The sequence below is a fragment of the Streptosporangium sp. NPDC023963 genome (assembly GCF_040639135.1).
Taxonomy (GTDB): domain Bacteria; phylum Actinomycetota; class Actinomycetes; order Streptosporangiales; family Streptosporangiaceae; genus Streptosporangium.
On record NZ_JBEZZK010000003.1, the window covers coordinates 488,237 to 603,579 of the forward strand.

At 72.3% G+C, this 115,343-nt stretch carries 100 protein-coding genes and 1 tRNA gene (1 of these 101 cut by a window edge); 56 read left to right on the forward strand and 45 right to left on the reverse strand.

Annotation, left to right across the window (positions count from 1 at the left end; genetic code table 11):
- On the forward strand, positions 1-186 hold a 186-nt coding region (locus AB0F88_RS13420; RefSeq protein ID WP_362681873.1), incomplete at its 5' end, for a tetratricopeptide repeat protein.
- Between the two features lie 132 nt (positions 187-318).
- Here the strand turns inward: AB0F88_RS13420 and AB0F88_RS13425 are convergent.
- Entirely contained in the window at positions 319-1,161 is an 843-nt protein-coding gene (locus tag AB0F88_RS13425) for a GntR family transcriptional regulator (protein ID WP_362681876.1), read from the reverse strand.
- A 125-nt stretch (positions 1,162-1,286) separates the two neighbouring features.
- Between AB0F88_RS13425 and AB0F88_RS13430 the strand changes: the two genes are divergently transcribed.
- From AB0F88_RS13430 to AB0F88_RS13440, 3 genes are read left to right on the forward strand one after another with little or no spacing between them, the layout of a single operon-like run.
- Entirely contained in the window at positions 1,287-2,786 is a 1,500-nt protein-coding gene (locus AB0F88_RS13430) for a replication initiator (RefSeq protein WP_362681878.1), read from the forward strand.
- The gene (locus tag AB0F88_RS13435) at positions 2,783-2,989 is read left to right on the forward strand and encodes a helix-turn-helix domain-containing protein (protein WP_362681881.1); all 207 of its coding nucleotides are present in this window, start codon (positions 2,783-2,785) and stop codon (positions 2,987-2,989) included. Before AB0F88_RS13430 ends, AB0F88_RS13435 begins: the two co-directional genes overlap by 4 nt.
- Positions 2,986-4,149 carry a site-specific integrase gene (locus AB0F88_RS13440; RefSeq protein WP_362681884.1) on the forward strand — a complete coding sequence of 388 codons (1,164 nt, stop codon included), beginning with the start codon at positions 2,986-2,988 and terminating at the stop codon, positions 4,147-4,149. The genes AB0F88_RS13435 and AB0F88_RS13440 overlap by 4 nt, the downstream gene beginning before the upstream one ends.
- Positions 4,150-4,205: 56 nt before the next feature.
- Here the strand turns inward: AB0F88_RS13440 and AB0F88_RS13445 are convergent.
- From AB0F88_RS13445 to AB0F88_RS13470, 6 genes are all read right to left on the reverse strand, one after another.
- Positions 4,206-4,280: transfer RNA gene (locus tag AB0F88_RS13445), tRNA-Val, on the reverse strand.
- 32 nt (positions 4,281-4,312) lie between these two features.
- A complete protein-coding gene (locus AB0F88_RS13450; RefSeq protein ID WP_362681887.1) occupies positions 4,313-5,323 on the reverse strand; it encodes an ROK family protein in 1,011 nt (336 codons plus the stop codon).
- A gap of 212 nt (positions 5,324-5,535) precedes the next feature.
- Positions 5,536-5,778, reverse strand: coding sequence for a hypothetical protein (locus tag AB0F88_RS13455; RefSeq protein ID WP_362681890.1), 243 nt, complete (start codon positions 5,776-5,778; stop codon positions 5,536-5,538).
- A gap of 131 nt (positions 5,779-5,909) precedes the next feature.
- Entirely contained in the window at positions 5,910-6,368 is a 459-nt protein-coding gene (locus tag AB0F88_RS13460; RefSeq protein ID WP_362681893.1) for a peroxiredoxin, read from the reverse strand.
- An 83-nt stretch (positions 6,369-6,451) separates the two neighbouring features.
- A complete protein-coding gene (locus tag AB0F88_RS13465) occupies positions 6,452-6,880 on the reverse strand; it encodes a DUF3052 domain-containing protein (RefSeq protein WP_329084203.1) in 429 nt (142 codons plus the stop codon).
- Positions 6,881-7,003: 123 nt separating this feature from the next.
- Positions 7,004-7,411: a secondary thiamine-phosphate synthase enzyme YjbQ gene (locus tag AB0F88_RS13470; protein ID WP_329084204.1), complete on the reverse strand. Its 408-nt coding sequence runs from the start codon at positions 7,409-7,411 to the stop codon at positions 7,004-7,006.
- Positions 7,412-8,796: 1,385 nt separating this feature from the next.
- Between AB0F88_RS13470 and aceE the strand changes: the two genes are divergently transcribed.
- Both aceE and AB0F88_RS13480 read left to right on the forward strand, forming a co-directional pair.
- Positions 8,797-11,544, forward strand: coding sequence for a pyruvate dehydrogenase (acetyl-transferring), homodimeric type (gene aceE / locus AB0F88_RS13475; RefSeq protein WP_362681896.1), 2,748 nt, complete (start codon positions 8,797-8,799; stop codon positions 11,542-11,544).
- Positions 11,545-11,638: 94 nt separating this feature from the next.
- The gene (locus AB0F88_RS13480) at positions 11,639-13,222 is read left to right on the forward strand and encodes an alpha/beta hydrolase (protein WP_362681899.1); all 1,584 of its coding nucleotides are present in this window, start codon (positions 11,639-11,641) and stop codon (positions 13,220-13,222) included.
- 132 nt (positions 13,223-13,354) lie between these two features.
- Here AB0F88_RS13480 and AB0F88_RS13485 read toward each other — a convergent pair whose 3' ends face one another.
- Positions 13,355-15,202 (reverse strand): transporter substrate-binding domain-containing protein, encoded by a 1,848-nt coding sequence (locus AB0F88_RS13485; RefSeq protein ID WP_362681902.1) that lies wholly within the window; start codon positions 15,200-15,202, stop codon positions 13,355-13,357.
- 165 nt (positions 15,203-15,367) lie between these two features.
- Between AB0F88_RS13485 and AB0F88_RS13490 the strand changes: the two genes are divergently transcribed.
- The 15 genes from AB0F88_RS13490 to AB0F88_RS13560 all read left to right on the forward strand — a co-directional run bounded on the left by AB0F88_RS13490 (position 15,368) and on the right by AB0F88_RS13560 (position 30,021).
- The gene (locus AB0F88_RS13490; RefSeq protein WP_362681905.1) at positions 15,368-15,889 is read left to right on the forward strand and encodes a hypothetical protein; all 522 of its coding nucleotides are present in this window, start codon (positions 15,368-15,370) and stop codon (positions 15,887-15,889) included.
- Complete coding sequence (locus AB0F88_RS13495) at positions 15,886-16,932, forward strand: peptidoglycan-binding protein (RefSeq protein ID WP_362681908.1); 1,047 nt, start codon at positions 15,886-15,888, stop codon at positions 16,930-16,932. Before AB0F88_RS13490 ends, AB0F88_RS13495 begins: the two co-directional genes overlap by 4 nt.
- Positions 16,929-17,789, forward strand: a complete 861-nt coding sequence (locus AB0F88_RS13500; protein ID WP_362681911.1) for an ABC transporter ATP-binding protein — start codon at positions 16,929-16,931, stop codon at positions 17,787-17,789. The genes AB0F88_RS13495 and AB0F88_RS13500 overlap by 4 nt, the downstream gene beginning before the upstream one ends.
- The gene (locus AB0F88_RS13505; RefSeq protein ID WP_362681914.1) at positions 17,786-18,991 is read left to right on the forward strand and encodes an ABC transporter permease; all 1,206 of its coding nucleotides are present in this window, start codon (positions 17,786-17,788) and stop codon (positions 18,989-18,991) included. The genes AB0F88_RS13500 and AB0F88_RS13505 overlap by 4 nt, the downstream gene beginning before the upstream one ends.
- Positions 18,992-19,115: 124 nt before the next feature.
- Positions 19,116-19,769 (forward strand): response regulator transcription factor, encoded by a 654-nt coding sequence (locus AB0F88_RS13510; RefSeq protein WP_362681917.1) that lies wholly within the window; start codon positions 19,116-19,118, stop codon positions 19,767-19,769.
- Positions 19,766-20,905, forward strand: a complete 1,140-nt coding sequence (locus AB0F88_RS13515; protein ID WP_362681920.1) for an ATP-binding protein — start codon at positions 19,766-19,768, stop codon at positions 20,903-20,905. The genes AB0F88_RS13510 and AB0F88_RS13515 overlap by 4 nt, the downstream gene beginning before the upstream one ends.
- 97 nt (positions 20,906-21,002) lie before the next feature.
- The gene (locus AB0F88_RS13520) at positions 21,003-21,434 is read left to right on the forward strand and encodes a hypothetical protein (RefSeq protein ID WP_362681923.1); all 432 of its coding nucleotides are present in this window, start codon (positions 21,003-21,005) and stop codon (positions 21,432-21,434) included.
- A 31-nt stretch (positions 21,435-21,465) separates the two neighbouring features.
- Positions 21,466-22,626 (forward strand): glutathionylspermidine synthase family protein, encoded by a 1,161-nt coding sequence (locus AB0F88_RS13525; RefSeq protein ID WP_362681926.1) that lies wholly within the window; start codon positions 21,466-21,468, stop codon positions 22,624-22,626.
- Positions 22,627-22,648: 22 nt separating this feature from the next.
- Positions 22,649-23,131, forward strand: coding sequence for a DUF350 domain-containing protein (locus AB0F88_RS13530; RefSeq protein WP_362681929.1), 483 nt, complete (start codon positions 22,649-22,651; stop codon positions 23,129-23,131).
- Positions 23,132-23,518: 387 nt separating this feature from the next.
- On the forward strand, positions 23,519-24,628 hold the full coding sequence (locus AB0F88_RS13535; RefSeq protein WP_362682499.1) for a helix-turn-helix domain-containing protein: 1,110 nt from the start codon (positions 23,519-23,521) through the stop codon (positions 24,626-24,628).
- Between the two features lie 117 nt (positions 24,629-24,745).
- Positions 24,746-25,657 (forward strand): ACP S-malonyltransferase, encoded by a 912-nt coding sequence (locus AB0F88_RS13540; protein WP_362681932.1) that lies wholly within the window; start codon positions 24,746-24,748, stop codon positions 25,655-25,657.
- 7 nt (positions 25,658-25,664) lie between these two features.
- Positions 25,665-26,621 carry a beta-ketoacyl-ACP synthase III gene (locus AB0F88_RS13545; RefSeq protein ID WP_362681935.1) on the forward strand — a complete coding sequence of 319 codons (957 nt, stop codon included), beginning with the start codon at positions 25,665-25,667 and terminating at the stop codon, positions 26,619-26,621.
- An 80-nt stretch (positions 26,622-26,701) separates the two neighbouring features.
- Positions 26,702-26,941 carry an acyl carrier protein gene (locus tag AB0F88_RS13550; RefSeq protein ID WP_350945978.1) on the forward strand — a complete coding sequence of 80 codons (240 nt, stop codon included), beginning with the start codon at positions 26,702-26,704 and terminating at the stop codon, positions 26,939-26,941.
- A gap of 57 nt (positions 26,942-26,998) precedes the next feature.
- Positions 26,999-28,231 carry a beta-ketoacyl-ACP synthase II gene (gene fabF / locus AB0F88_RS13555; protein ID WP_362681939.1) on the forward strand — a complete coding sequence of 411 codons (1,233 nt, stop codon included), beginning with the start codon at positions 26,999-27,001 and terminating at the stop codon, positions 28,229-28,231.
- A 368-nt stretch (positions 28,232-28,599) separates the two neighbouring features.
- A complete protein-coding gene (locus tag AB0F88_RS13560) occupies positions 28,600-30,021 on the forward strand; it encodes a carboxyl transferase domain-containing protein (protein ID WP_362681942.1) in 1,422 nt (473 codons plus the stop codon).
- 371 nt (positions 30,022-30,392) lie between these two features.
- On the opposite strand, the gene AB0F88_RS13565 is transcribed toward AB0F88_RS13560, so the two are convergent.
- Positions 30,393-30,887, reverse strand: coding sequence for a DUF3145 domain-containing protein (locus AB0F88_RS13565; RefSeq protein WP_344747901.1), 495 nt, complete (start codon positions 30,885-30,887; stop codon positions 30,393-30,395).
- A gap of 206 nt (positions 30,888-31,093) precedes the next feature.
- Between AB0F88_RS13565 and AB0F88_RS13570 the strand changes: the two genes are divergently transcribed.
- The 4 genes from AB0F88_RS13570 (at position 31,094) to AB0F88_RS13585 (ending at position 35,938) form a co-directional block, all read left to right on the forward strand.
- Positions 31,094-32,161 carry a S8/S53 family peptidase gene (locus AB0F88_RS13570; protein ID WP_362681946.1) on the forward strand — a complete coding sequence of 356 codons (1,068 nt, stop codon included), beginning with the start codon at positions 31,094-31,096 and terminating at the stop codon, positions 32,159-32,161.
- A gap of 61 nt (positions 32,162-32,222) precedes the next feature.
- Entirely contained in the window at positions 32,223-32,804 is a 582-nt protein-coding gene (locus tag AB0F88_RS13575; protein ID WP_362681949.1) for a sigma-70 family RNA polymerase sigma factor, read from the forward strand.
- A complete protein-coding gene (locus AB0F88_RS13580; RefSeq protein WP_362681952.1) occupies positions 32,801-33,265 on the forward strand; it encodes a hypothetical protein in 465 nt (154 codons plus the stop codon). The genes AB0F88_RS13575 and AB0F88_RS13580 overlap by 4 nt, the downstream gene beginning before the upstream one ends.
- Entirely contained in the window at positions 33,266-35,938 is a 2,673-nt protein-coding gene (locus AB0F88_RS13585) for a CHAT domain-containing tetratricopeptide repeat protein (RefSeq protein ID WP_362681955.1), read from the forward strand. It abuts the gene before it with no gap.
- Here AB0F88_RS13585 and AB0F88_RS13590 read toward each other — a convergent pair.
- The 3 genes from AB0F88_RS13590 to AB0F88_RS13600 are packed head-to-tail and all read right to left on the reverse strand — an operon-like array spanning position 35,878 to position 38,437.
- On the reverse strand, positions 35,878-36,714 hold the full coding sequence (locus AB0F88_RS13590; protein ID WP_362681958.1) for a sulfurtransferase: 837 nt from the start codon (positions 36,712-36,714) through the stop codon (positions 35,878-35,880). The two genes, AB0F88_RS13585 and AB0F88_RS13590, sit on opposite strands and share 61 nt — an antisense overlap.
- Positions 36,711-37,838, reverse strand: a complete 1,128-nt coding sequence (locus tag AB0F88_RS13595; RefSeq protein WP_362681961.1) for a nucleotide pyrophosphatase/phosphodiesterase family protein — start codon at positions 37,836-37,838, stop codon at positions 36,711-36,713. Before AB0F88_RS13595 ends, AB0F88_RS13590 begins: the two co-directional genes overlap by 4 nt.
- Positions 37,839-37,846: 8 nt before the next feature.
- Positions 37,847-38,437 carry a DUF5998 family protein gene (locus AB0F88_RS13600; RefSeq protein ID WP_344918415.1) on the reverse strand — a complete coding sequence of 197 codons (591 nt, stop codon included), beginning with the start codon at positions 38,435-38,437 and terminating at the stop codon, positions 37,847-37,849.
- 487 nt (positions 38,438-38,924) lie between these two features.
- Here AB0F88_RS13600 and AB0F88_RS13605 point away from each other — a divergent pair, with 487 nt between their 5' ends.
- A complete protein-coding gene (locus AB0F88_RS13605) occupies positions 38,925-39,470 on the forward strand; it encodes a hypothetical protein (RefSeq protein WP_362681964.1) in 546 nt (181 codons plus the stop codon).
- 77 nt (positions 39,471-39,547) lie between these two features.
- Here AB0F88_RS13605 and AB0F88_RS13610 read toward each other — a convergent pair whose 3' ends face one another.
- On the reverse strand, positions 39,548-42,193 hold the full coding sequence (locus AB0F88_RS13610; RefSeq protein ID WP_362681967.1) for a bifunctional GNAT family N-acetyltransferase/acetate--CoA ligase family protein: 2,646 nt from the start codon (positions 42,191-42,193) through the stop codon (positions 39,548-39,550).
- Between the two features lie 184 nt (positions 42,194-42,377).
- Between AB0F88_RS13610 and AB0F88_RS13615 the strand changes: the two genes are divergently transcribed.
- The gene (locus AB0F88_RS13615; protein ID WP_362681970.1) at positions 42,378-43,271 is read left to right on the forward strand and encodes a sugar kinase; all 894 of its coding nucleotides are present in this window, start codon (positions 42,378-42,380) and stop codon (positions 43,269-43,271) included.
- 96 nt (positions 43,272-43,367) lie between these two features.
- Complete coding sequence (locus AB0F88_RS13620; protein WP_362681973.1) at positions 43,368-46,202, forward strand: ABC transporter substrate-binding protein; 2,835 nt, start codon at positions 43,368-43,370, stop codon at positions 46,200-46,202.
- Between the two features lie 174 nt (positions 46,203-46,376).
- Here AB0F88_RS13620 and AB0F88_RS13625 read toward each other — a convergent pair whose 3' ends face one another.
- A complete protein-coding gene (locus AB0F88_RS13625; RefSeq protein ID WP_362682502.1) occupies positions 46,377-48,446 on the reverse strand; it encodes a RecQ family ATP-dependent DNA helicase in 2,070 nt (689 codons plus the stop codon).
- A gap of 378 nt (positions 48,447-48,824) precedes the next feature.
- Here AB0F88_RS13625 and AB0F88_RS13630 point away from each other — a divergent pair, with 378 nt between their 5' ends.
- Together AB0F88_RS13630 and AB0F88_RS13635 are read left to right on the forward strand one after the other, a co-directional pair.
- On the forward strand, positions 48,825-49,439 hold the full coding sequence (locus tag AB0F88_RS13630; protein WP_362681976.1) for a GNAT family N-acetyltransferase: 615 nt from the start codon (positions 48,825-48,827) through the stop codon (positions 49,437-49,439).
- Between the two features lie 227 nt (positions 49,440-49,666).
- Entirely contained in the window at positions 49,667-52,162 is a 2,496-nt protein-coding gene (locus tag AB0F88_RS13635; RefSeq protein WP_362681979.1) for a DNA topoisomerase IV subunit A, read from the forward strand.
- Between the two features lie 301 nt (positions 52,163-52,463).
- Here AB0F88_RS13635 and AB0F88_RS13640 read toward each other — a convergent pair whose 3' ends face one another.
- Together AB0F88_RS13640 and AB0F88_RS13645 are read right to left on the reverse strand one after the other, a co-directional pair.
- Positions 52,464-52,829, reverse strand: coding sequence for a VOC family protein (locus AB0F88_RS13640; RefSeq protein ID WP_362681982.1), 366 nt, complete (start codon positions 52,827-52,829; stop codon positions 52,464-52,466).
- A gap of 166 nt (positions 52,830-52,995) precedes the next feature.
- Positions 52,996-53,313: a hypothetical protein gene (locus tag AB0F88_RS13645; protein ID WP_362681985.1), complete on the reverse strand. Its 318-nt coding sequence runs from the start codon at positions 53,311-53,313 to the stop codon at positions 52,996-52,998.
- Positions 53,314-53,479: 166 nt separating this feature from the next.
- Between AB0F88_RS13645 and AB0F88_RS13650 the strand changes: the two genes are divergently transcribed.
- Positions 53,480-53,974, forward strand: coding sequence for a carbonic anhydrase (locus tag AB0F88_RS13650; RefSeq protein ID WP_362681989.1), 495 nt, complete (start codon positions 53,480-53,482; stop codon positions 53,972-53,974).
- A gap of 152 nt (positions 53,975-54,126) precedes the next feature.
- On the opposite strand, the gene AB0F88_RS13655 is transcribed toward AB0F88_RS13650, so the two are convergent.
- Positions 54,127-56,199, reverse strand: coding sequence for a DNA topoisomerase IV subunit B (locus AB0F88_RS13655; protein WP_362681992.1), 2,073 nt, complete (start codon positions 56,197-56,199; stop codon positions 54,127-54,129).
- Positions 56,200-56,439: 240 nt separating this feature from the next.
- Here AB0F88_RS13655 and AB0F88_RS13660 point away from each other — a divergent pair, with 240 nt between their 5' ends.
- Complete coding sequence (locus AB0F88_RS13660) at positions 56,440-56,670, forward strand: hypothetical protein (RefSeq protein WP_030920243.1); 231 nt, start codon at positions 56,440-56,442, stop codon at positions 56,668-56,670.
- A gap of 17 nt (positions 56,671-56,687) precedes the next feature.
- On the opposite strand, the gene AB0F88_RS13665 is transcribed toward AB0F88_RS13660, so the two are convergent.
- Positions 56,688-57,446: a GNAT family N-acetyltransferase gene (locus AB0F88_RS13665; protein WP_362681995.1), complete on the reverse strand. Its 759-nt coding sequence runs from the start codon at positions 57,444-57,446 to the stop codon at positions 56,688-56,690.
- 46 nt (positions 57,447-57,492) lie between these two features.
- On the opposite strand from AB0F88_RS13665, the gene AB0F88_RS13670 reads away from it, so the two are divergent.
- Positions 57,493-58,233, forward strand: coding sequence for a peroxide stress protein YaaA (locus AB0F88_RS13670; RefSeq protein ID WP_362681998.1), 741 nt, complete (start codon positions 57,493-57,495; stop codon positions 58,231-58,233).
- Between the two features lie 121 nt (positions 58,234-58,354).
- On the opposite strand, the gene AB0F88_RS13675 is transcribed toward AB0F88_RS13670, so the two are convergent.
- From AB0F88_RS13675 to AB0F88_RS13685, 3 genes are all read right to left on the reverse strand, one after another.
- Positions 58,355-59,320, reverse strand: coding sequence for a hypothetical protein (locus AB0F88_RS13675; protein ID WP_362682001.1), 966 nt, complete (start codon positions 59,318-59,320; stop codon positions 58,355-58,357).
- 109 nt (positions 59,321-59,429) lie between these two features.
- Positions 59,430-61,079 (reverse strand): RNA polymerase sigma factor, encoded by a 1,650-nt coding sequence (locus AB0F88_RS13680; RefSeq protein ID WP_362682004.1) that lies wholly within the window; start codon positions 61,077-61,079, stop codon positions 59,430-59,432.
- Between the two features lie 244 nt (positions 61,080-61,323).
- Entirely contained in the window at positions 61,324-63,417 is a 2,094-nt protein-coding gene (locus AB0F88_RS13685) for a SpoIIE family protein phosphatase (RefSeq protein ID WP_362682007.1), read from the reverse strand.
- Between the two features lie 683 nt (positions 63,418-64,100).
- Between AB0F88_RS13685 and AB0F88_RS13690 the strand changes: the two genes are divergently transcribed.
- The 5 genes from AB0F88_RS13690 (at position 64,101) to AB0F88_RS13710 (ending at position 68,409) form a co-directional block, all read left to right on the forward strand.
- Positions 64,101-64,289 (forward strand): hypothetical protein, encoded by a 189-nt coding sequence (locus AB0F88_RS13690; protein WP_362682505.1) that lies wholly within the window; start codon positions 64,101-64,103, stop codon positions 64,287-64,289.
- Between the two features lie 206 nt (positions 64,290-64,495).
- Positions 64,496-66,007, forward strand: a complete 1,512-nt coding sequence (locus tag AB0F88_RS13695; protein WP_362682508.1) for a hypothetical protein — start codon at positions 64,496-64,498, stop codon at positions 66,005-66,007.
- Between the two features lie 7 nt (positions 66,008-66,014).
- Complete coding sequence (locus tag AB0F88_RS13700) at positions 66,015-66,770, forward strand: 5-oxoprolinase subunit PxpA (RefSeq protein WP_362682010.1); 756 nt, start codon at positions 66,015-66,017, stop codon at positions 66,768-66,770.
- Complete coding sequence (locus tag AB0F88_RS13705) at positions 66,767-67,393, forward strand: allophanate hydrolase subunit 1 (protein ID WP_362682013.1); 627 nt, start codon at positions 66,767-66,769, stop codon at positions 67,391-67,393. The genes AB0F88_RS13700 and AB0F88_RS13705 overlap by 4 nt, the downstream gene beginning before the upstream one ends.
- On the forward strand, positions 67,390-68,409 hold the full coding sequence (locus AB0F88_RS13710; protein WP_362682016.1) for a biotin-dependent carboxyltransferase family protein: 1,020 nt from the start codon (positions 67,390-67,392) through the stop codon (positions 68,407-68,409). The genes AB0F88_RS13705 and AB0F88_RS13710 overlap by 4 nt, the downstream gene beginning before the upstream one ends.
- Positions 68,410-68,510: 101 nt before the next feature.
- On the opposite strand, the gene AB0F88_RS13715 is transcribed toward AB0F88_RS13710, so the two are convergent.
- The 7 genes from AB0F88_RS13715 to AB0F88_RS13745 form a co-directional block, all read right to left on the reverse strand.
- On the reverse strand, positions 68,511-69,599 hold the full coding sequence (locus AB0F88_RS13715; protein ID WP_362682019.1) for a crosslink repair DNA glycosylase YcaQ family protein: 1,089 nt from the start codon (positions 69,597-69,599) through the stop codon (positions 68,511-68,513).
- Positions 69,600-69,654: 55 nt separating this feature from the next.
- Entirely contained in the window at positions 69,655-71,370 is a 1,716-nt protein-coding gene (locus AB0F88_RS13720) for an ABC transporter family substrate-binding protein (RefSeq protein WP_362682022.1), read from the reverse strand.
- A 166-nt stretch (positions 71,371-71,536) separates the two neighbouring features.
- Positions 71,537-73,660, reverse strand: coding sequence for a dipeptide ABC transporter ATP-binding protein (locus AB0F88_RS13725; RefSeq protein WP_362682511.1), 2,124 nt, complete (start codon positions 73,658-73,660; stop codon positions 71,537-71,539).
- Positions 73,661-73,816: 156 nt separating this feature from the next.
- The gene (locus AB0F88_RS13730; protein WP_362682025.1) at positions 73,817-74,725 is read right to left on the reverse strand and encodes an ABC transporter permease; all 909 of its coding nucleotides are present in this window, start codon (positions 74,723-74,725) and stop codon (positions 73,817-73,819) included.
- A gap of 7 nt (positions 74,726-74,732) precedes the next feature.
- On the reverse strand, positions 74,733-75,716 hold the full coding sequence (locus tag AB0F88_RS13735) for an ABC transporter permease (RefSeq protein ID WP_362682028.1): 984 nt from the start codon (positions 75,714-75,716) through the stop codon (positions 74,733-74,735).
- Between the two features lie 309 nt (positions 75,717-76,025).
- Positions 76,026-78,392 (reverse strand): AAA family ATPase, encoded by a 2,367-nt coding sequence (locus tag AB0F88_RS13740; protein WP_362682031.1) that lies wholly within the window; start codon positions 78,390-78,392, stop codon positions 76,026-76,028.
- Positions 78,393-78,807: 415 nt separating this feature from the next.
- Positions 78,808-80,700: a tetratricopeptide repeat protein gene (locus AB0F88_RS13745; RefSeq protein WP_362682034.1), complete on the reverse strand. Its 1,893-nt coding sequence runs from the start codon at positions 80,698-80,700 to the stop codon at positions 78,808-78,810.
- A 413-nt stretch (positions 80,701-81,113) separates the two neighbouring features.
- Between AB0F88_RS13745 and AB0F88_RS13750 the strand changes: the two genes are divergently transcribed.
- From AB0F88_RS13750 to AB0F88_RS13760, 3 genes are all read left to right on the forward strand, one after another.
- Positions 81,114-82,658: an MFS transporter gene (locus AB0F88_RS13750; protein ID WP_362682037.1), complete on the forward strand. Its 1,545-nt coding sequence runs from the start codon at positions 81,114-81,116 to the stop codon at positions 82,656-82,658.
- Between the two features lie 79 nt (positions 82,659-82,737).
- On the forward strand, positions 82,738-83,538 hold the full coding sequence (locus AB0F88_RS13755; protein WP_362682040.1) for a DoxX family membrane protein: 801 nt from the start codon (positions 82,738-82,740) through the stop codon (positions 83,536-83,538).
- Positions 83,539-83,635: 97 nt separating this feature from the next.
- The gene (locus tag AB0F88_RS13760; protein WP_362682043.1) at positions 83,636-84,787 is read left to right on the forward strand and encodes a low temperature requirement protein A; all 1,152 of its coding nucleotides are present in this window, start codon (positions 83,636-83,638) and stop codon (positions 84,785-84,787) included.
- Between the two features lie 122 nt (positions 84,788-84,909).
- Here the strand turns inward: AB0F88_RS13760 and AB0F88_RS13765 are convergent, their stop codons facing one another.
- Positions 84,910-85,293: a helix-turn-helix domain-containing protein gene (locus AB0F88_RS13765; RefSeq protein ID WP_362682046.1), complete on the reverse strand. Its 384-nt coding sequence runs from the start codon at positions 85,291-85,293 to the stop codon at positions 84,910-84,912.
- A gap of 6 nt (positions 85,294-85,299) precedes the next feature.
- Here AB0F88_RS13765 and AB0F88_RS13770 point away from each other — a divergent pair, with 6 nt between their 5' ends.
- Entirely contained in the window at positions 85,300-86,013 is a 714-nt protein-coding gene (locus AB0F88_RS13770) for an NAD(P)-binding domain-containing protein (RefSeq protein WP_362682049.1), read from the forward strand.
- 250 nt (positions 86,014-86,263) lie between these two features.
- On the opposite strand, the gene AB0F88_RS13775 is transcribed toward AB0F88_RS13770, so the two are convergent.
- From AB0F88_RS13775 to AB0F88_RS13785, 3 genes are all read right to left on the reverse strand, one after another.
- Complete coding sequence (locus AB0F88_RS13775) at positions 86,264-86,812, reverse strand: hypothetical protein (protein WP_362682052.1); 549 nt, start codon at positions 86,810-86,812, stop codon at positions 86,264-86,266.
- Positions 86,813-87,018: 206 nt separating this feature from the next.
- Positions 87,019-87,483, reverse strand: coding sequence for a DUF6463 family protein (locus AB0F88_RS13780; protein ID WP_362682055.1), 465 nt, complete (start codon positions 87,481-87,483; stop codon positions 87,019-87,021).
- A complete protein-coding gene (locus AB0F88_RS13785) occupies positions 87,480-88,106 on the reverse strand; it encodes a DUF2867 domain-containing protein (RefSeq protein ID WP_362682057.1) in 627 nt (208 codons plus the stop codon). The genes AB0F88_RS13780 and AB0F88_RS13785 overlap by 4 nt, the downstream gene beginning before the upstream one ends.
- Positions 88,107-88,198: 92 nt before the next feature.
- Here AB0F88_RS13785 and AB0F88_RS13790 point away from each other — a divergent pair, with 92 nt between their 5' ends.
- The gene (locus tag AB0F88_RS13790; protein ID WP_362682059.1) at positions 88,199-88,741 is read left to right on the forward strand and encodes a TetR/AcrR family transcriptional regulator; all 543 of its coding nucleotides are present in this window, start codon (positions 88,199-88,201) and stop codon (positions 88,739-88,741) included.
- 27 nt (positions 88,742-88,768) lie between these two features.
- On the opposite strand, the gene sthA is transcribed toward AB0F88_RS13790, so the two are convergent.
- The 7 genes from sthA to AB0F88_RS13825 form a co-directional block, all read right to left on the reverse strand.
- Positions 88,769-90,172: a Si-specific NAD(P)(+) transhydrogenase gene (sthA, locus tag AB0F88_RS13795; protein WP_362682061.1), complete on the reverse strand. Its 1,404-nt coding sequence runs from the start codon at positions 90,170-90,172 to the stop codon at positions 88,769-88,771.
- A 194-nt stretch (positions 90,173-90,366) separates the two neighbouring features.
- Complete coding sequence (locus AB0F88_RS13800; RefSeq protein ID WP_362682063.1) at positions 90,367-90,612, reverse strand: hypothetical protein; 246 nt, start codon at positions 90,610-90,612, stop codon at positions 90,367-90,369.
- 58 nt (positions 90,613-90,670) lie between these two features.
- The gene (locus tag AB0F88_RS13805) at positions 90,671-91,990 is read right to left on the reverse strand and encodes a protein kinase (protein ID WP_362682065.1); all 1,320 of its coding nucleotides are present in this window, start codon (positions 91,988-91,990) and stop codon (positions 90,671-90,673) included.
- 122 nt (positions 91,991-92,112) lie between these two features.
- On the reverse strand, positions 92,113-92,355 hold the full coding sequence (locus tag AB0F88_RS13810) for a hypothetical protein (protein ID WP_362682069.1): 243 nt from the start codon (positions 92,353-92,355) through the stop codon (positions 92,113-92,115).
- A gap of 104 nt (positions 92,356-92,459) precedes the next feature.
- Positions 92,460-92,897: a cupin domain-containing protein gene (locus tag AB0F88_RS13815; protein ID WP_362682072.1), complete on the reverse strand. Its 438-nt coding sequence runs from the start codon at positions 92,895-92,897 to the stop codon at positions 92,460-92,462.
- 59 nt (positions 92,898-92,956) lie between these two features.
- Entirely contained in the window at positions 92,957-93,715 is a 759-nt protein-coding gene (locus tag AB0F88_RS13820) for an SDR family oxidoreductase (protein ID WP_362682075.1), read from the reverse strand.
- A 302-nt stretch (positions 93,716-94,017) separates the two neighbouring features.
- A complete protein-coding gene (locus tag AB0F88_RS13825) occupies positions 94,018-97,566 on the reverse strand; it encodes a serine/threonine-protein kinase (RefSeq protein ID WP_362682078.1) in 3,549 nt (1,182 codons plus the stop codon).
- 74 nt (positions 97,567-97,640) lie between these two features.
- On the opposite strand from AB0F88_RS13825, the gene sigJ reads away from it, so the two are divergent.
- The 4 genes from sigJ to AB0F88_RS13845 all read left to right on the forward strand — a co-directional run bounded on the left by sigJ (position 97,641) and on the right by AB0F88_RS13845 (position 100,474).
- Positions 97,641-98,528: an RNA polymerase sigma factor SigJ gene (sigJ, locus tag AB0F88_RS13830; protein ID WP_362682080.1), complete on the forward strand. Its 888-nt coding sequence runs from the start codon at positions 97,641-97,643 to the stop codon at positions 98,526-98,528.
- Complete coding sequence (locus AB0F88_RS13835; protein WP_362682083.1) at positions 98,525-98,989, forward strand: carboxymuconolactone decarboxylase family protein; 465 nt, start codon at positions 98,525-98,527, stop codon at positions 98,987-98,989. The genes sigJ and AB0F88_RS13835 overlap by 4 nt, the downstream gene beginning before the upstream one ends.
- A gap of 338 nt (positions 98,990-99,327) precedes the next feature.
- On the forward strand, positions 99,328-99,483 hold the full coding sequence (locus tag AB0F88_RS13840) for a hypothetical protein (RefSeq protein WP_362682086.1): 156 nt from the start codon (positions 99,328-99,330) through the stop codon (positions 99,481-99,483).
- 271 nt (positions 99,484-99,754) lie between these two features.
- Complete coding sequence (locus tag AB0F88_RS13845; RefSeq protein ID WP_362682089.1) at positions 99,755-100,474, forward strand: pyridoxamine 5'-phosphate oxidase family protein; 720 nt, start codon at positions 99,755-99,757, stop codon at positions 100,472-100,474.
- Between the two features lie 153 nt (positions 100,475-100,627).
- Here AB0F88_RS13845 and AB0F88_RS13850 read toward each other — a convergent pair whose 3' ends face one another.
- Both AB0F88_RS13850 and AB0F88_RS13855 read right to left on the reverse strand, forming a co-directional pair.
- Positions 100,628-101,398 carry an SDR family oxidoreductase gene (locus AB0F88_RS13850; RefSeq protein WP_362682092.1) on the reverse strand — a complete coding sequence of 257 codons (771 nt, stop codon included), beginning with the start codon at positions 101,396-101,398 and terminating at the stop codon, positions 100,628-100,630.
- A gap of 4 nt (positions 101,399-101,402) precedes the next feature.
- Complete coding sequence (locus tag AB0F88_RS13855; protein ID WP_362682095.1) at positions 101,403-102,266, reverse strand: RNA polymerase sigma-70 factor; 864 nt, start codon at positions 102,264-102,266, stop codon at positions 101,403-101,405.
- 187 nt (positions 102,267-102,453) lie between these two features.
- Between AB0F88_RS13855 and AB0F88_RS13860 the strand changes: the two genes are divergently transcribed.
- Positions 102,454-103,269 (forward strand): SDR family oxidoreductase, encoded by an 816-nt coding sequence (locus AB0F88_RS13860; protein WP_362682097.1) that lies wholly within the window; start codon positions 102,454-102,456, stop codon positions 103,267-103,269.
- 184 nt (positions 103,270-103,453) lie between these two features.
- On the opposite strand, the gene AB0F88_RS13865 is transcribed toward AB0F88_RS13860, so the two are convergent.
- A complete protein-coding gene (locus AB0F88_RS13865; protein ID WP_362682099.1) occupies positions 103,454-103,714 on the reverse strand; it encodes a hypothetical protein in 261 nt (86 codons plus the stop codon).
- Positions 103,715-103,962: 248 nt separating this feature from the next.
- Positions 103,963-104,652: a GntR family transcriptional regulator gene (locus AB0F88_RS13870; RefSeq protein ID WP_362682102.1), complete on the reverse strand. Its 690-nt coding sequence runs from the start codon at positions 104,650-104,652 to the stop codon at positions 103,963-103,965.
- A 139-nt stretch (positions 104,653-104,791) separates the two neighbouring features.
- Here AB0F88_RS13870 and AB0F88_RS13875 point away from each other — a divergent pair, with 139 nt between their 5' ends.
- The 8 genes from AB0F88_RS13875 (at position 104,792) to AB0F88_RS13910 (ending at position 112,587) form a co-directional block, all read left to right on the forward strand.
- Positions 104,792-105,595, forward strand: a complete 804-nt coding sequence (locus tag AB0F88_RS13875; protein ID WP_362682105.1) for an FAD binding domain-containing protein — start codon at positions 104,792-104,794, stop codon at positions 105,593-105,595.
- Between the two features lie 216 nt (positions 105,596-105,811).
- Entirely contained in the window at positions 105,812-106,342 is a 531-nt protein-coding gene (locus AB0F88_RS13880) for a (2Fe-2S)-binding protein (protein ID WP_362682108.1), read from the forward strand.
- Positions 106,339-107,724 (forward strand): molybdopterin cofactor-binding domain-containing protein, encoded by a 1,386-nt coding sequence (locus AB0F88_RS13885; protein ID WP_362682111.1) that lies wholly within the window; start codon positions 106,339-106,341, stop codon positions 107,722-107,724. Before AB0F88_RS13880 ends, AB0F88_RS13885 begins: the two co-directional genes overlap by 4 nt.
- 3 nt (positions 107,725-107,727) lie before the next feature.
- Positions 107,728-108,765 (forward strand): molybdopterin cofactor-binding domain-containing protein, encoded by a 1,038-nt coding sequence (locus AB0F88_RS13890; RefSeq protein WP_362682114.1) that lies wholly within the window; start codon positions 107,728-107,730, stop codon positions 108,763-108,765.
- Between the two features lie 32 nt (positions 108,766-108,797).
- Entirely contained in the window at positions 108,798-109,100 is a 303-nt protein-coding gene (locus tag AB0F88_RS13895; protein ID WP_362682117.1) for an EthD family reductase, read from the forward strand.
- 248 nt (positions 109,101-109,348) lie between these two features.
- Positions 109,349-110,215 carry a MoxR family ATPase gene (locus AB0F88_RS13900; protein ID WP_362682120.1) on the forward strand — a complete coding sequence of 289 codons (867 nt, stop codon included), beginning with the start codon at positions 109,349-109,351 and terminating at the stop codon, positions 110,213-110,215.
- On the forward strand, positions 110,208-111,608 hold the full coding sequence (locus tag AB0F88_RS13905; RefSeq protein ID WP_362682123.1) for a VWA domain-containing protein: 1,401 nt from the start codon (positions 110,208-110,210) through the stop codon (positions 111,606-111,608). The genes AB0F88_RS13900 and AB0F88_RS13905 overlap by 8 nt, the downstream gene beginning before the upstream one ends.
- Before the next feature lie 64 nt (positions 111,609-111,672).
- Entirely contained in the window at positions 111,673-112,587 is a 915-nt protein-coding gene (locus AB0F88_RS13910; protein WP_362682126.1) for an amidohydrolase family protein, read from the forward strand.
- 163 nt (positions 112,588-112,750) lie between these two features.
- Here the strand turns inward: AB0F88_RS13910 and AB0F88_RS13915 are convergent, their stop codons facing one another.
- On the reverse strand, positions 112,751-113,431 hold the full coding sequence (locus AB0F88_RS13915) for a hypothetical protein (protein WP_362682129.1): 681 nt from the start codon (positions 113,429-113,431) through the stop codon (positions 112,751-112,753).
- Positions 113,432-113,620: 189 nt separating this feature from the next.
- Positions 113,621-115,343 carry the 3' portion of a vitamin B12-dependent ribonucleotide reductase gene (locus tag AB0F88_RS13920; RefSeq protein WP_362682132.1) on the reverse strand. The gene runs 1,121 nt beyond the window's last position, so the window shows 1,723 of its 2,844 coding nt (coding positions 1,122-2,844); the start codon falls outside the window, past its right edge — the gene reads right to left on this strand; its stop codon occupies positions 113,621-113,623.

The following is a 115,343-nucleotide window of genomic DNA, read 5'->3' on the forward strand; positions in this document are numbered from 1 at the left end:
CCAGACCACCCGGACACTCTAATTTCTCTAAACAATCTAGCTAGAGCATACGAGCAAGGCGGTTTATATGATTCCGCCATTTCTATGTATGCCCGCCTAATCGATGGCCAAGAAAGAGTTTATGGTGCCGATGACCGTCGTACTGTAATCAGTCGTAATAGCCTGGAATCTCTTCGAGGATCCTAGGCATGCTCGTAGAGTGCGTGGGCGGCGCTGGCCGCGACCGGCCGAAGAGCCGCAGCGCGGCCAGCGACCGCCCGACGCGCGCAGGCCGCCGCAGGCGGGCTGCCTTGAACCAGTAAAGAAAGTCTGAGCCCACTACACCCTGAGTGAGACCTGTCCGTCTGATCCGGCCTGGTCATGCTCGCTGGCCGCTGCGGCTTCGAAGCGGTCGCCGGGGGCCTCGATCTCGGTGAACTCCAGCGGGCGGCCGTCCTTGCTGAGCATCAGCCGGCGGACCAGCAACAAGGGCGTACCGATGGGCTCCATGTTGAGATCCTCGTAAGTCTCCCCGTAGGGCATCTGGCTGTGGACCGAGGTGATCCAACGCAACGGCCCATGGGTGCGCTCCAGGTGGGCGTAGTAGTCCTGGGGCTCGATCTCAGAGCTGATCTCTACGTCTCCGCCGTCGCCGGTGATGGTGGCGACCTGGTCGGCCAGGAGGTATGAGCACAGGTGGATTCGCGCGCGGGTCTTGGTGTGCTGCCAATAGGCATAGCGGTAGACGCCCATACGGCCTCGGCGCACGCCCAGAACGTCGGCCTTGCTGCCCTCGATGGTCATGAACAACGCCGAGTTGGGAGTGACCCCGCCTGCGGTGCGTTCGGCCTCGCTGGCGACAGTGACGTGTTCCCATCCCTGCTTGGCGGGGTCGTACACGGGGCTGAGCAGGTCTTCGCGCTCTGAGCCGCCCATGAGGATGAGCCGGCGGTCAGGAGTGGGGCGGACGAAGGTGCCCCGGCCGTGGGCGACGGTGAGCAGCCCTTCCCCGACGAGCTGGGCGATGGCCTTGCGGATCGTTGGGCGCGAGGTGGCGTACTCGGAAGCGAGGAACGCTTCACCAGGGAGTGCCTGTCCTGGCTGGTAGTGGTCCTGCACCACGTCGGAACGCAAGAGGTCGGCGATGATTCGCCACCGGGCGGCGCCCTTGTCATCGGTCATGCCGGGTTCTCCTTCTTCCACGTTTGCTCTTTACAAGAGGTAGCACGTGTTGTTTACCATGTCCACATGGGCCAAGACGTAGCACGTGTTGGAGTACCTGTCGGGAGCGAGCGAAGGAGGATGTCATGAACAGCAAGGAGGAAGCGCAACACCGCACCACCGGCCAGCAGCCCGAATGGCTGGTCGATCTCGCACGGGTGATCAACGATCCGGGCTACGGCCGGTGGCGCTCGATGGTCGCCGCGACCGGAGGGTGTGCCTACCCAGTGCATCTGGCGGGCGAGTCGTTGATCGTCAATGCGACCAGCGGTGAGGTGCTGCACAGTTACCGAACAAAGGACGAGCCGTCCGGGCATCTGCTGGTGGCCTGCGGCAACCGGCGGGCCTCGGTGTGTCCGGCCTGCTCGGAGGTCTATCGGACCGACACCTTCCAACTCATCCGGGCGGGCCTGTCCGGCGGCAAGGGTGTCCCACAGGAGGTGAGCGCGCATCCTCGGGCGTTCGTCACGCTCACCGCTCCTTCGTTCGGGCCGGTGCACACACGGCGAAAGAAGAGCGGGACGGTGCGGGCCTGCCGTCCCCGTAAGCGCGACAAGGTCTGTGAGCACGGGCATCCGGTCGGCTGCCATGCTCGCCACGAGCCGGGAGACGCACGACTCGGACAACCCATCTGCGGCCAGTGTTACGACTACGTGGGCGCGGTGCTCTGGCAGGCTCACGCGGGCGCACTCTGGCATCGCTTCACCTTGGAAGTACGGCGTACCCTCGCCAGCGAGGCGGGGCTGAGCCGTCGTGAGTTCGCCAGGCGGGTCCGGGTGTCGTTCGCCAAGGTTGCTGAGTACCAGCGGCGCGGCCTGGTGCATTTCCACGCCATCGTCAGGCTCGACGGTCCGGGCGGCGGGAGTGAGGTCCCTCCGGACTGGGCTGATCACGGTTTGCTCACGCGCGCGATCCCTCCGGCGGTCCAGCGGGTCACGGTCACCTCTCCCCCGAGCGATCTCGGCCGGTGGGATCTGGTCTGGGGTGATCAGCTCGACATCCGGCCCATCCTGTTCGACCAGGCGGCGGACGGGTTGAGCGAGCGGGCGGTGGCCGGCTACATCGCCAAGTACGCCACCAAGGGCGCCGAAGCATCCGGCACCGTCGACCACCGGCTGTCGTGCCCGGCCTGCGGCGGTCGCGGGCGGTTGAGCCTGATGGCGTCCTGCGGTCGCTGCCACGGAACGGGCTTGAAGCCGGGCCTGCACCTGGACGCGCTCCCCGTCAGCGAGCATGCCCGGCGGATGATCCGCACCTGCTGGGAGCTGGGTGCGCGTCCGGAGTACAAGGCGCTCCGGCTGCGGCCTTGGGCACACATGCTGGGGTTCCGGGGTCACTTCTCCACCAAGTCGCGCTGCTACTCCACCACCCTCGGCGATCTCCGGCAGGTACGCACCGCGCACAGGGCCGCCGAAGCGCGCGAACGGCACGGGCTTCCTGCCCTCGGCGATGAGACGATCCTCGTACTCGGTCACTGGCGGTTCGCCGGATCGGGCTACTCCCCCGGTGAGGCGATCATGGCCGAGCACATCCGCCAGAAGGTCGCCACCGCTCGGAAGATCGCCACCGAGCGGGAGGGCGGGTGACAGCACCCGGACCCCCCGGCGAACGGCGGCTCTACCGCGTATGCGACGCCATGCACCTGCTCAGCATGAGTCGCAGCGTGATCTACGAGCAGATCAGGGCGGGCCGCCTGCGCTCCGTCACCCAGGGTCGTACCCGGCTCATCCCGGCCTCGGCCATCTCCGACTACATCGCTCTACTCGAACGGGAAGCGAGGGCATCATGACCGCACGACGCAGCCGGGGAGACGGCGGCCTGCACTGGGACGAGCAGCGAGAGCGCTGGATCGCCTCGGTGACGGTCGGCTACACCCCCGCCGGGAAGCGCATCGTCAAGAAGGCCAGCGGCAAGAGCAAGACGGAGGCCAAGGACAAGCTCAAAGAGATCATCCGCGACTATGACGACGGCCTGGCCATCGCTCCGGTCCACTACACGGTGACCGACGCCGTGAGGTACTGGCTGCAACACGGCCTGGCCGGACGCTCGGCGACCACGGTGAAGATGTACACGACGTTCGCCGACAAGCATGTAATCCCGGCGGTGGGAGCGCGCAAGCTGCGTGACCTGTCGGTGGAGGACGTCGATCGTTGGCTCGCGAGCAAGACGGGTGAGCTGAGCACCCGATCTCTCAAGCTGATCCACGGCATCCTCAACCGGTCGGTGAAGAGCGCCATGCGCCGCGACAAGGTGAAGCGGAACGTCGTCGATCTCTGCGAGATCCCGGAGGGGCGCGAGGGCCGTACCTCCAAGGCGCTCACGCTCACGCAAGCCAGTTCCATCATCGCCCTGGCGGAGCAGGCCAACCCGCGCATGCGAGCGTACGTGGTGCTCTCGCTGCTGATCGGTGCCCGTACGGAGGAGTTGCGCGCGCTTCTCTGGTCACACGTGGTCGCCTTCGACGAGAGCCGCAACGTGTGGGCACCTGTCACCGAGACGGGCTGGGAAAACGAGCAGTTCGCGATCTACGTGTGGCGGTCCGTGCGGCAGAAGGGAGACACCAAGACCGTCAGGTCGCGCCGTTCCCTCAAGCTCCCCCGGCGGTGCGTGGACGCGCTGCGGTCGCTCCGGGAAGAGCAGGAGAAGGCGGGGACGAAAGCGGATCTTGTCTTCTCCACCTCGAAGGGCACCGCCATGAGCGCGGGCAACGTGCGCCGCGACGTACGGAAGATCATTGAGAAGGCGGGACTCCGTGGCACCGACTGGACCCCTCGCGAGATGCGGCACAGCTTCGTCTCGCTGCTGTCCGACTCCGGCGTCCCGATCGAGGACATCTCCCGGCTCGTCGGGCACCGGAACACGGTGGTCACGGAGACGGTCTACAGGAAGCAGATCCGGCCAGTGCTCATGCAGGGAGCGGAGGCCATGGACGACATCTTCGGGAGTTAGTCACTCACTTAGTCACTCACGCCCCGTCCTGAAGATCAGGAACGGGGCGTTTTGGCTGGTGGGCACTACTGGGTTCGAACCAGTGACATCTCGCTTGTAAGGCGAGCGCTCTACCGCTGAGCTAAGCGCCCGGGGAATCCCGTTGGACAGACGGGATAACACTTTACGCCACCCGGGGGGACTTCAGTACATCGAGAGACCACGTGGTTCCCGCGTCGGGGAGGCCGGCGGCGCGCCAGCCGAGGAGGGCTGCGCCGAGCATGCCGGCGGACACGCCGAGGGCGGCCTGGCGCAGGGGCGGGGCCTGGCGGAAGGCGAGGCGTTGCCGGAGCCGTTCGGCCAGGGGGTCGGAGAGGAGGGTGCCCGCTTCGGCGAGGCCGCCGCCGAGGACGATGGCGGAGGGGTCGAGGAGAAGCGTGTAGGTGGCCAGGGCGAGGGAGAGGGCCTCGACCGCCTCTCCCCAGATCTCCGTGGCGAGAGGGTCACCGGAGGCGGTCAGGGCGGCGACCTGCTCAGCGGTGGCAGAGACGGCGACGGGTGAGGTGCCGGAGGAGGGAAGGGCGAGGGAAGAGGCAGGAGAGCCGAGGGCGGCGGTGGCGCGGGTGGAGTATCGGCGGGCCACGGCGGAGGCGGAGGCGTAGGTCTCCAGACAGCCGATCTGGCCGCAGGCGCACGGTTCGCCCTCCGGGAAGACCGGGATGTGGCCGATCTCGCCACCCCATCCGGCACTCCCGCCGTACGGCTCGCCGTGCAGGATCGTGGCACCCGCGATACCGGTGCCGATGGGCAGGAACAGGAAGTCGGAGAGCTCGCGGCCCGCACCGAGGACACTCTCGGCGAGACCACCGGTGCGGACGTCGTGCCCGAGCATGACGGGGACGTCCAGCGGGACGAGATCCGTCGCCGGGATGTCGCGCCAGCCGATGTTGGCGGAGTAGAGAGCCGCCTCGGCGGTGACCAGGCCGGGTACGGCGAGCCCGACCCCCTCGGGAGTGCCACCTCCCGCGGCGGCGAGGTCGTCGATGAAGGACCGGATCGTCGCGATGACGGCCGCCGGCCCCCTGTCACGCGGGGTGGTGCGCCGGTCGGTGCGGAGGATCTCACCGGAACGGGTGACGAGGCCGCCCTTCATCGACGTTCCACCGACGTCAAGGGCAACAACGAAGGAGCTCATGCACCTATCCAGCGGGTCGAAGGGGCGGGACCGAGCCCGACACTAGCGCACGCCCGGCACGCCGTAATGGAGGGATCTCCCCCGTACCGGCGGGACAGGCGGGAGGCGCCGGCGGGCCGCCCGTCGCCCGGGGATCCCCCCCTCCGACCGGGCCACGCCCGTGCCCGATGCGCGCCCGGACGGCTCCGGGAACGGCCGGGGCCGGGTGGTCCTCAGGGGACCCGGCGCAGGACCCTGGCCAGAGCGGCCTCCACCTCGTCGGCCAGGCCGGGCGCGTAGGAGGCGGACAGGCTGCCGTCGCCTCGCGCCGGGCGTACCGAGCCGCAGGAGCGGCACTCCACCTCGCCCAACCGGCAGATGAGTGCGACGGAGCCGCACGTTGAGCACGTGTCGAGGTCGGCTTCGTGGGTGCGCCGGCAGTCCGGGCAGATCAGCACCTGTGTCTCGTCGCGCACTCCGCGCGTCCACGGACTGGCACCACGGATCGGGTCGGTCTGCCTGGCCCCGCAGGAGAAGCAGGGCATGATCGCCTCCGAGAGGTCGGACCGGCAGGCACCTCGCGAGCGGGCGTCCGCCGGATCACCGCTTAGGGAAGTTCGGCGAGCGCCTTGCGGTACTCGGCGACGTCGCGGGCCCGCGAAATCGGGTTCACGACACGCCAGCGGACCACACCCTCGCCGTCGATGATGAAGGTCCCGCGTCCCGCGCAGCCCTTCTCGTCGTCGAATACACCGTATGCCCGCGAGACCTGTCCGTGCGGCCAGAAGTCGGAGAGCAGTGAGAAGGTGTAGCCCTGCTGATCCGCCCACGCGCGGTGAGCGAAGATTGAATCAACTGAAATCGTGAGAACTTTAATGTCTTCCGGCATGTCGGCGCCGAACTCGTCGCGGACGGCGTCGAGTTCGTTGCCGCAGACGCCGCTGAAGGCGAAAGGGTAGAAGATCAGCACGATCTTTTTGCCCCGATGCCCGGAAAGCTTGACCGGGGTGCCGTGCTGGTCCCTCAGCTCGAAGTCGGGAGCCTGGCCACCCACCTCGATCGCCATGATCGGGGCTCCTTTCCTCGGCTGACGGCAGGCGTCATCATCCTGCCGTACGGCCCGCGTGAGCCGTACGGCAGGGCGGACCCTTAGCGGCGCGCCTTGGGCGTCGCCAGACGCGTCCCCGACCAGTCGGGGGCGGCACTGATGCTGCTGGTCTGCGAAAGACCCGCAGTGGTCGCGTCTTCCCCGATGTCGCTCGGCTCCACGTGCCCGTCCCGGCCGGCTTTGGGAGTGAGCAGCCAGATCTGGCCGCCGTCGGTGAGGTTGGTCACCACGCTGCTCAGGGCGTCGAACAGATCGCCGTCACCGTCACGCCACCAGAGCAGCACGACGTCGACGACGTCCTCGAAGTCTTCATCGACCAGCTCGTTACCGGTCAGCTCCTCGATGGAGTCGCGCAGATCGTCGTCGGTGTCCTCATCCCATCCGACCTCCTGCACCACCTGACCCGGCTTGAGGCCGAGTCGTTCGGCCAGGCCGCGTTCGCCCTGCGCCTGACCCGCGGTCGCGCTCACGTTTGTCCCTCCTGCTTGAATGGCCCCGCAATCACACGGTGCTCAGAGTGCTTCGGCACAGTCCACACGCTGTGACCCTCAGTCGTCAACGGTCGCCACGGCAACGACTGGGCTACGTATGAATTAGTCCGACAAAAATGACAAACGGACCTGGCGTTCCAGATTGTCGACGTTGAGATCCACCACGGCGATGGACTGCCAGGTTCCCAGCGCGAGCCGCCCGGAGAGAACCGGGACGGTGGCGTACGGCGGAATGAGGGCGGGCATGACATGCGACCGTCCATGCCCTCGTGATCCGTGCGCATGCCTCCATCTGTCGTCGGCCGGAAGCAGACCCTCCAGGGCCGCGAGCAGATCGTCGTCGCTGCCTGAGCCCAGCTCCAGCAGCGCGACCCCCGCGGTCGCGTGGGGCACGAAGACGTTCAACAGGCCGTCGCCCCCACATGACCGGACGAAGCTCTCGCACTCGGAGGTGATGTCGTGCACCCGTTCCCGGGAACCCGTTACCACCTCGATCGTCTGAGATCTCACATACCGATCCTACGATCCATCGTGAGCTGCGATGACGACCGCACCCGGTCCCGAGGGCGACGGGTGGTCCCCGCCGCCACCCGATCTCCTGCCGGCACGACTACCGGCACGACGACAAGATCGCCGTGTCCGGTTCCCGGAACGTCCGCGCCTGGACCGTTCCTCCGGCGGGAGAAGCCGGGGTGCGGTTTCGTGATGCCCCGGCCGGATGTGACATGTCCGGGCCACAGGACCCGGCGACGGCCTCGCGCGTGCCGGCCGTCGCCGACCCCGTGACGATCGTGCGGCCGTCTCCGCCACCCCGGCGTTCACCGGGGCGGATCATGCGGACCGCTTGCGGGAACAGGGCGGTCGCGGCGCGCGGGTTCCCGGCGCGGCCTCGGTCGGGGCCTCCCCCTCCGGGAGGGCCGGCGCCACCGATTCGCCGATCTCGTGTCGCACGGCGCCGGTCCCGCCCGGCCCTGCCCGGCCCTGCCCGCCGAGGGCTCGCCGGGCGGAGGTCTCTCCGCGATCGAGGGCGCCCCGGGGAGTGGTTCGCGGCCTTCCCCTGCCGGTGCCGGCCGCGGACCGCTCCCGGCCGGTGGGCGAATCGTTACAAGTTCGGCACGGAGCATCGCGGTCCGGGTGCCCACCCCTGTCCTCATCCCCGCCCCCTCCTTGCCTCCTCCGCGCTCCCTCCGCGAGGAAAACCATGAGAAAACCAAGGGGAGAGCCACGGAGGGAGCCGGGGGACGGCGAGCCCGACCCCGCCGGGGCCGATCTTCATCGGGAGTCACGGCCGGCCTTCAACCGGAAGAGGTAACGGGAAAGTAGCGGGAAACAGGGCGAAAGCCGGTGCGGGAGGCGCCCGGCAGGGCACTTCAGAGGAGGATCGTACGTTGCGCACAAGTGAGGGTCTCGACCACGATGTCCGGGCACGTCCGGCGTCGGGAGGGCGCTCTCCGCTTCCCGGAGGACCGCACAGAGGGCTTCACGGAGGACCTCACGGAGGCTTCCCGGAGGACCTCACGGAGCTCCTCGACGGACCTCGTGGAGCTCGCGGGAAGGACCCTCGAAGGAGCCTCCGGGACGTGCCTCACAACGCCTTCCGGAGGACCTCGCGGAGCCTCCCGGAGCCCCCGGGGGCCTCACGGAACAGGCGACAGGACAGGCGAGACGGCGGGTCCCGGATTCCCAGGGGTACGGGAACCTGTAAAAAAGGGGGAATCTCGATGTAACCTTTGGCGGTGATTCGTCCTACCATCGGTGGTCTAGGCCACTTTCGTATCACTGCCAGCAGAGATCTCCTGGTTACCGGTAAGTAGAGATGCACTTTCCGGGGTAAGCGACCAGGATGGAAGACGACCTACACCAGACAAAAGTCCATCCTCGGAAGGCGAGACCCAGTGGCTTCCGGACGCCAGCGTTTCTCGATCATCAGCGACGGCCTACCCAGCCAGCTTCCTGATGTCGACCCCAGCGAGACCCAGGAGTGGCTCGAGTCGCTCGACAACGTCATAAAGACGGAAGGTCGCACTCGGGCCCGTTATCTGATGCTCCGGCTCTTGGAGCGCGCCCGCGAACATCAGGTCGGGGTGCCCGGCCTGCGCAGCACCGACTACATCAACACCATCCCGCCGGAGCGCGAGCCCTGGTTCCCCGGCGACGAGTACGTCGAGCGCCGGATCCGCGCCTACACGCGCTGGAACGCGGCCGTGATGGTGACCCGGGCCAACGCCCGCACCAACGTCGGTGGGCACATCGCCACCTACGCCTCCGCCGCCTCGCTCTACGAGGTGGGTTTCAACCACTTCTTCCGCGGCAAGGATCACGGCGAGTCCGGCGACCAGGTCTTCTTCCAGGGCCACGCCGCGCCGGGCATCTACGCCCGCGCCTTCCTGGAGGGCCGCCTCAACGAGGGGCAGCTCGACGCCTTCCGCCAGGAGCTCTCGCACGGGTTCAAGGGCCTGCCCTCCTACCCCCACCCGCGCCTGATGCCCGATTTCTGGGAGTTCCCCACGGTCTCCATGGGTCTCGGCCCGATCGGGGCGATCTACCAGGCCCGGTTCAACCGCTACCTGCTGAACCGGAAGATCAAGGACACCAGCCGCAGCCACGTCTGGTGCTACCTCGGCGACGGCGAGATGGACGAGCCCGAGTCGCTCGGCGCGATCGGCCTGGCGGCCCGTGAGGAGCTCGACAACCTCACCTTCGTCATCAACTGCAACCTGCAGCGCCTCGACGGCCCGGTACGCGGCAACGGCAAGATCATCCAGGAGCTGGAGTCCTACTTCAGGGGCGCCGGCTGGAACGTCATCAAGGTCGTCTGGGGCCGCGACTGGGACCCGCTTCTCGCGGCCGACGTCGACGGCGTGCTGGTCAACAAGATGAACACCGTCCCCGACGGCCAATTCCAGACGTACTCCGTCGAGGCCGGCGGATACATCCGCGAGAACTTCTTCGGTGACGACCCGCGCCTGCGCAAGATGGTCGAGCACCTGTCGGACGAGGACATCCGCAAGCTGTCGCGCGGCGGCCACGACTACCGCAAGGTGTACGCGGCCTACAAGGCGGCCCGCGAGCACGTCGGCCAGCCGACGGTCATCCTCGCCCAGACCATCAAGGGCTGGACCCTCGGCAAGGACTTCGAGGCGCGCAACGCGACGCACCAGATGAAGAAGATGTCGAAGGCCGACCTGAAGGAGTTCCGCGACCGGCTCTACCTGCCGATCCCCGACTCCGCCCTCGAGGGCGACCTCCCCCCGTACTTCCACCCGGGCGAGAACGACCCCGAGATCCAGTACATGAAGGAGCGGCGCGCGGCCCTGGGCGGTTTCCTGCCCAAGCGCGTGACGCGCGCCAAGCCGGTCAAGCTTCCCGGCGACGCCGCCTACGCGCAGCTGAAGAAGGGCTCCGGCAAGCAGAACGTCGCCACCACCATGGCGTTCGTCCGCCTGCTCAAGGACCTCATGCGCGACAAGGAGATCGGCCACCGGTTCGTGCCGATCATCCCGGACGAGGCGCGCACCTTCGGTCTCGACGCGATCTTCCCGACGGCGAAGATCTACTCGCCGCACGGCCAGACGTACGAGGCGGTCGACCGCGAACTGCTGCTGTCGTACAAGGAGTCGACCGAGGGTCAGATCCTGCACGAGGGCATCAGCGAGTCGGGCTCGATGGCCTCCACGATCGCGGTCGGCTCGTCGTACGCCACGCACGGCGAGCACATGATCCCGATCTACATCTTCTACTCGATGTTCGGCTGGCAGCGCACCGCCGACCAGATGTGGCAGCTCGCCGACCAGATGGGCCGGGGCTTCCTGCTCGGCGCCACCGCCGGCCGCACCACGCTGAACGGCGAGGGCCTGCAGCACGAGGACGGCCACACCCCGCTGATCGCCTCGACGAACCCGGCGGCGATCTCCTACGACCCGTCGTGGGGGTTCGAGGTGGCCCACATCATCAAGGACGGCCTGCGGAGGATGTACGGCGAGGAGCCGGAGAACGTCTTCTACTACCTGACCGTCTACAACGAGCCCTACCTCCAGCCCGCCGAGCCCGCGGACCTGGACGTGGCGGGCCTGCTCAAGGGCCTGTACAGGTTCGCCCCGGCTCCGTCCGTGTCCGGGCCGAAGGCCAACATCCTCTCGTCCGGCGTGGCCGGGCCGTGGGCCATGGAGGCCCAGCGGATGCTGGCCGAGGACTGGGGCGTGGCGGCCGAGGTGTGGTCGGCCACCTCCTGGGCGGAGCTGCGCCGCGACGCGCTCGCCGCCGAGGAGCACAACATGCTCAACCCCGACGCCGAGAAGCGCGTGCCGTACGTCACGCAGGCGCTGTCGGGGGCCCAGGGGCCGTTCGTGGGCGTGAGCGACTACATGCGGGCGGTCCAGGACCAGATCGCCCAGTGGGTTCCCGGTGACTGGAGCTCGCTCGGCACCGACGGCTTCGGCCTGTCGGACACCCGGTCGGCGCTGCGCCGCCACTTCCACGTGGACGCGGCCTCGATCACCCTGGCGGTGCTCACCCAGCTGGTCAACCGGGGCGAGCTCGACCAGGAGGTGCTGGGCGACGCCATCTCCATGTACCACCTGAAGAACGGCGTCACCGAGGCCGCGGGCGCCGAGAGCAACGACACCCAGTCCATGGGAGTTTGATCGTCCCCGGGCGGGTTCTCCTTTTCCATGGAGGGCCCGCCCGGTTAGTGTTAGTCGCTCCCCCCGGCGAACGATTCCAGGGGAGAGCTGTTCCATGGCAAGAATCCTTAGAGTGGCCGTGACGGTCACGGCCCTGTCGACCGTGCTCTCCGCCTGCGGTGGCGGCTCCGGCGGGGACGACGCCGGCAGCGGCGGGACCGTCGAGGGCAGTACCGTCTCGGGCACCACCGGACCGGTCGCCACCCCGACGACGACGGCCACCCCCGCGGAGTCGATCGCCTGGGGCCCGTGCACCGACATCAAGCGGCCCGGCGGCGAGACCCCCTCCAAGCAGAACCCCGCCCAGCAGTGCGGGAAGCTCAAGGTCCCGCTCGACTACGCCAGGCCGGACGGCGAGTCCATCGAGATCGCCGTCATCCGCGTCAAGGCCGCGGACCCCGGCAGGCGGATCGGCTCGCTGGTCTTCAACTTCGGCGGCCCCGGCGCCTCGGGCGTCGACACCATGAGCCAGGCCGCCAAGGCCTTCACCACCCTGAACAGCCGCTACGACCTGGTCAGCTTCGACCCGCGCGGGGTCGGCCGCAGCTCCGGTGTCAGGTGCGGGGACAGCGCGGTGATAGAGCGGTTCACCGCGATGGACACCCTGCCCGCCGACGAGGCCGAGCGCGCCAAGAGCCGGGAGACCACCAAGGAGTTCGTGACGGCCTGCCGGCAGACCTCCGGCAGGCTGCTGCCCTACATCGGCACCGTGAACGCCGCCGCGGACATGGACCGCCTCCGCGCGGCCCTGGGCGAGAAGCAGCTGGACTACTTCGGCATCTCGTACGGGACGCAGCTCGGCGCGGTCTACGCGACCAGGTTCCCGAAGAACGTGGGCCGGTTCGTGCTGGACGCCCCGCTGGACCCGAGCGTCACCCTGGCGACGCGCACGATGGTCCAGACGAAGGGGTTCCAGCACGCCTACGAGGCCTTCCTGAAGGACTGCGCGAAGCAGCCCCGCGAGTGCGAGATCGGCAGCGACGCGACCATCGCCGACAAGAACGTCAGGAAGCTCATGGACGAGCTGAACGACAAGCCGCTCAAGGTCGGCAAGCGCCTCCTGACGCAGGGGCTGGCGGGCACCGGCATCGCCGCCGCGCTGTACTCGAAGGCGACCTGGCCGCTGCTGGACCAGGCGCTGGGCCAGGCGATCAAGGGCGACGGGCGGATCCTGCTGGCGCTGTCCGACAGCTACAGCGGTCGCCAGCCCGACGGGAGCTACACGACGCTCATGAGCAGCTTCCCCGCGATCAGCTGCGCGGACACCGCGGAGCGGCCCACCCCCGAGCAGCTGAACGCGCTGGAGGACGAGACGCTGAAGGTCTCCCCGCTGTTCGGCGGCGCGGGAATGGGCCTGATCTGCTCGATGTGGCCGGTCCCCGGCAGCGACGAGGCCAGGCGGATCAACGCCACGGGCTCGGCGCCGATCCTGGTGGTCGGCGGCACCGGCGACCCCGCCACGCCGTACGAGTGGGCGCCGAAGCTGACGGCGGAGCTCAGGACGGGCGTGCTGGTGACCTACAAGGGCGAGGGACACGGCGCCTACCTGTCCGGTGACGCGTGCGTCAAGAAGGCGATCGACGCCTACCTGATCGACGGGAAGGTCCCGGACAGGGGGGTCGTCTGCACCGGCTCGTGACGCGACGTCCCGGGAGACACCCGGCGGATCCCCGCCGGGCCCCGGCAGGTCTCCAGACGGGGCCGCACGGTCCCGAAGCGGGCCGGCTCGAGGTCTCCAGGCGGAAACGGGCCTGCTCTGAGCGAACCGACCTCAGCAGGTCTCCAGACGGGGCCGCTCGGTCTCGAAGCGGAAGCCGACCCTGCCCAGGTGCTCTTCGAGCAGACGCTCCATGGTCCCGTCCGCGTACATGGAGGTGATCACCTCGTTGATCTTCCGGCACGCCACGGGGTCCCCGGACCTGAGCGCGACGCCGTACCTCTCGGTGGTGAGCCTGAGCCCGGCGATCTCGACCTTGACGTCGCGCAGCCGGGCGCCGAAGCCGGCGATCAGCAGGTCGTCCCCGACCATGGCGTCGGCGCTGCCGTCGGCCACCTGGGACGCGCACTGCGCGGGGTCGAGCGCCCGTACGGCGACGAAGTCGACGCCCCTCTCCCGGATCATCGTGCCCGTGGTCTGGCCCGGTGACAGGCAGATCCTCTTGCCGCGCAGCTCCTTCAGCGTGTCGATCCTCTCGCTGGCGCGGGCGAGCACGTCGCGGTGGGCGATGTAGTACGGCCCGGCGAAGGCGACGCGGCGGCGGTCGGCTCCGTCGATCGAGAAGTTGGCAATCACGAGGTCGACCCTGCCCCTTTCCACGTCCCTCTCGCGGTCGTCGATCCCCACGGACAGGAATTCGAGCCCGCCGTCGGGCACTCCCAGGGCTCCGGCGAGGTGGGCGGCCACGTCGGCCTCGAACCCCCGGGGCGGGTTCTCCCCCAGCGAGATCCCAGGCAGGCCCTTCCTGAACCCCACCCGGAGCCTGCCGGTGTCCCCGATCCGGTCGAGAAGCGGCGAGCCGGTGGAGACCTCCGGGGCCGGCGTCGGCGAGGGGGACGCCGACGGCTGGGCGACCGGTGGGCGGGTGGGCTCGATCCGGTCGCCCTGTGCGATGCCGAGCTCGACGGCCAGCAGGACACCCGCCGCGCCGAGGACCGCGATCCCGCCGGCGATCGCGGCGACGACCGCCGACCGGCGTCGCCGCCGGGGGTCCGACCCGGCCGGTTCCTCCGGCCGGGTCAGGTCCCCGGTGGCGGCCTTCGCGCCCTCGGCCAGCTCCTCCTGCGAGGCCTCAGGGGTCTCCGCCTCGTCCACCGGGTGGCCGAGCAGGCGTTTCAGCAGCACGTCCGAGGTGGGCCGGAGTCTCTGGTCCTTGCGCAGGCAGGCGGCGACGACCTCGCGCAGCCCGTCGGGCAGGCCGCTCAGGTCGGCCTCGTGGTTGATGACCCGGTTGAGCGTCGCCACGATCGTGTCGCTCCCGAAGGGAGCCTTGCCGGTGGCGGTGAAGAGGATGGTCGAGCCCCAGGCGAACACGTCGGCGGGGAAACCCACCCGCTCTCCGGCGATCTGCTCGGGCGCCATGTAGGCGGGGGTGCCGACCGCGCGGGTGGTGATCGTCCCGCTCTCGTCGATGATCTTCGCGATGCCGAAGTCGACGACGCGCGGGCCGTCCGTGGCGAGCAGGACGTTGTCGGGTTTGAAGTCGCGGTGCGCGATGCCCGCGTGGTGGATCGCGGTCAGGGCGGTGGCGGTGCCGACGGCGAGGCGTTCGAGCGCCTCCCCGGCCAGTGGCCCGTCGCGTTCGACGATCTCGCGCAGCGAGGGGCCCTCGATCAGCTCGCTCGCGATGTAGGGCGCCTCGCCGTCGAGGTCGGCGGCGAGCACCCGGGCGGTGCAGAAGGCGGCCACCCTGCGGGCCGCCGCCAGCTCGCGGGCGAAGCGGGAGCGCGCGTGGGTCTCCTCGGTGAAGCGCACGTGCAGCAGCTTGACGGCGGCGCGCTCGCCGTCCTCGGACTCCCCGAGGTAGACGACCCCCTGCCCGCCCTCCCCCAGCCTGCCCCTGAGCGCGTACTTCCCCAGTCGCGGCGGGTCCCCCGGCCGCAACGGTCTGATCTCCGGCACCGCGAACCCCTCGCCCCCTGTGCTTTGCCAGAACATTACACACCCGGACGGCGGCGATCGCCCCCCTCCACCGGACCGCGGATGTAAGGACGAGTTAAGCGAATTCGCTTAGGGAGTTTTTAACAGGGTCTTCGCTATACCTGTTCCCATACGAAGGGAATGGCGATGAACAAATACGTGACAGCTGCGGCGCTCATCTCTTTGGCGACGCTGGCCGGGTGCGGGCAGGCGGGGGGCGCGAAGGTCGCCTCCGCCGGGGAAACGGCCACCTCGGCCGCCCCCTCCGCGTCCTCTTCCGCGTCGCCGCAGGCCGACGGGCTGAAATTCGCCCAGTGCATGCGGGAGAACGGGGTCGACATGCCCGATCCGGAACCTGGCGGCGGCAACGTGATGCTGCGCGGAAAGACCGACGACGCGACCCTGAAAAAGGCGTCGGATGCCTGCCGTAAATACAATCCGATCGGTTCCGGAAAGAAAATGCTGAACGACCCGAAGACCCAGGACGCCCTCCTGAGGTTCGCCCGGTGCATGCGGGAGAACGGGGTCGACATGAAAGACCCCGACTTCTCGGGGGGCCCGGTCCGCATCGGGGGCGAGGGGATGGATCCGCGATCGCCGCGGACGAGGAAGGCGATCGACACCTGCCAGAAGCACCTGCCCGGCGGCGGTCTCGGGAAGCGGCCGTGAGGCGGGGCGGGGTCCTCGCCGGGACGGCCGCGGCGGTCCTCCTCGGCGCGGGGGGCGTGACGGCGGTCGCGCTGACCGGCCAGGACGAAGTCCCGGCCGCCGCCTCGGCGGCCCCGGCGCCGGTGGCCGAGATCACCCGCTCGGATCTGGTGGACACCGAGGCGGTGGACGGCACGCTCGGCTACGCGGGCCGCAGGGAACTGCCCAACCACGCCCCCGGAACGGTGACCCGGGTCAGGAAGGCGGGCGCCGTCGTGCGCCGGGGCGGCTGGCTCTACCGGGTGGACGGCAGGCCGGTGATCCTCATGTACGGCGATATACCGATATACCGCACTCTGTCCTCCGGGACCGGTGGCAAGGACGTCGAGCAGCTGGAACGCAACCTCCAAGCCCTCGGCCACGACCCCGGGACCGTCGACGGCGACTTCTCCTGGCGGACCGAGCAGGCCGTACGGGAGTGGCAGGAGGAGGCGGGCCTGGCCGAGACCGGCACGGTCGGCGCGGCGCAGGTCGTGGTCGCCTCGGGTCCGGTCAGGATCGCCGAGGTGGTCGCGGAGGCCGGGACCGCGGCCGGCCGGTCCGTGGTGACCACGACGAGCACCCGCAGGGTCGTCCACGTCGACCTCGACTCCGACGACCAGCGGCTCGCCAGGATCGGCGCCCGGGTGACGGTGGACCTGCCGGGCGGCGGTGAGGGCAGGGGCCGGATCACCTCGGTCGGCACGGTCGCCGAGCCCGTGCGGCAGAACGGGCAGCCGACCGGCGAGTCCACCGTCGACCTCGACGTCACCCTGGACGACCCCGGCGACCTCGGCCGCCTGGACCAGGCCCCCGTGACGGTGAACCTCCGCAGCGAGCGGCACGCGGACGTGCTGTCGGTACCGGTCGAGGCCCTGCTCGCCCTGCGCGAGGGCGGGTACGGCCTGCGCCTGGAGGGTGGCCGGATCGTCCCGGTCGAGACCGGCCTGTTCGCGGCGGGCCGCGTCGAGGTCTCGGGGAGCGGTCTCGCCGAGGGCATGAAGGCCGAGGTGCCGCGGTCATGAGCCGGAACCTCGAACGACCGCCCCTCCCCGCCGCGCAGGACCCGGCCTCCCGGAACCTCGCACAGGACCCCGCCGTACAGGACCCCGCCGTACAGAACCCGGCCTCCCGGAACCCCGTACAGGACCCCGCCGTGCGGGCCGGGCGACGGGCGGTGATCGAGCTGTCGGGGGCGGAGAAGAGCTACCCGGGCGGCGTACGCGCCCTGCGGGGTGTGGACCTGCGGGTGGACGCGGGCGAGCTCGTCGCCATCGTCGGCCCGTCGGGGTCGGGAAAGTCCACCATGCTCCACCTGATCGGCACTCTCGACCGCCCCTCGGCCGGGACCGTCCGCATCGCCGGGCACGACGCGGGAACGCTTCCCGACAGGGAGCTGTCCGCGCTGCGCGCCCGGCACATCGGCTTCGTCTTCCAGCGGTTCCACCTGGCTGCCGGGGTCAGCGCGCTCGACAACGTCGCCGACGGGATGCTGTACGGCGGCGTCCCGCGCCGGGAGCGGCGGGAACGGGCCGCCGAGGCGCTCGGGCGTGTCGGTCTCGGGCACCGGCTGGCCCACCGGCCGCACGAGCTGTCCGGTGGCGAGTGCCAGCGGGTCGCGGTGGCCAGGGCGGTGGCCGGAGGACCGTCGCTGCTGCTGGCCGACGAGCCGACGGGGAACCTCGACACCTCCTCGGGCCAGGACGTGCTGGCGATCCTGCGCGAGCTCAACGCCTCCGGCACCACAGTGGCGATCATCACCCACGACGAGGAGGTGGCCGCCGCCGCCCCGCGCCGCGTCAGGCTGCGCGACGGTGTGATCGTCGCCGACGAGCGGCCTCTCGGCATGACCCGCGCGGGGAGCACGGGGGGTACGGCATGAGCGCCGGGACCGGGCGTGACCTGGCGCCGGGGCGGCTCGGCTGGGCGGACCTGCTGCGGGTGGGGGCGTCCGGGCTGCGGACCCGGCCGGGACGGGTGGTGCTGTCGGCGCTCGGCATCGCGCTCGGCGTCGCCACCATGGTCTCGGTCGTCGGGATCTCCTCCTCCGGCAAGGCCAGGCTCCTCGACGAGCTCGACCGGCTCGGTACGAACCTGCTCACCGTCACCCCCGGCCAGACCCTCTTCGGCGACGCGGCCACGCTGCCCGAGAGATCGGTCGCCATGGCCGCCGGGATCGGCCCCGTGACGAGCGCGAGCGCCACGGGCGACACCGGCGAGAGCGTGCGGCGGACCCCCGCGATCCCCCGGGAGCACACCGGCGGGATCGCCGTCCGGGCGGCCTCGCTGGACCTGCCGGCCACGCTCCAGACCCGGATCGAGCGAGGCGCCTGGCTCAACCGGGCGACGGGAGAGCAGCGGGCGGTGGTGCTCGGAGCGATGGCGGCTTCGCGGCTGGGCCTGCGGGACGTGGGCGACCAGGTCTGGATCGGCAGGCAGTGGTGGACGGTCGTCGGCGTCCTGGCTCCCTCGCCGCTCGCCCCGGAGATCGACCGGTCCGTGCTGACCGGTTTCGAGGCCGCCCGTACCCACCTGGGCTTCGACGGCCACCCGACCACGCTCTACACCCGCTCGGCCGACGAGGCCGTCGGCGACGTACGGGAGGTGCTGCCCAGGACCGTCAACCCGGAGAACCCCGAGGAGGTGGAGGTCAGCCGGCCGTCCGACGCGCTGGTGGCCAGGGCGGCGGCCGACGGGGCCCTCACCGGCCTGCTGCTCGGCCTCGGCGGGGTGGCGCTGCTGGTCGGCGGGGTGGGGGTGGCCAACACCATGGTCATCTCGGTCCTGGAGCGCCGGGGGGAGATCGGCCTGCGGCGCTCGCTCGGCGCCACCAGGGGCCAGGTGCGCGCCCAGTTCCTGGCCGAGTCGCTGCTGCTGTCCGGCGCGGGCGGCGCCGCGGGGGCGGTGCTGGGGACGCTGGTGACGGTCGGGTACGCGGCCGTGGGCGGCCTGCCCGCCGTGGTTCCCCTCTGGGCCCTGGCGGGCAGTGCCGGGGCGACCTTGCTGGCCGGGACCGTCGCGGGGATCTACCCCGCGATGCGCGCGGCGCGCATGTCGCCGACCCTCACCCTCAGCACCGCCTGAACGGCACGGGCCTCACCCTCAGCACCGCCTGAACGGCACGGGCCTCGCCCTCAGCACCGCCTGAACGGCGCGGGCCGGGGACCCTTTATCTGATGTTTAGCCACGGAAAAGCAGGATGACATCCATGCGAGTGCTCATTGCGGAGGACGAGCGGGTGCTCGCCGACATCGTGGCGACCGGCCTGCGCCGGGAGACCATGGCCGTGGACGTCGTCTACGACGGCGACGCGGCGCTGGAGCGGGCGGCGGTCAACGACTACGACGTGATCGTGCTGGACCGGGACCTGCCGGTGCTGCACGGGGACGAGGTCTGCCGCCGCCTCGTGGCCGGCCGGATCCCCGCCAGGATCATCATGCTGACCGCCGCCGGTGACCTGCGCTCGAAGGTCGAGGGCCTGTCGATCGGCGCCGACGACTACCTCACCAAACCCTTCGACTTCCCCGAACTGGTCGCCCGGCTGCGCGCGCTGGCCCGCCGGTCTCCCCAGTCGGTGCCGCCGGTGCTGAGCAGGGCGGGCATCACCCTGGACCCCGGCCGCCGCGAGGTCTTCCGCGACGGCCGGTACGTGGCGCTGAGCCCCAAGGAGTTCGCGGTACTGGAAATCCTGATGCGCGCGGACGGCGGCCTGGTCAGCGCCGAGGACCTCCTGGAGAAGGCATGGGACGAGAACATCAGCCACTTCACCAACTCGGTCAGGGTCACCGTGATGACCCTGCGCAAGAAGCTCGGCGCCCCGCCGGTGGTGGAGACGGTGACCGGGTCGGGATACCGGCTTTGACCTCGCGGCGCGTCTCGGTGCGGCTGCGCCTGACCCTGGTCTACGGCAGCCTGTTCTTCGGGGTGGGGGTCGTGCTCGTCGGGGTCAACTACCTGTTCGTGCAGGACGTGCTCTCCCGGCCCGCGAAGATGACCGTCCAGGGGGTCCCGGAGGCGCTGGCGGCCCTGAAACCGTCGGCGCAGCCGTCCGTGGTGATGCTGCCCAAGGACACGCTCTTCCTGCGGGCCGTCAGCGACGCGCGAAGCCAGTACCGCGAGGACGTGATGGGGTCGATGCTCCAGTGGTCCCTGCTGGCGGTCGCCGTCGTCGGGGTGGCCGGGCTGGCGATCGGCTGGATCGTGGCCCGCCGGGCGATGGCCCCGCTGCAGACGATGACCGAGGCGGCCCGCCGCCTGTCGGAGAGCACCCTGCACGAGCGGATCGCCCTGGGAGGTCCCCGCGACGAGATCCGGGACCTGGCCGACACCTTCGACTCCATGCTGGAACGCCTCAGCCGCGCCTTCGACAGCCAGCGCAGGTTCGTCGCCAACGCCTCCCACGAGCTGCGCACCCCCCTGGCGATCAACCGGGCGCTGCTCCAGGTCTCCATGACCGACCCCGAGCTGCCCCGGCAGGTCAGGACGGTCGGTACCGAGCTGCTGAACGCCAACGCCCGCCAGGAGCGGCTGATCGAGGGCCTGCTCCTGCTCGCGCAGAGCGAGCGCGAGCCGGCCGAACGCCTGCCCGTGGACCTCGCCGAGCTCGCGGCGAGCGCGATGACCTCGGTTCCCGAGACGACCGCCGACCTGCGCCCGGCCCCGGCGGAGGGTGACCCGGTGCTCCTGGAGCGGATGATCGGCAACCTGCTGGACAACGCCGTGAAGTACAACGACGAGCGCGCCCTGGTCGTCCTGCGCACCCGCAGCGACCGCTGGGGAAGCGTCGTCACCGTGGAGAACACCGGCCGCGTCGTCCCCTCGGGCCGGGTCGAGGACCTCTTCGAGCCGTTCCGCCGCCTCGACCACGACCGCACCGGCTCGGCCGGGGGCGCCGGCCTCGGCCTGTCCATCGTCCGCGCGATCGCCCAGGCCCACCGCGGCTCCGCCGAGGCCCGTCCCCGTCCCGGCGGGGGGCTGGTGGTCACCGTACGGCTGTGAGCCCGGGCGGCGGTGATTTCCCGCGAAAGATCCGGATGACGGTTGAACAGACAAAACCCCATCGATAGCCTGTGGCGACGCATCTCATTGGAGCTCGATGGCCGCACGACCAAAACACCCACTGGCCTCACCGCAGAGCCCTTCGGGCAGAACGCCCCCCAAGTCCTCGGGCTTCAAGGCCTCCAAGGCGATCACCATCACCGGGATCGGTGTCGTCTCCCTGCTGCTGATCGGCTACTGCTCCGCGCAGGAGGACTACGAGGAGGTGGGCGCCGAGTGCGTCGACCTCAACAGCCGGCAGCCGGACGGCACCTACGCGGTCGTGGACGAGGACCACTGCGACGACGACAGGCACTACTACGGGTCACGGGGCGCCTACGGCTGGTACTACGGTGGCATCAGGTCCGGCACCCACATCCGGCAGGGCACCACCGTGCGTCCCTCGGACGTCCACATCACCAGCCGTAAGGGCACGGTGATCCAGCGGGGCGGCTTCGGCGGGCGCGGCGGATCGGGCGGCGGAAGCTGATCCGGCCCGATGAGCAGCAGGTGAGCAGGAGATGAGACGCGAGACCTCGCTCCCCCGCGACGACTGGGAGAGCGTCATCGAGGGCCACGGCCTCGCCTACCACCGCTCGGCCCACCCCAAGGGCCTCGACCGCCCGTACTGGGACGAGGCCGTCCAGTACGTCTTCTCCATGGACGAGGTCCTCGACCTGGAGAACCAGGTCGAGGAGCTGCACCGGATGTGCCTGCACGCCGTGGAGCACGTCGTCGCCAAGGGCCGCTACGCCGACTTCGCGATCCCCGAGTGGCTGGCCCCGGAGGTCGCCGCCTCCTGGGAGCGGAACGACCCGCACCTGTTCGGCCGTTTCGACCTGCGCTACGACGGGACCGGCCCCGCCAAGATGCTGGAGTACAACGCCGACACCCCCACCAGCCTCCTGGAGAGCTCGGTGGTGCAGTGGTTCTGGCTGCGCGACCGCTACCCGGACGACGACCAGTGGAACTCCATCCACGAGCGGCTGATCGCCAGGTGGCAGCAGATCTCGACCGGCCTGCCCACCGGGCCCACGCACTTCGCCTGGACCAACATGGACGAGTCGGGCGAGGAGGTGATGACCCTCGCCTACCTGCAGGAGACCGCCGACCAGGCGGGGCTCAAGACAGTCGCGGTGGCCATGGAGGACATCGGCTGGGACGACCTCAACCTCCGCTTCGTCGACATGGAGCGCAGGGTGATCCGCTCGCTCTGCAAGCTGTACCCGTGGGAGTGGGCCGTCGCCGACCCGTTCGGGGCGCGGGCGGTGCGCCAGCAGGTCTCGACGACCTGGATCGAGCCGCTGTGGAAGATGCTGCTGTCCAACAAGGCGCTGCTCGCGGTGCTCTGGGAGCTGTACCCGCACCACCCGAACCTGCTGCCCGCCTACCTCGACGGCCCCCGCGACATGTCCTCGTACATCGTCAAGCCGCTGCTCGGCCGCGAGGGCGCCAACATGCGGATCGTCACCCCCGGCGAGCACGTCGAGACCCCCGGCGGCTACGGCGCCGAGGGATACGTCTACCAGGAGTTCCAGGCGCTGCCCGTCTTCGAGGGCTGGCGCCCCGTGCTCGGCGCCTGGGTCGTCCACGACGAGGCGGCGGGTGTCGGCATCCGCGAGACCTCGGGGTTCATCACCGACGACACGTCGTCATTCGTCCCGCACCGCATCGAACTCTGAGTCCCGGAAAGAGAAACAACACATGAGTCCCACCCCCGCGCCGCCCACGCCGCCCGCGCTGTCCGACGTGACGGTCTCGCTCGCCGAGACCCTCGGGCGCGGCGCGCTCGCGATCGCCTCGTACGCCGCGCTCGGCGTGATCCTGCTGATCGTCGGCTTCTACGTGATCGACCTGGTCACCCCCGGCAAGCTCAGCAAGCTCATCAAGGAGGAGCGCAACCCCAACGCGACCCTGCTCACCGGCTCGGGGCTGGCGGCCGTCGGGCTGATCGTGGCGGCCTCCATCTGGTCCTCGGGCGGCGCCCTGCACGAGGGCCTGCTCGCGACGCTGGTCTTCGGCCTGGTCGGCATCGCCGTGCAGACCGTGGCGATGCTCGCGTTCGACAAGGTGGCCGGCATCTCGGTGCGCGAGCTGGTCACGGAGCCGGAGCTCCAGCCGGGCGCCCGGCTGCTCGCGGTCACCCACCTGGCCATCGGGCTGATCACCGCCGTCGCGGTCATCTGAGCCCCTCGCACATCCGTCCGTCCGGCCGCGCCGGGGCGCGGGCACGACCCCGTTCCGTACGTCCGCGCCCCGGCGGACGTACGGGACCGGTTCCCGCGGGACGTACGAGGCCGGTTCGCGGAACGCACGAGGCCGGTTCGTACGGGACGTGCGGGACCGGTTCGTGCGGGACGTACAGGACCGGTTCGTGCGGGACGTACAAGACCGGGGGGCGCGCGCTGTCCGTGACCGCGGCTGGCGCATCTCGCGCGACCTGGCACTCTTAGTGGCGTGAGGGAGCGGAACGAGCGAGGGTTCAGCAACAGCGACGTCGTGACCGGGGAAGACGGGAGTGATCTCGACTCGGACCGGATCCGGGAGGACACCACCCGCCGGTTGGAGCGGGCCATGGGCACGCTGGGCACGGCCGCCATGTCCCGGATGGACGACCGGCTCATGTGGTTCCGTGCCCTGTCGGCTGAGGACAGGTCCTGGGTCGGGCTGGTGGCCCAGGCCGGGATCGCCGCGTTCGTGGAGTGGTTCCAGCACGCGGGCGAGGGTCGCCCGACGCCCAGCATCGAGTTCTTCGGCACCGCGCCCAGGGAGCTGAAGCGGTCCATCTCGCTGCAGCAGACCGTCGACATCGTGCGGGTCGTGGTCGAGGTGGTCGAGGCGCAGACCGGGGATCTGGCCGCGCCCGGCGGGGAGGACCAGCTCCAGCAGGCGATGCTCCGCTACACCCGCGACGTCGCGTTCGCCGCCGCGCAGGTGTACGCGCGGGAGGCCGAGGCCCGCGGGGCCTGGGACGCGCGGCTGGAGGCGCTGATCGTGGACGCCCTGGTCAGGGGCGAGGTCGACGACGGCCTGCACTCGTGGGCCGCCGCGCTCGGCTGGACCTCCGCTCCCGTCGTGGTGCTGGCCGGGCAGACCCCGGACGACGACCCGCAGGCGGTGATCGACGCGCTGCGCGACCGGGGCCGCAGGTCGGGCCTGGACATGCTGGCCGGGGTGCAGGGGGACCGGCTGATCGTGATCGTGGGCGGGGCGGACAGCGTCGCCGCGGCGGCCAGGCACGTGGTGCCGCGCTTCGGCCCCGGCCCGATCGTGATCGGGCCCGAGGTGGCCGACCTGCACTCGGCCGCCAGCTCGGCGCGGGCGGCGATGGCCGGGCTGCGGGCCGCCGCGGGGTGGCCGGACGCGCCCAGGCCGGTCCACGCCGAGGACCTGCTGGCCGAGCGGGCCATCGACGGCGACGGCGACGCCAGGGCGCAGTTGATCGAGAACGTCTACCTGCCGCTGATCGGCACGCCGCTCCTCGACACCCTCGCGACCTACCTGGAGCAGGGCACCTCCCTGGAGGCGACGGCCCGGCTGTTGTTCGTCCATCCGAACACGGTGCGCTACCGTCTTCGTAAGATCACGGAGTTGACCGGCTACCAGCCGACCGAGGGGCGGTCCGCCTTCACCCTCCAGGTGGGGCTGATCCTCGGGCGTCTGTCCGAAACGCCGGTGGTTTAGAGCTCTTTACTTAACCTTCGCGAAACTCTCGCTGTAGCTTCCCTACAAAGAAGTAGGGACAAACTTCGTCTGGATCTCTATCCATGTAGTGAACCTCTACAGGGCAGGCTGGATTTTGTGCTCGTCATCGTCGCTCCGGGCCAGGGTGCCCAGACCCCAGGCTTTCTCAGTCCATGGCTCGAACTCCCGGGCGTGGCCGATCGGCTGACCGCTTGGTCGGAGCTGGCCGGCCTCGATCTGATCGCCTACGGGACCACCGCCGACGCGGACGAGATCCGTGACACCGCCGTCGCGCAGCCACTGCTCGTGGCCGCCGGCCTGGCCGTCGCCGAGGTTCTCGGGGCCTCCCCCGACATCGTCGCCGGGCACAGCGTGGGCGAGTTCACCGCCGCCGCCCTGGCCGGGGTGATCACCCCCGAGCAGGCCGTCGGCCTCGTCCGCGAGCGCGGCCAGGCCATGGCCAAGGCAGCGACGATCACCGAGACCGGCATGTCCGCCGTTCTCGGCGGCGTCGAGGAGGAGGTCCTCGCGGCCATCGCCGACAAGGGGCTCACCCCCGCCAACATCAACGGCGCCGGGCAGATCGTGATCGGCGGCACGCTGGAGCAGCTGGCCGCGTTCAAGGCCGAGCCGCCCGCGCGGGCCCGGGTGATCGCGCTGTCGGTCGCCGGCGCGTTCCACACCGAGCACATGGCCTCCGCGGCGAGCCGCCTGCGCGAGGCCACCGCGGGTATCACGCCGGCCGACCCCTCCGTCACGCTGCTGTCCAACAGCGACGGCGCGGCGGTCACGAGCGGCGCCGAGTTCATGGAGCGCCTGGTCACCCAGGTCGCCAACCCGGTGCGCTGGGACGCCTGCATGGCCACGATGGCCGAGCGCGGTGTCACGACGATGATCGAACTTGTCCCCGGCGGCACGCTCACCGGCCTGGCCAAGCGTGCTCTGCGCGGGGTGACGACCGTCGCCCTGAAGACCCCCGACGACCTCGAGGCCGCGCGAGCCGCCCTCGGGTCGCATGAGGAACGGTGATCGACGAATGAAGATCTCACAGGGCGCGCCGGGCGCGAGAATCCTGGCCTTCGGTCACTACCAGCCTTCCAACGTGGTCACCAACGACGACCTGTCGGCGACCATGGAGACCGACGACGCCTGGATCCAGAGCCGCGTCGGCATCAAGGAACGCCGGATCGCCCCGGACAGCGAGTCCGAGATCGACCTGGCCGTGCAGGCGGGCGGCAAGGCCCTCGCCGCGAGCGGCCTGGCGGCCTCCGACATCGACCTGGTGATCGTCGCCACCTGCACGCTGGAGACGCAGATCCCCAACGCCGCCGGCCGGGTGGCCACGCGGCTCGGCATCGACGCCCCCGGCGCGTTCGACGTCAACACCGCCTGCTCGGGCTTCTGCTACGCGCTCGCGGTCGCCAACGACGCGATCCGCGCGGGCTCGGCCACCCACGTGCTCGTCGTCGGCACCGAGAAGCTCTCCCAGTGGATCGACTGGACCGACCGGGCCACTGCGGTGATCTTCGCCGACGGCGCGGGCGCCGCGGTCGTCGGCCCCTCCGACACGCCGGGGATCGGTCCCGTCGTGTGGGGCAGCGCCGGCGACAAGTTCGACGCGATCATCATCAAGGACCGCGACTCCTTCCTGCACCAGGAGGGCCAGACCGTGTTCCGCTGGGCGACCACCGCGCTTCACCCCATCGCCAAGGAGATCTGCGACCGCGCCGGGGTGGACCCGGCCGACCTCGCGGCCTTCGTGCCCCACCAGGCCAATCTCCGCATCATCGAGACGATCGCCCGCAAGCTCGGCGCGGACAACGCCGTCGTCGCCAAGGACATCGTCCTGGCGGGCAACACCTCCGCAGCCTCGATCCCGCTGGCCCTGTCCCGGATGATCGAGCGCGGCGAGGTGCGGTCGGGCGGGCTCGCCCTGCTGCTGGGCTTCGGCGCGGGCCTGACCTACGCGGGCCAGGTCATCGAGATCCCCTGAAGCATCTCCCCTAGAGCTTCCGCGCGGCCCCGCCGCGCGGGAAACAAAGAAGAAAACCGATCGCAAGGAGAACACGCGACATGGCTCTGACCGAGCAGGAGATCCTCGCCGGCATCGGCAAGATCATCAATGAGATCACCGGGATCCCGGCCACCGAGGTCACCCCGGAGAAGAGCTTCGTCGACGACCTCGACATCGACTCGCTGTCCATGGTCGAGATCGCCGTCGCCGCTCAGGACGAGTTCGGCGTCGAGATCCCGGACGACCAGCTCAAGCACCTCAAGACCGTCAAGGACGTCATCAACTTCATCCAGAACTGAGACGTCCCGGCTTTCTCCCCCGACCGATTTGACCAGCGATTCACAAGGAGCGCAGCAGTGAGTACAGACCAGGTACGCGTCGTCGTCACCGGGCTCGGCGCGACCACGCCCCTCGGTGGGGACGTCGCCTCGACCTGGTCGGCGCTCCTCGCCGGTCAGTCGGGGGTAAGCACCATCACGGCCGACTGGGTCGACTCCGTCCCGGTGAAGTTCGCCGGTCTCTCCGCCGTGGACCCGACCGAGGTCCTGCCCCGGCCGGAGTCACGGCGGCTGGACCGGGCCGAGCAGTTCGCCCTGGTCGCGGCCCGCGAGGCGTGGGCGCACGCCGCGATCGACAAGGTCGACCCCGAGCGGCTCGGCGTCGTCGTGGGCAGCGGCATCGGAGGCATCACCACGATCCTCGCCGCCTACGACACCTTCAAGGAGAAGGGCTGGCAGCGGCTCTCGCCGTTCACCGTCCCCATGCTGATGCCGAACGGCTCGGCGGGCTGGATCGGCATCGAGGTCGGCGCGCGCGCCGGCGTCCACGCCACGGTGAGCGCCTGCGCCACCGGCGCCGAGTCGATCGGGTACGCCATCGAGATGATCCGCTCCGGCCGGGCCGACGTGGTCGTGGCCGGCGGCACCGAGGCGGCCATCCACCCGCTGAACATCGGGTCCTTCGCCGCCATGCGCGCCATGTCCACCCGCAACGACGAGCCGCAGCGCGCCTCCAGGCCGTGGGACAAGGGCCGCGACGGCTTCGTCCTCGGCGAGGGCGCGGGCATCCTGGTGCTGGAGTCCGAGGAGCACGCCCGCGCGCGCGGCGCCACGATCTACGCCGTGGCCGCCGGCGTCGGCTACTCGGCCGACGCCCACCACATCGCGCAGCCCGAGCCCTCCGGTGCCGGGATCATGCTGGCCATGCGCCGCGTCCTGGAGAACGCCGGCCTCACGGGCCAGGACATCAAGCACGTGAACGCGCACGCCACCTCCACCCCCGCGGGTGACGTGGTGGAGACGATGGCGATCAAGGAGGTCCTCGGCGACCACCCCCTGGTCAGCGGCACCAAGTCGATGACCGGTCACCTGCTCGGCGGCGCCGGCGGCATCGAGTCCGTCTTCACCGTCCTCGCGCTGCACGAGCGTCGCGCGCCTGCGACGATCAACGTGGACGACCTCGACGACGGCGTGGAGGTCGACATCGTGCGCGACGAGCCGCGCGCCCTGCCCGGCGGCCAGATCGCCGCGATCAACAACTCCTTCGGGTTCGGCGGGCACGACGTCGCCGTGGCCTTCACCAGCCTCTGACAGGAGGCCTGTTCCGGCCTCCCTCACGCGACGCGAGCCGGGGAACTCCGGCCCTCACGGGCCGGGCCTGCCCGCTTCGCGGGCGGTCGCCGTCCCGGTCGGGGCGGGGGACGGGAAACCGGCGGGCGGCCTTCACCGGCCGCACATCCCGCCGGCCCGGCGGTAGGTCCGGCAGCCCCGTTCCCGCCGGCCCGCCGGCCCGGCAGCCCGGTTCCCGCCGGCCCGGCGGTCCGGTTTCCGCCGGCCCGGCGGTAGGTCCAGCAGCCCGGTTCCCGCCGGACGGCCGGAACCCCGCCCACACCGTGCGGCGACGCGCCGCGTTTCCCGCCCAGGACTGAGCTCCGGGGTCTCCACGCTGGAGGTAGCTGATGACCGTGCTCGGCAACAGGGTGGTGAGCGAGGAGTCCGGACAGGACCCTCTCGATCCCCGTGATCCCCAGGTGCGTCTCTCCGCCCTGCTCGACGAGGGCTCGCCGCGTCTGATCTCGCCGGTCGACCGCAGCGGCATCCTCGCCGCGACGGGCCGCGTGGAGGGTGTGCCGGTCGTCGCGTTCGTCAGCGACGCCCGCGTCCAGGGCGGTGCGATGGGCAGCGAGGGGTGCGAGCACATCGTGCACGCCTACGACGTCGCGGTCCGCGAGCGGGTTCCCGTCATCGGCGTCTGGCACTCCGGCGGCGCCCGCCTCGCCGAGGGCGTGGAGTCGCTGCACGCGGTCGGCCGCGTCTTCGCCGCGATGACCCGCGCCTCCGGCGTGGTCCCGCAGCTGTCCGTGGTCGTCGGCCCCGCCGCCGGCGGTGCCGCGTACGGTCCGGCGCTGACCGACATCGTGATCCTGGCCGACGAGGGGCGCATCTTCGTCACCGGCCCCGACGTGGTCCGCAGCGTCACCGGCGAGCAGATCGACATGGCCGCCCTGGGCGGTCCAGAGCCGCACAGCAGGCGGAGCGGCGTCGTCCACGTGGTCACCAAGACCGAGACGGACGCCTACGTGCAGGCCCGCCGCCTGGCGGTGCTCCTCGGTCACCAGGGCCGGGCGCGCGCCGAGGTCGAGGAGGTCGACTTCTCCGGCCTGCTGCCCGACAACGTCCGCCGCGCCTACGACGTGAAGCCGCTCGTCACAGGCCTGCTCGACGAGCCGGGTGTGGAGCTGCACGCCAAGTGGGCGCCCAACGTCGTCACCACCCTGGGCCGCCTCGGGGGCCGGACCGTGGGAGTGGTGGCCAACAACCCGATGCGTCTGGGCGGCTGCCTCGACTCCGCCTCGGCGGAGAAGGCCGCGCGGTTCGTCCGGATGTGCGATGCCTTCGGGGTGCCGTTGGTCGTCCTGGTGGACGTCCCCGGCTACCTGCCGGGCGTCGGCCAGGAGCACGACGGCGTGGTCCGCCGCGGCGCCAAGCTTCTGCACGCCTTCGCCGAGGCCTCCGTGCCGCGGATCACCCTGGTGACCAGGAAGGCGTACGGCGGCGCCTACATCGCGATGAACTCCCGCTCGCTGGGCGCGACCAGGGTGTTCGGCTGGCCGACGACGCAGATCGCGGTCATGGGGGCGGTCGCCGCGGTCCGTGTCCTCAAGCGCCGCGAGCTCGCGGCCGCTCCCGAGGAGGAGCGCGCCGCCCTGGAGACCAGGCTCGCCGAGGAGCACGAGATCCTCGCCGGCGGCCTCGACCGGGCCATCGAGCTCGGCGTGATCGACGAGGTCGTCAAGCCCGAGGAGACCCGGGGCGCCATCGCCAGGGTCCTGGCCCAGGCGACCCCCGCCAGGGGCGCCCACGGCAACATCCCTCTCTGATCCTCTTCTGACGGTCGTTCGACGATCTGATCCCCTTCTGACGGTCGTTCGACGATCTGATCCCCTTCTGACGGTCGTTCGACGAGCCCCCGCCGGTCCCGCCGGCGGGGGCTCGCCCGTTCTCCCGGCGCCCTTCCCCCGCGGCGGGAGAGACCTCCGCGCGACGACACCGTTCCCCGGAGCGGGACGATCGTGGCCGGGCGGCCCGCGAAGCCGTCCGCGTAAGGGGTCTACAGGGTCGACGAGGCCGCGAGGGCGTCGCCGCGGGCCGCGCCCGTCCCGGCGCGACGGCCGCCGGGCACGTTCCAAACCCGTGTCCGCGCCGGCCGTCCCCTGCGAGAAAGCGGAAGGCACCGGCAGGACATGCCCGATCAGACCGCGGCGTGCAGCCAGCGGACCGGAGCGCCCTCGCCCGCGTAGCGGAACGACTCCAGCTCGGCGTCCCACTGCTTGCCCAGCAGGCGGTCGAGCTCCTCCTCGAGCACCACGCGGCCCTGGCGGGCCATCAGCATGGCGGAGCGCAGCCGGTCCTCCGGGATCAGGATGTCGCCGGTGGCCCCGACCACGGCCGTGAAGGCGCCGAGGGAGGGGGTGTAGGCGTGCCGGGTCCCGTCGGCACCCGGTGAGGCGTCCTCGGTGATCTCGAAGCGGATCCGCTGCCAGCCCATCAGTGACGAGGTGATGGCCGCCGCGGTACCGACACGGGCCTCCCACTCGGCCTGCGCGCGCACGTGACCGGGCGCGGCGGGCTGTGGCGTCCAGGTCAGGTCTACGGGCACGCCAAGGACACCTGCGACCGCCCATTCAATATGAGGGCACAGCGCAGGCTGAGCCGAGTGGACGTAAAGCACGCCACGAGCAGACACCGGACCTCCCGTTTCGTACGAGGTGCGCCTTCCCCAACGGCCTCATACCAGGATGATCACAAGTGACTGAAGGAGAGACTACCGTCGGTTGTGACGTCGCACCAGAGGGGGGTCATACCGAGATGTTGCGGCGCGGGCACTTGGCCGGGGCATCCTCGGGAATGAAGGAAACCCCACGAACTGGTGATCGCCCCCCGGAGGACCAGATGAATACCGGTATCGAACGGGTCGAACCCATCCCCGGTTCGCCCGCCCTGATCAGGAAAGGCCAGATGCTGACCGACGCCTCCGGCCTGGCGGCCACCGCCCGCTGGGCCGACGCCGTCACCGAGACCGGGGGAATCTACCGGGTGCGGCTCTCACCGGGCGTGGACGTCTGCGACCTGGTGGCGTCGGTGCGGGCACGGGGCGTCCGGGCCTCCCCCAACCACGTCCTGACGGGCCAGCCGCTCTACTTCGGGGGCCCGGCCTCCCGCCCCTTCCCCCGCGCGGCCCTCCCCGCGCCCGAGCCCGCCCCGGCCGGGCCCTCGGCGAGCGCCGTGACGGTGGCGCTGGCCGACACCGGCCTGGCGGAGCACCCCTGGTGGCAGGAGAGGCCGTGGTTCCTGGAACGGGGACGGGAGTCCGCCGAGATACCCGACTCGGACGGCGACGGCGAGCTGGACCTCCAGGCGGGGCACGGCACGTTCGTCGCCGGGCTGGTCCTGCGAGCGGCCCCGCTGGCACGGCTGCGGCCGATCCGGGTGCTGGACGGCCACGGCATCGGGGACGAGGCCGGGCTGCTGCACGTCCTGGGGCGGCTGCGGGCCGAACCGCCGCGGGTGCTCAACCTGTCCTTCGGCGGGCACACCTTCGACGACCGGCCCTCCCCGCTCGTGGAGGCCGCCCTGGAAGGGCTGGCCGGTACGGTCACGGTGGCCTGCGCGGGCAACACCGCCTCCGACCGCCCCTTCTGGCCCGCCGCGTCACCCGGGGTGATCGCCGTCGGAGCGCTGGACGTGGAGGGGGAGGCGAGGGCCCCGTTCTCGGCGTACGGCCCCTGGGTGGACGCGTGCGCCCGCGGCGAGTGGCTGTCCAGCACCTTCCTCGAACACGGCGCGTTCCAGGGCTACGCGCGCTGGAGCGGGACCTCCTTCGCCACCGCCCTGGTGAGCGGGGCGATCGCCGCGGCGTGCGCGGACCGGCCCTCCCCGGAGGCCGTGAAGCACGTTCTCGACGCGTCCGGGACCAGGCGGATCCCCGATTTGGGAGTCGTCGTGCCCATGCCCGGCTAAAGTCTCACCCAAAGTCTTCACGCGAACACCCAGAGTGTTCTACGCGGTCACGGAGGTGCCGGTGGGCGACCAGCACACGATCGACGCCATCCTGGTGGACGACCAGGCGGCCTGGGACGAGCTGGTCACCCGCTTCGAAGGGCTGCTGTGGTCGGCCGTGCGCGCCTACGACCTGAGCGCGGCCGACGCCGCCGACGCGGTGCAGGGCACCTGGCTGCGGCTGCTGGAGAGCCTGCACACCATCCGCGATCCGGACAGGATCGGCCCCTGGCTGTTCACCACGGCCAAGCGCGAGGCGTCCCTGCTGAGCCGTCGGCACCGGGGCGAGCGGCTGGTCGCCGACCCCGCCGACGCCGCCGACGCCGAGCGCGCCTGGCTCGCCCCGGCCGGTGCCGGGCACGCCCACGCCGATCCCGCGCTGGCCGTGCTGAGCGCCGACGAGGGCCGCCGCCTGTGGCAGGCCGTCGACGAGATGCAGGAGCCGTGCCGCTCTCTGTTCCGGCTGATGGCCACGGCCCCCGACGCGGGCGTCCACCAGCTGGCCGGGCGTCTGGGCATGCCCAGAGGCAGTTACGGCCCCACCCGGGGCCGTTGCCTGAACCGGCTCCGCACCCTGCTCACCGCCCGGGAGGCGACACCGTGAAGCGACATCCGACGGCGATCGACGACGAGTCCCTGATAGCCGCGCTGCGCCTGGCCTCGGGGAGTGACCCGGTGCCCGCGCGGGTGACGGCCGCCGCCCGCGCGGCCTTCGGCCTGCGGCTGCCCGACGCCACCACGGCCCGCCCCGTGGCCACGCCCGTGCCGCGAGGCGTCCGGTCCGCCGAGGAGCCCCGGCTGCTGAGGTTCACCGCCGGCGAGCTCACGGTGGAGCTGGAGATCACCTCCGTGGACGGCCTGGTCGACCTGGCGGGCCAGATCTCCCCCTGCCCCGAGGCGGGCACGCTGGTCGAGATCCGCACCCTGCACCTCACCGAGTCACGCGCGCTGTCCGCGACGGGCCAGTTCGCCGTCACCGGCCTGCCGCCGGGCTGGTTCAGCGTGGTGTGCCACCGGCCCGAGTGCCGCCCCGTGGTCACCAGCTGGACCCGGATCCGCCCGTAGGTGACCTCCGACGAGGCGCTCGCCGCCGCCGAGCACGCGGTCGACCTCTCGGGCAGCGACCCGGCCCGCGCCCTCGCGCTCGCCCGCACCGTGCTCGCCGCGCTCGCCGCGCTTCCCGCGTCCTGCCGGGAGGCGGCCGATCGGCCCGGCCCGGGTGGCGCTCCGGGCGGCGGCACCCCGGAACCCGGCTCGGAGAGCGGTCCTGAGAGCGGTCCTGACGGCGGCGCGGTCGCGGGCCGGGTCGCGGGGTGCGGGCACTGCGAGGCCGAGGCGGTGGCGCACCGGGCGCTGGCGGTGGCGGCGCGCGAGCTGGGCGACCTGCCGTTCGCCGAGGAGCGGCTGGGCCGGGCGGTGCGGATCGCGCTCTCGGCGGGGCTGCCGCACCGGGCGGCCCAGGCACGGCTGTCGCTGGTCCACGTCCGCACGGAGCTGGGGCACCCGGAGCAGGCGCTGGCCGTCGCCGCGGACGCCGAGCCCGGCCTGACCCCGGCCGAGGTGGGCAAGCTCGGCGTGCACCGGGCCGTGGCCCTGGCGCGGCTCGGCCGCTACCGCGAGGCCGTCGACCACTGCGACCGGGCCGTGCCCGTTCTCGGCGGCGACGTCAGGTTCCTCGCCGGGGCGATGCTGAACCGCGGGCTCGCCCGGGTGTTCCTCGGGGAGTTCGAGGCCGCGGAGGCCGACCTGAACCGGTGCGCGGAGCTGGCCAGGGAGGCGGGCCTGGAACACGTTCTCGCGCTCGCCGAGGGCAACCTGCCGTTCCTGGCCGCGCGGCGCGGTGACCTGCCCGCCGCGTTCGGCGCCTACCGGCGCGCGGAAAGCATCCTGGTCGGCTTCCCGGAACGGCTGGCGACGGTGCGCTGCGACCTGGCCGAGGCCCTGGTCGGCGCCCACCTGCCCGGCGAGGCGCGGGTGCTGCTGGAGATGGCGGTTCCCGAGCTGGCGGCGGCGGGCGCCGGGACGGCGCTGGCCGAGGCCCTCCTCCTGCTCGCCAGGGTCGAGCTGCGCACCGGCGATCCGCGCCGCGCCCGGGAGAGCGCCGAGCTGGCCGCCCGCGAGCTGGCCGCGCAGGGGCGGACGGTGCTGGTTCCGGTCGCCGACGAGATCGTCCTGCGGGCCCGGCTCGCGCTGGACCCGCCCTCGGCGGAGCTGCCCGCGGCGATGCTCTCGTGCGCCGACGCCCTCGACGCCGCCGGGCACGGGGACACCTCGGCGTCGCTCAGGCTCACCGCCGCCGAGGTCTCGCTCGGGCTGGGCGACCGGCCGTTCGCCGAGGACCAGCTGGCCCTCCTGGCCCGCTCGGGCCGCGGGGTGGTCGCCCTCCAGGCGACGGCGCTGCGACGGTCCCTGGCGGGAGACCGCAGAGGGGCGTTCGCCGCGGTGCTGGCCGGGCTGGCGGAGGTGGGCGCCGGGACGAGGACGTTCGAGGATCCGGCGGTACGCGCGCACGCCGCCAGGGCCGGTGAGCCGCTGGCCGGGTTCGGGCTGGCCCTGGCGATGCGGACCGGGCGGGGCCGCGCGGTCCTGGCCTGGGCCGAGCGGTGGCGGGCGGTCACCGGGGGTGCCGGCCGGCCGCTCGCGCCCGGCCTGGCCGCGCTGCGGGCGGCGCTCGGGGAGTCGATCCTGGTGGAGTTCGTCCGCCACGAGGGTGATCTGGTGGCCGTCGTGGTCGCCCGGGACCGCGTGACGCTACGCCGCCTCGGACCGCTCGCCGCCGTCGCCGAGGCCACCGTCCGCCTCCGGTACGGGCTGCGCAGGACGCACCTGCTCGACGGGAGCGCCCCCGAGCCCGGCGCGGAGGCCGCGGAGCTGGAGCGGCTCCTCTTCGGCTCGCTGCGTGACCGGCTGGGCGACCGGCCGCTGGTGATCGTGCCGACGGGGACGCTGCACACCCTGCCCTGGCCGCTGCTGCCGATGAACGCCGACCGGCCGGTGACCGTGGCCGCCAGCGCCGCCGCCTGGCTGGCCGGGTCGCGGGTGCCGGCCGTACGGGACGGGCGGGGGGCGGCGGTGCCGGTGGTGGTGGCGGGACCGGGGCTGCGGTACGCGGAGGCCGAGGCCCGCATGGTCGGCGAGTGCCATCCGGGGACCGAGCGGGTGGCGGCCCGGCGGGCGGAGGTGATGGCGGCGCTGGAGCGGGCCGACGTGGCCCACCTGGCCGCGCACGGGATGTTCTCCCCGCGCAGCCCGCTGCTGTCGAGCATCGATCTCGACGACGGCCCGCTGATGGCGTACGACCTGCTGCGGCTGCGCACCCCGCCCGCGCTGGTGGTGCTGTCCGCCTGCGACGCGGGGATGGCGCACGCCCCCGCGGACGGGGCACCCCTGGGGCTGGCGGGCACGTTCCTGTCGCTGGGGACGCGCTGCGTGGTGGCCAGCCTGGTGCCGGTGCGCGACGAGGAGACGCTGACGCTGATGACCGCCTTCCACCGGGCGCTGGCCGCCGGTGACCCGCCCGCGCGGGCGCTGGCCGTCGCGAGCGGGAGGACCGGCGTGGCGGGCTTCGTCTGCTTCGGGTGCGGGGACCGGCCGGTGGCGACCGGCCCGCGGGAGCCGGTCACCCGGGGCGTCCGGCCGGTGACGGCCGATCGGAAGGAGCCGATCGCCCGGGGCGGTCAGCCGGTGGCGACCGGCCGGGAGGAATCGGTCACCCAGTCCGACCACGACCCGACGTAGAGCGCGGCCGGGATGCCCGCCACCTCCAGGGCCAGCACCTCGTGCGCGGCCGTCACGCCGGATCCGCAGTAGGCGCCGACCTCCACGCCGGGGACGACGCCCAGGGTGTTGAAGCGTTCGCGCAGGAAGTCGGGCAGGTGGAAACGGCCGGAGGGGTCGACGTTCTCGCCGGTGGGGGCGCTGACCGCGCCCGGGATGTGCCCGGCGACCGGGTCGATCGGCTCGATCTCGCCCCGGTAACGCTCGGCCGCGCGGGCGTCGAGCAGCACCCCGTCGGCGGCGAGCTCGCCGGCCCCTGTGGCGTCGAGCACCGGCATCCCGCCCGGCCGCGCCTCGAAGTCGCCGGGCGCGGGGCTGCGCTCCTCGGCGGAGACCGGCAGGCCCTCGGAGACCCAGGCGCGCAGGCCGCCGTCGAGGACCCGCACGTCGGGGTGGCCGAAGTAGCGCAGGAGCCACCAGGCGCGGGCGGCGGCCGCGGTGGAGTCGGCCCCGTCGTAGACGACGACGGTGCGGGAACCGGACACGCCGAGCCGGCGCATCGCCTCCTGGAACGCCTCGGCCGAGGGCAGCGGGTGGCGGCCGCCCTCGCCTCCCTGCCCGGGGTGGGCCGCGAGGTCGGTCTCCAGGTCGCAGAAGACCGCGCCGGGGATGTGCCCCTCGCGGTAGGAGTCGATCCCGGCCGGTCCCGTGGGCAGGACGGCGAGCTTCCAGCGCACGTCGAGGACGCTGACCCCGGTCATGCCCTCCAGCTCGGCGGGGGTGATCAGCGGGCTCATCGGGTGCTTACCTCCAGAAGGGGGACGTACTGCTCGGCGGGTGTCAGCGAGCCGTGGCCGCCGAGGAACCCCGCCTCGTGCGGCTCGGCGACCGAGGCGACGACGGCGCAGTCGGTGTACGGCACCGCGAGGACGTCGCCGATCCTGGGCAGCCATTCCGGGCGGATCTCCGGCCCGAACCAGCCGGATTCGACCGCCTCCTCCCGGGACACCACCCACGCCTTTCCGGCGAGGACGTCGCGCCAGGTGCCGAGGACCGCCGCCGAGGCGCCGGGGGCGGTGTAGAGGTGGCGGGCCCTGGCCTCCCCGCCGAGCAGGGTGACGCCCTCGCGCAGCTCGGGGAGGGCGTCGACGTCGACGCGGTCGGTGATGTTGATCATGCCGTGGTCGGCGGTGACGTACATCGCCGAGTTCGGGGGGAGCGTCTCCGCCAGCCGCTCGGCCATCCGGTCGACCAGGGCGAGCTGGTCGAGCCAGGCCGGGGAGCCCCAGCCGTTGACGTGGCCGGTGGAGTCGAGGTCGCCGTAGTAGACCGAGACGTGGGCCCGGGGCTCGGCCAGCGCGTGGCGGACTCCGGCGATCCGGTCGTCGACCTCGTCGGCCCCGACGAAGCGCACGCCCCGGTAGACGGCCCTGTTGAAACCGGTGGTCTCGAACTTGGCCGGGCCGACGTAGCTGACCGGGACGCCGGCCGCCGCCGCGCGCTCGTAGACGGTCGGGGCCGGCTGCCACTCCCCTGGCTCGACGAGGGGGCCCGGGGCGGTCCAGCGCAGGCAGTTGAGCAGGTATCCGGCGCCGGGCACGGCGAGCTGGTAGCCGAGCATGCCGTGCCCGCCCGGCGGCATGCCCGTGCCGAGGGTGCCCAGGCTGGTCACGGTCGTGGAGGGGAAACCCGCGGTGAGCACCCTGCCGGACACCCCGTCGGACAGGGAGGACAGGAACGGCGCGACCTCGGGGTGGGCGCGGAGCAGCTCGGCGCCCATGCCGTCGACGAGGAACAGCAGGACCCGCCCGGCCGGGGCGAGATCCAGCGGGTTGTCGCCGCCCACCCCGACCGCGGCGAGCAGCGAGGAGGACAGGTCCGCGAGCGAGGCCGTCCCGTACGCGGGGACCAGGGGGTTCACGGGGCGGCTCACGAGGCGGTGCGGGCGGTGGCCTCCGACAGTGCCTTGGCGAAGGCCAGCACGTGGGAGACGGCCTCCGGCCCGTCGGCCGCCTCGCTCACCCGCAGGGAGAGGTCGTCGGCCGTGATGGCGCCGGTGTATCCGTGGTCGGCCTCGCAGTTCTCGTCGCCGCAGGTGGCCGGCTCCAGGTCGACGTGGGAGATGGCCCCCCAGCCGATGGTGAGCGTGACCTCCGTGGGCGGCACTCCCGGCACGTAGGAGGCGGGGTCGGGGACGACCCGGGTGACCGCGACCGACTGGATCCGGCTGAGGCGCACGGCCTCGGTGGTCGTGGAGGCGTGGGACGCCGACACCCCCTCCACCGGCGGGTGCTCGTCGGTGTGGCAGACGAGCAGCCGGGTGGGGGAGAGCACCAGCACGGTGACGTGCCTGCGCACCTCCATGGCCGGGTCGAAGGTGGCCTCGTGGTGCACGACGTAGGCGTCGACCTGCTCCTTGCCGAGCGCGGACTCGACCGCGTCGGCGACCAGGTCGGGATAGTAGCCACTGCGGTCGATGGCGTCGCGCAGGCCGGCGGACGAGAGTCGGGTTTCCCTCATGGGTCCATCCTGCCCTGTCCGGGGCAGCGCTTTCACCGGGAGCACGTGAGCTTCGGCCCGCGGTGCAAATCGTGATGCGGCCCGCCGCCGGCTTCTCCGGCCGGAAAAGCGTCGTCGGAGCGATCCTGGAGCCGCCGGGAGTCCGTTCCCGCCCGCGGCTTTACCCTCCGATCGGTTTGGCGTGATCCCGTCGGGGTTATCGGGAGCGATAGCGGTGGCGTGCGCGTACGTCCGGGGAGCGGTAACGGGCGATTCTCCGCATTCTCCGCCTTGTTCTACATATCTGGGAATGCTTTTCACCGCGCCGAAATCGGAAACGGTGAATTCCTACCGGAATCGGGGGCGAGGGAATATGGCCGGTGAAGGTCCGGATTCAGCGGGGCGGACCGGAGGGACCGGAGGGACCGGAGGGACACGGCCGGGTTCGCCACAACGGGCCCGGCCCGCGTGGCGGACCGGCCTCTCCCGCCTCGTGGCGGCCGTCCCGGTGACCGTCGTGACGGCCGCCATGACGGCCGCGGCGGCGACCGCCGTGGGCCCGCCCACCTCGGGGGCGGACCTCCCCGGCGACCTGATCCTCACCACGGTTCACGACGGCCCGTTCGAGGCGGGCGGCACCGGCACGTTCTCCATCGACGTCACCGCGGCCCCCGGCTCCGCCGGGATCACCCGTCCGACAGAGGTCGCCTACCACTTCCCCTCCGGCCTGACCCCGGTGAGCGCCTCGGGCACGGGCTGGAGGTGCCGGATCACGGCCGGGATCGTCGGCTGCGGCACGCGCGGCCTGGTCGCCCCCGGGTTCCAGCTTCCCCGGATCACGGTCGGCGTGGCCGTGTCGCGGAACGCCTCGGGGACGCTGACCGCGTCCGGCAGAGCCGTCCACGCCGTCCACGCCGTCCGGGACGGCATGGACGTGGTCGATCCCAGCACGGCGACAGACACGAGCACGGAAACCGCGATGGAGACCGGTCCCGCGCCCGCCACCGTCGCCAGCACGGTCCAGGTCGTCCCCGCGCCCCGGCGGACGGGATAGGAGGTCCCGCTCGGACCATCGGGCGGACCGGAACCGGATCAACGGCGCGCCCGGACCGGCGATCCGCACGGGACGGCCTAGCCGAGGCGCCTGGGACCGCCGTCGGGACGCGGGCCCTCGTGGCTGCGGAGCACGGCGCGGGCGCCCAGCACGATCACCCCGGACTCCCCCACCAGCACCGGGTCGAGGGTGAGCCGCGCCACCTCGGGGAGGTCGTCCGCCAGCCGCCCGAGCCGGATCAGCAGCTCCTCCAGGGCCTCGACGGCGACCGGCGGGTAGCCGTACTCGCCGAGGAGGAGGGGCGAGGCGCGAGGCGACCTCACCAGCGCCGCGGCGTCCTCGCGGGTCAGCGGGGCCAGCCGGTACGCCTCGTCGCGCAGCAGCCTCGCGGTGATCTCGCCGAGCCCGAAGGAGACCACCGCGCCGAAGGCCGGGTCGTCCGTCACCCCGGCCACCGTCGGCACCGCGGGCTGCGGGGCCATGCGCTGCACCGCGAGCACGGCCTCCGGTTCGAGCTGGCGCGTCAGGTCGGCGTAGGCGTCGCGCACCCCGTCGGGCCCGGACAGCCCCAGCCGCACGGTCCCGGCGCGCATGGCCGCCTCGGGGCCCGCCGCCTTCAGCACGACCGGCCAGCCGAGCCTCGACGCCGCCTCGACGGCCTCCTCCGGCGACTCCACCGTCTCCGACGGCCAGACCTCCACCCCGTAATGGGCGAGCAGCTGCGAGGCGTCGATCTCGGCCGGGGCGTCCCCGAGCGTCGCGAGCACGAGGTCGCGCGCGGCGCCGGTGTCGACGCCCTCGATCTCCTCGTGCAGTCCCGCGGGCCGCTCCAGCCAGCGCGCGTGCCGCACGACGTGGGCGAGCGCGCGGACCGCCTCCTCGGGCGCCGCGTACGAGGGGATGGAGCCCCGCCCGGGTACGGCGCCGACCCGCAGCTCGTCGAGCATGCCGATCCTGCCCTCGAAGGAGGCCAGCACCGGCTTGCCGCAGTCGCGGGAGGCGCGCAGCAACTCGGCGGCGACCTCCGCGCCGTCGCCGGGGATGGGCGGCATGTAGATCGCGACCACGGCGTCCACGTCCGGGATCACCGAGGTCAGGGCCGCGCCGAACTCCTGCGCGCAGGCCCGCGCGCCGAGGTTGACCGGCGGGCTCGGCTCCAGGCCCACCCGCACGCAGGCGTCGGCCGCGAGGAGCGCCATCGCGTCGGAGTTGCTGACCAGCCCGACCCTGGACCCGGCCGGCAGCGGCTGGTAGGCCAGCAGCTGCGCCACGTCGAACTGCTGGATCAGGTCGTCGACCCTGATCACCCCCGCCTGCTCGAACAGCGCGCTGAGCGCGGTGTCGGGCAGGCCGAGCACGGGCGCGGCGTGGCCGGTGGGCACGTCCTGGGTGGTGCCGCCGCTCTTGACGACCACGATCGGCTTGCGGCGCGAGATGCGCCGCGCGAGACGGGCGAACTTGCGGGGGTTTCCCAGCGACTCCAGGTAGAGCAGGATCACGTCGGTCCGCGGGTCCTCCTCCCAGTACTGGAGCAGGTCGTTGCCCGACACGTCGGCGCGGTTGCCCGCCGAGACGAACGAGGAGATGCCCATGCCGCGCTGGGCCACCCGCTGCAGCAGCGCGGTGCCCAGGGCGCCCGACTGGCTGAAGAAGCCGACCCGGCCGAGCTCCGGGAGGGTCGCGGCGAGGGTGGCGTTCAGCCGTACCGCGGGATCGGTGTTGGCGATGCCGAGGCAGTTGGGGCCGACGACCCGCAGGCCGTACGCGCGGGCGATGCGCGCCAGCTCGTCCTGCCTGGCCCGGCCCTCGGGGCCGGTCTCGCCGAACCCGGAGGAGACCACGATCAGCCCGCGCACACCCTTCTCCGCGCACTCCTTGACCACCTCGATCACCCCGTCGGCGGGTACGGCGAGCACGGCGAGGTCCACCTCGCCGTCGATGGCCGTCACGCTCGGGTAGGCCCGCACCCCCGCGAGGGACCGCGCCTCGCGGTGCACGGGGTAGACAGGGCCCGCGAAGTCGGCGCCGAGCAGGTTGCGCAGCACGGTCTGGCCGACGCCGCCCGGCTCGCGGCCCGCTCCCACGACCGCCACCGAACCCGGGGAGAGCAGCCGTTCGATGGAACGGGACTCGGCGCGGTGCTCGCGGGCGGTGGTCACCTCCTGGGCGGTCTCGGTCGGGGTGAGGTCGAGGGTCATCCTGACCACGCCGTCGGCGAAGCGGCTCTGCGCGGTGTAGCCGACCTGCTTGAGCACCGCCATCATCTTCTGGTTGGCGGGCAGGACGTCGGCGACGAAGCGCGCGATCCCCTGCTCCCTGGCGGTGGCGGCCAGGTGCTCGAGGAGCACCGAGGCGACCCCCCGGCCCTGGTGGGCGTCCTCGACGAGGAAGGCGACCTCGGCCTCGCCGGGCTCGATCCGGTCGTAGCGGATGACCGCCACCATCTCGGTGCCGATCGTGGCGATCAACGCCACGCGGCTCTCGTAGTCGACGTTGGTGAACCAGGTGATCTCCCGCTCCGACAGCCGCGGCCGGGGACCGAAGAATCGGAAGTAGATCGACTCGTCGGACAGCCGGCCGTAGAAGGAACGCAACCGGTCGGCGTCGGCGGGCCGAATCGGGCGTACGTGAGCGGTGCCGCCGTCCGACAGGACGACGTCCGCCTCCCAGTGAGCGGGATACTGAGCAGCCTCCACAGTCCCGAGAGTAGACGCGAATCTCATATGGCAGACCACCCGGACGGATTCACGCAACGCTTGTGCATCGACTGTGGTCCGGTGTCCGGTCAAGACCCCATACGCTGGCCGGAAGCTGTTAAGTTTTTCGCGGTTAGAGGCACGACCAGAGGTATGGCTTGAAGCATGTCTAGAGGCACGTCGGCATCGAAGGCAGCAAGGTGGTGACATCATGACGCGGGTGGTCGTGGTGGGCGATCTCATGACCGACGCGGTCGCGCGGGCTCGCTACCCGCTGGCCAGGGCCAGCGACACACCGGCGATCGTCACCATGCACGGCGGTGGTTCGGGTGCCAACATCGCCTCCTGGCTCGCCGTCGAGGGCACCGAGGTCGCCTTCATCGGCCGGCGCGGCGCCGACATCACGGGCCGTAACCGCGACATGGAGCTGATGGGCTACGGCGTCGACGCCCGCCTCGTCATGGATCCCGAGCGCCCGACCGGCACCTGCGTGGTGCTCGTCACCCACAAGGGCGAGCGCACCATGCTGTCCGACCCCGGCGCGAACGCGGCCCTGTCCCCCGAGGACCTGCCCCGCGACCTGTTCTCCCAGGGCGGGCACCTGCACCTGTCCGGCTACACCCTGATCAACGAGGGTTCCCGCGACGCCGGCATGGCCGCCCTGGAGATGGCCCGCCGCGCGGGGATGACCGTCTCGGTCGACTGCTCCTCCTCCGCCCCCCTGGAGCGCACCGGCGCCGAGCCGTTCCTGGAGTGGACGCAGAGCGCCAAGCTGCTGTTCGCCAACGCCGACCAGGCCAAGGTCCTCACCGGCCGCGACGACCCCGCCGCCGCCGCCAAGGTCCTCACCGCCTGGTTCCCCCAGGTCGTCGTGAAGCTCCGCGACGAGGGCGCGCTCTGGTACGCCAACAACCGCCCCGACCCGATCAAGGTCCCCGCCGAGTCCGTGGAGCGCGTGGTCGACGGCACCGGTGCCGGTGACGCCTTCACCGCTGGCTTCCTGCCCGCCTGGCTCGGCGGCAAGCCCCCGGCCGAGGCCCTCGCCTCCGGCTGCCACCTGGCCTCCCGGGCCATCTCGCACCTGGGCGCCCGCCCCCGCCTCTGACTCGTCCGCACGAGGCGCGTTCCAGGATTTTCCGCTCCAGCCGGAGATCCAATACTGTGGCCGGACCACGTTCGCGGCGACCCCCTGGAGTGACGCATGCCGGAGCCCCGCCCCCTGCGGCCGGGTGACCCGGAGCTGATCGGCCCGCACCGGCTGGTCGGATTCCTCGGCGAGGGCGGCCAGGGCGTGGTCTACCTGGCGCGCACCCCCGAGGGAGAACGCGTCGCGCTCAAGGTGCTGCACGCCAGGCTCTCCGACGACGCGCACGCCAAGCGGCGCTTCCAGCGGGAGGCCGACGCCGCCCGGCGGGTCGCCCCGTTCTGCACCGCCCGGGTGCTGCGGGCCGACGTCACCGGCGACCGACCGTACATCCTGAGCGAGTACGTCGACGGCGAGTCGCTGCAGCAGGTGGTGTCCAGGGAGGGTCCGCGCGATGAGTACGCGCTGGTCAGGCTGGCCGTCGCCACCGCCACCGCGCTGGCCGCGATCCACCGTGCCGGGATCGTGCACCGCGACCTCAAGCCCAGCAACGTCCTGCTCGGCCCCGACGGCCCCCGCGTCATCGACTTCGGCATCGCCAAGGCCCTGGACGCCGCGTACAGCCTGACCACGGACCTGGTCGGCACGCCCGCCTACATGGCGCCCGAGCAGTTCCACGAGCAGGAGGTCGGACCGGCGGGCGACGTGTTCGCCTGGGCCGGGACCATGGTGTTCGCGGCGACCGGGCAGCCGCCGTTCGGGCTGGGCAACCTGGCCGTGGTGATGCGCCGCATCCTCATCGCGGAACCGGACCTGTCCGGCGTGCCGGAGTCGCTGCGCCCGCTGCTGGGGGCGGCCCTCACCAAGGATCCCCGCTCCCGGCCCGGCTCGGCCGACGTGCTGGACATGCTGCTGAACGCGGCCGACGGTCCCGCGCCGGTCTCCGGGACGTTCCCGCCCCCCGCGTCTCCCCCGCCGCCCCGCGCGCGGGAAACGGCCCGGCCCTCCGCCGCGTTCCCGGCACCGGCTCCTCCCCCGCCGGGCCGCGCGCCGGTCCCGGCCCGGCCCGCCGCCCCGTCAGGGGCGCCGTCAGGGGCGCCGTCTCCCGCGACGCCTTCCACCGGGTTCTCCTCGCCGTCACCCGGCCCGCTCGCCCGGCTCGCCCGGCTCGCCCGGCTCGCCGGCACGGCGGGACGCCGTAGGGTCCTGCTCGCCGCCTCGGCCCTGGCGGCCGCCTGCGTGCTGGGCCTCGCCACCTGGCTGGTCCTGCCGTCCGGCGAGCCCGACGCCGTCTCGCGGGTGACACCGAAGCCGGCGCCGACCGGCTTCGACGCGGCCTCGGCCACGGTCGTCAACCCCTCGGCACGCAGGGGCGGGACGATGCGGTTCGGCGCCGGATTCGTCGCCGACTCCTTCGACCCGGGCAACACCTACTACCCCTCGCTGTGGAACGTCGCGCGGCTCTACGGACGCTCGCTGATGATGTACCGGCCCGTTCCCGGCGCCGGGAGCCGGGAACTCGTGGGCGACCTGGCGGAGGGCCCCGGCGTGCCCGGCGACGGGGGCAGGACGTGGACGTACCGGCTCAGGGAGGGCCTGAAGTACGAGGACGGCACGCCGATCGTCGCCGCGGACGTCAAGCACGCCGTGCTGCGCGCGATCGGCAAGGACACGCTCAGCCGGGGCCCGTACCACTTCGAGGAGCTGCTGAACCTGCCCTCGGGCTACCGGGGCTACTTCGCGTCGCCGAAGGCCGACACCGACGGGGCGATCCGGACCCCGGACGACCGGACCGTCGTGTTCCACCTCAGAAAGCCGCACGGGGCGTTCGACCACGTCGCCCAGGTCCCCCAGACCATGCCGGTCCCCGAGGCGAAGGACACCGGCGCGGCGTACGAGAAGCATGTGCTTTCCTCGGGCCCCTACATGTTCGAGAGCGCGGAGCGGGGCAAGCGGCTCGTCCTGGTCCGCAACCCCCACTGGTCACCGGCGACCGACCCGAACCGCCGGGCGCTCCCCGACCGCTACGAGATCACCTTCGACATGGACCAGGGCGCCGTCGACAAGGGCCTCGTCTCCGGCGACCTCGACCTGGACCTCGACTCGGGCGCGAGCGCGAGCCTGCCCGAGCGGATCGCGGCCGATCCCGCGCTCAGGGCGCGGGCCGACGCGCCCACGATCGGCTGGCTGCGGTACGTCGCGATCAACCCGCAGGTGCTGCCCTTCGACAACGTGGCCTGCCGCAGGGCCGTGTTCGCCGCGGCGGACCGGGAGGCCCTGCGCGACGCCTACGGCCGCGGCCTGCGCGCGGGCACGATCGCCACCGGGCTGCTCCCGCCGACCATCGCCGGGCACCGCCCGCTGAACCTTTACCAGACCGGCAAGGGTGACGTGGCCGCGGCTCGCGGGCAGCTGGCCGCGTGCGGGCGGCCCGGCGGCTTCGCGGCCACGATCGTCTTCCGGGCCGGGCAGCCCGCCGAGCGGAAGGCCGCCGAGGCCCTGAAGGCGGCCCTGGGACGTGTCGGGATCCGGCTCACGCTCAGGGGCATGTCCCAGGCCGAGCACACGGCCCAGCACGGCGGCAGCCCCTCCTATCTGAGGAAGGAGAAGATCGGCCTGTCCATCCGGGCCTGGACCGCCGACTGGCCGGAGGGCGCCAGCTACCTGCCGTACCTGGCCGACAGCCGGGAGATCCTGGAGGACGGCCTGTCGTTCAACGTGAGCGTGCGCCTGCCCGAGGCCGACCACCTCATCGACCAGGCCGGCGCCGAGCTCGACGCCGGCCGGCGCGAGGAGCTGTGGGCGCGGGTCGACCGCACGGTCATGGAGCAGGCCCTCGTGCTGCCCGTCCAGTGGGACACCCGGGTCCTGCTCCGCGGCAAGCGCCTGACGAACGTGCACGTCAGCCATGCCTTCTCCGACTACGACTACGTCGATCTCGGCCTTTCCTGAGAGCCGCGCCTTGATCCGGGAGCCGGTCCGCGAGCGTGACACCGGCGAAGCGTGAGCCTGCGGACCTTGACCGGTTGCGTCACCGAGCCTCCCGGGTGCCGATCGAATGTGATCAGCACCCTCCGACCGGCGAAAACTCCTGCGCGCCCACCCGGTGATCGTTTCCGGTGAGCACTAGCTGGTGACCGCGAGGGCGAGGGGCAGCACCGCGGGGGCGCCGGCGTGGCGGAGCATGGCGGCTCCCAGCGTCATCGTCCAGCCGGTGTCGACCAGGTCGTCGACGAGCAGGACCGGGCCTTTGGCCCCGGCGACGGCCGGGCCCAGGGCGGCGGGCATGGCGAGGGTGCCCCTGATCGCCTGGACGCGCTGCGCGCTGTTGAACTGCCGTCCGGGCGGGCCCGACCGGTAACCGAGGTCACCCAGGTAGGACAGGCGCCCCACCTGGGCCAGCCGCTCGGCGAGGCTGCGGACGAGCTGGGGGCGGCTGCCCGAGGGCACCGCGACGACACCCACCGGGCGCTGGGCCCACTCCCAGGAGGACAACACTTTGATCACGGCGGCGAAGACGTCGTCGGGGACCGGCCCGTCGGCGGCGCCGTCGGCGAGCAGGCCGCGCAGGCGGTTGCCCCAGCCGATGTCGGTGAGCCTGCCCAGTGCCCGGCCGGGCTCGGCGCCCAGCTCCGGCCTGATCCGGCCCTTGAGGTCGGCCAGCCCGGTCGGCCACTGCTTGCGCGCCTCGACGTCCACGCCGGGTCGCTGGAGCCGGTCGGCGGCCGAGCGTACGGCCTGCTCGTCCACCTCGGGCGAGCGGTGGACGCCGGTGCAGTTGTCACAGCGGCCGCAGGGCGAGGCGGTGTCGTCGTCGAGGCGGCGGCGCAGGAACTCCTCCCGGCAGCCGGTGGTGTCGAGGTATTCGAGCATGGCCCGCTGCTCGGCCTCGCGCTCGGCGGCGACCCTGGCGTAGCGCGGGGCGTCGTAGCCCCAGGGCTCGCCGGTGGACTCCCAGCCGCCCTTGACCCGGCGCACCGCGCCGTCGACGTCGAGGACCTTCAGCATGGTCTCCAGGCGGCTGCGGCTGAGGTCCACCCGGTTCTCCAGGGCGGCCGTGGACATCACGCCGCCCTCCTCCAGCGCGGCCAGCACGGAGCGCACGACGGGCTCGGGAGGGAAGGCGAGCGAGGCGAAGTAGGCCCAGATGTCGCGGTCCTCCGCGCCGGGCAGCAGGATCACCTCGGCCCGCTCGACCCCTCGGCCCGCGCGGCCGACCTGCTGGTAGTAGGCCACCGGGGACTGGGGCGCGCCGACGTGCACCACGAAGCCGAGGTCGGGCTTGTCGTAGCCCATGCCGAGGGCGGAGGTCGCGACCAGTGCCTTGATCTTGTTGTCGAGCAGTGCCTGCTCGGCGGCGAGCCGCTCGGCCTGCTCGGTCTGCCCGGAGTAGGCGATCACCTCGTGGCCCTGCTCGCGCAGGTAGGCGGCGATCTCCTGGGCGGCGGCCACGGTGAGCGTGTAGACGATGCCGGAGCCGGGGAGCTCGTGCAGCGTGCGGGCGAGCCAGGCCAGGCGCTGCTCGGCGCCGCGCAGGCGCACGACCCCGAGGTGGAGGCTGTCGCGCTCCAGCGCGCCGCGCAGCACGAGCGTCTCCTCGCCCATCTGCTCCGCGACGTCGCGGGTGACCCTGGCGTTGGCCGTGGCGGTGGTCGCGAGGATCGGCACGCCCTCGGTGAGCTCCTCGAACAGCGTGCGCAGCCGCCGGTAGTCGGGGCGGAAGTCGTGGCCCCAGTCGGAGATGCAGTGCGCCTCGTCGACCACGATCAGGCCCGCGCTCTCGGCCAGCTCGGGCAGCACGTGGTCGCGGAAGTCGGGGTTGTTGAGCCGCTCGGGGCTGACGAGCAGCACGTCGACCTCGCCCTCGGCGACCTGGTTGTAGACCTGCTCCCACTCCTCGGGGTTGGCCGAGTTGACCGTGACCGCGGTGATCCCGGCGCGCTCGGCGGCGGCGATCTGGTTGCGCATCAGGGCCAGCAGCGGCGACACGATGACGGTCGGCCCCTCGCCCAGCTCGCGCAGGAGCGCGGTGGCGATGAAGTAGACCGCCGACTTGCCCCAGCCGGTGCGCTGCACCACGAGCACCCGGCGCCGGTCCATGACCAGCGCCTTGATCGCCGCCCACTGGTCCTCGCGCAGCCGGGCGTGCTCCCCGGCGAGCGCCCGCAGCCGCTTCTCGGCCTCTTCGCGCAGCATCAGCTCTTCGCTCACCCGGTCATTGGTACCAGGTCTCGCCGACTGTTTTCCCCCGGTACGGCACACACGGGCGGCACATGCCGTACCTGAGAGGGGAACGGGGCCCGGCGCGGGCCGTACCGGGCGGGGAGCCGGGAGGAGTGATCGGCGGGCCTCCATGCGCCAGGAGGGCGCCCGGGCGACGGGCGGGGGCGGGCGGGGGCGGGCGGGGGTACGCAGGGGGTGCGCGAGGGGTGCGCGAGGGGTGCCCGGGGTGCGCGGCGGGACTCCGTGAGGCGCCGCCGGGGGTCCGCGGCCCGTTCCACCGGCGCCGCCGGACCCGCGGTGCCGGGAGCTGGGGACCTGACGGGCTCCGAGCCGTGATTTGATGCATCCACTATGGACGTCACCACCTGGTACCTCGAACAGACCTCACGCTCGGACCTGTTGCCCGCCAAGCCGCCGTCGGTCGAGGTCGACGTCGTGCGCGCCGAGCTGCCCTCGCCCGAGTTCAACCGGTTCCTCCTCACGGCCGTCGGCGGAGACTGGCACTGGACCAACAAGCTGCCGTGGACCTGGAACGAGTGGGCGGACTGGCTGGCCGGCGGCGTGGAGACCTGGGTGGCCTACCACCGCGGCACCCCCGCGGGCTACGTCGAGCTCGTCCCCCAGGACGGCGGGACCGTCGAGATCGCCTCCTTCGGTCTCCTGGCGTGGGCGATCGGCAAGGGCGTCGGCGGTCACCTCCTGGAGGTCGGCGCGGCCAGGGCCTGGGACCTGGCCGACCGGCAGCCGGAGCGGGAGGCGACCCGGCGGGTGTGGCTGCACACCTGCTCCCTCGACAGCCCGGTGGCGCTCGCCAACTACAAGGCGCGCGGTTTCAGGGTCTACGACACCAAGGTGAACGTGCCCGGCGACGAGTACGAGGGTGAGACCCCCGGCCCCTGGCCGGGAGCGGGCCCCAGGACCCGGGGTCTCCCCGGCACATCGGCCGCCCCCGGCACGGCGCCGTAACGGCGGTAGCACCCGCGGGCAGGCCGGGGAAGGCCCGGAAGTGTCGGATGGGCTGGGTATGGTATCGAGTCTCGGTATGATGCCCGGTCGCCCCCGTCACCGGCTTCCCACCGGACATTCCGGCCAAGGCTCCCCGGGGAGCCGGCGCCAACGGTTGGACCACGAAGACAGAAGGAGGATGCGCCTCCCCCCGGCCTGACGGCCGGGGCGCGCGCGCAGGAAATCAGATGGCTCGACGGACGACCACACCCCCGACCGACGAGGGCTTCGAGGAGCGGATCGTCGACATCGACGTTTCCACCGAGATGCGCACCAGCTTCCTCGAATACGCATATTCGGTGATCTACCAGCGTGCGCTGCCGGACGCCAGGGACGGCCTCAAGCCGGTCCAGCGCCGCATCCTCTACTCGATGAGCGAGATGGGCCTGCGGCCCGACCGGGGCCACGTCAAGTCGTCGCGCGTCGTCGGCGACGTGATGGGCAAGCTCCACCCGCACGGCGACACCGCCATCTACGACGCGCTGGTCCGCATGGCCCAGCCGTTCTCGATGCGCCTGCCGCTCATCGACGGGCACGGCAACTTCGGCTCCCCCGACGACCTGCCCGCCGCGATGCGCTACACCGAGGCCCGGCTGGCCTCGGCGGCCATGGCCGTGGTCCAGTCGATCGACGAGGACACGGTCGACTTCAAGCCCAACTACGACGGCCAGGAGACCGAGCCCACGGTCATGCCGTCGGCCTTCCCCAACCTGCTGGTCAACGGTGCGACCGGCATCGCGGTCGGGATGGCCACCAACATGGCGCCGCACAACCTCGTCGAGGTCGTCGCCGCGGCCCGTCATCTGATCAAGAAGCCCGACGCGACGCTCGACGACCTGATGCGGTTCGTCCCCGGCCCCGACCTGCCCACCGGCGGCACGATCATCGGCCTCGACGGCATCCGCGACGCGTACGCCAAGGGCCGGGGCACCTTCCGGATGCGCGCCAAGTGCGCCGTCGAGCAGGTCAGCCCCCGCCGCAAGGGCATCGTCGTCACCGAGCTGCCCTTCAACGTCGGCCCCGAGCGCGTGGTCACCAAGATCAGGGAGCTGGTCACCGCCAAGAAGCTCCAGGGCATCTCCGACCTCAAGGACCTCAGCGACCGGCACAAGGGCCTGAGCCTGGTCATCGAGATCAAGAACGGCTTCATCCCCGAGGCCGTGCTGGAGGAGCTCTACCGGCTCACGCCGATGGAGGAGACCTTCGGCATCAACAACGTCGCCCTGGTCGACGGCGAGCCGCGCACGCTGGGCCTGCGCGAGCTGCTCCAGGTCTACGTCGACCACCGCATCGACGTGGTCCGCCGCCGCTCCCTGTACCGCAGGCGCAGGCGCGAGGAGCGGCTGCACCTCGTCGAGGGCCTCATCGTCGCCCTGCTCAACATCGACGAGGTCATCCAGGTCATCCGCTCCTCCGACAACTCCGCCCAGGCCCGCGAGCGCCTGACGGAGGTCTTCGAGCTGTCGGAGACCCAGGCCAACTACATCCTCGACACCCCGCTGCGCCGCCTGACCCGCTACGACAAGCTGGAGCTCGACCGCGAGAGCCAGACCCTGCGCGACGAGATCGCCGAGCTGACCGCGATCCTGTCCTCCGACGACAGGCTCCGCAAGGTCGTCTCCGACGAGCTCGCCCAGGTCTCCAAGACCTTCGGCACCCCGCGCCGCACGGTGCTGCTGGAGTCCTCGGGGGTCACGAGGAACGTCTCGGTCCCCCTGGAGGTGGCCGACGACCCCTGCCTGGTGCTGTTCTCCTCCACCGGCCTGCTGGCCCGCACCTTCGACGCCTCGCCGCTGGCCGGCGACGGTGACCGCTCGTCCCACGACGTGCTGGTCTCCGCCGTGCGGAGCACGGTCAGGGGCGAGGTGGGCGTGGTCACCAACCAGGGGCGGATGATCCGGGTCCAGGTGGTCGACCTGCCCACGCTGCCCCGCTCGGCCAACCCGCCGTCGCTGTCCGGCGGCCACCCGGTCGCGGAGTACGTCACCTTCAACCCGGGCGAGACGGTCGTCGGCATCGGCTCGCTCGATCCCGACGGTCCCGGCCTGGCGCTGGGCACGGCGCAGGGGGTGGTCAAGCGGGTCGTTCCCGACTACCCGGCCAACCGCGACGACTTCGAGGTGATCACCCTCAAGGACGGCGACACGGTGGTGGGCGCGGTGGAACTGGAGAGCGAGGACCACGATCTCGTCTTCATCACCTCCGAGGCCCAGCTGCTGCGCTACTCCGCCTCCGTCGTCCGCCCGCAGGGCCGCCCCGCGGGCGGCATGGCCGGTGTACGGCTGGACGGCGACGCCGTGGTGATCTGGTTCGGCGCGGTCGATCCGGCCCGCGAGTCGCAGGTCGTGACCATCGCCGGTTCCTCGACGGCACTGCCCGGCACCCAGATCGGCGGCGCCAAGATCTCCGACTTCGCCGAATACCCGCCCAAGGGCCGGGGCACCGGCGGGGTCCGCGTCCAGCGGTTCCTCAAGGGCGAGGACGTCCTGCTGCTCGCCTGGGCGGGTCCCGGACCGGCCCGCGCGGTCTCGGCCGTCGGCAAGCCCGTGCCTCTGCCCGAGGAGCTGGGCCGCCGCGACGGCTCCGGCGTACGGCTCACCCACACCGTGTCGGCCGTGGGCGGCGCCCTCGGCGCCGGAGGCGGCGAGGAGGGCTCAGCGGCGGCTCCCGCCCCTGAGGAGTGACCACCCGCCCGCGACAGGGCCCCGGGAGCCCCGCCAGGACGGCGGAGGCTCCCGGGGCCCGGCGCGGGGCCCTCGTGGGCTCCGAGATCGCGGAAGGCGGCCGGCGGGCCGCGAGGGCCTTCGCGAGGCTTCCGGCCGTGCGGCCCCGGCGGCCCCGGCGCCCACGGAGCGGCGCACACGGGAACGACCGGCCGCCCGCGACGCCGGGAGCGCGCCGGACGCCCGGATCGGCCCGGCGGCCCTGAGATCACTCAGCCGGACGCCCGGATCGGCCCGGAGGCCCTGAGATCACTCAGGAGGGTCAGTCCACGCACAGGCAGAACGGGTGCCCGGCGGGGTCGAGAAAGACCCGGAAACCCTCGTTCTCGCCCGGCTGGTACGGGTGTCTGGACGCGCCCAGCGCCAGCGCCTCCTTCTCGGCCTCGTCGAGGTTCTCGACCGTCAGATCGAGGTGGAACTGCTGGGGCCGCTCGGCGGTGGGCCACTCCGGCGGCCGGTAGTCGTGGACCAGCTGGAAGCAGAGGCGTCCGGGCCTGCCCCCGGTGACCACCACCCAGTCGTCCTCGACGCTGGCGATCTTCCAGCCCAGGAGCGCGCTGTAGAAGTCGGCCAGTTGCCTGGGGTCCGGACAATCGAGAACGATCGACCTCAGCTGCGCGATTCCCATGCTTCCTCCCACACTCGGCACCGACGAAGATCCTATGGCGGTGTCACCGGGAGCCTCAACGGCTGCCGTACCGACCAGCCGGGGGGCACGCTGGGCGCCACGGCCCGGTGCCACGGCCGCGGTCCGGGTCCGCTTTTCCGCGGCGGACGGGCTGAAACCCGGGCTCTCAGGTGAGCGCGCCCTGGAGCGCGAACCGGATCGCCATCAGCAGCTGCCAGGGCTCACCCGACTCCCAGAAGCGGACGACCCGGGCGACCCGGTCCGTCGGCTCGAACTCACCGGTCCCCTGGGGGCCGAAACACCCCGCCTCCGCGAGCACGGCCACGAACGGGTCGTCGTCCTTGAGCGACCGCGTGTAGACCGCCGCGTCGAGCAGGGCCAGCGCCGAGCGCGCGTTGCGGCCCCCGTCCCTGACCTCGACCCGGTCCAGCTTTCGCCTGCCCTGGTCACGAAGATAGTCGGCCAGCGATTCGGTCCTGCTCATCAGCCTCTCCACACTTCCGGACGTCGAGTGACGACATCATGACCTAGAGTGAGCGGCGGCGGCTGGATCTTGGTGAAGTCGTCACCAGGTGCGCCCCCGGCAACGTTCCGGAAACGGGCATGAAGCATCATTAGTCCGTTGATTGCGCCGACCGAAGGGTGCGCACGTGAGTGCTTTTGACGACCTGCTGACCGCCAACGAGGAGTTCTCCGCCACGTTCACCAGCGCCGGGCTGACCGGCAGGGCCGCCCGCGGCCTCGCCCTGGTCACCTGCATGGACTCGCGTATCGATCCGCTGGGGCTCTTCGGCCTGAAGCCGGGCGACGCCAAGATCCTCCGGAACGCCGGGGCCCGGGTCACCGACGACGTCCTGCGCACGCTCGTCCTGGCGGTCAACCTGCTTGGCGTGGAGCGGGTGCTGGTCATGCCGCACACCGACTGCGGCATGACCAAGGTCACCGACGACGAGGTGCACGCGATCGCCGCCCGGCGCGGCGTCGACACCCGCAGCCTGGACTTCCACACCGTCCCCGACCAGGACGCGGCGCTCCGGCATGATCTCGTACGGATCAGGACGAGCCCGTTCCTGCCCGTCGGCATGCCGGTCGGCGGGGCCATCTACGACGTGCGCACCGGCAAGCTGATGCCGGTCGAGATCTGAACCTCGTGATCCGGTCCTCGTGATCCGGTCCCGGCCGGGGCCGGGTCACGGTTTCACGATCGGCCGTGTTCGGCGGCGTTCGAAGGCCCTGGGCGCGGCGAACGACTCGCGGGCGCACCCCGCCGGGAATCACCCGGCGGGGACGGTCGCGGTCACGCGTCGATGTGGTCGCGGTCGATCTCGGCCGCGCTGCTCACGATGAACTCCCGGCGCGGGGCCACGTCGCTGCCCATCAGGAGGGCGAAGATGCGCTCGGCCTCCTCGATGTCCTCGATGCGGACCCGGCGCAGGGTGCGGTGCCGAGGCTCCATGGTCGTCTCGGCCAGCTGGTCGGCGTCCATCTCGCCCAGGCCCTTGTAGCGCTGGATCGGGTCCTTCCAGCGCTTGCCCCGGCGTTCCAGGTCCCGCAGCACCCGCTGCAGCTCGGCGTCGGAGTAGCAGTAGACGTACTTTCCGTGACCGCGCGTGGGGTTGATGACCTCGATGCGGTGCAGCGGCGGCACGGCGGCGAAGACCCGCCCGGCCTCGACCATCGGCTTCATGTAGCGGTGGAACAGGGTCAGCAGGAGGCAGCGGATGTGCGCCCCGTCGACGTCGGCGTCGGCCATCAGGATGACCTTGCCGTAGCGGGCGGCCTCGATGTCGAACGAGCGGCCGGAACCCGCGCCGATGACCTGGATGATCGCGGCGCACTCGGCGTTCTTGAGCATGTCGGCGACGGACGCCTTCTGCACGTTCAGGATCTTGCCCCGGATCGGCAGCAGCGCCTGGAACTCCGAGTTGCGGGCCGCGCGGGCGGTGCCCAGCGCCGAGTCGCCCTCGACGATGAACAGCTCGCTGCGGTCGACCTCGTCGCTGCGGCAGTCGACCAGCTTGGCGGGGAGCGCCGAGTTCTCCAGGGCGGTCTTGCGACGCTGGTTGTCGCGGTGCTCCCGGGCGGCGATGCGGGCCTTGGCCGCCGCGACGATCTTCTCCAGGACCGCGCGGAGCTGCGCCTTGGCGTTGCGCGGCGGGTTGGCGAGCAGCTCCTTGAGCTCTCGTGAGACGACGTGGGCGACGATCCTGGAGGCCGCCGAGGTGCCCAGGACCTCCTTGGTCTGGCCCTCGAACTGCGGCTCGGGCACCCGGACGGTCACCACGGCGGTGAGGCCCTCCATGATGTCCTCGCGGGTCACCGGGGCGTCGCCGTTCTTGAGCAGGCGGGTCTCGCGCAACTGCTCGTTCAGGGTGCGGACGAGGGCACGCTCGAAGCCGTTGACGTGGGTGCCGCCCTTGGGGGTGGCGATCACGTTGACGAAGGAGCGGACGGTGCTGTCGTAGCCCTTGCCCCAGCGCACCGCCACGTCGACGGTGAGCTCCCGCTGGACCTCGGTCGGGGTCATGTGTCCCAGGTCGTCGAGGACCGGGACGGTCTCGTGGAAGTGGCCGACGCCTTGCAGGCGCAGCACCTCGCAGACGGCCTCGTCCCGGGCGAGGAACTCGGTGAACTCCGAGATGCCGCCGTCGAAGTGGAACTCCTCCTCGGCGACCTCCTCGCCGCGGCTGTCGCGCACGGCCAGGGTCAGGCCGGGGACCAGGAACGCGGTCTGGCGGAGGCGGACGTGGATCTCGTCGAGGGAGACCTCGGCCTCGGGGAGGAAGATCTGGTGGTCGACCCAGAAGCGCACGCGGGTGCCGGTGACGTTCTTCGCGACGGGGCCGCCGTCGCGCAGCCCGGACTTCTTCTTGAACTTGGCCTTGGGGCCGTCGCCGTCGAAGACGCCGGGAACGCCCCTGCGGAAGCTGATCTCGTGGATCCGCCCGTCGCGGTCGACCTCGACGTCCAGCCGCGAGGACAGGGCGTTGACGACGGAGGCGCCGACGCCGTGCAGGCCGCCCGAGGCGCCGTAGGAGCCGCCGCCGAACTTCCCGCCCGCGTGGAGCTTGGTGTAGACGAGCTCCACGCCCGCCAGGCCGCTCTTGGGCTCGACGTCGACGGGGATGCCCCGGCCGTCGTCGCGGACCTCGATGGAGCCGTCGGGGTGAAGCTCGACCTCGATGCGGCTGCAGTAGCCGGCCAGGGCCTCGTCGACCCCGTTGTCCACGATCTCCCACAGGCAGTGCATGAGACCGCGGCTGTCGGTCGACCCGATGTACATGCCTGGACGCTTGCGGACGGCTTCCAGACCCTCCAGCACCGACAGGTGGCGGGCCGTATAACCCGTCTCCGCGCTAACTGCGGTCACGCCCACTCCCACTCTGTCGAACACGTGTGCGCAGCTTACCGTTCTTCCCACCACGACGCGTACAAGCTTGCCATCCGGTGGGGACAGGTGTTACATCCGGCGTGATCATCGTTACTTTCGGACACTTTCCGCTCTGGGCGTAGCAGGGGGTCGGTTGGGAACGTTCGTATCGGGTTAGATGTTCTCTCAAGTGACTGACGCCAGATCCTCCACCTCAGGGGATGACCTGAAAGGCGATACGTGACTGGAACCCTCGCCCCCGCCAAGCAGCTCACAGCTGCTGACCGCTGTGACCGGTGCGGCGCCCAGGCTTACATCCGCGCGACCCTGCCCGTAGGTGGGGAGCTGCTGTTCTGCGCCCACCACGGGCGGCAGCACGTGGCCGTGCTGAGAGACAAGGGCGCCAACATCCAGGACGAGTCCGCTCGTCTCAGCGACGCCCCGGCAACGGCAGGCAACGACGAACGATAACCAGACGAATGGAGCCATCATCGGACCCGATAGTGATATCGGCCCGCCACCGTGAAGCCCTGTCGCTCGTAGAGCGCCCTGGCAGCGGTGTTCGACTCCACTGCGACTAAATATGCCCGATGTGTGCCCTGCGCCCGCGCATGCGAGAGCAGGGCACGCAACATCTTCCGTCCATGACCCCGGCGCCGCGCATGCGGCAGTACGGCCATGGAGTAGATCCCGAACCACTCCCCCTGGACCACGCCCCGCCCCACGGCCTCCCGGCCGAGCGAGGCGTATACGGCGGGCACGCCGGTGAGGATTCGCGCGGCCGTCGCCAGACCGTCGCCACCGAACCTCCCGTCCACGCTCCACCAGGCGTCCAGCCACGCCTGCGAGGGCGCCTCAGCGAGCTCGACCTCCTCCCCGGTCTCTTCCGGCTCTCCGGCCTCCCCGGGGCCTCCGGGTTCCTCAGACGGCCCGTCCCCGGGCGCGAGTCGCGCCGTCATGATCAGTGTGGGGTCCACCACCCGGTAGCCGCGCGCCCGCAGCGACGCGTCCAGGCCGGGCGTGGCACCGCCCCCCACCGAGAAGACGCAGGGCAGACCCCGGTCGGCGTAGAACTTCTCGGCTCTCTCGATGCCCGTTTGAAGATCCTCCGGCTCGCCCAGCGGCAGCACGGAGTTGGCCCGCTTGGTCACACCGCCCGCGGCGCGCAGCGTCCAGCCTCCGGCGTCCACCCGCTGGATAGCCGGCCAGGCCTGGTCGACCAGCCGGTCGAAGACCTCATCGATCATGCTGAAGGATCCTAACCCCCCGATCGTCCCACTACGCTCGGCCACTGTGCTGATTCTGCTGCCTCCGTCCGAGGGGAAGGCCGCGCGGGGCGACGGCCCCGCCCTCGACCTGCCCCGGCTGAGCTTTCCCGCCCTCCGCTCGCCCAGGAAGAAGGTTCTGGACGCGCTCACCGCACTGTGCCGGAAACCGGCCGCGCGGGACGTGCTCGGCCTGTCGCCGGGACAGGCCGAGGAGGTCGGCAGGAACCTGCTCCTGCGGACCGCGCCGACGCTGGCCGCGGCCGACCTGTACACCGGCGTGCTCTACGACAACCTCGGCCTGGCCTCGCTGTCCCCCGAGGCGGCGGCGCGGGCCTCGGAGAGCCTGCTGATCTTCTCCGGTCTCTGGGGCCTGCTGCGGATCGGCGACCGCGTGCCGCCGTACCGGCTGTCGATGGGGGTGCGGCTGCCGCCGCTCGGCGGCCTGGGCGCCTTCTGGCGCCGGTCGGTCACGCCGCTGCTCGACGCCGAGCCCGGCCTGGTCGTGGACCTGCGCTCCAGCACGTACGCGGCGGCGTGGCAGCCGGGCGGGCGGGCGGTGGCGGTACGGGTGCTCAAGGACGGAAAGGTGGTCAGCCACATGGCCAAGGCCACCCGCGGTGTGATCGCCCGCTCCCTGCTGGAGGGGGGCGTCGATCCGGGGAGCCCCGAGGAACTCGCCAAGGTTCTGGATCACCTGGGCCACTCCGTCACCCTCGGCGCGCCGCCCACGGGGAAGCGGCCGTGGACACTCGACGTCATGGTGTGATCTTCCGCGTGTTCCCCTCCTGCGGATCCCACAAAACCGCCGGGGCGGCACAGGGGACACGGCGGGCACGGCGGGCACGGGACACGGCGTGTCCCGCCGCGCCGAAGGACCCCGGCCGGGTTCACGCCGCGACGAGGTGGAGCCGCCCGCAGGCCCGCTGGAACTGCTGGGCGGGATCTCCGAGGTAGGACCACGGCAACCGGCTGACCCTGCCTCCCGTCCGCATCAGGTGCCCGCGCGCGGGCCGCCGCAGGTCGGCGAGGTAGAAGGCGGCCCCGAACAGGTTGTGCGCCTCGACCGACCGGGGATGACCGTCCCGGCCCGGCCAGCGACCCGAGTGCGAGACGACCTCGCGCAGCGCCTCGTCGGAGAACCAGCCGCCGCGCGACATCGGCGACCGCTCGGCGGCCACCCGCTCGAAGTGGGCCAACGGTATCAGGGACGCCATCGGATCCCCGTCCGGCGCCCGCGAGACGGCCTGCCTGGCGAACTCCAGCATCTCCTGGGCACTGCCGCCCCAAGCGGGGGACAACATCATGAGCCGGGCCACGTTGGCCGGGAACAGCGTCGGATAACGGCGAACGGCCTCGTACCAGACCGTGTCCTTCTCCCGGCGCGGCCGGTCGAGGCCGAGATAGAGCCACATGATCGACTCCCAGGGCACCGGATCGGACGGCTCGAGCGACGCCGCGGTGAAAAGCGGCCCCCTGGCCGACTCCATCGCCTCCTGGAACGCCTGCACGCGCCGCGCCTGCACGGCTCGCGCCCTGACATCAGGCTTGATCGTCCAGGCTTCCTCGATGCGGGTGCGCCCGAGCCAGAGCCAGAGGTCGGGATTGGCCCGGTCGCGGGCCGCCAGCGCCTCTACGGCACGGCTGTGGCCGACGGCCGCCCTGGCCAGCGCCTCGACCCTGAGCGCGCGCCTCTCCGGATCGCCGCGGGCCGCGCCGATCGTGATCGGACCGGCCTCGAACACCTTCCGGCGGACCGCGGCGACCGCGTCGTCGAGCATCGCGTCCGCCCACGGACGATCGACGATCACCCGCAGTCCCCGGGCGCGAATGCTGTCAGCCTCGGCCACACCCATGAGGCGGCAGCCTAGAAGCCCGTTCCACCCGACGTGCTACCGACCCGTTACACCGGCGTTAACGACAAAGGGTCCGCACCGTACGGTGCGGACCCTTTGTCAGGAAGGCTCAGTCGAGATAGTCGCGCAGCACCTGCGACCGGGACGGGTGGCGGAGCTTGGACATCGTCTTGGACTCGATCTGCCGGATGCGCTCGCGCGTCACCCCGTAGACCTTGCCGATCTCGTCCAGCGTCTTCGGCTGACCGTCGGTCAGGCCGAAACGCATCGAGACCACGCCCGCCTCGCGCTCGGACAGCGTGTCCAGAACGGAGTGGAGCTGCTCCTGCAGAAGCGTGAAACTGACCGCGTCCGCAGGAACGATGGCCTCGGAGTCCTCGATGAGGTCACCGAACTCGCTGTCCCCCTCCTCACCCAGCGGGGTGTGCAGGGAGATCGGCTCGCGACCGTACTTCTGGACCTCGACGACCTTCTCGGGGGTCATGTCGAGCTCTCGCGCCAGCTCCTCCGGGGTGGGCTCGCGGCCCAGGTCCTGGAGCATCTGCCGCTGGACGCGGGCCAGCTTGTTGATCACTTCGACCATGTGGACCGGGATGCGGATGGTCCGCGCCTGGTCGGCCATGGCACGGGTGATCGCCTGCCGGATCCACCACGTGGCGTAGGTGGAGAACTTGTAGCCCTTGGTGTAGTCGAACTTCTCGACCGCGCGGATCAGGCCCAGGTTGCCCTCCTGGATCAGGTCCAGGAAGAGCATGCCGCGCCCCGTGTAGCGCTTGGCCAGCGAGACCACGAGGCGGAGGTTGGCCTCCAGCAGGTGGTTCTTGGCCCGGCGGCCGTCCTCGGCGATCCACTCCAGCTCGGCGCGGACGTCGACCGGGAGCTTCTCGCCGTCGGTGCCGAGCTGCTCCTCGGCGAACAGGCCGGCCTCGATGCGCTTGGCGAGCTCGACCTCCTGCTCGGCGTTGAGCAGCGGAACCTTGCCGATCTGCTTGAGGTAGTCCTTGACCGGGTCCGCGGTGGCACCGGCGGCGGCGACCTGGGGAACCGGAGCGTCGTCGTCGTCGTCGGTGAGGATGAGGACCTCGTCCTCGTTCACCTCGACGGCCTCGACCTTGGGCTCCTCCTCGGCCTCCACCTCGACCTCGGCTTCGACCTCCACCTCGACCTCGACCTCGGCCACGGCCTCCAGGTCGAAGTCCTCGATCTCGACGTCCTCGAGGTCGATGACCTCGTCGTCGTCACCGGTGACCGGCTTCGGGGCGGACGCCGGAGCCGGGCCCCCTGCCTCGGAAGCGGCCTTCTTCGGCGGCGGGGCGGGAACCGGCTTCTTGGCGGCCGGGGCGACCTTCTTGGCCGGGGCCGCCTTGGCGGGGGCCGCCGGCTTCTTGGCCGCGGTCGCGGCGGGCTCGGAGCCGCTGACGACCGCGGTGACGGTCTCCGGCTGCTCCTTGGCCGCCGCCGCGGTCTTGGTCTTCTTGACGGCGGCGGGCGCGGCCGGGGCAGTGCGGCGCTTGGCGGGAGTGCGGGGCTTCTTGGGAGCCGCGGAGTCCTCGGCGGTCAGCCGTACTGTGATGCCCTCTTTGCTGAGGCTTCGCAGGATTCCAGCGACCTGCGCCATCGGAATGTCCGCTTCCTCGACGGCCTTGCGGACATCCTCGGACTCGAGGAACCCCTGCGAGCGCCCCCGCTCCATCAGCTGCTGAATGACGGGCTCGTTCAGCTCGGATGGCTTCGAGCGAGTCGAACTTGCAGGCGACACGAACACCTCTCGAAGGAAAGCGTGACGAGAATGGACCCAGATGCCCAACTAGGGGCAGTTTTACCTCTAGTTGTGATTAACGAGGCCGCGCGAACCGCGACGTACCTGTCCAGCATTGTGGCATGACACCGTGATCCATACGGCCGCCTCCTGGCGGTTGCCCTCCACCCTAGGCCGACCAAGAGAGTAGTGCGTACGGAAGCGAGGCACCGATACCCGAAAGCAACCGTTATGACTGTTTCATTCAGTCACTCTTCGTGGCGAGGGGAACATGGATCGCGAGCACTGTGACGTCGTCATCCTGCTCATACCCAGACAGCATGCGATCAACAAGAAAATCTAGCAACATGTGGGGGCTTCCCACCACTTCGGCCGGTGCTTCGGTCACAACAGAGCAAAGATCGGCAAGCCCGGCATCGAGCCCACGCTTCCGGTTCTCCACCAGACCGTCCGAATACAGGACAGCGGTGTGGCCCGGCGGGACGCAGAACCTGAACTGCCGGCGGCTCGTGGGCCAGCCCAGCGGGGTGCCGGGCTCACCGTCGCACAGCAGCGGCACGCCCTGCGGGGAGACCAGCAGGGGCGGCGGGTGCCCGGCGAGCGCCAGCGTGCCCTCTCCGGTGCCCGGCTCGACGACCATGTAGGCGAGGGTCGTGACCTGCTCCTCCTCCTCGGTGGCCTCGAAGACCCTGTCGAGGCCGGTGAGCACCGCGGCGGGCGGCGGGTTGGTCAGCGCCAGTGCCCGCATGGCGTTGCGGATACGGCCCATCCCGGCCGCGGCCTTGACGCCCTTGCCCATGACGTCGCCGACCACCGCCGCGACCCGGCCGTCCTGGAGCACGAACGCGTCGTACCAGTCGCCGCCGACCTGCACGTGGCGGCTTCCCGAGCGGAACCGCTGGGCGAGGACCAGGCCCCGGACCACCGGCAGGCGGTCGGGCAGCAGGCTGCGCTGGAGCGTCTCGGCCGTGCGGTGCTCGCGCTCGAACAGGGTGGCCCGCTCCACGGCGAGGGCGCACTGCCCCGCGAGAGCCTCCAGGAACACCCCGTCCTCCTGGGAGATCTTCTGCGGGCGGGTGAAGGAGAACCTCAGCGCGCCGAGCGCGCGGCCCGCGGCCAGCAGCGGCAGGCCCACCCAGGCCCGCTCGTCGCTGTGGGCGATGAATCCGGTGATGGCCTCGTTGTCGCCGCCCGCGTCGACCAGCTGGGAGCGCAGGCTCTCCGGTGACTCGGCGAAGACCGGGCGCCGGCTGTTGACCGCCATGGTCATCACGCTGGAGTGCGACAGCGGGATCTCCTCCCCGGGCGCACCGGGGACGTCGGGGATGCCGCCGCTGTTGACCAGCTTCAGCGCGGCCCGGTCGACGTCGAGCAGCGCCACGGCCGAGCGGTCGGCCGCCAGCGCGGTGCGGCCCACGTCGATGATGACCTGGACCACCTGCTCGACGGTGAGCGCCTCGGCGAGCATCGCCGTGGCGCCCTGCAGGCGCGCGGTCCGCAGGGCCGCGGCGCCGAGCTGGTCGGTCAGGCGGCCGCGCATCTCCTCGGCCTCGCGCTGCGGGGTGACGTCGGTGTTGGCGCCCACCCACTCGACGACCCGGTTGTGCCGGATGATCGGGACGGCGCGCACCTCGAAGTGCCGGTAGCCGCTGGCCCGGGTGCGGACCCGGTAGCTCCACTCGAACATGATCCGGCCGCGCAGCGCCTCGCGCCACGCCTCCTCGGTGTGCGGGCGGTCGTCGGGGTGGACGGCCTCCAGCCAGCCGTGGGTGAGGTATTCCTCGAGCCCCTGGCCGGTGATGGCCCGCCACTGCGGCGCGTCCTCCTCCACGACGCCGTTGGGCGCGGTGATCCACACGAGCTGGGACTGGGCCTCGACCAGCGAGCGGTAGCGCTCCTCGCTGCGCCTGAGGTCCTCCTCGACCTGCCTGCTGTCGGTGATGTCGACGCCGACCAGGCAGATCGCGCGGAGCGCGCCCTTGTCGTCGTGGATCGGGGAGAAGGTCAGCGACCAGTGGTGGGTCTCCCCGTCGGCGGTGCGCACGCGGATCCGCTGGTCGCCCTCGACCTCGGCCCCCGCGACGATGCCGCGCACCGAACCCTCGATCAGGGCGGTCAGGTCGGCGGAGAGCAGCTCGCCGGGGGCCCGGCCGACCAGGCGCTCGGCGGGCAGGCCGACCACGTCGGCGAAGACCTCGTCGACGCGCTCGAAGCGGCCACCGGGGTCGAAGAACGCGAAGGCGAACGGCGACTGTGACAGCAGGCCCTGCAGCAGGCCGGAGTCTGAGATGTCCACACCCGACTCCCGGGGACGGGGCACGGAGGTTTCGGCGCTCATGGTCGGCACCTCCGTCGCGTGCCAGGGTCTCCCACGAGGCACATCTCCAAACTTGCGAATTGGCGTAGCGCGGCTCCGGGGGACCGGATCCTGGAGTACATCATCGGCGATGGGCAGGTGCGGACGGAAGCCCCGCCCAGGATGCGGTCCGCGCACCCCGGGAACCCTGGGAATCCCGCCGCTCCGATCACCGGAACCCTCGCACCGGCGCGAGGGGGCTCCCGCACGAGCGCCGACCGGCCGGCGTTGTGTCTCCGAACGTTTGCGGCCAGGACCATAGCAGGATCGGGCCGGACCGTCCCGGCAACTGCCCACCTCATCTCCGTCGGGCTTGCAGGCGAGATCAGGCTACTGACTCGCCGTCAATTCGGCTCCCTGTTCGGGGACACTCACTTACTCCCCTGTTGCAGGATTCAGTCAAGACACGGGGCCAGCTTTCCATATCACGGCGCCGAGGGTTGACACTCCCGAGATAAGTTGTGGAATGAAAACGCACGTCCTCGCCGACACATCCGGGGGATGCCCCCGGGAAACTCCGGAGGAATGCGACATCCATGCCCGTTCTCACCACCCGCTTCGCCGGGCCTTCACCGACCTCCGCAGCGCCCTCGACGCCCTCGACGCCCTCGACGCCCTCGACGCCCTCGACGCCCTCGACGCCGCCGGCGGTCCTCCACGAGCCGGTGACCTCTCACCTGGCCGCCGAGTTCCTGACGCTTCCCGTCGACACCGTCGACAGGTGCGTGGCCGACGTCTGCGCCTGCGCCGAGCATCTCGGCATCGAGGTGACGGCCGAGGTCGTCGAGCGCGTCGCCCGCGAGCATTTGCTCGCCCTCGTCAACTCCGCGCCGCCGCCCCGCGGTCCCCGGTAGCATCGGGAGCACCCGGCCGTCTTCTACGCACCGTTTGGCCCGGGAATGCGAGAAGGTTGGGACGTGAGCGAGGGAAGCGAGCGGGCCAATCGACGCGGCGGCGGCGTCCGCGATGGGCTCGCGCGCCCGACGGGGGAGGCTGCTTGAGCCGGCGACATCGTCGCGACCTTAGGGAGAGCCAGTCCCCCGAGGCGGTCTTCTCCGAGATGTTGCTCGCCGCTCGCGAGCTGCTGGCCGTACGCAGCCCGCTGGACGCCGAGCTCATGGTCTCCGACATGGTCGGAGCCTGGTGGGGGCGCCGGTTGCGACGCGGGGACGCCGAGCAGGTCCTCGGCGAGGGCCTGGTCGACTACGCGGCCAAGGCCGGCTCACCCGCCGCGCTCACCCTGCTGATCGCGCTGGCCTACCTCGGCACCGCCCGCCAGGCCGCCAAGGCGGAGGGCGCCGCGCTGGCGCTCATGGAACGCGGCGTGGCCAGGCCCCGCTGGGCCGACAGGCTGGGCGTGGTCAAGACGAACGGCTGCTTCGTCTCCCGCGACGCGTACGGCGACCAGGACACCGTCGTGTGCACCTTCGGCTACCGGGGTGCCGACAGCGTCGAGGACCGGCACGCGCTGGTGGTGATCGTCGACTACAACATGCGCGGCATCGCCCGCGACGCCTGGGTCTCCTCGCACGTCGACAAGCTGCTGGAGCAGGTCAGGGCCGAGGCCGAGGGCAACCCGATGCTCAGGTTCGGGGAGATCGAGCCGCAGCAGGCCAGGGCGCTGCTCGAATCGGCCATGAAGGCCACCGCCGAGTACGGCCAGCGCAGGACGTCCGCGCCGGTCAGCGACAGCTACAGCGCCTACCACGCCTTCGCCAGGTCCCGGATCAAGGCGCTGCCGCCCGGCAGGAAGCGGCCGGCCCCGCTGCACAGCGAGGCCCCCTACAGCCGCGACCGCCGGGCGATGCTGGCGGCCGAGTTCCTCTCCTCGGACGCGGCCGAGCACCTGTCCGACCCCTCGGCGGCCTCCCGGTGCGCCGACCACATCATCGACTACGGCTGCGACCAGGACTTCGGCCGCCCGCTCCGGGTGAGCCCGACCAAGTGCGAGACGTTCCTCCTCGACTGGCTGCCGCGCAAGGTGATGCTCACCACCGCCGAGCAGGAGGCGGTACCGCACGTGCTGGGCGCGTGGGCGCGGTTCGCCGCCGGCCGGACCGGGCTGCCCGACGAGGGGCTGCGGGCCACGCTCGACGCGGTCTGGGAGGCGACGGGCAAGTTCGCGGAGTCCTACCGCGACCCGACGACCTTCGGGCTCGACCGCGACCTGCTCGACCGGCTGCTGCCGGACGGCGACCTGTCCGCGCTGGCCAGGCGGGTGTTCGCGTTCCCCTTCCTGCAGGGCACGCACGGCGAGATCAAGCTCAGCCTGCTCAACCCGGCCGACGACACCGACCGGCGGATCCTGCTGGGCATCGACCACGCCGGCGAGCTCGACCGGCGCGACTACGACGAGCACCTCGCCTGGCACGAGGAGATCGCCGCCCGGCTCTGGGAGGGCGACCCGCCGCAGCTCTGGGAGGCGGCGCAGCGGCTGCTGGACCTGGGCCACGACCGGCACGACGTGCTGCACGTGCTGATCGAGATCGCCGAGCGCATCGGGGACGACCCCGAGGAGCTGGCCATCGCCCTCGATGACATCGCGGACATTCCCGACGAACCCCCGGTGTAGGTGAGCCATGGTGATCGATCTCAACGCCGATCTGGGCGAGGGCTTCGGGATCTGGCGGCTGGGCGACGACGAGGCCCTGCTCGACATCGTGACCAGCGCCAACGTCGCCTGCGGATTCCACGCGGGCGATCCGCTGACCATCCGCCGCACGTGCGCGGCGGCGGTCGACCGGGGGGTGGCGATCGGCGCCCAGGTGTCCTACCGGGACCTGGCCGGGTTCGGCCGCCGCGAGATGGACGTCGACCCCGAGGAGCTCTGCGCCGAGGTTCTCTACCAACTGGGGGCGGTGGACGGCATCGCCAGGGCGATGGGCGGCCGGGTCTCCTACGTCAAGCCGCACGGCGCGCTGTACAACCGGATCTGCCGCGACCCCGAGCAGGCCGGGGCCGTCGTGGCGGCGGTCGCCGACTACGACCGGAGCCTGCCGCTGCTGACCCTGCCCGGCTCGGTCGTCCACGAGATCGCCGCCGGGGAGGGGGTCGCCACCGTCGTCGAGGCCTTCGCCGACCGCGCGTACACCGGCGCGGGAACGCTGGTCTCCCGCCGCTCCCCCGGCGCGGTGCTGCACGACCCCGGCACGGTCGCGGACCGGGTCGTGCGGATGGCGACCGAGCGGGTGGTCGAGGCGGTGGACGGCACGCGGGTCCCCGTCGAGGCGCGCTCGATCTGCGTGCACGGCGACACCCCCGGCGCCGTGCTGATGGCCCGCGCCGTCCGCGACGGCCTGGTGGAGGCCGGAGTGACGCTGAGGTCCTTCACGTGAGCATCCGGCGGGCCGGGGAGCACGCGCTGCTGGTGGAGACCGGCTCCCTGGAGGTCTCCCACCGGCTGGACGCCCTGCTGCGGGCCGACCGGCCCCCCGGGGTGGTCGAGATCGTGCCCGGCCCCGTCACGGTCCTCGTCACCGCGCCGGGAGCCGACCCGGCGCGCCTGCGGGAGGAGCTCTCCCGCCTGCTGGACGCGGCGTCCGCCGCGGACGCCACGGTGGCCGCGGACGCGCCCGAGGTGGTCCTTCCCGTCGTGTACGACGGCGCCGACCTCGACGACGTCGCCGCGCTGAGCGGGCTCTCCCCCGGGGAGGTGGTCGAGCGGCACACCGGGCGGGAGCTGGTGGTGGGCTGGCTGGGCTTCGCCCCCGGGTTCGCCTACCTCACGGGGCTGGACCCGGCGCTGCACGTCCCCCGGCTGGACACCCCGCGGACCTCGGTGCCCGCCGGGGCGGTGGCGGTCGCCGGCCCCTACTCGGCGGTCTACCCCTCGGCCTCCCCCGGTGGCTGGCGGCTGCTCGGCCGCTCCGCGACGGCGGTGTGGGACGTGGCCGCCGAGCCGCCCGCCCTGCTCACCCCGGGAACGCGGGTGCGGTTCACGGCGGTCGGCGAGCCATGATCGAGGTGATCGCTCCGGGGCCGTACGCCACCGTGCAGGATCTCGGCCGGCCGGGGTACGCCCACCTCGGGGTGCCCCGCTCGGGCGCGGCGGACGAGCCGAGCCTGCGGCTGGCCAACCGCCTGGTCGGCAACCCCGAGAGGGCAGCGGGGATCGAGCTGACCCTCGGCGGCGCCCGGCTGCGCCTCACCGCCGGGGCCTGGATCGCCGTCACCGGCGCGGCCTGCCCCGTGGACCTCGTACGACCGCGCGCGGCGGTCCCGGGCGGGACGGCCCTGAGCGCCGCGGGCCGGGCGTCCACGGCCGAGGTGCCCGCGGGCGGGCTGTCCTCGGGCGGGGCGTTCACCGTCGGGGCCTCGCCCGGCGGGACGTCCACGGGCGACGCCTCCCGTGGCGAGGCGATCCGGCGCGTGACGGTCTCCCAGGGGATGTGCGCGCCCTTCTGGGTCCCGGCGGGCGGCGAGTTGCGCCTGGGCATGCCCGGGGCCGGTCTGCGCACCTACGTCGCCGTCCGGGGCGGTGTCGAGGCGCCCGTCACGATGGGCAGCCGCTCGACCGACTCGCTCTCCGGGCTCGGCCCCGCCCCGCTCGCCGCCGGGACGGTCCTGCCGGTGGGACCGACCGGCGGCCTGCCGCCGATCACCGTGGACGCGGCGCCGCGGCCGGGGCCCGGGGCGGGTGTCCTGCGGGTCCTGCCGGGTCCCCGGGACGACTGGTTCGCCCCCGGAGCCCTGGCCACCCTGTGCGCGGGGCCGTACGAGGTCAGCCAGGACAGCAACCGGGTGGGCGTGCGGATGCGCGGCGCCCGCCTGGAGCGTGCCCGGGAGGGGGAGCTGCCCAGCGAGGGCATGGTGGCCGGGGCGGTGCAGGTGCCGCCCAGCGGCCAGCCGATCGTGTTTCTCGCCGACCATCCGCCGACCGGCGGCTACCCGGTCATCGCCGTCCTGACCTCGGCGAGCCTCGCCGGGGCCGCCCAGCTCCGCCCCGGCGACCGGGTGCGCTTCCGCCTCGCCTGAGCCCGGCGCGCGGCCGTCCGGCGCCGACGAGCCGCCGACGAGTCACGGTGGTGCGGCTCGCCCCGGCGTCCGGTGTCGCGGGCCTCGCCCTGCGGCCCGGGTCAGCGCAGGAGGGCGGAGACCCGTTCGATCTCGGCGGCGAGGGCGGCGGCGGGGACCTCCTCCAGGAGATCGACCGCGATCCTCCCGTCCCTCGCCTCCCAGACACCGGCCACCCGGCCACGGTGGATCACGACCGGGGAGATCCAGCCGGCGGCCCGGCTGACCTTCGCCCTCGCCTCGGCGGGCAGGAGGGGCTCCAGGTCGCGCGGGGCGGCCAGGATGTACTGGTCGAAGCCGGGCAGGAGGTGGACCCCGGTGGCGGGCCGGGTCGCGGCCAGGTCGTCGAGGTGCTCGGCGAGCACGACCATCGGCCGGCCGTCCACGTCGATCTCGGCCAGCTCGGGGGTGAGGTCGCGGAACCAGCCTCGCAGCGTCGCCTTGCGGACGGCCCCCCGGTAGAGCCAGCCGTCGAACGTCTCGGGGGCGCCGGGGCCGTGGGCGCCGAGGAAGGAACGGAGCAGGCGCACCCCGCCCTCCTCCGCCGTGGGAAGCTCCGCCGGCCAGCCGGGCACCTGGTCGCGGGGGCCGGCGAAGGTCACCCGGCCCTCGCGCGGAGGGCCGTGGCAGAGCTCGCCGAGGAAGCTCAGCGGCTTGAGCAGGGCCCCCCAGCCGGAGGTGAGCGCCTCCCGCAGGTGGGCGTCGCCGGTGACCTCGATGACCCCGTCGACCAGCTCCTCGCGGGTGAGGACGCGGCCCGCGAGCGCCTTGGGCGCGGCGTCGAGGATTGCGGCGACCTCGGCGGCGGTGACGCCGTGGCCGCGCTGCCAGGAGCCCTTGTCCCAGGTGCGGAACGAGCCGAGGACGGCCGCGTAGGAGGGCAGCTCGTCGGCCGGGACGAGGTGCAGCGTGCCGCGCGCCGTCCAGGTCTTGACCAGGCTGCGGTCTCGCCACAGCGCACGGTCGATCTCCCCGGGATCCGGCCGCGCGCTCCGCACGGCCACCGCCAGGGCTGCGGAGGAGGCCACCTGCGCCTGCACCCCGCTGAGCCTCCGCACCACGGACACCGCGTCGGGCCCGTCGGCCGGGTCGACGAACTGCCGCCTCAGCCGCCAGGCGAGCACCTGGGGCCAGGTCACCGAGATAGCCATGACCGACTTCTACACCGCGTCCCCGACAGAACGCGGCCCACCGGGGATCGGGGACCTATCGGACGAAGCCGATGTCCTGGTAGCGCAGGTCGTGGAAGCCGCGGGCGCCGAAGTTGGCGAGGTTGCTCTTGACCGCGACGTTCTGCGGCCGCTGGTAGAGCGTCACCACGTTGACCGCCTGCCAGATGAGCTTGTCCGCCGCGTTGGTGTCGGCGATGGCCCTGCCGTCGTCGAGGTCGGCGGTCGCCTTGTTCATCGCGGCGTCGATCCGCGGGGAGCCGATGCGGCCGAGGTTGGCGTTCCACTGCCGGGTGCCGTCGGGACGCCTGACGGCGTCGGCGTACTGGCCGTAGGAGCTGGAGACGGGAAACGGCGTGCCCACGTACGCGAACGCGGTGATGTCGTAATTGCCAGGTATTACGTATTTAGTGAAGTAGTCGTCCCCGGGCACCGACTGCAGGGTGACCCCGACACCGATCCGGCCGAGCATGTCCTGGACGAGCTCGGCCTCGGATTTGGCGACCTGCAGGCCGGCCGGCAGGACGAAGCGCAGGTTCAGCTCCCTGCCGTCCTTCCTGCGGGTCTGCCCTTCCAGTTTCCAGCCCTCGGCGTCCAGCTCCTGCCCGGCCCTGCCGGGGTCGTACGTCCCGATCTCACCGGCGTTGTCCTGGTAACCCTCCTGGGTGTTCATGAAGAAGTGGTTGTTGAGCAGGACGATCGGCCAGTCGAGGCCCTGGAGGTCCGACTGCGCGATGGCCTGGCGGTTGATGCCCATCGCGACGGCCCGGCGGACCTTCGGGTCGGACAGGACGGCGCTCTCGCCGTTCATCGTGATGTGCCGGAAGTCGGGTCCGGCCGCCTGCCGCACGATCGCGTCCGGGGTGCTCTTGGCCCGCGCGTAGTCGGGCGCGGACGGGCCGACGTCGAAGGTGTCGAGCTCGCCGTTGCTGAAGGCGCCGACCAGCGCGTCGCTCTCCAGGGACCGGTAGATGATCCGGTCCAGCTTGGCCCGGTCGCCCCACCAGCGGTCGTCCCTCGCGAGGGTGACGGTCTTGGCGGTGGGGTCGAACGCGGCGAACGCGAACGGGCCCGCGGTGACCGGGACGCGGTTCAGCCAGGCGTTGTTGAACGCCTCCGGGGTGGCGTTGGTGCTCCGGGGGTACAGCGGCGCGAACAGCGACTGCCAGTCGCCGAAGGGCTTGGCGAAGGTCACCACGACCTGGTGGTCGTCCCTGCCCCTGACGACCTTCTCGATGTCCCGGTAACCGGTGGTGCTCGCCACCCGGTAGCCGGCGTCGCGGCCGTTCAGCGCCTGCCACTGGGCGCGGTAGTCCTCCCAGGTGATCGGGGTGCCGTCGGACCACCTGGCGCGCGGGTTGAGGGTCAGCGTGACGACCTGTTCGGGCTCGCGCGCGGTGACCCTGCCCTCGGACAGGTAGTCGGTGTTCGGGGAGATCTTCCCCTTGGCGTCGGAGCGGAAGGGGGAGGGCATGAGGGCGTCCATGACCCTCTTGACCGTCGCCAGGTTGCCGTCGATGTGGTTGAGGTTCCAGTTGGACGGATACTCGTTGAGTCCCCAGCGGAGCACGCCCCCGTCCGCGACCCGGTCGCGGGCGACCGGGTTGATGTCGTAGGCCTTGACCTCCGAGGCGGGACCGCCCGGCGTCCCCCCGCCCCCTGCCCCGCTCCCGCATCCGGCGAGACCCGGCACGACGGCCAGGGCCACGGCCAGCGCGACGGCGAGCGCGCCCACGCGCTGGTTTGATATCACGGTGTTCCTCCCGGAGCATACGAATGGGCGTGCGAGCGGGCGCGCGGGCGCGCGTACGAATGACGGGCGACCTGTCCGGTCCCGGCGTGCGGCCGGGCATCCGGCCGGGTGTGAGCGGGCGCGCGACCGGGTGGTGGACGGGTGCGTGAACGGGCGCGCGAACGGGTCATACGGCGTCGATCCTCTCGGCGAAGTGGCACGCGACGCCGTGGTCGTCCCCCAGCTGCCGCACCCGGGGCTCCTCGTCCACGCAGCGCCGCCTGACGGTCTCGTCGAGCGCCCTGAACAGAGGGCAGCGCGTGCGGAAGCGGCACCCCGAGGGAGGGTCGGCCGGGCTGGGCAGGTCTCCTTCCAGCAGGACGCGCCTCCTGGAGCGTTCCAGCACCGGGTCCGGCAGCGGGATCGCCGACAGCAGGGCCCGCGTGTAGGGGTGCATCGGGGTGTCGTAGACCCCGCCGGCCCGGCCGATCTCGGCGATCCTCCCCAGATACATGACCGCGACCCGGTCGGCGATGTGCCGGACCACGGCCAGGTCGTGTGCCACGAACAGGTACGACAGGCCCAGGCGGGCCCGCAGCTCCTCCAGCAGGTTGAGCACCCCCGCCTGGATGGACACGTCGAGTGCCGAGACCGGCTCGTCCAGCACGACCAGCCGGGGCTCCAGCGCGAGGGCGCGGGCGATGCCGACGCGCTGGCGCTGGCCCCCGGAGAAGTCCTGTGGATAGCGGGCGGCGTGGCCGGGCTCCAGCCCGACCAGGCCGAGCAGCTCGCCGATCCTCGGTCCCGGGTCCCGGCGGCCGTGCGCGCGCAGCGGCTCGGCGAGGATGTCGTAGACGGTCATCCTCGGATCGAGCGAGGCCAGCGGATCCTGGAAGACGACCTGCATGTCGCGCCGCACGGCCATCCGGTCGCGGGCGCCCATCCGCGAGGTGTCGCGACCCAGCACCACGATCCTGCCGCGCTGCGGCGCGGCCAGCTCCAGGATCTCCATCAGGGTGGTCGTCTTGCCGCAGCCCGACTCGCCCACCAGGCCGAGCGTCTCGCCCTCGCGGACGTCGAAGCCGACGCCGTCCACCGCGCGGACCGTGCCGACCCGCCGCCGCAGGAGCGTCCCCTTGACCAGGGGGTAGTGCTTGACCAGGTCCTCGACCGCCAGGACCACGTCGCGCTCGTCACGCGGGCGCGGCGGCTCCTCGACGGCGGGAGCGTCCGGGCCCGCCGGGGTGACCGGGGTGACCGGGGTGACCGAGGTGACCGGGGTGACCGGGGTGGCCGAGGTGGCCGGGGTGACCGGGGTGGCCGGGGTGACCGGGGTGGCCGGGCCGGCGGGGCGCCGGGCGAGACCTGCCGCGGGACCGCGTACGCCGTAGACCTGGGCGGGTGACCAGCCCGCCGCCTCGATCTCTCCGGAGCGCAGGCACGCCGCCAGGTGGCCGGGCGAGCCCACCGGCTCCGGTTCCGGCTCGGCCTCGGCGCACTCCGGGACGGAGATCGGGCAGCGCGGCTCGAACGGGCAGCCCGGCGGCAGCGCCGCCGGTGACGGCGGGCTGCCCTCGATGGGCACCAGCGGCTGCTCCCGGCCGCGGTCGAGGCGCGGGATCGAGGCGAGCAGTCCCATGGTGTACGGCATGCGGCTGCGGTAGAAGACCTCGTCCACCGAGCCGACCTCGACGGGACGCCCGGCGTACATGACGAGGACCCGGTCGGCGAACCCGGCCACCACCCCCAGGTCGTGGGTGATGATGACGATCGCCGCGCCGGTCTCGCGCTGCGCCGTCTTCAGCACCTCCAGCACCTGCGCCTGGATGGTCACGTCGAGCGCGGTGGTCGGCTCGTCACAGAGGATCACGTCGGGGTCGTTGGCGATCGCCATCGCGATCACCGCGCGCTGGCGCATGCCGCCGGAGAACTCGTGCGGGAACGCCCTGGCCCGCTGCGCGGCGTTGGGGATGCCGACCAGGTCGAGCAGCTCGACGGCACGCCTGGCGGCCTGGCCGGCACTCACCCGCTGGTGCACGCGGATCGCCTCGGCGATCTGGTCGCCGACCCGGTAGACGGGGGTGAGCGCGGAGAGCGGATCCTGGAAGACCATCGAGACGGTCTTGCCGCGGAACGCGGTGAGCGTCCGCTCCGGGGCGCCCAGGATCTCCTGCCCGAGCAGCCGCACCGAGCCGGTGACGCGGGCGTGCGCCGGAAGCAGGCCCATCACGGCCAGCGAGGTGACCGACTTGCCGGAGCCGGACTCCCCGACGACGCCGAGCACCTCGCCGGGGCGGACCGCGTACCCCATGCCCCTGACCGCGCGGACCGCGCCGGGACCCGAGCCGAAGGTGACGTCGAGGTCGCGCACCTCGAGCACGGGGGCGACCGGGTCCGGCGCGGCCGCACGCCCGCCGGTCCCGTGGATCCGGGATGTCGCGCCCGGGGGCCGCTCGCTCGTCACCGGTCACCCGCCCCTGTTGGACGTGGGGTCGAAGGCGTCGCGCAGCGAGTCGCCGACCAGGTTCACCGCGAGCACGGTGACGATCAGCAGGCCCGCGCAGAACCAGAACGTCCAGGGGGCGTAGAGGGCCGTCTGCGCGCCGTCGGCGATGAGGCTGCCCAGCGAGACGTCGGGCGGCTGGATGCCGAACCCGAAGTAGGACAGGGACGTCTCGGTGAGGATCGCGGCGCTGACGTTGAGCGTGGCGTCGACGACCAGCAGCGAGGACATGTTGGGGATCACGTGCCGGAAGACGATCCTCGTCGGGGGCACGCCCATGAACCTGGCCGCGTGGATGAACTCCCGCTCCCTGAGCGAGATGGTCATGCTCCGGACGATCTTCGAGGTGACCATCCAGAGGAAGAGCGCCAGCACCAGCACGAACACCGGCCACTGCCCCCCGGTGAAGAGCGGGGACATGATCGCCAGGATCAGGAAGGCCGGGAGCACCAGCAGCAGGTCGGTCAGCCAGGTCAGCGCGCGGTCGGTCCAGCCTCCGAAGTATCCGGCGAAGGCGCCCACCACGGCCGCGAGCGCGGTGCCGACCACCGCGGCGAGCAGGCCGACTATCAGGGACCTCTGCATGCCGCGCAGCGTGACCGCGTACACGTCGGCGCCGGTCTGCAGGGTTCCCCACCAGTGCTCGGCGGAGGGCGGCGCGAGGAAGGCCGTGTAGTCCTTCGAGGCGTACGTCCAGCGGGTGAGGTGGGGCCCGGCGAAGGCGAGCAGGAAGATCAGCACGAGCAGCGCGAAGCCGGTCCTGCCCCGGCCCGAGCGCAGGAGGCGGCCCATGACCACCCGCAGCCGCGAGGGCGCTTTGATCCTGTCGACGGACGCCCGCTGTTCGGCGAGCTCCTCGTCGGCGATGGTCATCTCCGGCTCACCCCACCCGGACGCGCGGATCGAGGACGGCGTGCAGCACGTCGGAGGCGAGCGAGGCCAGCAGCACCGCCAGCGCGGCGAAGCAGCTGATCGCCGCGACGGTGTTGACGTCGTTGGTGGAGATCGAGTCGACCAGCCGCTCCCCCATGCCGTGCCAGCCGAAGATCTTCTCGGTGAAGGTGGTGCCGACCAGCAGCGACCCGAAGGTGAAGGCGAAGTAGGTGACCGCCGGGATCAGCGCGGTGCGCAGCGCGTGCCGGGTCAGCGCGGCGCGGCGGCTCAGCCCCTTGGCCATCGCCGTGCGGATGAAGTCGGCGCCGAGCACGTCGAGCATCATGTTGCGCTGGTAGCGGCTGTAGACGGCGACCAGTCCGAGCGACAGCGACAGCGTGGGCAGGACCAGGTGCCGGATCCGGTCGAGCGCGGCGGCGCCGAACCCCCCCTCCAGGCCGGGGGTAGCCTCGCCGCTGACGAGGAGGATCTGGGTGCCGGCCGCCTCGTTGAGCCGGATCGCGGCGATGATCAGCATGTTGGCCAGCACCACCGTGGGGACCGCGAGGACGACGAAGGACAGGCCGGTCGACAACCGGTCGAAGAGGCCGTACTGCCGGACCGCGGCGTAGGCGCCGATGAGCACGCCGGTGACGCTGCCGAGGATCAGCCCGATCGTGATCAGGCGCAGCGTGACGCCGATCCGGCGCCCGAGGTCGTCGCCGACCGAGCCTCCGGCCACCGTCTTGCCGAAGTCGCCGCGCGCGAGGCCGCCCGCCCAGGTCAGGTAGCGCTCGAACAGCGGGGTGCGGTCGTTCAGGTTGAGGTCGGTGAGGCGCGCGTCGACGACGGCCGGGGGAATCGGGGGGTTGCGGCCCTCGTAGTTGGAGCGCGGGTTGAGGGCGGAGGCGGCCAGCATGTAGGCCAGGCTGGTGGCCACGACGATCAGCACCAGGTAGTTGAGCAGCCTGCGGGCAAGGAATCCCGCCATCTTTCCTCCTCCGGAGCCCCGCCGCTGTCGGTGACCATCTTGCTACACTCAGCGACCGGCGGGCTGCATAGCGTACCGAATCGGAGGGATCTCGGTGAGAGATGGCGTCGCCGGGCCCGCGGGTCAGCCGGCCGGAACCGTGGAGAGGCCGGCCGGAACCGTGGAGAGGCCGGCCGGAACCGTGGAGAGGCCGGCCGGAACCGTGGAGAGGCCGGGCGGATCCGGGGCGCAGCCGGGCGGATCCGGGGCCACCTCCCGGAGAGCCGGAGTCACCTCCCGGAGAGCCGGGTCACTTCCCGGAGGGCCGGGTCACTTCCCGGCGAGTTCGTCCACGGCGGCGCGCAGGTCGGCGCTGGTGATGGTGGTCAGGTCGGCGGCGCTGGCGGTGGCGCCGCCGAGGGCGGCCAGGCGGACGTCCCTGCGCATCGCGGCGCGCTCGAAGAGCGAGCGCGCGAACCTGCCGTTGCCGAGCCCGTCGATCAGGCCCTCGTCGCAGACCCAGGTGAAGACCTCGGCCAGGTCGCGGCGGGCGGCGTCGTCGAACCTGTCGCCCGACTCGTCGGCGAGCAGCACCGCGATCTCGGTGAGCTCCCCCGAGGAGTACGAGGGAAACTGCACCCGCTGGTTGAACCTGCTGCCCAGGCCCGGGTTGGACGACAGGAAGGCGTTCATCTCCCGCTCGTACCCGGCCAGGATGATCACCAGCCGGTCGCGGTCGTCCTCGGCCCGCTTGAGCAGCGTCTGCACGGCCTCCGCGCCGAAGGCGTCGCCCCCGCTGTAGCCGGAGTTGACCAGGCCGTACGCCTCGTCGACGAAGAGCACCCCGCCGAGCGCCCGGTCGACCAGCTCGTTCGTCTTGATCGCGGTGGCGCCGAGGTGCTGGCCGACCAGGTCGGCCCGCTGTGCCTCCACCACGTCGGGCTGGGCGAGCAGGCCCAGCGCGGCGAAGATGCGGCCCAGGATGCGGGCAACGGTGGTCTTGCCGGTGCCGGGCGGCCCGGCGAAGACGAAGTGCCGCATCTGCGACGGCGTCGGCAGCCCTCGCTCCTGGCGCATCTTCGCCACCCTGAGCTGCGCGGTGATCGCGTGCACCTGCCGCTTGACCGGCTCCAGGCCCGCCATGCGGTCGAGGTCGGCCAGCGCCTCCTCGAGGGAGGGGGCGACCTGGTAGCCCCGGTAGCGGGCGGTGAGCTCGCCGAAGGCCTTGACGACGTCGCTCTCGACCGTGGTGACCAGGTCCTCGGTGGTGGGCGCGCCGCCCGCCCCCACCACGCGCACGTCCCTGGCCTGCGCGACGGCCTCCACGAGGCTGCGGACGAACCGGGCGTTGCCCAGGTCGTCGACGATCGCGCGCCGGTGGATGTCCTCGAAGCGGGCGAGCAGGGCGGGCGCGGCCTCGGGTGCCATCCGGTCGCCCCGGCGCCGCTGCAGCAGCTCGGTGATCTGGAGCAGCTCCTCGGGGGCGTAGCTGGGGAAGCGGACCCTGCTGGAGAACCGGCTGGACAGGCCGGGGTTGGACGCCAGGAAGGTGGCCATCTCCTTCTCGTATCCGGCCAGGATCACGATCAGCCGGTCGCGGTCGTCCTCGGCCCGCTTGAGCAGCGTCTGCACGGCCTCCGCGCCGAACCTGTCGGGCTGGCCGTCACCGGAGTTGATCAGGCTGTAGGCCTCGTCGACGAAGAGCACCCCGCCGAGCGCCCGGTCGACCAGCTCGTTCGTCTTGATCGCGGTGGCCCCGAGAAACTCCCCCACCAGGTCGGCCCGCTGGGCCTCCACCACGTAGGGGGTCTCCAGCAGGCCGAAGGCATAGAAGATCTTCGCGACGGTCCTGGCCACGCTGGTCTTGCCGGTGCCCGGCGGGCCGACGAACACGAAGTGCCGCATCGGCGGCTCGGTGGAGTATCCGGCCTCCTTGCGCAGCCTGGCCGCCTCGATCGAGGCGGCGATCGAACGGACCTGCTCCTTCACCGGGGCGAGGCCGATCATGGCGTCCAGCTCGCCGAGTGCCTCCTCCACCGAGATGGGCGGGGGCGCGTCCCGCTCGCCGGTCCCCTGGGCGGGGGGGAGGTGGCCGCCCTCGCGGACCCGGAGCCCGGCCTGGTGCCGCTCCCCCGCCTCCAGCACGACCCGCGCCCGGCGGGCCTGCAGGAACCGGTGGACCAGCACCCCGGCCGCCACGGCGTACGCGGCCCAGATGGCCGGATACGCCCCGACCCCGGGGACGGCCGCGCCGAGCAGGACGGCCGTCAGCCCGGCGGGCACCAGCGCCATGACCGTGGTCACCCACGGGGGGACCCAGCGGATGAGGTGGGCGGCTCCGGCGACCAGGGGGCCGAGGAGCATCAGCGCCGTCGGGATCGGCGAGCTCGAGCCGAAGAGGGCGGTCAGGAAGATCAGGTTTCCCGCCAGCCAGCCGAGCACCACGAGCAGGGTGGCGGCCGCGCGGGGGAAGCTCAGGGTCAGCGCCGCGAAGCCGAGCAGCGTCAGCGTGACGAAGATCGTGCCGAGGATCGACCAGTCGGTCACCAGCGCCAGCCCGACCGCTCCGGCCAGCACCGCGACGTAGATCAGCCTGCGCAGGGGCGGCGAGAGCCGGAAGTAGCCCAGCCGCACCTGCTCGAACAGATCCCGTGCCGCCGCGCGCCCCGCCGGACGGGCCCTGCTGGATTCCCGCATCACGCCTCCCCGGTCCGCCCCCGGTTATACCGCAACAAGGGGACGTTTGCGCGTGCCTGAGGGTCACGCCACGCCGTCGTGCGGGCACGATCAGATATACGGATGAGAACGGATGAAACCAACGTCCGAGGCAGCAAGCTCGCCCCGCGCCGTCCCCCCGGCCTCACGCTTCCCTGTGCCGCCGCCGCGCCCCGCGCGCGGCGGCCCGCGCCCGCGTTCCCTGCGGGTGGTGCGGCCCGGCCCCGGCCGCCGTCCGTCGCCCGTCCGCGCGGGGAGACGCGCCGGAAGACGGGCAGGGAAATGTCACCGCCCGGCAAGGCGGCCGGGCGCTCCGCAAGGGCGGTTCGGCCGCGGTGGACCCGGCGGCTCCGGGAGGCGGTTCAACCGCGGTGGGCCCGGCGCTCCGGGAGGCGGTTCAGCCGCGGTGGGCCCGGCCCTGGTGGCGGCCGGGATACTCGCCGACCACGACCTCCTTGGGAGTGATCCTCAGCAGGTCGGCCTCGGTGTCACCGATGGCGATGCCGCGTACCTCGGCCCAGAAGCGGCGGTCCAGCGGATCGGCGACGAAGACCGCCACCCTGGGGTCGCGCTCGGCGGCCTCCCAGGCGTCGGAGGCGGCGATCAGGCGCAGCTCGCCGCTCGGGCCGACCGAGCTGACCGCGCCGACGGCGAGCGCGCGCGGGCCGCTGGGGTCGGCGTAGGCGAGCACCACTCCCCGCGCGTAGGTGAAGGCCGCGCGCACCTCCCCGCTGAGCCCCACCGGCGGCCCGGCGTCGCCGGGAAGGCGGCTCCCGCAGCCGTCGCACATGACCAGCGAGGCCCGCCACGGCCCCGGCGCGCCCCGCCACCACGCCCGTACCGACCTCGCGGCGAATATCGCCATCGGCACGATCAGCAGCGCGATCCCGGCCCGCCAGGCCCACTCCCCCACCGTGGCGAGCCCGAGGGCCGGTGCCGCTCCGGCCAGGCCGAGCAGGACAGACGCCGAGACGGGCAGGGCCAGCGCCGCCGCCAGCCCGCGGTCCGAGGCCAGCGCGCGGGCGAGGCCGGGGGCCGTGCCGGCCCGGCCGCGGGCCCAGCCGAGCGCGAGCGGCACGACGAGCGCGACCGCCGCCCAGCTCCGCTCGTCCAGCACGACGACCGCCACCACGACCGCCACCGGCACCGACCAGACCCGGCCCGCCACCAGCCAGAGGGTGACGTTCACGTCGCGCCTGGCCGTGCGGTCGCCACCGGCGGCGGCGAACTCGGCCAGCGCCCTGATCGGCCGCCCGCGCCACGCCTCGACGAGCACGCGCAGGACGAGCAGCACGGTCCCGTTGAGGAGCACCAGCCCGGCGAGACCCGCCCAGACCACCCCCGGCGCGCCCGGCGACGGGCCGGAGAGGAGGGGTGGGGCCTCCGCGGGGAGGGTGGCCACGGCCGCGACGTACGCGGCCACCGCGACCAGGGTGACCGAGACCGACATGCCGAGCCAGAGGTCGCGTACGAGCATGCGCGGCACGTACGACCAGAGCCTGACCCGGTGCGCCTGCCTGAGGGTGATCGCCAGGACCGCGAGCGGCACCAGCCCGCCGCCGATCCTCGCCACGGAGGCCAGGCCGAACCCGAACTCCGCCGCGCAGACCGCGACGAGGGCGACGGCCAGCAGGATCCGGGTCTGCCGCGACCACCTCTCCAGGGCGCGCCTGGCCCGGCCGGTCTCGCGCGGGTCGACCGGCCAGGCGGGGTCGTGGTGGGCGCGCGGGCGCTCCCAGCGCAGCCTGGTCAGGCCGAGGTTGATCCTGGCGCCGGGGTGGTCCGGCAGGCGGCGCAGTGCCTCGCGGTAGGCGGTCTCCGCGAGGCCGTACTCACCTCTCAGCAGCGCGAGGTCGCCGGCGAGGACGTGCGGGTCCGGCTCCTCCGGCGCGTAGCGGACGGCTCTGGCCGCCTGGGCCCGCGACTCGCGCCAGCGCCCCGGCACCCTGCGCAGCGCGGCTCCCAGGCGCATCCGCGCGGCCCAGGAGCCCGGCGCGAGGCGTACGGCCTCCTCGGCGGCCGCCACGGCCTCCGCGTCGCGGCCGAGCCGCTCGAACGCGAGGCTGGCCAGGCGGTATCCCCAGTCCGCGCCGGACTCGGAGCGGGGGTCGAGGTCCAGCGCCCTGCGGGCCGCCTCCAGCGCGGCCTCGGGCCGGTCGCGGCCCAGCCACGCGGCGGCCACGGCGCACCACTGCCGGGGATCGGCGGGATCCCGTGGCCGCGGGACGGGGGCCGAGACGGGGTCGTGCTCGCGCTCGTGCCAGGGGTCGGCGGGATCCCGCGGTGGCACGGAGGGCCGGCCGGGGGCGTTCCCGTGCCGGGGGTCGGCGGGATCCCGCGGTGGCGGGGAAACCCGGCCGGGGGCGTTCCCGTGCCGGGGGTCGGTGGGATCCCGCGGTGGCGGGATCGGGGCGGAGTCGTCTCCGCCGGGCCCGCTCACCACGGCGGCTCACGGGCCTCGCGCTGACTTCCCACGATCGCCATGGTCCGTGCGAGATCACTTTTTGCCTAGACGGCGGTATATGCCTGTATCTCTCTAGAGAGGTCGCCGACGACCTTGGGAGGTGCCGAATATTGACCCGATCAGGGCCGTAAAACGGACATAACTACGTGAATCAATCACTCAATGCCGCCCCGGGCACTGCCCGACTTCGCCTAAGCTGCGACGCATGTTCGTCCAGGCCGGCAAATCCTGAGCGGCCCATGACCACCCTCATGGCCAGGCGCGCGGACGGCGACCCGCGGGCGTCCGGGGCCGGCCGGTGGTCGGTCCTCGCCGTCCTCTGCTTCAGCCTGCTGCTGATCGCGGTGGACGCCACGGTGCTGCACATCGCGGTACCGGCGCTGACGGCCGCCCTCGAACCGTCCTCCGTGGAGCTGTTGTGGATCATCGACGTCTACTCGCTGATGGTCGCGCCGCTGCTGCTGACCTTCGGCACCCTCGGTGACCGTTACGGGCGCAAACGCCTGGTGCTGGCCGGATACCTGGTCTTCGGCGTCGCCTCGGCCGCGGCGGCGTTCGCGCCGACCCCGCTCGCGCTGATCTCCGCACGCGCGCTGCTCGGCCTCGGCGGAGCGATGATCATGCCCGCCACGCTCTCGATCATCCGGCAGGTCTTCACCGACCGGCACGAGCGGGCGATCGCGCTGGGCGTGTGGAGCGCGGTGGCCGCGGCCGGGGCGGCGGTCGGCCCGCTCGTCGGAGGGGTGCTCGTCGAGCACTTCTGGTGGGGCGCCGTCTTCCTGATCAACGTTCCCATCCTGGTGGTCCTGCTGCCCGTCGCGGCCAGGCTCCTTCCCGAGTCCCGCAAGCGCGCCGGCCAGCCGTGGGACGCGCTCAGCGCGCTGCTGTCGGTGCTGGGCATCCTCGGGGTGGCCTTCGGCCTGAAGGAGGCCGGGGCCGGGCATCCGGGCGGGGTGGCGGCGTTCCTGGGCGGGGTCTGGCTGCTGGTCTGGTTCGTCCGCAGGCAGCGGCGGCTCGCCTTCCCCCTGCTGGACCTGAGCCTGTTCCGGCGGCGGGCGTTCCGCGCCGGGGTGGGCGCCGTGCTGCTCACGGTCTTCGCCCTGGTCGGGCTGGAGCTCATGCTCGCCCAGTACCTCCAGCTCGTCCTCGGCGACAGCCCGCTCCAGGCGGCCGTGCGGATGCTCCCCCTCATGATCGCCTCGATCGCGGGCGGCCTGGCCGGGGCGCGGCTGCTGCGCCGGTTCGGGCTGCGCGCCACGATGGGCGGCGGGCTGGCGCTCACCGCCGTCTCCCTCGCTCCCACCCTGAGCTGGCACACCGAGGGGCATCCGGTGGCCCTGACGCTCTGCTTCGTCGGCATCGGCTTCGGCATCCAGGTCGCCCTGCTGGCCGCCTCCGACACGATCATGTCGTCCACCCCGGAGTCCCACGCGGGCGGCGCCGCCGCGGTCGAGGAGACCGCCTACGAGCTGGGCGCGGGTCTCGGGGTCGCGGTGCTCGGCACGATCACCACGGCCGTGTACGCCCCCGCGCTCGCCTCGGTCCACGGCGTCGCGCCCGCGATGATGGACGAGGCCCGCCAGTCGCTCGCCTCCGCCGCGCACGTGGCGCGGGAGATCGGCGGCGGCGTGGGGGACGTCCTGCTCGGCGCGGCCCGCGTCGCGTTCGTCTCCGGCCTGCACGCGACGGTGGCGGTGAGCGTGTTCCTGCTCGGCGCCACCGCGCTGGCCGTGACGCTGCTGGTGCCCCGCCGCCCCGACGGACAGGGGAACGACCCCTCGTAAAGGGTTTGGAAGGTCTAGGCTCGGTCATTTATCGGTCAAGCATGGGCAAGAACGGGGAATCTAACCAGAATGAGGAACCGTGCGACAAACCCTTCATGATCTTGCTTCCCTGGCGGCCAGACTGGGCGTGGGCGGGATCTTCTTCGCCAACGGCTGGCACAAGCTCGAAGCCGGCCTGAACGCCACCGCCGGGCAGTTCGAGAGCCTGGGCGCCTCCAAGCCCTACAACTCCGTGTGGGCCGCCACCACCATGCTGACGGAACTCATCGGCGGCGCCCTGCTGGTGGCCGGCCTCGCGGTGGCCGCGTGCGGGCTCCTGCTGTTCGCCGAGGCCCTCGCCGTGTTCATCCTGGCCAGCGGCGAGGTGGGCCTGCCGCTCACCGGCGGCGACGCCAAGCTGATCGTGGCGCTCGGGGCCGCCTCCATACTGCTCGCGGTCGGCGGCGCGGGCCGCCTGTCGGTCGACCACATGGTGGTGATCAAGCGCCGCGAGGCCGAGGCCGCTGAGGACTTCGCCGCCGAGGCCGAGGCCGACGACGTCATCGCCGCGCTGCGCGAGCCGGAGGCCCCCCCGGCCCCCGCCCGGCCCGCCGCGGGGAAGAAGCCCGGCGAGTCCACTCCGCCCGCCTCGCAGAGGCCCGCGCAGGGACCCGCCTCCGAGCGACCCGCCTCGGAGGGACCCACCTCGGAGGGCGCCACCGACACCGCGGAGTTCCCCGCCGCCACCCGTCCCCGTACGCGCACCCGCAAGCCCCCGTCCGGTGCCGCCGCATCCGTGCCTCCCGCGACGCCCGCGCCCACGCCGGTCCCGGCACCCGCGCCCGGCAAGGCGGGCGACACCCTCGTGGCCGGAAAGAAGGACGAGCCCTCCGGGAGCTGACCATTTTGAGGCGACATACCTCCCTTTAAGGACAAGAAGGCTTTCTTCTTCATTTAATGAGATTCACGGGGAGGCGCCCTACCCGCACAATGATCGGATGCGCCTCCCCGGCTGGTTCGCGGAGCGGGTCGAGCCCGCTCCGCCGGAGACCGAACTCCGCGTCTCCACCCTCGAGCTCTTCTTCGACCTGGTCTTCGTCTTCACCGTCACCCAGCTCACCGGCCTCATGGTGGACGGCCTGCAGGACGGCAGGCCCGCCGAGAGCGCGTTGCGCGCGCTGCTGGTCTTCGGCGTCATCTGGTGGATGTACGCCGGTTACGCCTGGCTGACCAACGCCGTCCCCCCGACACGTCCCGCCCGCAGGGTGCTGATCCTGCTGGGCATGGCCGGATTCATGATCGTGGCACTGTCGATCCCCTCGGTGTTCGACGGCGACGGCCTGGCGTTCGCGATCGGGTACCTGCTGCTGATCGCCGTGCACGCCGGGCTGTACCTGCAGGTCACCTCGGCCTTCACCCGGGTGCTCCCGTTCAACCTCGGCGGGGTCGCGCTCATCGGCCTGGCCGCCCTGGTCCCCGCGCCGTACACCTACCTGCTCTGGGCCGGCGCGGTGGCCCTGCTCTGGGGCAGCCCGTACTTCATCGGGCAGAAGGGCTTCAACCTCCGGGCCGGGCACATCGTCGAGCGCCACGGCCTGCTGGTGATCGTGGCGCTCGGCGAGTCGATCGTGGCGATCGGCATCGGCGCCAAGGGGCTCCACGTCGGCCTCGCCCTCGGCCTGGCGGCGGTGCTCGGCCTCGCGCTGGCCGCCTGCCTGTGGTGGCTCTACTTCGGCGGCGACGACGAGACGCGCGCCGAGCACACCCTGGAGGCGGCCGAGCCGGTGCGGCGCACCCGGCTGATCCTCGGCGCCTACTTCTACGCGCACATCCCGATGCTGCTGGGCATCGTCGCGGTCGCCGCAGGCGTCAAGAAGGCGATCGGCCACCCGGTGGACCCGTTGAAGTTCGGCGCGGCCCTCACCCTGGCCGCGGGTGTCGCCCTGTTCATCGCGGGCGACGCCTGGTTCCGGCGCGTCCTCGGCATCGCGGGCAACGGGCTGCGGGCCGCGGGCGCGGTGGTCTCGCTCCTGACGGTCGCGCTCGGCCTCTGGTCGGCCCTCGCGCAGCTCACCGCGCTGACCGCGCTGGTGGTCGTGGTGATCGTCCTGGAACGGCGCGCGGCCACCGTCGCCGCTCCGGCTCCGTGACGCGCACCGTCCTTTCCCGCACGTCCCGGCCCGCCGCTCCCGTACGACGGAGCGCGCGGCCCCCCGTCACCGGCGACCGCGAAAAGCCCTCATAGGCCCGGGGACGGGCCCCGTACCCGGCGTCACCCGGAGAGACCCTCGGCACGGTCCTGGGCGTCGAGGACCTCATCGCCGTGGTCGAAGGCCCACTCGCCGAAGGCCCCGATCAGCGGAACCATCGTCCGCCCCAGATCGGTGAGCTCATACTCGACCCGGGGCGGCGCCTCGGCGTAGGCCCGCCGGGAGACGAGGCCGTTGTACTCCAGCCTGCGCAGCGTCTCGGTGAGCACCTTCGCGCTGATCCCGCCGATCTCCTCGCGCAACTCGCCGGGACGTCTGGGTCCTGCGCGCAGGGCCCAGACGACGACGGCGTTCCAGGTGTTGCCGATCAGGTCGAAGGCGAGCCGGGCACGGCAGTCGGCGAGGAACACGCCGGGGTCCTCCAGTCTCTCCGAGGCGTTACGCACCGAACGGTGCCTGACGAACTTTCTACCTTCGTCATACACCAGCAGTCGAGCAGGGGAGGACGGATGCGTATCGGCATCCTCGGGGCGGGCCGCATGGCGGACGCCCTCGGAACGCACTGGGCCCGCGCGGGCCACGAACTGGCGGTGAGCGGCCGGGACCCGGCGAGGGCCGCAGCCCTGGCGGACAGGCTCGGACCCGCCGCGCGGGCGGTCACCTGGGAGGAGGCGGCGGTCTTCGGCGAGGTGACGCTGCTGGCCGTACGCGATCACGCCGTGACCGAGGTCCTGGAGGCCGCAGGGGCCGCCCGGGGGACGCTGGACGGGCGGGTGCTCGCCGACTGCGTCAACCCGGTCGTGCAGGGACGGTTCACCCTGGCCACCGAGGGCGGCCCCTCGATGGCGCGGCGCGTCGCCGAGACGACCGGAGCCCACGTCGTCAAGGCGTTCAACCTGTGTCACGAGGACGTCTGGCGGATGACGCCGCCCGCCTTCGACGGCGCCCCGCTGGCGGTGCCCCTCTGCGGCGACGACCCCGCCGCGCTGGCCGCCGTACGCTCCCTCGTCACCGATCTCGGATGCGTGCCGGTCGACGGCGGCGGCCTGGAACGCGCGGGCCTGCTGGAGGCGACCGCGGCGTTCATGATCGGCCTCTGGGTCGGCGGCGCGGACGCCCGTGCGGTGCTGCCACCCCTGGAGTACGCCTTCGGCGCCCCCGCCTGACCCCGTGCGCCGGTGGGCTCCCACCGGCGCACGGGTCGCAAGGTCCGCGCGCCCTGCCGGACCCGGACGTGCCCGGCGCGGCCGGCCACGCCGGCGCCCCGACGGCGAGCGCCGCGGGCCCGATCCGGCGGCGCAGCGGGAGGTACCGGATCAGCGGGGCCGGTCCCGCCGTCGCGGCGACGGCGGCCTGGTACGCCGTCGGACGGTGGAGCAGCCCGCCCGTCGTTCGGCCCCACGGCACCGGTGGGCGTCAGAGAAGGAAGATCACCAGAACGGTGAGGCCGAAGCCCAGCGCCACGAATTGCGGCGTTCTGGGGTGCCGGGCGGCCTCTCGCCGCGAGGAGATCACCAGTACGGCGCCCAGGCCCAGTGCCGTCAGCAGGTGCAGGCCGTACCACCAGGGAGTGGACAGCCTTCCCAGGAAGGTCCCGGACAGCACGTCGTCGACGGCTCCGTACCCGGAGAGCGCGCCGAGCACGCCCAGCCCCAGTCCCAGCAGCGCGAACACGTACCGGAACCCGCCGAGCAGGGTCCAGACAACGGCTCCCAGGACGAGCAGGACCGCGGAGGTGTGATGCGCCTGCCGTACGAGCAGGCCGCCGCGCACCTCGAAGCCGATCTCCAGCGCCGACCTGTAGGCGGCGCTCATGGGAACACCGTGCAGCGGCGTGTAGCTGCCGTCGTAGTACACGGTCTCGCTACTGGGCGTGTAGAAGAACGCCAGGAAGCCGCCGGTGAGCAGGACGATCACGAAGCAGTAGATCAGCATCTCGCCCACCAGCTGCCGCGCTCTCTCCATTCGGCATATTCCACCACAAAGATCAGTTCAGGTCCGCCGCATGTGAGCATCGTCCCGGCCACTTGATCACCGGGCTCCTGCCGTGGGCAGCGAATCGGCCGGCCCGTGAACGGATCGGGGTTCGAAGCGGGCCGCCCCGCGGAGTTCGTGCACGGCGACCTGGCAGGACCCGGCCGGGGTCGGGCGGTCCGGTGAGGAGACGACCTCTACGCCGATCGGGGAGAGGGTTCCCGCCCTGCCGCCCGGGTGACAGGCCGGTCCTCCCTCCGCGCCGCCAGAACAATGAGCGCCCCGGCGACGGTCCCGGCGAAGAACGGGGACGGCACGAGGAGGACGCCGCCCAGCGCGCACCACGCCGCGAGGCCCCAGCCGATCCCGGCCGGCACGGCCACCCCGCGTCCGGCGAGGTGCCAGGTCAGGCACCCCAGGAGGATCAGCGGCACCGAGAAGCTTCCCGGACCGGCCCAGAAGGCGAGGTCGTTCCGGAGGAACTCCACCGTCTTGCCGGCGCCCCCGCCCGTGAGCACGAGCGGGACGGCCGCCCACATCCCCCGATCCACCCAGCCGGCGACGCCCTCCCAGGCGATGAGCGCCGCCAGGGACAGATGCCCCGCTCCCAGCACGATCATGATCCCGCTCGCCCAGCGGAGCAGTCGCCTCCCGGATCTCATCGTGACCGTCCCTCATCGTGCCCCGCCCCCGCGTGGGCACGATCGCGGTCGCGCCAGGCCTGTTCCCATTGCCGGGTCAGCGCCGGATAGACGATGAGATACCGGAAAGGCGCGATGGCGGCCATGTAGAGCCGCCCGAACCATCCGTTGGGCTTGACGAGGACGGCCATCCGCAGCTCGTGGTCGCCGTTCGCCCCTCGAACCCAGCCGAGATGCATCACGCCGTGCACGGTCTTGTTCGCCAGCTCGCGCGCGGCCTCCGTGTCGAGCTCGTAGACCGCCTTCAGGGGCATCCTCCTGTCGTCCAGGCCGCGCGGAGCGTCGCGGAGGTCGGCGGGCAGGCGGTCGCGGAGCGAGGCGACCCGCCCGCCGACGCCCGCCGACGGCTCGTCCCAGCCGAGGAGCGCGCCGAGCTTCCACCGGACGGCGAACAGGAACCTCGCCGGCCAGGGTTGCCTCGTGGATCCGAGCGCGGCCCGCAACGCCGCGAGCATCGTCGGGAAGTCGTCGGGTCCGGCCCCGGGGGTGCGGAACGACCACACGTCCTCGACCGTGAAGTCGCTCGTGAGCTCGTGGACGCGCCACGGCCGCTCGGTGTGGGTGCTCTCCGCGAGTCTCGGCATGGTTCGGCCCTCCCGTTTATACGGTGCCGTATATTTTTTATATACGGTACCGTACAACTTCACCGCGATCAATGGATGGAGCCGGATTCCCCGTGGCCCGTACACCGCGAACCCGCTGGATAGAGGCGGGCCTCGAAACCCTCGCCCAGGGCGGGCCCGACGCGGTCCGCGTCGAGACGCTCGCCACCCGGCTAGGCGTGACGAAGGGCGGGTTCTACGGATACTTCGACGGCCGTCCCGCGCTGCTCGCGGAGATGCTCGACGAGTGGGAACGCCGCTGCACCAAGGAGGTCCTCGCCCAGGTCGACGCCGCCGGCGGCGACGCCTCCGAGAAGATCCGGCGCGCCGGTCACCTGACCTTCTCGGAGGACTTCCACCGGATCGATCTCGCGGTCCGGGCCTGGGCCCGCCAGGACCCGTCCGTCGCGACGCGCCTGCGGCGTGTCGACAACGAGCGCATGGAGTTCCTGCGGAGGATGTTCGGCACGTTCGTCACCGATCCCGACGAGATCGAGGCGCGCAGCACCCTGGCGTTCGCGCTCGCGATCGGCCGCCACTTCATCCTCGTGGACCACCCCGGGCACACCAAGAACGAGGCCGTCCGGCTCGCCGGGGACTACCTCCTGCGCCCGTGACCGCGAGCACCCCGATCCGGGCAGGGATCAGAGCTCGAAGCGGGCCACCCGGCGGAGTTTGTTCATGGCGTCCAGGGCGGCGACCTTGTAGGACTCGGCCAGGGTGGGGTAGTTGAAGACGGCGTCGACCAGGTAGTCGATGGTGCCGCCGCAGCCCATGACGGCCTGGCCGATGTGCAGGAGTTCGGTGGCGCCGGTGCCGAAGACGTGCACGCCGAGCAGGGCGCGGGTGTCCGGGGAGACCAGGAGCTTCAGCATGCCGTAGGTGTCGCCGATGATCTGGCCCCGGGCCAGCTCGCGGTAGCGGGAGATGCCGACCTCGAAGGGGACGTGGGAGGCGGTCAGCTCGTCCTCGGTGGGACCGATGAAGCTGATCTCGGGGATGGTGTAGATGCCGATCGGCTGCAGGTGGTGGATGCCGCGCAGCGGTTCGCCGCAGGCGTGGTGGGCGGCGATGCGGCCCTGCTCCATGGAGGTGGCGGCCAGGGAGGGGAAACCGATGACGTCGCCGACGGCGTAGATGTGCGGCACGGCGGTGCGGTAGTGCTCGTCGACCTGGATGCGGCCCCGGGCGTCGGCGGCCAGCTCCGCGGCCTCCAGGGCGAGCTCGTCGGTCATGCCGTGGCGTCCGGCCGAGTACATCACCGTCTCCGCGGGGATCCGCTTGCCGCTCTCCAGCACGGTCAGCGCGCCCCTCGGGCGGCGCTCCACGGCGGCGACGGTCTCGCCGAAGCGGAAGGTCACCGCCAGGTCGCGCAGGTGGTACTTGAGCGCCTCGACGATCTCCAGGTCGCAGAAGTCGAGCATCCGGTCGCGGCGCTCGACCACGGTCACCTTGGTGCCCAGCGCGGCGAACATGGAGGCGTACTCGATGCCGATCACCCCGGCCCCCACGACCACCATCGAGTCGGGGATGTCCTGCAACTGCAGGATGCCGTCCGAGTCGATGATCGTGTGGCCGTCGAACTCCACGGTGTCGGGGCGGGCCGGCCGGGTTCCGGTGGCGATGACGATCTTGTCGGCGGTGACCTTGGTCTCGTGGCCGTGCTCGTCGACGACGCCGATCGTGTGCGGGTCCACGAAGTGGCCGTGGCCGTTGAGCGTCGCCACGTGGTTGCGCGACAGCTGGCTGCGGATCACGTCGATCTCCCGGCCGATCACGTGCTGGGTGCGGATCCCCAGGTCGGCCGCGGTGATCTCGTCCTTCACCCGGTAGCTCTGGCCGTACATGCCGCGCTGGTTGAGGCCCGTCAGGTGCAGGACGGCCTCGCGCAGTGTCTTGGAGGGGATGGTGCCGGTGTTGATGCACACCCCGCCGAGCATGTTGCGCCGCTCGACGAGCGCGACGCGCCGTTCGAGTTTCGCCGCGGCGATCGCGGCCTTCTGCCCGCCTGGCCCGGAACCGAGAACGAGGACATCAAAATCCCACATAGGCCCCAGTGTGAAGGCAGGAGGCGATCTCAGCCAGACTCACGCAATACCAGATCGTGCCGGTCTCGTTAACACCGCCTCACGCCGTCGGGTGAGCTCGACGTCACCGGTGCCCGGACGGCGCCGAGCGCCGTCACCGCGTCGCGGCCCGGGCCGCGACGCGACTCCGGCACCTCACACCTCCGTCCGGCACCTCACACCTCCGCGCCGACCCGGTCCACGATCGCGGTCGCCCCCTCCTTCCTCGCGCAGTGGGCGCAGCAGAACCAGCGCCGCCCCGCCGCGACGCCGTGCCCGACGATCCGGACCCCGCAGTGCTCGCAGATGGGCGCCATCTGCTGGATCGCGCACTCGAAGCTGTCGAAGACGTGCACCTTGCCCTGGGCGTGCACCTCGAAGCTCATGTCGTAGTCGTTACCGCATGTTTCACAGCTCGCCATGTTTCCCCCCGAAAACCATCGGCATCTCCGGGGAAAGTCGTACCCAGGTATTCGCAGGTCAGACAATCCGGCCCGCCACGATCACCCCGGCGGCCAGCAGCGCCAGCACCACCAGCGCGACCGGCAGCGGGGGAATCAGCCGGGCGAGCCTCTCCCGGGCCACGAGGCGGGCGCGGTCGGCCTCGATCCACTCCCCCAGCCTCGGCCAGGCGTACGGGAGCGCCTGGTGGACCAGACTCGCCTCCTTCCCCCGGTGCGCGACCAGCCCCGCGAAGCCGCGCAGGACACGCTCGGATCCGGCGGGCACCCTGGCCTGGCGGGCGACCGGCTGCCCGTCGGGGGCGATGGCGACGAGCCTCAGGAACACCGCGGGCGCGCGCTCCCGGTCCGCCGGGCCGAGCGCGGCGTACGCGGACTCGGCAAGCGCCCCCAGCCCGGGGTCGTCGCAGGCCGTACGGATCCCGGCCGCCATCTCGGTCCCCGCCCGCAGCAGCGCGGCCGTCCCGGGATCGGTCCCCGCCCGCGGCAGCGCGGCCGTCCCGGGATCGGTTTCCGCCCGCGGCGCGGCCGTCCCGGGGTCCGGGGCGCTCCCGGAGACGCTCCCGGAGAGCAGGGCGATCAGCAGGTCGCGGGCGGCCGGCCTGCCGCGGGGGTCCTTGGCGAGCGCGGCGGCGGCCAGCGGCCGCAGGAACCGGGGCAGCGGGCCCAGGTCCGGGTCGAGCGAGAGGATCCGGTGCATCACCGCGCCCAGGCTGCCCGCCGCGAACGGGTCCTCGCCGGTGGCGGCGTACAGCACGATCCCGCCCCAGGCGAACACGTCGGAGGCCGGGCCCGCCGCGCCGCCGGTGAACACCTCGGGCGCCGTGTACGACGGCACCCGCGTCCTGAGCCCGGTGGCGGTCAGCGACGTCACCCGCCCGGGGGCCGTCCCGAATCCGATGACCCTGGGACCGTCCCCGCCGAGGATCACGTTGTCGGGCGTGAGGTCGCGGTGGACCACCCCGGCGTCGTGGAGGGCGGTCAGCGCGGTGGCGACCGCGGCCGCGAGGCCGCGCAGGTCGTCGCCGCCGAAGACCCGCCCGGCCCGGCGCAGGCTGGGGCCCTCCACGTACCGGCTGACGATGTACGGCCTGGGCCCGTCGAGGTCGGCGTCCAGCACGCCCGCCGTGCAGGAGGAGGCGACGCGGCGGGCGGCGGCGGCCTCGGCGGGCGCGTCACCTCCCGGGCGGCCGTGCAGGACCGTCACCGCGACCCGTTCCCCGCCCCGGCCGTACCCCTCGTAGACCACGCCCAGGGCGCCCGCCCCCAGCCGCCCGGCGAGACGGTAGCCGCCCAGCCGCCAGGGATCGCCCACGATCAACTCCCGCGCCACTCTCATGCGGTGTTTGATGCGATACGCGGAAAAAATGTTTCCCTTGACGAGGACGAACGCCGGATCGCACCGGGCTCTCGAGGAGAGCCCGGGGCTCCCGGTTCCGGTCGGCCCGCGCGCCCCTCTCCTCAGGTACGTCCGTCCGTGAGGCGACGGTCGGGACGGGAGTCGCCTTCCAGCGCCTCGACCGCGCCGAGGATCCCGCGCAGGCCGACCTCGTCGCGCTCGGCGTCGGCCGGATCGAACAGCCACTCGGTGACCGGCAGGTCGGAGGGCTCCTCCGGGTGGCTCGTCTCGGCCAGGATGAGTTCCTCCCCGACCTCCGCCTCGAACTCGTACAGGAAGTCGTCCTCGCCGGCAGGGGTGCTCATCTTTCCTCCATGGGTGTCTTGTGGGGATGTCCGCCCGGCCGGGCCTCTGGGATGTCCGCCCGGCCGGGCACCGCGGCGGCACCGTGGCAGGGGTCCGTCCGGGGTCAGGATCGCCGGGGGGCACGGCGGTCCGCGCGCCGGGCGAGCTCTTCCTCGTCCACCAGGGTGAGCATCGGCTTGCCGGGTTCGCACAGCATCGTGACGGTGAAACGGACCGGGACGTCGTCGCGGTTGTTGCCGTCCTGGTAGTGGATGACGTCGCCGCCCGGCTCCCAGAACACCTCTCCGGCCCGGACGACGCGCTCGGGCTCGCCCTCCAGCTCGAACAGCATCTCGCCTTCCAGCACGTAGCCGAACGCCGGACCGGAGTGCCGGTGCGGCGGTGTGCCGGGGTCGCCGGGCGGGTACGCGATGACCACGGTCATCGCGTGCGCCCCCTCCGGGATGAACGGCGGTTCCGCCTCCTGCAGCACGGTGAGCGCCGTCTGCCACACGGTCGATCGCGGCTCGCGCCCGGCGGGTGTCGAATCGTTGTCCGGCATGGGAAGTACCTCCGTGACGAATGGGTGATGGAGCCGGGCCGGTGCCCGGCGGGGACGCGCTACTTTCCGGTGGCGGTCCGGCCCGGCCAGTCCTCGTACCGGATCTCGCCGAGGATCGCGTCGTCGCCCTCCGGTACCAGGGATCCCTCGACCAGTTCGGCTCCGAAGTAGCGCGCGTGCGGATCCGCGACCACCTCGCGCGGATCGCCCCAGCCGGCCAGGGCGTCCAGGAAGAACCCGTCCATCCGGAACCTCTCGGGCCCGGCGACCTCGACCCTCCCGTTCACCGGCGGGCCCACCGCGACCCTGCCGACCGCCCGGGCGACGTCGTCGCCCGCGATGGGCTGGTAGGACACCGGTGCGATCCGGACCGTGCCGCCGTCGGTGGCCGCGTCGGCGATGCCGCGGGTGAACTCGAAGAACTGGGTGGCGTGCACGATGGAGTAGGGGATCGGGGAGTTCTCGATCAGTTTCTCCTGAGCGATCTTCGCCCGGAAGTAACCGCTCTGGGGCAGCCGCTCGGTTCCCACCACCGACAGCGCGACGTGGTGGCCGACGCCCGCCGCCTCCTCCGCGGCGAGCAGGTTCCGGGTGGAGGTCTCGAAGAACTCCAGGACCGCGGCGGCCTCGAAGGACGGGGAGTTCGACACGTCGATCACCACGTCCGCGCCGATCAGGACGTCGGCCAGCCCTTCGCCGGTGAGGGTGTTGACGCCGGTGTTGGGTGCCGCCGCCACCGCCTCGTGGCCGTGCTCGCCGAGCTTCGCCACGAGCTTCGACCCGATCAGGCCGGTACCGCCGATTACCACGATCTTCATGACAACCCTTCCTGTCCCCCGAAGGCGTCTCTCGCCACCCGGTCACCAGCTAAGACAGGACAGCCCCACGACCTGTGACGGCTCGGCCGAAAATCCCTCAGGTCATGGATTCCCCGTGCCGAGGTGGCACAGGGCAGGGTCTCCCCCAAGTAAGTCCAAAACCCGCATCGAGATGATCGTGAAGACGGTGGGCGTGCGGGTGGTGTCGACGAGCTCGGCCGCCACCGGCCCGGTCGCGGCGGGGGCCGGAGGTGCCGCTCCCGCCGGGAGGGCACCGTGGCGTCACCCCCGGGATGAGCCGCTCAAGCAGGGCAGACGTCGCGGTAGGGCAGGTCCTCCAGGTAGGTGCGCCATTCCGCGCGCGACAGGGTGCGGCCCGCGCGCTCGCAGACCGCCCGCGCCACCGCCTCCGGCTCGACCGGGTACTCGTTCAGGGTGCCCGCCCCGTCCACGGCGATCAGCCGGGCGCCGTCGGGGCTGAACGCCAGCGCCTGGAGATCGCCGGTCTGGGCGACGATCGGCTGGCCGAGGCGGCGTCCGGTCCCGACGTCCCAGATCCCCACCGATCGCCCGGTCACCGCCGCGGCGATGAGGTCGCCGCGGGGCGAGTACGCCAGGCCGGCCCCCGTTCCCTCCTCGCCCCGGATCATGCCGCCCACCCGCTTCCTGCCCCGGGTCTCGAACACCGAGACCCGCCCTTCCCGGTCGGCGACGGCGAAGCGGGCACCGTCCTGGTCGAAGGCGAGCGCGATCGCCGGGATGCCGAGGCTCGGCGCGCCGTAGGTCTCGCCGACCGGCTCGCCGGTGCCCGCGTCCAGCAGCCGGTGCTCGCCGCCCGCGACCGCGAGCGACCCGCCGTCGGGGGTGAAGACCAGCCCCTCGACCATCTCCTGGGGCCGCGACCAGCGGAGCCGGCCGCTGGGCACGTCCCAGAGGTGGATCTCCCCCTCGGGCTGCGTGTCGGCGTCGTAGTAAAGGGTGTAGGAGGCCACGGCGGTGCCGTCGGGGCTGATCGCCACGGCGGGCGTCTGGCCGCCGCGGGCGAGGGTGACGGAGGCGATCCGCTTGAAGGTGGCGGTGTCCCAGACGGTCAGCCGGGGGCCGTCCGAGCCTTCGTTGGCCACCAGCCGCCCGCCGTCGGCGCTGAAGGCCATCCGGAAGAGGTTGTCGGCGCCCCTGGGCCCGATGTCCAGCGAGCCCAGGCGGGCGCGCCGCCCGGCGTCGCGGATCACGATCTCGCTCGCCCCGTCCGCCCTGGAGGCGAGCAGCCGACCGCCGGGGCTGAGGGCCGCCCAGCGGGTCCCCGGGCCCTTCAGCGTGACGTGCCTGGTCAGCGCGGAGACGTCGAGGCTCGTCACCGCGTCCTCCGTGAGGTAGCGCAGGGTGCGCCCGTCCGGGTCGAAGGCCACGACGGGCTCGTACGCGTCGATCCTCTGGGTGAGCAGCAGCCTGCCGTCCTCGACCCGCCAGAGCCGCAGGGCCGTGTCGACCGCCGAGGCGAGAAAGCGCCCGTCTGGGCTGAAGACGAGGTCCTCGGTCATGCCCTCGTCGAAGGAGACCTCCAGCTTCGCCCCGGTGAACGCGTCGCGCAGCTCGATGGTCTTCCCCTTGCCGACGGCGATGGTCGCGCCGTCGGGACTGTAGGCGACTCTCGGCACGCAGAACTTGCAGCGGCTCCCCAGTGGGATCCTGCGCAGGCCGTCCAGGGTGAAGGCCGCCGCCTCGCCGTTGAGATCCCCGGTCGCGAGCCCGCGGCCGTCCTCCGGGATGTCGCTGCCGATGGCCCCTCCGAGCGGGGAGTGCCTCTGGCCGGTCACGATGTTCCAGACGGTGAACCCCTCCCCCTGGCTGACCATGAGCCAGTCGTCCGACCGCCCGAAGGACGCGGTGGTGTCGCCGCCCGCGCTCCGGCCCTGGACCTCCATGACGGCGCCGGTCGGCCTGCCGGTCCGCACGTCCCAGATCCTCAGCCTCAGGCCGCTGATCACGGCGAGCCTTCCGCCTCCCGGGCTCAGCGCGATCCCGCGCAGCTCGCCGCCGATCCCGGTGAAGCCGCCGGTGCGCCTGCCGGTCCGCACGTCCCAGACGCGCGCCTCGCCGTCGCTCGCGCTGACGAGGGTGCGCCCGTCGGCGCTCAGCGCCCTGAGGGTCTGTATCCCGGTGGCCGGGTCGTGGAAGGCGGCCGTCTCCCGCTGGGCCAGCGAACCGGCCAGGCTCGCCCTCGCCTCGACCACCGGCGCCAGCCGCCAGGCGGCCACGCTGAGCAGCATGGCCCTGACCGGTTCGGCGATCCGCAACGTGTCGGCCGTCGCGGCGAGCCTGGCGGCCGTCGCCTGGTCGCGCTGGGAGGCGATGACGGCGCTGCGCGCGTCGGCCACCCTGCTCTGCTGCACGGCGAACGCCCCCGCGGCCAGCGCGACGACCAGCAGCACGGCCAGCGTGCCGGAGAGCATCCGGCCCCTGCGGACACGGCGCCGGGCGAGGGCGGCGCCCGCCTCCAGGAAGTCGCGCTCGACCGGGCTGAGCGTGATGTTGCGGCGCCCGGTGGCCGCCCAGCGCATGGCGTTCTCCAGGCTGCCGCCCTGGAACAGGTCCCCGTCCCTGCGCCCCTGGAGCTGCCAGCGCCGCGCGGCGGTGAGGATGCCCCGGTGCACGGCCAGGCCGTCCCGGTTGGCCTGGACCCACGCGCGCAGCCTGGGCCAGGCCTGCGGCAGCGCGGGCCGCGACAGCCACACCTCCCGGTCGTCGTGGGTGAGCAGGTACGCGAAGACCTCCACCAGGCGCCGTGCCGCGGCGGCCTCGCCCTCCCGCCGCCCGTCGAGGAGCTCGGCCCACTGCGCCCGGCGGACGACCAGCTGGTCGTCGTCGGTCACGGTGACCAGCCGCAGGAAGATCTCCGGGGCCAGCTCCCGCTCGGCGGGGCCGAGCGCGACGTAGGCGTCCTCGGCGAGGGTGCCGAGCGTGGGGTCTGCCGAGGCCACCCTGACCTGGGTCCCGGCGTCGCTGCCGGCCGCGAGCAGCCCCGGGGTGTCGGAGGTGTTGAGGGCCCCGTCGCCGCTGACCAGGGCGAGCAGCAGGTCCCTGGCGGTGGGCCTGGACTCGGGGTCCTTGGCGAGCGAGGCGGCGACGAACGGCCGCAGGTGCTCGGGGAGCATGTCCAGCTGGGGCTGTACCGACAGCACGCGGTGCATGATCCCGCCCAGGCTCTCGGCACGGAACGGGTCGGCGCCCGTCGCGGCGAAGACCATGATCCCGCCCCAGGCGAAGACGTCGACGGCCGCGGTCGCGCGCCGGCCCATGAAGATCTCGGGGGCCATGTAGGTCGGGGTGCCCGCGACCATGCCTGTCGCGGTCAGCGACATGTCCTCCGTACGGGCGACCCCGAAGTCGATCACCCGTGGGCCGTCCGGGCCCAGCAGGACGTTGTCGGGTTTGAGGTCGCGGTGGATCACCCCGGCCTCGTGGACGGCGGTCAGCGCGGTGGCGATCGCGGTCGCGAGGCGATGCAGGTCGCCTCCGGTGAAGCGGCGCCCCTCCGCGACGGCCCGGCGCAGGCTGGGGCCCTCCACGTACTCGCTGACGATGTAGGGCCTGGGCCCGTCGAGGTCGGCGTCCAGCACGCCCGCCGTGCAGAACGAGGCCACCCGGCGCGCGGCGGCGGCCTCGCGGCCGAACCGGTCGCGCAGCTCGGGGTCGGTCCCGGCGTCACCGTGCAGGACCTTCACCGCGACGCGCGTGCCCTCGGCGTCGTACGCCTCGTAGACCACGCCCTGGCCGCCCGCGCCCAGCCGCCCGGCCAGCCAGTAGCCGCCCAGCCTCTGCGGATCACCGTCGATAAGTGCCGTACTCAACTCACACTCCGTTCACCGGTGGATGGGACGCCCCGGAGGACGGTGGGGTTCGGGCGATGTCACAGACTTGGAACATGTCTCGTCCTCCTTACGTGAACGGTGACGAAGCCCTCGCCGCTGAGTTCGAGGCCATCCGGCCACGCCTGGTCGGCGTGGCCTACGCCCTGCTCGGCAGCGTCGACGAGGCCGAGGACGTGGTCCAGGATGCCTGGTTGCGGCTGGGCAGGGCGGAGCGTTCGGAGATCGGGGACGTCACGGGCTGGCTGGTGGTCACAGTATCGAGACTCGCGCTGGACGTACTGCGTTCGGCGCGCGTACGGCGCGAGGAATACGTCGGGCCGTGGCTGCCGGAGCCTGTGGTGGGCGGGGGCGACCCCGCCGACCGGGTGACCCTGGACGAGTCGATGAGCCTGGCGATGCTGGTGGTGCTGGAGTCGCTCAGCCCCGCCGAGCGCACCTCCTTCGTCCTGCACGACGTGTTCGGGCTGCCGTTCGGGGAGGTGGCGCGCGCGGTCGGGCGCTCCGCCGCCGCGTGCCGGCAGCTCGCGGCCCGCGCCCGCGGGCACGTCGCGGCGCGGGCACCCCGTTTCGAGGTCGACGAGGCCGAGCACCGCAGGGTGGTCGAGGCGTTCGCGCGGATCATCCGGGGCGGGGACGGCGACATCGGCGCGCTGATGGCGCTGCTCGATCCGGACGTGGTGATGCGCAGCGACGGCGGCGGGGTGGTCGGCGCGGCCCGCAGGCCGGTCCGCGGCGCCGACCGGGTGGGCCGCTTCATACGCGGCGTCGCCGGGAAGTTCGGCGGCACCGGGAGGCTGACGGTGACCACGGTCAACGGCCGGGCCGGACTGCTGTGGGCGCGGAACGACGGGCTCTCCGTCTACGGGCTGACCGTCTCCGAGGGCCGCATCACCGAGATCGACATCGTGAGGAACCCCGAGAAACTGAGGAGTGTTCGATGAAAGAGCGGATGAACGTCAGCGAGCTCGCCCCTGAGGCCTACCGGGCCATGCTGCGGCTGGAGAAGTACCTGGCCGGCAGCGGGCTGCCGCACGCCACGAAGGAACTGGTCAAGCTGCGGGTCAGCCAGATCAACGGCTGCGGCTTCTGCGTCGACATGCACTCCCACGACGCGAAGGCGGCCGGGGAGAGCGACGAGCGGCTGTTCGCGGTGGCGGCCTGGCGGGAGACGCCCTTCTTCAGCGACGCCGAGCGGGCGGCCCTCGCCCTGGCCGAGGAGGCCACCCGGCTCAGCGACCGCGGCGAGACGGTGCCGGACGAGGTGTGGGACGAGGCCGCCAGGCACTACGAGCCGGAGGTGCTGGCCGCACTGGTCGTGACGATCTCGACGATCAACGCGTGGAACCGGATCGCCGTCACCACCCGCATGGTCGCGGGAACCCTGCGTAGCCAAAACGGTTGATCGGAAGGGGCGGGGCGGACTAGGTTTGGCTCGCACGGGCAACCGTGCGAGCCAGGCGCGCGAGCGTCCGGCGAACCGGTGTCATAGGACGCGGACCACGACGAGCCCGGAAAAGGGGAAGATCATGCGGCGACGCACCCAGATCATCCGGCGGCGGCGTCCGCGCCGTCCCGACCTCGCCTCGGGCCTGGACCTGCGCTCCCCCTCGGGGCGCCCGCTCCCCTACTGACCCGGTCCCCTGCCGACCTGGCCTTTACGGCAGTCTTATGCGGCGATCTGTAGATATTTCTTATAACGGAACCATCACGCCGGGGGGCTCAATGAAGAGACTTGTGGTCGTGCCACCATATGTCGCACGGCTCAAGATCAGGGACATTCGTTCCGCGACACGCCGCGGGGTGGCCGGTGACACCAAGGTCGTCGACCTCAGCGCCTACACGGGCCGCAACGTCCTCCGCTTTCCACGGACCAGCGGTCCCACATCCGCCGCCTGACCCCGTCCGGCCCTCCTCGCGAAAGACCCGCCACGGCGGGTCTTTCTCCGTTCGGACCGCCGTTCCGCCACCGTTCCGCCACCGTTCCGTCCGCGGGCTCGTCGCGGATCCGTTTCCCTGCGGTCCGCCCGACCTCCCTGCGATCTGCCTGGCTTCCCGGCGGTCCACCCGACTTCACGACGGTCCACCCGGCGTCCCGGCGGTCCGCCCGACGGGACGCACGAACCGCGGGACACCCGAACTCCGAGGTCACCTGATTGAATATCGCCTCATGAGCGAATTGTCCGCGACCGAACGCACCCGGCACCGGCGCCTGCGGGAGAAGGGCCGCACCGATCGCGCCGCCCTGTACGAGGTGCTGGGCGCCGGATTCGTCTGCCACCTGGGAGTGATCTCAGGTGGTGTGCCCATGGTGGTCCCCACGGTCTACGGCTTCGACGCCGACCACCTCTACGTGCACGGCTCGGTGGCCAGCAGGAGCCTGACCGGCCCGGACGAACCGGGGGGCGCGACGGCCGCCGGCCCGGACGAACCGGGGGGCGCGGCGGGCCCGGGTACGGGCACGGTCTGCGTGACGGTCACCCACGTGGACGGCCTCATCCTGGCCAGGTCGGTCTTCGAGCACGGCGTCAACTACCGCTCCGCCATGGTCTACGGCGTGCCCCGCTCCCTGGAGGGCGAGGAGAAGCTGGCCGCGCTGCGGATCCTGACCGAGCGTGCCGCCCCCGGCCAGTGGGACTACGCCAGGCGGCCCAGCCGCAAGGAGCTCGCCGCGACGACAATTCTGGCGATCTCCCTGGACGAGGCGTCGGTCAAAATGAGTTCCGGACCGCCCGAGGACGGCGAGGGGCCCGACGCGGAGCTGGGGCTCTGGGCGGGCCGGCTGCCTCTGGCCACCACCTGGCTCGCCCCGGTGCCCGACCCCCTGCTTCCGGCCGGGATCGCCCCTCCCGATCACATCGCCGCCCGGACGGGCACGCGGGCCACCTGATCCCCCTGCGGGCGGACCGGCCCCAGGGTCACCGGCCCCGGGATCACCGGCCCAGGAGGTCTCCCTCGTGAGAACCGGAGCCGGCACGGGCCGTGGCCCGGCGCGGCACCGCGCGCAACGGGTCGCGATCCCGCGCCGTGGGGACCACCCCGGTCACCGCCGCGCCCGTGTCCCGTACCCGCTCCGGCCCGGGGCCGTCGCCACGAAGTCCGCGAACGTCCCGCGCCCGTCGGGGTGGTCCGGCGCGAGGTGCGCGTCCCGCCGGAAGGCGGCGGCCACCCGGCCCGGCATGAGCAACGGCACGACGGGCTTGCGCCGGCCGGTGACGCGCAGATAGGTCCGCGCGAGCTCGGCGACGCTCACGATCTCGGGGCCGCCCATGTCGGGCACCCTCCCGGCGGGCGCGCCCAGCGCCAGCTCCACCAGCCGCTCCGCGACCTCCTCGATCTCCACCGGCTGGAGGCTCGTCCCGGCGGGAACGAGCAGGACCGGCGCCTTCGCCAGTGCCTCCAGCGCGAACAGGACCAGGTTGTGGAACTGCGTCGCGCGCAGGATGGTGTACGGCAGCCCCGAGTTCTCGACGATCCTCTCGGCCTCGTACTTGCGCCGGTAGTACGAGTACGGGTGCCGGTCGACGCCGACGATGGAGATGTAGACCAGGTGGGTGCCCGCGGGCGTCGCGGCGATCAGCCGCCGGGTGCCCTCGACGTCCGCCGAGGAGTCGCGCGGGTCGCTGGCGAGGTGGACGACCGTGCCGACCCCGTCGAGGGCGGCGCCGAGCCCCGCCCCCGTCCTCAGGTCCCCGATGTAGGGCTCACGCGTGCGGCTCAGCACGCGGGCGGGGTGACCGGCCGCGGCGAGCCGGTCCACGACGTGGCGGCCGAGAGTGCCCGTACCGCCGGTGACAAGGATGTTTTCCGTCATACCCCTAAGAACCGGTGAGCTCCTGCAGATGTGACAGCTTCTCCGGATTGAGCACGGCGCGCACCCCGACGATCATGCCGCCGGAGATCTCGATCACGAAGACCGTGATGATCTCTCCCTCGCGCCGGGCGAGGATCCCCTCCTGGCCGTTGATGTCGGCATGGCCGAACTCCACGTCCTGCCCGAACTTGGCGGCGGCCCCGGCGAGGTAGCGGACGACCCGCTCGCGGCCCGCGACCGGCCGCAGCGCGGCGTTCACCTTGCCCCCGCCGTCGGACCAGGTGACCACGTCGTCGGCGAGCAGCCGCTCCAGCCCGGCCAGGTCGCCGCTCGCGGCGGCCGTCAGGAACCGTTCCACGATCCTTCGCCGCTGCTCGCCGGGGGCGTCGAACCTCGGAGCCTCGCCGACCCTGCGCCGGGCCCTGCCGTACAGCTGGCGGCAGTTGGCCTCGGACAGGTCGAGCACGTCGGCGATCTGGCGGTACCCGTACGAGAAGGCCTCGCGCAACACGAACACGGCCCGCTCCGCCGGGGTGAGCCGCTCCAGCAGGAGCATGAAGGCCATGGACACCGCGTCGCGCCGCTCGGCGCTCTCCAGCGGGCCGAGCGCGCCGGTCGGCGCGGGCTCGGGGAGCCAGAAGCCGACGTAGCGCTCGCGGGTGGTGCGGGCGGCGGAGAGCCGGTTGAGGCAGAGGTTGGTGACGACCTTGGCCAGCCAGGCCCCCGGCGAGACGATGTTCTCGCGCTCGGCGCCGCTCCAGCGCAGGTAGGCGTCCTGGACGACGTCCTCTGCCTCGCCGGCCGACCCGAGCATCCGGTACGCCAGGCCGAACATCTTCGACCGCTCCGCCTCGAACTCCTCAATCACCCGACCAGGGTGCCAGACGGAGAGAGCGAGGCCGCCCTGACCCGCTGCTGGACCCGCCGTCCGGCCTCGGGGAGCCGGCCTGCGCCGGTGAACCGGGTGGGCCACGGCCGCTCGTCCGTCACGGAGGGGGCGGTGCGCTCGCGAAAGCCGATCGCGAGCGCATCGCCCCCTCCTGCAGGATCGGGCCATGACGATCGAGACGAACGACGGCCCCGGCCGGAAATCGCTGGCGGGGCGCGTCGCTGTGGTGACCGGGGTGAGCAGGCGGGCCGGGATCGGTTTCGCGATCGCCCGCGAGCTGCTCGCCGAGGGGGCGAGCGTGCTGGTGCACTCGTGGACGCCGCACGACGCCGGTCAGCCGTGGGGCGTCGACCCCGCCGGGATGGCGGGGGTCCTCGAGGAACTCGGCGGGGTGGGCGAGCGCCTGCGGCACGTGGAGGCCGACTTCGCCGACCCGGAGACGCCGGCGTCGGTGATCGAGCTGGCGGCGCGGTCCTTCGGGCACGTCGACGTGGTGGTGGCCAACCACGCCCGCAGCGCCCTGGGAACGCTCGACGAGATCACCGCGGACGAGCTCGACCTCTCCTGGGCGGTGAACGCCCGCGGGAGCGTGCTGCTGACACAGGCCTTCGCCGCCCGGCACGACGACCGGCGGCCCGGCGGGCGGGTGATCTTATTCACCTCGGGGCAGCATCTCGCCCCGATGAGCCAGGAGCTGCCGTACGCCATCAGCAAGGGCGCGATCCACCAGATGACGCTCAGCCTCGCCGACGCCCTCGCCGACCGGGGCATCACCGTGAACGCGGTCAACCCCGGACCGGTCGACACCGGCTGGGCCACCCCCGACATCACCCGCGAGGTGGGCCGCGCGCTGCCCGCGGGCCGGTGGGGGAAACCCGAGGACGTCGCCCGGCTGGTCCGCTGGCTCGCCTCCGACGACGGTGCCTGGATCACCGGCCAGGTGATCAATTCCGAGGGCGGGTTCCGGCGCTGGGCGATGTGACGCCCCGCCCGGCGGCGCCTCGTGAGCCCTGGTGAGCCCTCGTGTGAGCTCTGGTGAGCCCTCGTGAGGCCGCCCGGAGGTGAGCTGGTGAGCCCCGGTGAGGCCGCCCCGAGGCGAACCCGAACGGCCTCTTGACGCCCGGGCGGCGGGCTGCCCGGAGGCGGCCTCCGGGCAGCCGCGATCGTCACCTGTCGCCGTTGTTCTCCGGCGTCTGCGACAGCGCGCTGGCGGCGGCGGACTTCTCCTCGTCGCCCTGCTCCGGGTCCGACAGCGTCCTGGACGAGGCCGACGCCGCCTCGGCACCGGTCTCCCCGTGGCTCTCCGGAGCCTGCGACAGCGCGCTCGCGGCGGCGGACTTCTCCTCGTCGGTCGCGTTGGGGTCGGCCAGCGTCCTGGCCGCGGCCGTCGCCGCCTCGGAACCGGTCTGTCCAGAGTTGCTCGTCACGATCTCACCTTTCCTCGAACCGTATCCGCGTTTCTCGCATCCCGGCCGGGGCGGTGAGGTCGTGCGGGCTCCCGCGCCGCGCACGATCTCGCCGTCCGTGCCGCGGCGGGCGCCGGCCCCTCACGGGGATCGGGCGGCCCGCCGTTCCGGCCGGTGATGACCACAGCCCGGCCCGGCTACCCCGGTCACCGGGTTCCAACCGCGAATCCTCCGCATACGCGGTGATTCAGCCGGGATTCAGCCGGGATTCAGCCGGCGGCGGTGTCGCGGATCCTGCCGTGGGCGTCGTGCGGGAGGTCGGCGTAGTGCCACTGGTGGTCGCGGGCGTGCTTGCAGGCCGTCTCCAGGTCGCCGCGCTCGATCACCGCCAGCAGCTCGGCGTGGTCGCGGGCGATGTCGTGGAGGTCCACGCCGGTCGCGAGCATCGTGACCGAGGTGCGCGCCTCGATCTGCAGCCCTTCCCAGGAGAGCCTGAGCAGCTCGTTGCGAGCGGCCTCGACGATGCGCCGGTGGAAGGACACGCTCGCCCGCATGGACGCCTCACCGTCGTGCTCGGCGGCCGCGGCCCGCATCGCCGCCACGTCCGATCCGAGCGCCTCCAGCGGGACGGTCCCGGCGAGCAGGGCGAGCCGGATGGCCGTCTCCTCCAGCGCGGCCCGCACGACGTAGCTCTCCCTGAGCGTCTCGTGGACGAAGGGACGCACGAAGGTGCCCCTTCGCGGCTGGGTCTCCACCAGCCGCATGACCTCCAGCTCGCGCAGTGCCTCGCGGACGGGTGCCTGGCTCGTGCCGTACGTCGCCGCGAGACGTGTCTCCACCAGTCGCTCACCGGGCCTGAACTGGCCGGAGACGATCCGGCTGACCAGCGAGTCGCGGATCTGCCGCGACAGCGTCAGCCGCGGCAGCATGGAGGGCTCCCCCGTCATCTCCTCGGTCATGGAGCGCATCCTACCGAGTGTCGATTCTCGTTCATCGATCTCCTCTTGACCCCCCCTTGACTCAGGGACGAGCCTCAATCTACGGTTCCGATAATCAATTATCGATATTTAACCCGCTCGTAACGCAGGGGGTCCGGACATGATGATCCAGGCGGTCCACGTGCCAGAGTCCGCCGAGGCCGTGGCGGCCCACTCGGCGAGGGGCGGCCAGATCATGGGCGGCGGCACCGTCGTGATGCCGCTGGTCAGCGGCGGCGCCGCGACCGGGAGCGAGCTGATCAGCCTGCGAAGGGCCGGGCTGGCGGGGATCGAGGTCCGTGACGGCGTCGCCAGGATCGGCGCGGCCGCCCCCCTGTCCTCCGTCGAGGAGCATCCCGGGCTCGGCTTCCTGCGCCCGGCGGTGCGCACCATCGCCTCCCCCACGATCCGCAACCTGGCGACCGTGGGCGGCAACCTGTTCGTCGCGCAGCCGTACGGCGACCTGGCGGTCTGCCTGCTCGCCCTCGACGCGCTGTGCGAGATCGCGGGCCCCGGCGGGCGGCGCGACGCCCCGGTGGCCGACGTGCTCGCCTCGGGGGTCGCCGCGGGCGAGTTCGTCACGGCGGTGGTGGTCGCCCTGCCGGAACCGGGAACCTGGTACTACCACAAGGCGATGCGCCGCAGGCTGAACTCGGCGTCCATCGTGACCGTCGCCTCCGTGACGCGCACCGAGGACGGCGTGGTGACCTCGACCAGGATCGCCCTCGGCGGCGTCGCCCCGCGCCCGGTGCGCGCGGTGTCGGCCGAGCGGCTGCTGGCGGGCCGTCCGCTGAGCCCCGACGTCCTGACCGAGGCCGGGGAGGCCGCCCGCTCCGACACCGCGCCCTTCGACGACGCCTACGCCAGCGCGTGGTACCGGGCGCGGGTCCTGCCCGTGCACCTGCGCCGGGCCTTCACCGGCTAGCGGTCCCGCGGCGCCTGTCACGTGCCCGCCGTCCTCCCGTCCACCGGCCCACCCCTCGGAAACGCCGATCCACGCCTCGGAGACGCGATTCACCCCTCGGAGATCCACCCCTCGGAGACGCGCCTCGGAAACGCCGATCCACCCATCGGAGACGCGGTCCACCCGCACCCCCGGAAGCGCCCGTCCACCCGCCCACCCCCCAGAAAGGGCCGGACAATGTCGTCACAGATCGTCTCGCTCGTCGTCAACGGCGAACCCCGGGAGTTCATCGCCAGACCGGGGACCACCCTCCTGGCGACCCTGCGCGACTCGCTGGGGCTCACCGCGGCCAAGCGCGGCTGCGCGCAGGGCAGCTGCGGCACCTGCACCGTGCTGGTCGACGACCGGCCCGTGACGGCGTGCCTGGTCGCCGTGGAAACGGTCTCGGGCTGCTCGGTCCGCACGCTCGAGGGAGTGGCCGCCGGCGGGGACCTCGACGAGGTGCAGAGCGCCTTCGTCGACAACTTCGCCACCCAGTGCGGCTTCTGCACGGCAGGCATGATCATGGTCGCCGAGGCCCTGCTGGACCGCAACCCCGACCCGACCAAGGAGGACGTGGCCGAGGCGATCTCGGGCAACGTCTGCCGGTGCACCGGCTACCAGCCCATCATGATCGCCATCCTGGACGCGGCCAGGCGCAGGCGCGGGGAGAGCGCGGAGCCGGGACAGCCCGTACAGGAACCCGTGGAAGGGACGGTGTCGCGATGACCTACCGGCTCGCCCCCATCGACAAGGGCTCCTTCGCCGCCGAGCGCGAGGACGACTTCACCGTCATCGGCTCGGTCGTCCAGCGCTCCGACGCGCTGGGACACGTCACCGGCAGGACCGAGTTCTTCGAGGACGTCGCCCCGCGGGGGATGCTGCACCTGAAGATGCACCGCTCGGCCCGCCACCACGCCAGGATCAGGAGCGTCGACCTGACCGGTGCCCTGGAGGTGCCGGGCGTCACGCGGATCCTCACCCACGCGGACATCCCGAACAACATCTACACCCCGCTCAAGCTGATCGGCGTCGGGCCGGACGACGAGCCGATCCTGGCCGTCGACAAGGTCCGCTACCTCGGCGAGCCGATCTGCGCGGTGGTCGCCGAGTCCGAGGCGGCGGCCCTGGAGGGCGCGGCCAGGATCAGGGTGGAGTACGAGGACCTGCCGGCGGTCTTCGACGTCGAGGAGGCCCTGGCGGAGGGGGCGCCGCTGGTCAACGAGTACCACGGCCGCAACTTCTTCACCTACGAGGGGCACCACTGCCGGCGGATCCGGTTCGGCGACGTGGAGCAGGCGTTCGGGCAGGCCGACCACGTCTTCGAGTGGCGCTACGAGTCCGCGCCGATCGAGCAGGCCCCCACCGAGACCACCGGCTGCGTGGTGGTCCCGCAGGCCGACGGCCGGCTGCGCATCCACTCCGACACCCAGGCGTGCTTCTTCACCCTCGACAACACCGCGCTGATCCTCCAGACCCCGTTCAACAAGCTGCGCGTCGTCGGCGGGACGGTCGGCGGGGGCTTCGGCGGCAAGGTCGACGTCGTCGTCGAGCCGGTCGCGTGCGTGGCCGCCATGGTGACCGACCGCCCGGTCAAGTTCGTCTACAACAGGTACGAGGAGATGCAGGTCTCCTCGCCGCGCGCGGCCGAGCGCATCTACATCAAGGACGCCGTGATGAACGACGGCCGGATCATCGGCCGCAAGGTCACGCTGTACGTCGACTCCGGCGCCTACGCCCGGCACACCCCGTACGGCACCACCAAGGCCGCCGCCCACCTGCCGGGGCCGTACTCGATCCCGAACGTGTGGGCCGACTGCCACTGCGTGTTCACCAACCGCACGCCGTCCAGCGCGATGCGCGGGTTCGGCGTGACCATCGGCGACTTCGCGCTGGAGTCGCAGATGGACCGGGTCGCCAGGGCCCTGTCCATGGACCCGCTGCAGCTGCGCCTCATCAACGCCTACCGCGACGGGGACCTCAAGGCCCACCGCAAGGTCGCCGAGGGCACCGCGCTGGTCGAAGTGATCCAGAAGGCCGCGGAGATGTCCGGGCACGAGCTGCCCGAGGCGTACCGCCGGATGTCCTCGACGACACGAGAGGGGCTGTAGGCCATGGCCAGGCTACGCGGGCGCGGATACGCGTCGGTGAACTACCCGACCGGCATGAACCTCGGCGGCGACCCCTCGCAGGCGCTGATCCACGCCACGACCACGGGCACGTTCGTGATCACGCTGTCCTCGGTGGACCTCGGCCAGGGCATCAAGACGATCGCCGCGCAGTGCGCCGCCGAGACGCTCGGCCTGCCGATGGAGAACGTCCTGGTCAACACCGCCGACACCGACACCGGCCCGCACTGCATGGGGACCTTCGCCAGCCGGGGCACCCACCGCGTCGGCAACGCCGTCATCATGGCGGCGGCCGAGGCGCGCGCCGTGATGCTGGAGGTCGCCGCCGAGGAGCTGGAGGTCGACGCCGGGGACCTGGAGACCGACGGCACCGGCGTCATCAAGCTCAAGGGCTCGGACCAGCCGAGCATCCACATCACCGACCTCGCCCTGGCCGCGCACTTCAAGCACGGCCGCACGATCTCCGGGCGCGGCATCTTCCTCAAGGAGCCGAGCACGCCGGTGCCCGAGACGGGAGAGATGGACCCCGACTCCTGCCAGGCGCACGCGTGCACGGTCGCCGTCGTCGAGGTGGACGACGAGACCGGGACGGTCGAGGTGCTGGAGCTGTACAACGCCTACGAGATCGGCCGGGCGCTCAACCCGGCGATGGCGACCCAGCAGGTCGAGGGCGGGGCCTGGATGGGCATGTCGCACGCCCTGTTCGAGACCACCGAGCCCTACTATCCGCGGCGCGACCACGGGCCGGTCGACTTCGCCGACTACCTCATGCCGGGGCCGGCCGACATCCCCGTACAGCACAGCCTGTTTTTGGAGCGCCCGGCGGGCAACGGCCCCTACGGCGCCAAGGGCATCGGCGAGATGACCGCCAACGCGCCGATCCCGGCCATCGCCAACGCCATCTTCGACGCCTGCGGCGTACGCGTCACGGCGATGCCCTTCACCCCCGAACGCGTCCTGCGCGGGCTGGACGCCCTGCGTGAAGACGCCCCGCGCGAGGTCTCCTCGCGCGGGAACACCTGAGAAACCCATCCGATCCGGAGGAACCGATACCCATGCTGAAAGTCGTCTCGCTGCTCAAGCGCGCGGAGAACCTGTCCCACGAGGAGTTCGCGAAGTGGGTCGTGGAGGACCACGTCGAGTTCGCCAAGAAGCTTCCCGGGCTGCGCAAGTACACGGTGAGCGTCAGCAACGGCGACGACGCCCCGTTCGACTCGGTGAACGAGCTCTACTTCGACGACGACGCCGCCCGCGTGGCCGCGTTCGGCTCCGAGCACGGCAAGGCCGCCGCGGCCGACGCCGCCGCGCACACCACCCAGCGGATCCACCTGCTCACGACCGAGCACGCGCAACTGTGACGCCTGTCGGGGGTTCCCCGGTGCCCGGCGGGTTCCCCCCGGCGCCCGGCGGGTCCTTCTCGGCGCCCGGCGAACCCTCGACGCCCGGCCGGGCCTCCTCTACGGCCCGCGGAAACTCCTCCGCGGCCCGCGCAACCTCCTCGGTGGCCGACGGAGGTGTACCGGGGGCCGGTGGGGCTGTGCCGGGGGCCGGTGGGGGTGTACCGGGGGCTGACGGAGGTGTACCGGGGGCCGGTGGGGGTGCTTCGGTGGGCCGCCTCCTGGACGAGCGCGCGCTCGCCGCGGCGCTCGAACGGGAGGGGTACTTCGCCGACGAGGGCCTCTGCACCGCCGTCCACCTGGCACTTCGGCTGGGCCGCCCGCTGCTGCTCGAAGGAGAACCCGGCGTCGGGAAGACCGAGGTCGCCCGGGTGCTCTCGCGCGTCGTGGGCCGGGAGCTCATCCGGCTCCAGTGCTTCGAGGGGCTGGACTCCGGCCAGGCTCTGTACGAGTGGGACTACCCCAAGCAGCTCCTGCAGGTCCGGGTGGCCGAGAGCCGCGGCCAGGAGGTCGGCGACCTCTACCGCGAGGAGTTCCTGCTGCGGCGGCCGCTGCTGCGCGCCCTGGAGGCCGACCGCGGCGCGGTCCTGCTGATCGACGAGATCGACCGCGCCGACAGCGAGTTCGAGGCGTTCCTGCTGGAGTTCCTGGGCGACTTCCAGATCACCGTCCCCGAGCTGGGCACCATCCGGGCGCGCACGCCGCCGGTCGTGGTGCTCACCTCCAACCGGACCCGCGAGCTGCACGACGCCCTCAAACGGCGATGCCTCTACCACTGGATCGCCTTCCCCGAGGTCGACCGCGAGCGGGCGATCCTGCGCGCGGCCGTCCCCGGCCTGGAGGAGCGGGCCGCTGAGGGGCTGGTACGCGCCGTCCAGCGGGTACGCGGGCTGCCGCTGCTCAAACGGCCCGGCATCGCCGAGTCGGTGGAGTGGGCCAGGGGCGCGGTGGCCCTGGCCGAGGGCGGCAGCCCCTGGCCCGTGGCGCTGCGCCGCGCCCTCGGCCTGCTCATCAAGGACGAGGAGGACACCCGGTTGCTCGTCGGGCACGCGGAGGAGCTGTTCGGCGATGCCTGAGCCCCCCGCCCTCGCGCGGGAGCCGTCCGGCGACAGCGAGCCCGCCACCCCCATGGGAGAGCCGTCCGGCGGCCCCGAGCCCCCCGCCCTCGCGGGAGAGCCGTCCGGCGACCCCGGGCCCGTCGCCCCCACGGGAGAGCCGTCCGGCGACCCCGGGCCCGTCGCCCCCACGGGAGAGCCGTCCGGCGACAGCGAGCCCGTCGCCCTCGCGGCCGGTCACGTGTGGGGGTTCCTGTCCGCGCTGCGCGCCGCGGGCGTGACCACCGCGCTGCCGAAACAGGCCGACCTGCTGCGGGTCGTCGGCGAGTCGCCGCCGCGCGACCTGACCGCCCTGTACTGGTACGCCCGGATCACCCTGCTGCACGACATCGAGGAGCTCGCCGCGTTCGACCGGGTCTTCACCGCGTGGTTCCGGCAGGGCGGCCTTCCCGACGCCGTGCCGCCGCCGCCCGCCGGGGAGAGCGACGTCCCCTCCCCCCAGGGACCCGGCGAGGACGACCCCGCCCCGCGAGAGGTGCTGCCCGGCGACGGCGTCGAGGCCAGCACGCTCAGCACGTACGGCAGGCGGGACTTCGACGCGGCCGGCGGCCGGTGGCGTTCGGTCACCCGGGCCCTGGAGGCCGCCTGGCCCGCCGTGCTGCCCTCGACCCCGTCGAGGCGGCGGCGCCCGGCGCGGACCGGCGACCGGCTGGACGTGCGGCACGCCTGGCGGCGGGCGCACCGCCACGACGGGGAGATCATCGAGCTGCGCCGGCGCGCCCGGCCCCCGCGCCCGCGCCGCCTGCTCGTCCTGGTCGACGTCTCGGGCTCGCTGCGGCGGCACACCCCCGACCTGCTCCGCCTGGCGCACACGGCACTGCGCGCGGCACCGGCCCGCACCGAGGTCTTCACCTTCGGCACCCGGCTCACCAGGATCACCTCCGCCCTGTCGTATCCCCACACGGGCCGGGCGCTGCGCGCGGTGTCAGAACGGGTCACGGACGCCGACGGCGGCACCGCGATCGGGGCGGCGCTGCAGGAGTTCCTGGACGTTCCACGGTTCGTGGCGCTCGCGAGGGGCGCGCTGGTGATCGTGCTGTCCGACGGGCTCGAACGCGGCGACCACATCCCCATGGTCCGCGCGACCGCCCGCCTGTCCCGGCTGGGTCACCGGCTCGTCTGGTGGTCGCCGCTGGCGTGCTCTCCCGCCTACAGCCCGGTCACGCGCGCCATGGCCGCGCTGCTCCCCCACCTCGACCACCTCGGCGGCGTACGCGACCTGCCCACCGCCCTCGCGGAGGTCCGCCGCCTCCCCGCGGTCCTGTCCGGCCCCCGGCGCGCGGCGGCCAGGCGGTGGGCCGCTCCGCACTCCACTTCGCACCCCGCTCCACGCCCTGCGGGAGCCCGCTCATGACAGTCTCCACGGACAGGCCCCCGCGCGGGGCCGAGGCCGGGGGTCCCCACGCCGGAGGTATCCGATGAACGACACCACCGCCCGTCCGGCTCCCGCCGGGATCGTCGACGCGCACCACCACATCTGGCGCGCCGCCGACCTGCCCTGGCTCCAGGGCGAGATGATCCCGCGCATCTTCGGCCCCTACGAACCGATCCGCCGCGACTACCCGGTGTCGGAGTACGTCGAGGAGGCCACCGCCTGCGGCATCATCTCCGCGGTCTACGTGCAGGCCAACTGGCCGCTCGACCGTGCCCTGGACGAGGTGCGCTGGCTGCGCGAGACGCACGCCGAGACCGGCTGGCCGACGGCCGTGATCGGCTCCGCGGACCTCTTCGACGAGGGCGCGGCCGACGTGATGCGCCGCCAGGCCGCGCTCACCCCGCTCATGAGGGGCACCAGGCTGCAGCTGCACTGGCACGAGCGGCCGGAGTTCCGCTTCGCCTCCGGCCCCGACCGCATGAAGGATCCCGTCTTCCGCCGCAACATCGCCTCGCTCGCCGACCTCGGCTGGCTGTTCGAACTCCAGGTGTTCGCCGGGCAGATGGCCGACGCCGCGAGCTTCGTCGACGACTTCCCCGACGTCACGTTCGTCCTGGTCCACGCGGGGATGCTCGACGACTTCGAGGCGTCCCGGGTGGCGGAGTGGAAACGCGGCCTGAGACTGCTCGCCGAGCGGCCCAACGTCGTGGTGAAGCTCACCGGCCAGGGCACGTTCGTGCACCGCGTGGACCGCTCACTGATCGGGACGGTCGCGGACACCTGCCTGGAGGTATTCGGCTCGCACCGCTGCATGTGGGGGAGCAACTTCCCGATCGAGAAGATCTGGACCGACCTGCCCACCCTGGTCTCCACCTGGCAGGAGGTCCTCGCCGGCCGATCCGCCCAGGTCGTCCAGAACGTCTTCGCCGCCACCGCCCGCCGGGTCTACCGCCTGTGAGGACCGGCCCGGGCACCGGAACCGATCTCACCGGGCGGGCACCGGCGGCGTCGACCGCCCCTGTCCCGGCGCGGGATGTGCACCCCCGTCCCAGGACCTCACGGCCCGTCCCGCTTCACGGCGACGCGATGCGCGGCGTTCTCGCCACGCGGTCACAACCTCCTCAGCGGTTGAACCTCTCCAGTTTCCTCGCCATCTTCCCGGCCTGGGAGACGCCGTATTCCGATTCTCGCCAGTTCTGGGCGTAAGGGAGGGTGTAGACGGCCACCGTCCTCCCCTGCCGCATGACGGTGCCGCCCATCGTCGTGGCGTGCTGGAAGACGTCCACCAGGAACGCCTCGTCACCGATGCGCACGGGTTTCGTCTTGTAGGTGAAGTACTGGCGATTTCGCTCGCCACACCGGTGCAGTTGTGACCGCAGACCCTCGACGGCCCTGCGAGCGGCCGTCTCGTCCCGATAAACGATCAGCTGCTCGGAGTAGTCACCATCCCACTTCACACTTCTGCCCGTGACGGTCCGTGCGGCCTGGCGGCCGACGTCCGTTCGCCTCGCGGTGGCGCAGGGGTCGATCAGCAGGGGTACGTCCCGGAGGTCACTGAACCTCCAGGACATCGGGCCGATCTCCTTCTCGAACCTCTTCCTGGTCGCCCCGCTCTCGTACAGCAGGAACCCCTTGGGGATACCCGACCGCACGACCGTGATCGCCGTGGACGGCGCCCCGTCCGCCGCATGGGCCGGCATCCCGGAGCCGGTCATGATCGTGAAGGCGATCGCCGCGGCCGGCAGCGCCAGGGCTTTGCGAGCCGGACCGGGCCACGTTCGGGTTCCGCGCCTGACATCCATCAGAGTCCCCTTCGGCAGCGACTGTCATCTGGTGATGAGATGCCGAAACCAGGTGATCCGTTCGCTGCCGGATTCGCGGACGACTCCCCGAGGACGCCGGAGGGGGCCGGACTCGGTTCCGGCCCCCTCCTCGCTGTCAGGCGCTTCTTGCTGTCAGGCGCTACGCGGGCGCTGCCTTTCCGCCCGGGATCAGCTGCAGCCGCTGGTGGAGCCGCAGCCCTCGCAGACGTAGCAGCTGCCGGCGGGGCGCATCTTGGTGCCGCAGGTCATGCAGAGCGGCGCGTCGGCGGTGCGGCCCTGGTGGGACTCCAGGGAGCCGGTGCGGCGTGGGGTCTCCACGGGCACCGCCTCGGGGCGGGACTTCGGCTCCTCGACGGGAGCGGCCGTCTCGATGGGAGCCGAGGTGGCGAGCTCGGCGATGACCTCGTCGGCGGTGTGGATCGGGGCCGGGTCCTCACCGCGCTGCTGGGCGGCGCGCTCGGAGGCGGAGAAGATCCCGAGGGCCGCGCGGTCGTCGTAGGGCAGGTGGTCCAGGGCCAGACGGCGGAAGATGTAGTCCATCACCGAGGCGGCGATGCGGACGTCCGGGTCGTCGGTCATGCCGGCCGGGTCGAAGCGCATGTTGACGAACTTGCCGACGTACGTCTCCAGCGGCACCCCGTACTGCAGGCCGATGGAGATGGCCACCGAGAACGCGTCCATGACGCCCGCGAGGGTCGAGCCCTGCTTGGACATCTTCAGGAAGACCTCACCGAGACCGTCGTCGGGGTAGGACGAGGCGGTCATGTAGCCCTTGGCGCCTCCCACGGTGAAGCGGGTGGTGGTGCTGGGGCGCTGGTTCGGCATCCGGCGGCGGGTCGGGCGGCTGATCTCCACGACCTGGATCGCCGGCTCGGCGGGCGTCTCCTTCTCCTCGGTCTTCTTGCCCGAGGCCGAGAGGGGCTGGCCGACCTTGCAGTTGTCGCGGTAGACGGCCAGGGCCTTCAGTCCGAGCTTCCAGCCCTCCATGTAGACCTGCTCGATGTCCTCGATCGTCGCGGACTCGGGAAGGTTGACCGTCTTGGAGATGGCTCCGGACAGGAACGGCTGGGCCGCGGCCATCATGCGGACGTGGCCCATCGGGGCGATCGCGCGCTCACCCATGGCGCAGTCGAACACCTCGTAGTGCTCGCGCCGCAGGCCGGGGGCGTCGACGACGTGGCCGTGCTCGGCGATGAACTCGACGATCGCCTCGACCTGCTCCTCCTGGTAGCCCAGCCGCCGCAGCGCGCGGGGGATCGTCTGGTTGACGATCTGCATGGAGCCGCCGCCCACGAGCTTCTTGAACTTGACCAGGGCGAGGTCGGGCTCGATGCCGGTGGTGTCGCAGTCCATCATCAGGCCGATGGTGCCGGTCGGGGCGAGGAGCGAGGCCTGGGCGTTGCGGTAGCCGTTCCTGTCGCCGAGCCGCAGGCACTCGTTCCACTGCCTGGAGGCCTCGCGGTGGATGGCCCCGTCGATCTCGTCGAACGTGCGCAGGGCGTCGTTCGCGTCGTTGTGCTTGCGCATGACCCGCTTGTGCGCGTCGGCGTTGCGGGCGTAGCCGTCGTACGGGCCCACGACCGCGGCCAGCTCCGCGCTGCGGCGGTAGGAGACGCCGGTCATCAGCGAGGTGATGGCCCCGGCGACCGCCCGGCCGCCGTCGGAGTCGTAGGCGTGGCCGGTGGCCATGAGCAGCGCGCCGAGGTTGGCGTAGCCGATGCCCAGCTGGCGGTAGGCGCGGGTGGTCTCGTCGATCTTCTCGGTCGGGAAGTCGGCGAAGGTGATGGAGACGTCCATCGCGGTGATGACCAGCTCGGTGATCTTCACGAAGTTCGCGATGTCGAAGGTGTCGTCGTCCTTCAGGAACTTCAGCAGGTTGATGCTCGCCAGG

Bases quoted from the DNA above. Each gene is read 5' to 3' on its own strand.
- AB0F88_RS13425 (WP_362681876.1), bottom strand. From the start codon at position 1,161: ATGACCGATGACAAGGGCGCCGCCCGGTGGCGAATCATCGCCGACCTC.
- AB0F88_RS13430 (WP_362681878.1), top strand. From the start codon at position 1,287: ATGAACAGCAAGGAGGAAGCGCAACACCGCACCACCGGCCAGCAGCCC.
- AB0F88_RS13440 (WP_362681884.1), top strand. From the start codon at position 2,986: ATGACCGCACGACGCAGCCGGGGAGACGGCGGCCTGCACTGGGACGAG.
- AB0F88_RS13450 (WP_362681887.1), bottom strand. From the start codon at position 5,323: ATGAGCTCCTTCGTTGTTGCCCTTGACGTCGGTGGAACGTCGATGAAG.
- AB0F88_RS13460 (WP_362681893.1), bottom strand. From the start codon at position 6,368: ATGGCGATCGAGGTGGGTGGCCAGGCTCCCGACTTCGAGCTGAGGGAC.
- AB0F88_RS13480 (WP_362681899.1), top strand. From the start codon at position 11,639: ATGGCAAGAATCCTTAGAGTGGCCGTGACGGTCACGGCCCTGTCGACC.
- AB0F88_RS13490 (WP_362681905.1), top strand. From the start codon at position 15,368: ATGAACAAATACGTGACAGCTGCGGCGCTCATCTCTTTGGCGACGCTG.
- AB0F88_RS13500 (WP_362681911.1), top strand. From the start codon at position 16,929: ATGAGCCGGAACCTCGAACGACCGCCCCTCCCCGCCGCGCAGGACCCG.
- AB0F88_RS13505 (WP_362681914.1), top strand. From the start codon at position 17,786: ATGAGCGCCGGGACCGGGCGTGACCTGGCGCCGGGGCGGCTCGGCTGG.
- AB0F88_RS13510 (WP_362681917.1), top strand. From the start codon at position 19,116: ATGCGAGTGCTCATTGCGGAGGACGAGCGGGTGCTCGCCGACATCGTG.
- AB0F88_RS13520 (WP_362681923.1), top strand. From the start codon at position 21,003: ATGGCCGCACGACCAAAACACCCACTGGCCTCACCGCAGAGCCCTTCG.
- AB0F88_RS13525 (WP_362681926.1), top strand. From the start codon at position 21,466: ATGAGACGCGAGACCTCGCTCCCCCGCGACGACTGGGAGAGCGTCATC.
- AB0F88_RS13530 (WP_362681929.1), top strand. From the start codon at position 22,649: ATGAGTCCCACCCCCGCGCCGCCCACGCCGCCCGCGCTGTCCGACGTG.
- AB0F88_RS13535 (WP_362682499.1), top strand. From the start codon at position 23,519: ATGGGCACGCTGGGCACGGCCGCCATGTCCCGGATGGACGACCGGCTC.
- AB0F88_RS13545 (WP_362681935.1), top strand. From the start codon at position 25,665: ATGAAGATCTCACAGGGCGCGCCGGGCGCGAGAATCCTGGCCTTCGGT.
- AB0F88_RS13550 (WP_350945978.1), top strand. From the start codon at position 26,702: ATGGCTCTGACCGAGCAGGAGATCCTCGCCGGCATCGGCAAGATCATC.
- AB0F88_RS13560 (WP_362681942.1), top strand. From the start codon at position 28,600: ATGACCGTGCTCGGCAACAGGGTGGTGAGCGAGGAGTCCGGACAGGAC.
- AB0F88_RS13570 (WP_362681946.1), top strand. From the start codon at position 31,094: ATGAATACCGGTATCGAACGGGTCGAACCCATCCCCGGTTCGCCCGCC.
- AB0F88_RS13590 (WP_362681958.1), bottom strand. From the start codon at position 36,714: ATGAGCCCGCTGATCACCCCCGCCGAGCTGGAGGGCATGACCGGGGTC.
- AB0F88_RS13600 (WP_344918415.1), bottom strand. From the start codon at position 38,437: ATGAGGGAAACCCGACTCTCGTCCGCCGGCCTGCGCGACGCCATCGAC.
- AB0F88_RS13610 (WP_362681967.1), bottom strand. From the start codon at position 42,193: ATGAGATTCGCGTCTACTCTCGGGACTGTGGAGGCTGCTCAGTATCCC.
- AB0F88_RS13615 (WP_362681970.1), top strand. From the start codon at position 42,378: ATGACGCGGGTGGTCGTGGTGGGCGATCTCATGACCGACGCGGTCGCG.
- AB0F88_RS13620 (WP_362681973.1), top strand. From the start codon at position 43,368: ATGCCGGAGCCCCGCCCCCTGCGGCCGGGTGACCCGGAGCTGATCGGC.
- AB0F88_RS13625 (WP_362682502.1), bottom strand. From the start codon at position 48,446: ATGCTGCGCGAAGAGGCCGAGAAGCGGCTGCGGGCGCTCGCCGGGGAG.
- AB0F88_RS13630 (WP_362681976.1), top strand. From the start codon at position 48,825: ATGGACGTCACCACCTGGTACCTCGAACAGACCTCACGCTCGGACCTG.
- AB0F88_RS13635 (WP_362681979.1), top strand. From the start codon at position 49,667: ATGGCTCGACGGACGACCACACCCCCGACCGACGAGGGCTTCGAGGAG.
- AB0F88_RS13640 (WP_362681982.1), bottom strand. From the start codon at position 52,829: ATGGGAATCGCGCAGCTGAGGTCGATCGTTCTCGATTGTCCGGACCCC.
- AB0F88_RS13645 (WP_362681985.1), bottom strand. From the start codon at position 53,313: ATGAGCAGGACCGAATCGCTGGCCGACTATCTTCGTGACCAGGGCAGG.
- AB0F88_RS13665 (WP_362681995.1), bottom strand. From the start codon at position 57,446: ATGATCGATGAGGTCTTCGACCGGCTGGTCGACCAGGCCTGGCCGGCT.
- AB0F88_RS13675 (WP_362682001.1), bottom strand. From the start codon at position 59,320: ATGGGTGTGGCCGAGGCTGACAGCATTCGCGCCCGGGGACTGCGGGTG.
- AB0F88_RS13685 (WP_362682007.1), bottom strand. From the start codon at position 63,417: ATGAGCGCCGAAACCTCCGTGCCCCGTCCCCGGGAGTCGGGTGTGGAC.
- AB0F88_RS13695 (WP_362682508.1), top strand. From the start codon at position 64,496: ATGTTGCTCGCCGCTCGCGAGCTGCTGGCCGTACGCAGCCCGCTGGAC.
- AB0F88_RS13700 (WP_362682010.1), top strand. From the start codon at position 66,015: ATGGTGATCGATCTCAACGCCGATCTGGGCGAGGGCTTCGGGATCTGG.
- AB0F88_RS13710 (WP_362682016.1), top strand. From the start codon at position 67,390: ATGATCGAGGTGATCGCTCCGGGGCCGTACGCCACCGTGCAGGATCTC.
- AB0F88_RS13715 (WP_362682019.1), bottom strand. From the start codon at position 69,599: ATGGCTATCTCGGTGACCTGGCCCCAGGTGCTCGCCTGGCGGCTGAGG.
- AB0F88_RS13725 (WP_362682511.1), bottom strand. From the start codon at position 73,660: ATGGGGTACGCGGTCCGCCCCGGCGAGGTGCTCGGCGTCGTCGGGGAG.
- AB0F88_RS13730 (WP_362682025.1), bottom strand. From the start codon at position 74,725: ATGACCATCGCCGACGAGGAGCTCGCCGAACAGCGGGCGTCCGTCGAC.
- AB0F88_RS13735 (WP_362682028.1), bottom strand. From the start codon at position 75,716: ATGGCGGGATTCCTTGCCCGCAGGCTGCTCAACTACCTGGTGCTGATC.
- AB0F88_RS13740 (WP_362682031.1), bottom strand. From the start codon at position 78,392: ATGCGGGAATCCAGCAGGGCCCGTCCGGCGGGGCGCGCGGCGGCACGG.
- AB0F88_RS13750 (WP_362682037.1), top strand. From the start codon at position 81,114: ATGACCACCCTCATGGCCAGGCGCGCGGACGGCGACCCGCGGGCGTCC.
- AB0F88_RS13760 (WP_362682043.1), top strand. From the start codon at position 83,636: ATGCGCCTCCCCGGCTGGTTCGCGGAGCGGGTCGAGCCCGCTCCGCCG.
- AB0F88_RS13775 (WP_362682052.1), bottom strand. From the start codon at position 86,812: ATGGAGAGAGCGCGGCAGCTGGTGGGCGAGATGCTGATCTACTGCTTC.
- AB0F88_RS13780 (WP_362682055.1), bottom strand. From the start codon at position 87,483: ATGAGATCCGGGAGGCGACTGCTCCGCTGGGCGAGCGGGATCATGATC.
- AB0F88_RS13785 (WP_362682057.1), bottom strand. From the start codon at position 88,106: ATGCCGAGACTCGCGGAGAGCACCCACACCGAGCGGCCGTGGCGCGTC.
- sthA (WP_362682061.1), bottom strand. From the start codon at position 90,172: ATGTGGGATTTTGATGTCCTCGTTCTCGGTTCCGGGCCAGGCGGGCAG.
- AB0F88_RS13800 (WP_362682063.1), bottom strand. From the start codon at position 90,612: ATGGCGAGCTGTGAAACATGCGGTAACGACTACGACATGAGCTTCGAG.
- AB0F88_RS13805 (WP_362682065.1), bottom strand. From the start codon at position 91,990: ATGAGAGTGGCGCGGGAGTTGATCGTGGGCGATCCCTGGCGGCTGGGC.
- AB0F88_RS13810 (WP_362682069.1), bottom strand. From the start codon at position 92,355: ATGAGCACCCCTGCCGGCGAGGACGACTTCCTGTACGAGTTCGAGGCG.
- AB0F88_RS13815 (WP_362682072.1), bottom strand. From the start codon at position 92,897: ATGCCGGACAACGATTCGACACCCGCCGGGCGCGAGCCGCGATCGACC.
- AB0F88_RS13820 (WP_362682075.1), bottom strand. From the start codon at position 93,715: ATGAAGATCGTGGTAATCGGCGGTACCGGCCTGATCGGGTCGAAGCTC.
- sigJ (WP_362682080.1), top strand. From the start codon at position 97,641: ATGTCTCGTCCTCCTTACGTGAACGGTGACGAAGCCCTCGCCGCTGAG.
- AB0F88_RS13835 (WP_362682083.1), top strand. From the start codon at position 98,525: ATGAAAGAGCGGATGAACGTCAGCGAGCTCGCCCCTGAGGCCTACCGG.
- AB0F88_RS13845 (WP_362682089.1), top strand. From the start codon at position 99,755: ATGAGCGAATTGTCCGCGACCGAACGCACCCGGCACCGGCGCCTGCGG.
- AB0F88_RS13850 (WP_362682092.1), bottom strand. From the start codon at position 101,398: ATGACGGAAAACATCCTTGTCACCGGCGGTACGGGCACTCTCGGCCGC.
- AB0F88_RS13860 (WP_362682097.1), top strand. From the start codon at position 102,454: ATGACGATCGAGACGAACGACGGCCCCGGCCGGAAATCGCTGGCGGGG.
- AB0F88_RS13870 (WP_362682102.1), bottom strand. From the start codon at position 104,652: ATGACCGAGGAGATGACGGGGGAGCCCTCCATGCTGCCGCGGCTGACG.
- AB0F88_RS13875 (WP_362682105.1), top strand. From the start codon at position 104,792: ATGATGATCCAGGCGGTCCACGTGCCAGAGTCCGCCGAGGCCGTGGCG.
- AB0F88_RS13880 (WP_362682108.1), top strand. From the start codon at position 105,812: ATGTCGTCACAGATCGTCTCGCTCGTCGTCAACGGCGAACCCCGGGAG.
- AB0F88_RS13885 (WP_362682111.1), top strand. From the start codon at position 106,339: ATGACCTACCGGCTCGCCCCCATCGACAAGGGCTCCTTCGCCGCCGAG.
- AB0F88_RS13890 (WP_362682114.1), top strand. From the start codon at position 107,728: ATGGCCAGGCTACGCGGGCGCGGATACGCGTCGGTGAACTACCCGACC.
- AB0F88_RS13895 (WP_362682117.1), top strand. From the start codon at position 108,798: ATGCTGAAAGTCGTCTCGCTGCTCAAGCGCGCGGAGAACCTGTCCCAC.
- AB0F88_RS13905 (WP_362682123.1), top strand. From the start codon at position 110,208: ATGCCTGAGCCCCCCGCCCTCGCGCGGGAGCCGTCCGGCGACAGCGAG.
- AB0F88_RS13910 (WP_362682126.1), top strand. From the start codon at position 111,673: ATGAACGACACCACCGCCCGTCCGGCTCCCGCCGGGATCGTCGACGCG.
- AB0F88_RS13915 (WP_362682129.1), bottom strand. From the start codon at position 113,431: ATGGATGTCAGGCGCGGAACCCGAACGTGGCCCGGTCCGGCTCGCAAA.